The sequence below is a fragment of the Azospirillaceae bacterium genome (assembly GCA_028283825.1).
In the GTDB taxonomy this organism is placed as follows: domain Bacteria; phylum Pseudomonadota; class Alphaproteobacteria; order Azospirillales; family Azospirillaceae; genus Nitrospirillum.
On the sequence record JAPWJW010000004.1, the window covers coordinates 1 to 111,844 of the forward strand.

Genomic DNA, 111,844 nt, shown 5'->3' on the forward strand with positions numbered 1-111,844 from the left:
AGGCGGGCAGCCTGGTCTCCACCGCCGTTTTCCGGGCGGGCGTGCGCTTCGACGAGGACATGCGGCTGGGGTATGAGGATTGGGATTTCTTCCTCCAGGCGGCCGGGGCGGGTTTCCGCGGACGGCATTGTGCCGGACTGACCCTGAAGTACCGCAAGCGCGCGGAAAGCATGCTGAGCGACTCATCGCGTGACGACGCCGTCATCCGCTCCTACCTGCTGCGCAAGCATGTCCGGCTGTTCCAGCCGCGCAACCTGGTGGCGCTGGAACAGCGCGAGGCGCCCCGCTACGCCATTTTCCTGACGGACCAGTCGACCGTCATCCTCACTACCGATCCCGCGGAATGCACGGAGCAGGTCAGCCTGGCTGAATTCCAGCTGCGGTGCTGGCGGGCATGGCGCGATCCCTCGCAATTCGTGGCCCCGCCCTATATGGTCTTCACCCATTCCAGCGTGCTGGCGGTCCTGGGCCGGTCCGGCCTGCTGCACCATATGTTCGCCTCGCTTGAGGAACAGCTGGAAGAGCGCAGCGCCCTCGTCCTGGGGCATCTGAGCGCCGCCAAGGCGCCGGATATGGTGGCCCTGTCCAAGGGGCCGCTGTCCGGTTATGGCCACCGCAATTTCTCGCTGGCGATGATGCCCTTGCGCCTGTTCCAGGAATGCGTGGCGGACCCAAGTCCCGCCTGGCTGGAATCCATCAAGGCCACCAATCCCCAGGTGCCGGCCACGGTGCTGGAGATCAGCCTGGACCTGCGACGGGAAAAGGTGCCCCTGCAGAACAAGGGCATCCAGCACCTGCTGTCCTCGTTCGCGGATTTCCGGGCGTCGCCGTATCGGTCCGACAGTGGTGATTTCAAGCGTTGGCGGCAGCCCGGATGCGGTGACCGCACCAAGCTGTATCTGAAGGCGCGGGAACAGATCGCCCCCGGTGCCGTGGCCTTTCCCCGCGTGGTCGACAACGGCACGGGGGCCAGGAAGAACATCGGTTTCCTGCTGTCGGTCCTGAGTTTCGGTGGCGTGGAGAAGGTGACCTTGCGTCTGATGGAGGTGCTGAAGGCGCAAGGCTGGGGCGTCCATGTCATCCTGGTGGGCGCGTCGGAGGCCTTGCTGACCTCGGAATGGCGTGCCGCCATCGACAGTGTCGCCTTCCTGCCGGAGGGGCATGCCAATGTCGGGTCCGAGCATGCCTATACGGGAACCCATCTGTCCGCCTATCGGGAATATCCTGACCAGGCGCGTGCCCTGGGGCGGCTCCACTGGCTGGACGCCGTGGTCAACTGCCAGTCGGCGGCGGGCAACACCATCATGGCGCGGCTGCGGCGCCTGAAGGTGAAGACTTTCGCTTTCCCCCATGTCATCGACCAAACCACGATGGGCCGGTCTGTGGGGCATCCTTATCTGGTGCTCCCCTACGAGCATGCGTACGATGGCGTCCTCACCTGTTCCAACGCCCTGGCGGATTGGCTGGCGGGCATGGGCGTTCCCCGGTCCAAACTAGTGCCCATCCCCAATGCCCCGGGGTACGAACCGGCGGCCGAACAGATGCGCGTGGCCCTGGAGAAGCGTGCGGCCCGCGGGCCGGCCGAGCCCTTGCGGGCCCTGTTCATCGGGCGCCTGGACCGGCAAAAGGGGGTGGAGCGCCTGGTCGAGGTGGTGCGCCTTTGCGAGGCGGAACAGCTTCCCGTGGAATGGCGCATCGTCGGCAAGAGTGTGCTGGCCAGTGAAAGCGCCGAGGCGGCCCTGTCGTCGCTCAAGGACAAGCTGGAGCCACCGGTTTCCAGCGCAAAGGATTTGACCGAACTGTATGCCTGGGCCGATGTCCTGGTGGTCCTGTCGCATTGGGAAGGCCTGCCGCTCACCATCCTGGAGGCGGGCAACCTGGAATGCGTGCCGATCGCGACGGATGTCGGTGCCGTGCGCGAGGCCGTCGATCACGGACGCACGGGCGTTCTGCTGGCCAAGGCGCCGGTGCTGGAATGTGTCGCCGCCCTACGGCAGCTCCAACCAGGACCGCGCCCTGCTGCAACAGATGGGGCGTAACGCGAAACAGGACGTCGACCGGCGGTCCTGGCGGACGGCGACGCGGGGCTTCGTCGATTACCTGGAAGCCGCCCTTCGGCCGCTGGCCCCTCCGGTGGAACCCGCGGCCTAGCCGGGGGAGCGTGGGACCGCTGGCGGCACCCGGGCGATCAGGCCGCGTTTCAGCGCGTCCGGACGCCCGCGCCAGGGCAGCAGGCCGTCGGCGGATTCGGCCAGCAGTTGCGCGCCGGCGATCAGGGCCGGCCCGCCGGTGGCCGGATCCAGACCACCGAAGACATAGGTCCAACGATCCTGTCCCTGCATCGCCGCGCTGGGTCCCCGGTTGCAATTGGCCAGGCAGTCCACGGGCACGACGCTGATGGTGCAGGCGGTGGGGGTATCGCATGCCGCCGTCTCGGCCGCTTGATACAACATCGCACCGGGACGAGGGGTGGCGTCATCGGGCGGCGGGCCGTCGGTTGGCTGGGGCCCCCGACAGCCGCGGCAGACATAGATCGTGATGTCATTCATGGGGAAACGGTGTCTCGGCAGGGCTATCGTTGCAACTGGGGGCGACCTTAGAGCAGATCGGGGAAAGGCGGAATCGCCTTGGAGCGTGGAAGTGCTCTTAAGCTGTTCATGATAGAGCGGAACGCGATCAGGTGATTCCACCTGATCGCGTTCCGCTCTAAGCGGGGGGCACGCCGGTGGAAATAAAATCGGAGGCCGCATTCCCCAGAGATGGGCGCCGCGCCATCTGTCCCTGGGGCGGCGGCGTGAGTTGAAGAGGTGCGTTGCGGTGCGCGACCATGTCCCTTAAGAGGTTGAAGGCACGCGGTGTGCGATTTGAGGCATATGTATGGAGGCCTTGGCCGGCAGGGCGGGGTCGATAGGGGTGGCAAATGACGACAACGCCGACCGTCCTGGTCGTCGGGGGTGCTGGCTTCGTGGGAAGCCATGCGTGCAAGGCCTTGGGTGCTGCCGGTTTCACGCCGGTGGTTTATGACGACCTTTCCAACGGTGTGCGCGACGCCGTCCGCTGGGGCCCGTTCGAACAGGGCGGCCTGGCGGACGAGGACAGGCTGACGGCGGTCCTGCGTCAATACCGTCCCGCCGCTGTCCTGCATTTCGCCGCTTTCATCGAGGCCGGGCAGTCGGTGCGGGAGCCGGGCCGGTTCTACGCCAACAATGTCGCCGGCACGCTGGCCCTGCTGCGCGCCATGGCGACGGTCGATCTGGCGCGCATCGTCTTTTCATCGACGGCTGCCGTGTACGGCAACCCCCAGATCGTGCCCATTCCGGAGCGCCATCCCTTGGCGCCGGTCAACCCCTATGGCCGCAGCAAGCTGATGGTGGAGGAGATCCTGGCGGATCTGTCGGCGGCCCAGTCGCTGCGCTTCGCCGTCCTGCGCTATTTCAACGCCGCAGGTGCCGATCCGGAAGGCGAACTGCGGGAAAACCACAAGCCGGAAACCCACCTCATCCCCCTGGCCCTGCAGGCGGCGTTCGGCCAGCGTCCGGAGCTTACCCTGTTCGGCACGGATTACGACACGCCGGACGGCACCTGCATCCGCGACTACGTCCACGTCGCCGACCTGGCCTCGGCTCACGTGCTGGCGCTGAAGCGGCTGCTGGCGGGGGGCGACAACCTGATCGCCAACCTGGGCACCGGCCGTGGCCATTCGGTGCGCGAGGTCATCGACACCGTCGCCACCGTCACCGGTCGGCCGGTTCCCGTTCGCCAGGCTGGCCGGCGGCCGGGCGACCCGGCCATCCTGGTGGCGGACGCCTCCTATGCCCGGCGCGAGCTGGCCTGGGCGCCACGCTTTCCGGAACTGGCCGACATGGTTCGGCACGCCGCCGCGACCCTGCCAGGGCTGTAACCTTCATCCCGTCATCGGGCCGCCGGCATCGGCGGTCCGATATTTGTCTTGAATGGGAATGATCATTCCCTAATATGGCGGCCATGACACCGCCGCTGCCGCCATCCTTGTCCTCCTCTTCCAGCCGCCGGACGCCGGCCCGCGGCCGCTCTCCCGGGCGGCCGCGTGAGTTCGACATGGACCAGGCGTTGGACCGGGCCATCGCCGTCTTTCGGGAACGCGGCTATCACGCGGCCTCCATCGCCGACCTGAAGGCGGCCCTGGGCCTAACCCCGGGCAGTCTGTACAAGGCGTTCAAGGACAAGCGCGCCATCTATCTGGCCGCCTTCGGCCGTTACACCATCTTGCGTGCGGCCGCGTTGACGGAGCGTCTGGCGGGCCAGACCACCGGCCGCGCCCGGCTGGAGGCGATTGTTAGGGGACACCTGAGATTGGAGTGAGGCGGGATCTGACGGGACATACCGGGATCCTGTGGGACAACCCAGGCAATCCGCCATCCACAGCCCCACCACGGCGCGCGCCTCGGGATTGGCGTTGAAATTGGACGGCGCCGGCATCCGGGGCGGTTTCGACACATGAAGTTGGATTACCGCCGCGCCAGCGTCCAGGGCTTTTAGGCCGCTCTTAAGCGCGCGCTGGCGCCCTCTTAAGAACGCCCAGTTCCAGGGGCGCGGCGTGCCGCCAAGAATGACGGTCGGCAGTCGAAGGGCAATTACCGGAACGGGAATATGGCCGGTGATCGACACCAAATGACGCGAATATTTGCGCCTTGCGAATATAAGGCCCACGTCGTCGTCATCGTAATCAGGCAAAACTAACGCCATCTTAACAAATACCTCCGCATCCTCCCAAGCGGGGCGTACGCCCTGGGGGTTAGCTGCATGCGGCTATGGAGGTACTTGCACTACCTCTGCGGTGGCCGGGCCGGCCGGTCCACCACCCCCGCTTACGCCCCGGGGGTAAGGCACAGTCAAAAGGTTTAGTCCTTTTGTGTCAACCCACAAGGGTGTAAACGCGCCATTAATGCTACCGGCAATACTACCATTGTAGCGCAGCGGGTGATGGAATGTGACGCTCAGCCGGCCTGCCGGTCGGTTTTTGCCTTTTCTTCCATGACCATACGGCGCTTCTCCGCGTCTGACGTGTTCACCAGGAACTGGTAGGTTTCCACCACCATTTCCGCGAACGCCCCCGGCCCTCCCAACAGCACCTCAGGTTCTTCCTGGGCCAAGCGTTGCACCGATAGGATGGCACTCCGTAGCCGCTTGGTGTCCAGCACCGCCGCCGCTTCAGCCAACGGTGCAGCCGTCTCAGCCTTCGGGCGAGCCTCGCCCTCACCGCGCAGCAGCCATTGTAAAGAAACCTGGTACAGGTCAGCAATAGCCAGGATTTTCGAAATAGCCGGCTCGGCCTCACCGCGCTCGTAGCTACCGAGCGTGTTGTTCGGGATCCCCAAACTCTCCGCTGCATCAGAGCGGCTCATGTCCCCGCGCGCCTGGATCAGGCGCTCTGCGAAAGGGGTCTGCGGCTTCTTCGGAGGGGCCATTCTCTGGAACTTTCCTGGAACTGCGGTTCTCAGGCGTGCTCGCGGTTCCAGAACCGCCGCAACCATTTGAACCAAAAAGAGAAATTCGAAAATCTCGAAAAAGCCGAGCAATTAGCCGCTTGGAACTAATTTTTTTGGTGATCGAGGCTTCCAATAGTCGAAAAACACGTCTATCATCCCTCCCATAACGAACCCTTCTTCAAAGAACCCTTCTGCGACCCTACGGAGCCATGCCGGGCAATCCGTGGAAAGGAGCACTATAGCATGGGTTGGCATCCTGCCGACATCCGCGCGGCCGTTGAAAAACGCGGCTCGACGCTGAAGGCCGTGGCCGTCGCTGCCGAAGTGCATGAGGACGCCTGCCGCTTCGCCCTGCGCCACCGCCACGTCGGTGGCGAGCGCGCCCTGTCCGAATTCCTGAACATCGCGTTGTGGGAACTGTGGCCCGACCGTTGGTCCCGTCATGGCGCCCGCCTTGATCATCGCACGAAAGAGCTTCGTGAACGCCGCAACCCTATGGGGAACGCGGCTGAGCTGTCCTGTCAGAAAAATAAGGCTGCCTAGACATCATGGTTAACGTCGCTGCACCCGCGCCAGACGCGGGATTTGAAGTCGAGATCGCCGATATTGAGGTGGCTGAACGCCTTCGGGCCATCGACCCCGCCCACGTCGCGTTGATCGCCGGGAGCATGCAGGAACGGGGACAGCTGACCCCCATCCTGGTGCGCCGCCGGCAGGGCCGGAAGGGGAAGCCGTACATCCTGGTGGCCGGTGGTCACCGTGTTGAGGCGGCCAACCTGCTGGCCTGGTCCAAGATCCGGATTGTCCTGTTCGACGGCAGTGAGGGCGACGCCCGCATGGCCGAGATCGACGAAAACCTGATCCGCCATGAACTGAACCCCTTCGACCGCGCCGTCTTCATGGCCGAGCGCAAAAACCTCTATGAGGAACTGCACCCCGAGGCCCGCCAGGGTGGCGACCGGCGCAGCGAGGAATTTCAAAACGACACCGTGTCGGTTTGGTCGTTCTCGAAGGACACCGCTGAGAAGTGCGGCATCAACGCCCGCACCATCGAGCGTGCGGTGCGCATCGCCACCCAGCTTTGCCCCGAGGCCAAGAAGCGCATCCCCGGAACCTGGCTGGCCAAGAAGCAGGCTGAGTTGCTGGCGCTCACGCACTTGGAGCCCGCCCACCAGCTGCTGGCCCTGGACATGCTGCTGGCGTCGGCGCCGACCGTCACCACGGTGGAGGCCGCCCGGAAGATCGTTCAGGGCGTCAGGGAAGAGACCAAGTCCGACACGGATAGGCAGCTGGAAAAGCTGGTCGAAGCGTGGCAGCGGGCCGGCGCGCCTGCCCGCCGGGCTTTCCTGGCGTTGCGCCAGGCCGCTGGTGATCTGGAGACCAACCCCAAGCTTGAGCAGGTGGCGTAATGGGCGGCTTCGATCCCATGGAAGCCGCCCGGCGGCACCTGGAAATGCGCCGCCGTTATATCCAGCGGATGCGTGACCTCATGAGCGCGGAGGCTTCAGTTCCTCCAACTCAGATCGAGCAGCCGCATGCGCTACGCGGAAAACTTCTTCCCGTATCCGGCGCAAGTTCCGAAGGAGATGTTCATTCGGAGGGACTTGGGGGAGCCGTTCCATGAGAGCGTCCAACCCATCCCCCAGAAGCGCATGGTTGTGCCTCAGAAAGCCGTTGAGGATGATGGCTTGTTCCATCATGACGGCTTCCAGCGCCCGTACGCTGCCGTCAATTTCGGAAAGCCTCTCCCACAATTCCTTCGTTTCTGATTTTGACATTGGTTCCCTCATCGGTTGTGTCGCGACGCCGAAGATAGGGGAAGCGCGGGTGGCCGTCACTATTGCGGTGGCGGCCCCCGTTGCCCGGAGGATTGCCTGATGGCTCATCCGAAGGACAAGACGACGCTCGACCTGTTCGAGTGGCAGCCGCCGCAGATCGTGCACCGGTTTGAGGAAATCCGGGTACGGGCGGCCACGCTGCGCCAGCGGGTTTCCCTGGCCGTCGCTGAGACCCTGAAACAGGCGGAAGGCGAGCGCGATGCCATCGCCACGCAGGTGTCCGACTGGCTGGGGGAGACGGTCACCCTGAACATGTTGGACGCCTACGCCAGCCAGGCCCGCGAGGATCACTCCATCCCCGTGGTGCGCCTGCTCGGCCTGATCCATGCCACCGGGGATCTGCGCGTGCTGCAGATGATGGCCGAGATGTTCGGGCACTCCGTCATCGACAACAAGTGGCTCCCCTGGGTCGAGGTCGGCCAGCTGGCCGACAAGAAGGATGAGTTCGACCGCGCCTTTGACGCGGCGCGGCGGCAAGCCAGAAAGGCGATGCGTCCATGAAGGAATGGTATTCCGCCTCCGAATTGGCACCCCTGTTCGGGGTCTCCATCCGCGCCGTCAACAAGAAGGCGGATGACTGGCGTAAACGGCCGATGTGGCACCCGGCCCGCAACGCCCAAGGCGTGTGGCGCCGGGCTGAGGAAGGGAACGGCTATCTCTACCACTACGCCGTCCTGCCGGCCGTGGTGAAGGCGAAGTTGGTGGTGGAGAGCGCCCCCGCCCGCGACGACGACGAACAGGAACGGGCGGCGACAAAACGCACTCTATCGGCCGAGGCGGCCTGGGACCTGTACGGCCGCGCCACCGACAAGAAGAAGACGGTGGCCAAGGGACGCCTGACCATCTTGCAGGAGGTCGAAGCCCTGGTGGTGGGCGGTGTGGCCAAGAACGTGGCCGTCGACATGGTGTGTCAGATGCGCGGCGTAGGCGTCAGCACCTTCTACCTCTGGGAACAGCGGGTATACGGGGTGGCGCGGCCCGACTGGCTGCCCATGCTGATGGATCACCGGGCCGGCCGCCAAGTCGAGGCCGAATGCCACCCCGCCGCGTGGGACTACCTCAAGTCCGATTGGCTGCGCGGTGAGGCCCCCACCTTCACCAGCTGCTTCCGGCGCCTGGAGAAAGTGGCAAAGGCCCAGGGCTGGCTACCGCTGCCGTCCGGCAAGACGCTGGAACGCAGGCTGGAAGCCCTGCCGGTGCCGGTGAAGGTGCTGGCCCGTCAGGGGCTGGAGGCGCTGAAGGACTTGTATCCGGCCCAAGAGCGCGACCGCGGCCACTTCCACGCCTTGGAGGCGGTGAACGCCGACGGCCACAAGTGGGACGTCTTTGTGCAGTGGCCTGACGGCGAAATCCTGCGCCCGCAGATGGTGGTGATCCAGGATCTGTACAGCGGCATGATGCTGGCGTGGCGGGTGGACAAGAGCGCCAACAACGAGGCGGTGCGCCTGGCCATCGGCGACATGGTCGAGCAGTGGGGCATACCCGACAAGATTTGGCTCGATAACGGGCGGGATTTCGCCAGCAAGTGGATCACGGGTGGCACCCCCAACCGGTACCGGTTCAAGGTCCGCGAGGAAGAGCCGGCCGGTATCCTGACCACCCTGGGCGTCGAGGTGCACTGGACGACGCCCTACAGCGGCCAGTCCAAGCCCATCGAACGCGGGTTCCGAGACTTCGCCACCGACCTGGCCAAGGATCCAGCCTTCGCCGGGGCCTACACCGGCAACAAGCCTGATGCCAAACCCGAGAACTACGGTTCCAAGGCCGTGCCGCTGGAGACCTTCCTGGCCGTCGTGGCGGACGGCATCCGCGAGCACAACATGCGGCGCAAACGGCGCAGCGCCGTGTGCGGCGGCGTCCATAGCTTCGCCGACGTGTTCAACGCCAGCTATGCCCAGGCACCGATCCGTAAGGCCTCAGGGGAGCAGCGGCGCCTATGGCTGATGGCTGCCGAACAGGTGAAGGCAAACTCCGAGACAGGCGCCGTCTCGCTCAACGACAACCGGTACCACGCCGAATTCCTGTTTGAGCATCGCAGCCGGCCGCTGGTGGTCCGCTTCGACGGCCAGAACCTGCATGCCGGCGTGCACGTCTACCGCCAGGACGGTGGGTACCTCGGATTTGCGGAGTGCGTGCACGCCGCAGGCTTCGACGACGTTACGGCCGCCAAAGAACACGCCCGGCTGCGGCGCCAGTTCATGCGAGCCACCCGCGACGCCATGGCAGCGGAAAAGCGCCTGACCATCGAAGAAGTGGCGGCCCTGCTGCCGAGGACGGAAGAGGCGCCTGCGCCGGAAACGAAGGTGGTTCGGCCCCTATTCCGCAGCAACGGGGGCGCGGCCCTGGCCGTCCAGCACGATCCCGACGCGGCGTCCGACACCATGACCGATGCCGATTTCAGCCGCGCCTTCACCGCCGGCGTCCGCCACCTCCGGCCTGTGCCGGTGGAATGAAAAACGGGCCGGGTCACGGCAATGACCCAGCCCGCGAACACGAGAACCAAGGGGACTTTAGCATGAGCGTTGTCACCAGTGAAATGATGAACCATCAGGATCCAGACGCGGTCCGCAGCCACGTTCGCGAGGCCCTGGCCGAGGACAAGATCAGCCAGGCCGAGGGCGCCCGCCGCGCCGGCATGGCGGAAAGCACCTTCGCCGCCTGGTTGGCGGGAACCTACAAGGGCAACAACGACAAGGCGACGGCCGACGCTCAACGGTGGCTGGACGCCCGCCGGTCGCAGAAGGTCGCCGCCGCCACGGTCATGGCCAGCCCAGCCTTCGTGGAAACCGAGACGGCCTTGGAATTCATCGGGGCGATGCAATACGCCCAGATCGCCGCCGACCTGACCACCATCGTGGGGGTGCCAGGCGTGGGCAAGACGCGCGCCGGGGAGGCCTACCAGGCGCGGACGCCGCATGTCTGGCTGGTCACGATGACGCCGACCACGTCGAAGCCCAGCGCCATGCTGGCGGAGATCTGCGCGGAAATGGACATCCCGGAGAAGTCCAGCACCAAGCAGGCCCGCGCCATCGGCCGCTTCGTGAAGGGCAAGGGCGCCTTGCTGATTGTGGACGAGGCGCAGCACCTGCGGCCGGAGGCGTTGGACGAGCTGCGCGCCCTGAACGACCGCTACGGCCTGGGCATCGTGGTCATGGGCAACCTGACGGTGGTGTCCCGCCTGGAAGGCAAGAAAGCCGACTACGCCCAGCTGTACAGCCGCGTAGGGGTGGGCCTGACCTGCCTGAAGCCGCGTGACGGCGACGTGGCCGCGCTGATCGGCGCCTGGGGGGTTCAGGATCCGGAGGAAGTCGCCTTCCTGACCACCGTGGCCCGCAAGCCGGGGGCGTTGCGCGCCCTGGACAAGACGATGCGCCTGGCCGGCACGCTGGCGGCCGGGACCAGCGAGGCGCGCGGCATGCGCCACCTCAAGGGCGCGCGGTCGAAGCTCGGCCGTGGCGCGGAGGGCTAATTCATGGATATCCGTGCGATCCCCGAGCAGATCGGCGCCCAGGCTGTCTGGGATGGTGGCGACGGCCTGGTCGAGGCCGGCTATGTGCTGGACTGCAGCGGCCTGGTGATGGTGGTGCGGCGCCGCGATGGCGGCATCACCGTGCCCGTCTCCCTGCCGCGCCTGGAACACCACCAGCACGACGCGGTGGCCCTGGCCGTCAACGTCATGCGGGGGGTGTCCAACCACATGCCCGTCGCGGCCGAGACGCTGTCCCTGGCGGCGGCGGTGGTGGTGCTAGCCGACCGCCTGCAGGGCGTGCCCCTTACGCCGGCGCTGGACGGCAGCGGCCTGGTGCAGGCGGTGCCGTCATGACCGGCCGCCACACGCCGCCGGCCTGGCGCAGCGCCACAGCGCGCCGGCGCCGGTTCACCCCAGCGGCCCGCGCCCGGGCCTTCGCCTGCCTGCTGACCATGACGGGCGTCGTCATTTCCCCCACTCCCCGGCCGCGCCGTCGCGGCTTCATCACGCGGCTGATCGCCGCCCTGTTCTGAGAGAGGCACTATGCTTGACATCATTCTTGCGGATTTGGAGCCGATCCCGGTCATCCCGACCACCGCGCCCACCCTGGCCAAATGCCTGGTGTCGCTGATGACGGCCTTCGACCGGACGGATGCGGAATTCGCCGGCGCCTGGCGGGCTGCCTGCGCGGCGTTGGAAGCCGTCCCCAGCGTGTCAGCCGCTGTCTTGACCCTGCAGGACGGCGATTACTGGCGGGCCGAGGACGGCAGCCTGGTGCCCGTGCGTGCGGTGAAGGAGGCGGACAAGGTCGAGGACGGCTTCGTGCGTAGCATCGCCGCGGCCGCCCTGCAGCTGTCCGGCAGCCTCGCCCGGTTCAAGGGCATGGCCATGAGCGAGGGGCAGGCCCTGGTAGACCTGCTGGGCGCCGACTATGGCGTCAAGGTCGGGGGCACCAAAGGCAACGTGTCCTTCTACACCTATGACCGGGAATGGCAGGTGGAGTTGGCGAAGGCCGACAAGTTGTCGTTCGGCGCCGAAATCCAGGTGGCGCGCGCCGCCCTGGAACAGTGGGTGCAGGAAGCCCAGGGCGCCCCTGAACTGAAGCTGATCATCAACCGCGCCTTTGGCCTCGATGCCGAGGGGCAGATCCGGGCGAACGAGCTGTTCCGCCTGATGGCCTACGAGATGCCGGGCGAGACCTGGGCCGCCGCCATGAAGGCGTTGCGCGACAGCATCCGGATCGACGGCAAGGCGGAGTACTTGCGCGTCCGCCGGCGCAACTCCGAAGGGCGTTACGACCTGGTGCCCCTCAGCCTGGCCAGCGTGTGAGGGGGCGGCGATGGAAACGAAGTTCTATGACCTGACCGGGGAAGCCAGCCCCCAGCAACAGCAGGCGATCCTGATGCTGTCCAAGGGCATCTACAGGGCCGCCACCGATCTGGGCGGCGTGTTCGGGCCCGGCATCACGCTGAACGCCCTGATCACCGCCTACGTCAACATGGCGATGAAGGCAGTGGGCGCCCCTGCGGTGGCTGACAGCCTGCGCCAGGCGGCCGACATCCTGGATGCGGAGGGGGCGCTCAAGCAATGAACGTCCGCGACCACGATTGGTACGACACTGAGGCGCAGAAGTCCCTGTACGGCCTGCAGGTGCACATCCCCTCCGTGGGCTGGTGCTTCGTCGCTCGGGCCGGGGCGCCGCTTCTATTCGCCACGGAGGCCGAGCGCACAGCGGAGCGGCAGCGCATGGCCGCCCTTCCGGAGCCGGCCACCCTGGCCGGCGTGGTGCGCAAGGCGGTGGTGACGGATGCGGGAGGGCAGCCGGCATGACCGCGACCACCAGCCGCGACCACCCGCTGATCGACGCCCTGCGTGGGCTGTGCGAGGAGCACGATCTGCCCAGCGCCGTGCTGCTGGTCCCCAACCCCCAGGCGGGAACCATGCGCATGGTGGCCGTAGGGCCGGCGCCGCACGGGGCGGCGATTGAGGGCCTGGGCACCGACCTGCTGCAGGCCATCGCTGACGGCCAGTTCGACAGCGCCGCGCTGGCCGTCCTGCAGGGGGGCGCTGTCCAATGAGCGACCAGCGTACATGCCCCATCGAGGGCTGTCCGGTGCACATCGACGGGACCCACCTGATGTGCCGGGCCCATTGGCTGCAGGTGCCCGGCTGGCTGCGCCGGAAGATCACCAAGGCCTGGCGCGACTACCGCGCCATCCGCCTGTCCACCGACCACGTGGAGGTGCTGGCGGCGATCCGCACCCACCGGGTGGTGGCGGATGAGGCGGTGGCGTTCATCAACGCCAGGCCTGCCGCGGCGCCGGCTGAGGCCGAGGACGCCCCCCCGGAACATCTTCGCTGGCCGGGACCAGGCCCGGCGCCGGCCAGCTGGTGGGCCGCTGACGGCACCAAGGTCTACCGGGACTACGACGCGTACTGCGACTGACCAACAGCCGCTTAACCGCCCCCTAAGAGGGGCTTTGAAGGAGAGCACCCATGAAGAAAAGCGAGTGCATCGGCGTCCCTGTTTCCCTCGACACGCTGGCCGCCTCCGTCGTCGTCAACACCCAAACCCTGGGTGTTTTCATCAACACCCTGGCCGAAGAAATCCAGGACCAGATGGGCCACCCCCTCACCGTCGCGAAGGACATCGTCCGGTACCTCGACGACGACGGCCGGGACCTGCTGACCAAGCTGTCAGCAGCGATCTGACCCCCATCACCACCGGCCCCTGAGAGGGCCTTCATAAGGAGCAAAGAGCATGAACAAAGCTGAACTGATCGACGCCCTCTGCGGCCAGGTGAACCCGGCGCACATGCGCAAGAGCGACGTGATCGAGTTGATCGACCAACTGGCGCCGGTCATCCAGGCCGGCCTGGCCAAGGATGGCCGCGTGACCCTCCCCGGCGTCGCCATCATCTCCGTCAAGGACGTGCCCGCGCGCACCGGCCGCAATCCGAAGACGGGCGAGCCAATTGAGATCCCCGGCAAGCGCAAGGCCGTGTTCAAGGCCGTCAAGGGTTTCCTGGCCTGACGGCTCACAGGCGCCCCGGTCCCGGCCGGGGCGCTCAGTGAACCGTCAGCCCCTAAAGGAGGGAATTCGAAGTGAACCAGACACATGCCGCCCGCAAGGCCATCAACCAGCCCATCGACATTCATGTGGGTGGCCGCCTGAAGCTGCGCCGTACCCTGCTGGGCCTCAGCCAGGAAAAGCTGGGGGAGGCATTGGGCCTGACCTTCCAGCAGGTGCAGAAGTATGAGCGCGGCGCCAATCGCATCAGTGCGTCGATGCTGCATCGCCTCAGCGAATTGTTGGACGTTCCCGTCAGCTTCTTCTTCTTCGGGGTGGAAGACGCCACGTCCCAACCCGCGCTGACGGCGCCGGTGGACGAGACGCGGGATCGCGCCACGCTTGAGCTATGCCGTGCCTTCGGCCGCCTGACGCCGCGCCGTCAGGATTGGGTGCTGAAGATGGTCAAGGAACTGGCCAGCGACGCGCCGGCCCTGGCGGCGGAGTGATCGGCCATGACCACCGCCCAATCCATGGATGGCCTGGTCACGCTGCGCGCCGACCTGTTGCGGCGCGCGTTGACCGAGACAAGCTGCCTGTCCGATGCGCTGGGCCTGGCCCGCCAGGCCTACGCCTTCGTTGCCGGGGAGGCTGAACCCCCAGCGATGCCCCCCCCGGTTGCTGCCCCATCTTTCAGCGCAACCATCCGCCTGGACGAGATGGCCATACGCCCAGATGCGCCGGTGGTGGTCGTGCCCTTGGCTGCCGCGCCAGCGCCGGCCGCCGGCACCGGCCTGTGGACGGAGGCCGACAAGCACCTGGTGGTGCAAATGCTCCGTGACGGCGCCAAGGTGATCGACATCGCTGGCGCCGTGAGCCGGTCAGTCTCGGCCATCAACTCCTTCGTCCACAAGATGGGCGGCCGGGACGCGCTGCTGACCGTCGCCCCGGCTGAAGCGGAGCCGGCGGAACCGGCGCCCCTGGTGCCCCCGGTGCTACCGCCCAAGGGGCCCTTCACGGCGGATGAGGTACAGCGCCTGGGTCAGGCGCTGGAAGATGGGGCCACGCAGGAACAGGCGGCCGAGTACCTGGCGCGGCCCATCGAGGACATCCGCCAACAGCTGGTCAAGGCGGGCGGGCGGGACGCCTGGTTGGGGGAATGGCGCCGCGCCCAGATGCCGGCGCCCCCGGCGCCCGCGCCGCAGCCCTCCACCTTCAACACCTATCCCAGCCGCCGGGATGGCGCCCGGCCGGAGGTGACACCGGAGGAACGGGCCGCCATCGATGCGCGGGTGGCGGCGGGCGGCGTCACCCAGGTGGCCACGAATTTCCATCGGGGCCATGAACCCCAAATCCTCAAGGATCTGTCATGACCAGCCAGATCGACATGGGGCGGCTGCGGGCGGAGTGCCTGGTGCTCGCCACCCGGGCGGTGCCGGACATCGCCGCGGCCGAGCGGCTGGCCGACCGCATGTGCGGCCTGGTCATCGCCGCCGCCACGCCGGCCCCGCTGCCGCCCCTGGTGAGCGCGCCGGCCAACACCGACGCTCTCACCAGTTTCCCGCCGTCCTGGTTCCGGGAACCCACCCGCATCGACCGCAAGCCCTGAGGAAAAGACGATGAAGGTCAATGTGAACCAAGCGGTGCTGTTCCAGCTGACGGATCATGGCCACGCCTTGCTCCGTCAGTACTGCGACCAGGTGGCCGCCCGCATCGCCACGATGACAACTGGCAGAACAGATCAGGCTGCCGTTTCAGCCGAGCAGCTGGCCATGTACCTCGGGAACACCGATGAATTCGGCCGCATGCGGATGACGCTGTGGCATTTCATGTCCGTCTTCGGGCCGGCCTTCATCCTGGGCAATCCACCGCCCGTGGTGGCCTGCGCCCTTGAGGTTGTCCCCGACGATGGCCTTGAGGCTGCAGCTGCCGATGAGGCGGCCGAGTTGAAGGCGACGTTCGACCTGCGCTGGAAGGCCGACATGCGCGCCATCGCGCGTTGGCAGGCCGCCACGGGCAAAACTCTGACCTGGCCGGACCATGCCGACCTCTGCGTTTGGCTGATGGAACAGCTGGACGCCACCGCCCACGTCGAGAAGGCCTGATCATGGGACGAGACACCAGCATCGAATGGGCTCGCCACACCTTCAATCCGTGGTGGGGGTGCGTGAAGCTGAGCCCGGCCTGCGACAACTGCTATGCCGAGGCCTGGGACAAGCGCACCGGCGGCGATCACTGGGGGCCACACGCCGAATACCGGCTGTTCGGCGACAAGCACTGGAATGAGCCGCTGCGCTGGAACAAGGCTGCCCTGGCCGCCGGGGAACGGCACCGCGTGTTCTCCGCCAGCATGGCGGACATATTCGACAACCGGGCCCCCGAGGCCGAGCGGTACCGTCTGTGGGAGTTGATCCGCGCCACGCCCGCGCTGGATTGGCTGCTGCTGACGAAGCGCCCCCAGAACATCGCCCAGATGCTGCCCGCGAACTGGGGTGAGGGCTACCCCAACGTCTGGCTGGGCACGACGGTTGAGAACGAGGCCGAGGCGGCACGGCGCATCGATCACCTGTTGAAGGTGCCGGCCGCCCTGCATTTCCTGTCGTGCGAACCATTGCTGGGGTTCGTGAACTTGGAAACGCTCCCCAGGACGGTTGCCGGTATTCCCGGGGTGATGAATGTCCTCACGGGCACATGGCGCCGTTCAAGTTCCTTTCTCACGCCGCCGTCATCGCATCGGGTGGTTGGCCTTCCCGAGATCGATTGGGTCATTTGCGGCGGGGAAAGTGGGCCCGGCGCCCGGCCGATGGATCCGGATTGGGCGCGCTCCCTGCGAGCGCAGTGCCAGCGGGCTGGAGTGCCCTTCCTATTCAAGCAGTGGGGCGACTGGCATGCGGACGCCCTCCGTTTCACCGAGGTCGGAACCGGGGCGTGCCCACCAGCAAATATGAGGGTGGGAAAGAAGGCGGCCGGCCGCCTGCTGGACGGCGTGACATGGGACCAGGTCCCCCAGCTGGGGGAGCGCTGATCCATGGATCAGAATGAGATTAATCGCGAACGGACCACCCGCATGTTGAGTGCGGCCATTGTCGTGCGGGCGGCCGCGAAGGCGACAGGCCTGGCACGTGGATCGGTGGACTGCCCGCTCTGCACTGGGAAGGTGCGGTTCGCCGTCAACCCCCCAAATGGCCACGTCCGCGCCGCCTGCGAAACCCCGGATTGCTTCTCGTTCATCGAATAAGAGGGGGACCGACTATGCCTGCCACTCTTGCCCTGGGCTGCCTGCTGACCAAGCTGCGCAGCAATCGCGCGCTGACCAGCGCTGATCGCGTCGCTGCCCGCCGCGACCTGGTCGCTGCCATGGCCGGCCAGTCCCAGCCCATCGACCGCGCCGCAGCCGAGGCCGCTGTGCACAGCCTGCTGGCCGAGTTGCGTCAGATGGGGTTCAGCGCGGCCGACCTGGTCGAAATCTTCAATGCCGGGGCGTTGGACCGCACCGGCCCCGTGGGGGTGCGCCATGGCTGATTTGCGCGCCATCCGGGACAAGATCAGGGCGCTTCGGGCCAAGACCGTGAAGAACGGCTGCACCGAGGCCGAGGCCGCTGCGGCGGCCGAACTGGCCATGCGTCTCATGTCCACCCACGGCATCGATGCCGAAGAGGTTGAACAGCCTGAGTTTGAAGAGGCAGAAGAGGCTTTGGCCGCGCGCCGGTCCGCCGTCGATAACCTGTGGCCCTACGTCGCCATGGTCTGCGGTTGCACCCTCTATCTCACAGGCACCGGTGATCGGCGGCGTGTGGTCTATTTCGGCCTGGCGCCCAATCCCGAAATCGCGGCCTACGTGCACGACGTGTGTCACGGCGCCGTCCGCCGGGCCGTCGCTGATTTCCGCCAGACGCCGGAGTACAAGCGCAAGCGCCTGGCGCGCACGCGGAACGAGCTGGTGCGCGCCTTCACCGAGGCCCTGGTTCAGCGCGTTGGCTCCCGCCTGGTCGATATGCGGTTCGGCATCGGCTGGGGTGACCTGAAGAAACTGAGCCGTCAAGCCAAGCAGGAACTGGATCTCCGGCACACCGACTTGCGGACGCTGCCGCCGATCAAGACGGCGTCGCAAGGCGCTCGCCTGGGGAATGCGCGCCTGGCGGGCGCCATGGCCGGCAACGCCGTGGACATCAACATGGGCGTCGCGGGGCAGAAGGACGTGAAGCGGCTGGGAGGGGCGAACCATGGATGATGTGTGCCCGGTCTGCGGCGCCGTTTGGGGCATTGAAGAGATGGATTTCGGGGTCTGCGACTGCTGCGGCTACCCCGATGACGACTTCTTTGAAGGGCAGATGGATCCGGAAACCGACGTGGTTCCGGCGGGGACGGCACGCCCATGACCACCGCCGCTGCCATCCGGGCCGTGCAGGCCTGCCGCCGCAAGGTCGCTGGCCTGGACGATGACGCGACCTGGCGCGACCTCCTGCACCAGGTCACCGGCCTGCGCAGCCTACGCGACATGACCGGCCCTCAGCTGGGCCGCGTCATCGACGCGCTGCACGCCCGTGGGGCGCCGAAGGGCCCCGGCCGGCGCGTGCTAGCCGACGATCCGCAGTCGATGAAGATCCGGGCGATGTGGCTGGCGCTGGGGAAGATCAGCCAGGTCAAGAGCACCACCGAGGCGGCGATCTCCGCCTGGGCCGGCCGCCAGCTGGGCAAGCCGGTGGCCGATCTGCGCCTTCCTGACAGGCGCAGATCGGCGCCGGCTGATCGAGGCGCTGAAGCAGTGGCATCAGCGTGTGGGGCTGGACACCGATGCGTGACCAGCTACCCCTTGATGGCCTTCAGGGCGTCGTCGTTGAGGTCGGCGAACATAGCCAGCATGGTGCTGACTATGTGCTCCTCCTTAATCATGGCGTGATCATAGATGTAGGCCATGCGGATGATTTGCTCTTCCGCATTCTGCAGATTGTTCTTTTTCTCGATCAGCTTCAGGTCGGGCGTGAGGTAGGGGGCGCGATCCACATCCGCGTTCTTCTTTGCGGCGTCATTCCTCAGTTCACCCTTCAGCTCTTCATACTTGGCCTTGGATTTTTCTTCCGCCGTGACCATGGCGGCCTCCCAGTTATCCATCGCCGACGCAGGGACTTCGAGGGCCTGAGCAATCTTGATGATGTTGGGCAGGCAGAGGCGGCTTACCCCTTCGCGAGCACAGTCGAAGTGCATCGCCCAGCCCCTCTGAAAGGTCTTTCCCACGTTCATAACGGCCTGCAGCGTTTTCTGCTGCTGGGTATTGAGAGCCCCATCCGCCTGAGCCTCACGTGTCTTGTAGTCGATGCGTTTGAGGGTCTCGCCCAGTTCGGCCGGCGTGACGCCCTGTTCCAGGGACACCTGCAGGCGCAGCAGCTCATCCCGCACAGCACGGCGGTCGTCATCCTTCTGGCAACCGGTCAGCATCAGTGCGGCAACCAGCGCCGCCACGGGAATTGCACGCATCACGTCCCCCAAGTTGCAAAGCTGCTGCGACACTACCGCAAGGTGGCGGGGCCGGCCAAGGTGGGCGCATGATCCGCACCGCCCAATTTGACGAACTCGTTGAAGAGGTCGGCATCACCGCCGCCACGGCGCTGTCGCGTCAATGGGGCGGCCGGGGGCTGTACATTGCCCACAAACCGGGCCCCTCCAGCCCGCTGGCGGCGGTCGTTGGCATGCAGGCGGCGCAGTTGCTGGCCCGGCGTTATGGGGGCACCGAACTGGCCGTGCCCATCTCCCAAGGCCGGCGGTCCCAGGTGTGGCAGCTGCGGTGCGAGGGCGCCTCCGTGCGGCAGATCGCGAAGACCACCGGCTATACCGAACGGGCCGTGTACTACATCCTGGCCGAACAGGATCCAGAAGCTGGCGAGCCGCCGCTTCTTGCGCTGATGGGTAAGGTCTGACACCCTGCCGCACGGCGCTGACCAGGTCGCGCCGCTTCCCCCCTGAAATGTTTCATCCTTATCCAAGCCATCCCCGATAGGCAGTTTGAGGGCTCTTAAGACCCTCTTCGTGACCTGCAGGTGGCCATGGCCGAACCCATTTTCGTGCAGTTGCGCGTGCGCCTGGTCGAGCCGATCCTGGCTCGGATCAGCACGCCGACCCGGCGCCTGGATAGCCGGGCGGCCGTGAACCTGGTTTTGGGCACCTGTGCCCAGGAAACCGGCTTCAACTACCTGGCGCAGTATCCCACCGGACCGGCGGTCAGCCCCTGGCAGATCGAACCGGCCACGCGGGCGTCCGTCGTCAAGGCGCTGGAAAAGTCATACCCGGACCTGGCCGAAGCCGTGGCAGCGTTGCTGGTGCCCGGCATTGATCCCGACGTCCAGTTGGCCTGGAACCTCGCCTACGCCGTGGCCATCTGCCGCTGCCTTTACTGGCTTGAGCACCGGCCGCTGCCGGTCGCCAGCGATGGGCCCGGCCTGGCCGCCTACTGGAAGGACTTCTACAACACGCACCTCGGCAAGGGGACGGTTGAGGAATTCCAGCACAACTACACCCTTCACATCGGAGCTTTCTCATGATCCGTCGCGCCTTGAAGGCGGCCGCCTCGGCCGCCGTCGCCATCTGCTTGCTGTCCGCCTGCCTCATCACCCCGGCCTTCGCGGCCGATGCCTCGACGGCCACCCCGGCCGTCGTCGCCACCACCACGGCCACCAACACCGCCGTTGACCTGGCCAGCATCGTCACTGCCATCGAGGGCGTCATTTTCTCGGCTGCGGCCGCCTTCCTGACGTGGCTGGGCCGCCGCGTGATCCTGGGCATCGAAAGCTGGCTGGGCATTCAGGCCACGGCGGCCAACACCACCGTGCTGAACGCCGCCATTACCACCGCCCTGGGTATGGCCCGAACGCGCCTGGATGCCGCCCTGCAGGGCAAGACGACGGTGGACGTGCACAACCAGCTGGCGGCCAGCGTCGCCCAGCAGCTGGTGACCGACATCCCGCACATCCTTGCCTTCTTCGGTCTCGACCAGGCCGCGCTTGAGGCGAAGGTGATTGGGATGCTGGGGAGCGCCCTACCGCCGATCCAGACCGTGGAGACGCCTGCGCCCGTGGCGTCCGGCCCGACCACCAGCCGGGACGATCTGCTGTCCCAGCTGAAGGCCCTGCTGGACGGCGTGACCACCACGGTCACCGCCACCGCCGCCGCGCCGGCCCCGGCGCCGGTGGCGGGAGCCCAGCCGGCGACGGCCTGACGTGCTGCAGCTGGCGATGCTCGGTGGCGGTGTCTTCGCCGGCGCCGGGCTGCTGGCCTGGTTGCTCTACCGGGCCCGCAGCGACGGGGCGGCGGCTGTCACGGCCGCCGCGACCGCCACCGACCTGGAGAAAACCGATGCGATGCTGCAGGCCGCGATGGCCGTTGACCGCCGTCCTGACGCTGTTGTTGACCAGCTGCTCGCCGGAGATTTCTAGCCGTGCCTGCCCCCGCCTGGTGCCGTACAGCCCGCAGCAGCAGCTGAAGGCGGCGCAGGAACTGAGGGTGCTACCAGTCGATGCCGAGCTACGCACGATGATCGCCGACTACAAGCTGACCCGCGACCAGATCCGGATCTGCCGCGGCGAACCGATCCCCGGGAGCCGTCCTTGACCGATGTGATTGATCAAGCCCAGGCGCTGGAACAGGCGCAGCTGGACCGCGCCCTGGCCGGCCGGCGCCGGCCGGGCGCGGCCGATCTGACGCCGCGTGACTGCCTGGGCTGTGGTGAACCTATCCCGGCGCCGCGCCTGGCGCTCGTGCCTGGCGCCATGCGCTGTACCCCGTGTCAGCGCCGATACGAGGCGACGCATGCTCAACCCTGATTTCGTCGATACCGCCATCAAATGGCTGACGTTGTTCAGCTTGGTGGGCACGCCCCTGATGGCGATTGGGGCCCTGCTGATCAAGCGGACCATGGCCACAAAGGAAGACGTGGCCAAGCTGGCGGCCGAGCGCGTGGCCAGCGATGAAGAATTTGAAAAGAAGCTCTCCGATATGAGGGCCGAGACGGCCCAGGCCGTGGCTGCCGTCCAGCTGAAGTTGGGAGAACGCGTGACCCAGGTCGAGGCGACCTGCACCGCAGTCCAGATCGACATTCGGCACTTGCCCGATCAGGTCGCCCTTGCCGATCTGCGGGATCGAATTGCCGGCGTCGAGAAGGAGGTCGGGGGAAACACGGCCAGCATCGACGGCCTGCGCCAGGTGATGGAACGGCTGGAGATGCCGCTCAACCTCCTACTGGAACACCAAATCAAGGGCAGCCGGGCATGAGCGCGGGATTTCACAAGGATTGGATCGAGGGGCGCCGGGCCTTCCTGCTGCGCTTCCTGGTGGAGGCGGGCGGTTCGTGCCTGCAAAGCATGCTGGTCAGCGCCGGCCTGCGCGCGTTCAAGCGCGATAGCGAAGAGGATCTGCTGGCGGACATCAAGCACCTGGTCAACATGCGGTGCGTGGAGACCGACGACATGGACACGCTGGATGGCACCCATTCCATCCGCAGCCTGGTCATCACGCCTCGCGGCGAAGCGGCGGCGGAGGGGCGCGGCGAGCCGGTTCCGGGGGTGCGGCAGAGCCGCTGGGATCGCTGATGGCCAAGCAATCCTCCCTCAAGAGTCTGCCGCCCAAGGTGCTTGACCAGGTCAACAAGATGATCGGGGCCGGCGGCTGGACCTTCGACGACCTGGTCGAGTACCTGGCCGAGGCCGGCCACCCGCGTTCCCGGTCGTCAATCGCTCGCTACGGCAAGAACTACGGCGCTGTGGCGGCCAAGCTACGGGAGGGGCGCGAAGTCACGGCCATGCTGGTGGAGGAAATGGGGCCGCAAGCCGCCGAAGGGCGCCAGGGACGCCTTCTTGTCGAAATCCTGCGCCGCGTCGCCAGCGACCGCCTCATGCAGCAGCTGGCGGATGGCGGCCAGGATGCCGACACCAAAGACCTGATGATGCTGGCCCGCATGCTGAAGGACATGTCGGCCGCCGCCCGCTACGACCAGGACTTCGAGACCAAAGCCCGCGAGTACGCCGCCCGCTGGTTGGACAAGGCGGTGGACGAGGCCAAGGGCGAAGTGGAGAAGCGCGCCCTATCGCCGCTGGAAGCGCTGGAGCGCGTCCGTGCCATCTACCGGGGTGAAACGTGACCGGCATCCTTCTCCCCTATCAGACCCGATGGCTGCAGGATGAGGCCCGGTTCAAGCTGGGGATGTTCAGCCGGCAGACGGGTAAAACCTTCACAACAACATTGAACATCGTAGACCACTGCATGGAGGCAGAGGCCAGGAAGCGGCGTGAACGCTGGGTGATCCTTTCGCGCGGGGAGCGCCAGGCACTCGAAGCGATGAACGAGGGCGTCAAGCTGCACCTTAAGGGTTACGGCACCGCCTACGACGCCCTGGAGTACGATTTTCCCGGCAACGACGCGACCTATCGCGCCACTGAGGTGGCCCTCCCCAACGGCAGCCGTATCACCGCGCTGCCGGCCAACCCGGATACCGCTCGCGGCTATTCGGCCAATGTTTTTCTGGACGAGTTCGCCTTTCACAAAGACAGCCGGTCCATCTGGAAGGCCCTATTCCCCGTCATTTCCCGAGGGGGGCTGAAGCTGCTCATCACCTCCACACCCAATGGCCGCAACAATAAGTTCTATGAGCTGTGGACCGGCCAGGACACGGCCTGGTCACGCCACCGGGTGGACATCCACCAGGCCGTGGCCGAAGGTTTGGATCGCAATATTCCTGAACTGCGCGCCGCCCTGAATGACGAAGACGCCTGGCGCCAGGAATTCGAGTTGGAGTTCCTGGAAGAAAGCACGGCGTGGCTGAGCTACGACGTCATTGTCGGCTGCGAGGACCCGGCCGCCGGCAAGCCGGATCTGTACCAGGGCGGTCCCTGCCTGATCGGCAATGACATCGCCAGGCGCAAAGACCTTTGGGTGGCTTGGGTTTGGGAGCGGGTCGGCGACGTTCTGTGGACCCGGGAGATCGTTGAGCTGAAGGGCGCCAGCTTCGCCGCCCAGGATGCTGAGATCGCCCGGCTGATGGCGCGCTACAATGTTGAGCGCCTGGTGATGGATCAGACGGGCATGGGCGAAAAGCCCGTGGAAGACGCCCAGCGTGCCTACGGCCACAAGGTTGAGGGCGTCATCTTGCAGGCGTCCACGCGCCTGAACGTGGCCATCGCCGCCAAGCAGAAGTTTGAAGATAGGAAGGTCCGCCTTCCCACCGGCAACGCCACCCTGCGAGCCGACCTGCACAAGCTGAAGCGCATTGCGGGCGACACGGGCGCCCCGCGGCTGGTCGCGGATCGTGATGGCGATGGCCATGCCGACCGGACCTGGGCGGCCTTCCTGGGCATTGCCGGCGGGAACGATACGCCATCCATCATCGACTACTACGCGCGCCTGGCGGCCATACAGAAGGCGGCCGAGGAAGCCAAACTGAAGGAGGAGGCGGCCCATGGCTGAAGGTCTGGCCGGGCGCATCGCCAATGCGGTCAAGTACGCGCTGACGGGTGACACCGCGTGGTTCGGCCCCGGCACGCCCCTGGCGCCGGCTGCGCCGCCCGAGACGGCTGGCCGCCGCTTCGACTACGGCACGGGCATCAACATGATGCCCCGGCCGCGCTCGGAAGAGCCGGTCACGTTTGATCAGCTGCGCAACCTGGCGCGCGGCTACCCGCTGTTGGCCCTGGTCATCTCAACCCGTGTGGACCAGCTGGCCGGCCACGATTGGGCCATCGCACCGGTGGATAAAGACCAGGGGGTGAAGAACGATCCCCGCGTCAAGACCGTCACCGACTTCCTGCAGCAGCCGGATCGGGAGCACGACTGGGGGACCTGGCTGGGTGCCCTGGTTGAAGAGATGTTGGTCACCGACGCGGCGACGATCTACCCGCGCAAGACGGTGGGTGGCGCCCTCTACTCGCTCGACCTGATCGACGGCACCACCATCAAGCGGGTGCTGGATGATCACGGCCGCACGCCGGTGTCCCCCGATATTGCCTATCAGCAGATCATCAAGGGGATGGTGGCGTCGGACTATACGGCCGATGAACTGATCTATGCGCCCCGGGTGTTTCGCACCGACAAGGCCTATGGCTTCTCCCCCGTCGAAATGGTGGTGAGATACGCCCAGGTGGGCCTGAACCGCCTGAAGCATGTTGAGGACTACTTCACCGAAGGCACCGTGCCGGATGCCCTGTGCGCCGTGCCGGAGGGCTGGACGCCTGACCAGATCGCCCAATTCCAGGCCTATTTCGACGCCCTGCTGAACGGGGACGACGGGCAGAAGCGCAAGCTGCGCTTTGTGCCGGCGGCCATGGCGAAAGGGTTCATCCAGACGAAAGAGGCCATCCTCACCGACGCCTTCGACGAATGGCTGGCGCGCATCATCTGCTACGCCTTGGGGGTGTCGGCGCAGTGGGCCGTGCGGCAGATGAACCGGGCCACCGCTGAGACCGAGCAGGAACAGGCGCTGCAGGAGGGGCTGGGCCCGCTGAAGCAATGGGTGGCCCAGCTGATGACCCGGATCATCCGGGACTATTTCGGCTATGAGGATCTGTGCTTCGTCTGGCGGGACCAAGAGGCGGCCGTCAGCCCCCTGGAGCAGGCCCAGATTGACGAACTGGACCGCAAGAATGGCATCCGCACCCTGAACGAAATCCGCGAGAAGCGCGGCCTGCCGCCCGTGCAGGGCGGCGACGTGCTGATCATCATGACCGGGTCGGGGGCCGTGAAGCTGGATGACGTCCTGAACCCGCCGCCGGTGCCGACCCCCTTGCAGACCGCCGCCGATCCCCAGCTGGCCGATCTGGGCGCGGCCGACCAGGCCGAAGGCTCGCCCCCGACCCACAAGCCGCCGGAGAGGGCGCAGCAGGACGGGACGCAAGCCCCGAATGAGACGCCCCCACTGCGTAAAGCCGCCCCCATCGTCATCAACCGCAACCGCCACATCGTGCAGCTGGGGGAGATGCAGGCGGCATCCCTGATGACGGAGTTCCTGTCCAGCCAGGCCGGCCCAACGGCGGATCGCGTGCTGGCGGCGCTGCCGGCATTGGCCAAGGCGGACACGCCGGCCGATCCTCCCGCCGATCCCGTCAATGACACGGTGCAGGCGAGCGCCCGGGCGGCGGGTGCCGAAGGCGCCGCGGAAGCGGCGGCCGAAGCTGTGGTGGACGTCGCCCTGGATATCGCCGCCTGGCGGGATGCGGTGGATAAGCTGCAGGTCATCCTGCAGGCGGTGGTGAAGGATGGCGCCGAAGAGGCGATCAGCAGCTGGACCCTGTCCAGCGCCGCCGGTCCCGGCACGCGCCGGGCGGCCACACGCTCGGCCGTGACGCTCACCAATCCCCGCGCCGTGGCCTATACCGAGGCGCACGCGGCAGAGTTGGTGAGCAACATCACCCAGACCACGCGCGATGCCCTGCGCCGCCTGGTGGTGACCGCCGAACAGGAAGGGTGGTCGGTTGATCGTCTGAAGACGGCCATCATCGAAAACCACGCCTTCTCCCCGGCGCGGGCGAAGATGATCGCCCGGACGGAGCTGGGCAACGCCGACCACCAGGGCAACCTGATCGGGTGGCACGCCGTCAACGAGGTGTTCGATGCCGGCCTGCGGAAAGGCTGGGCGCTGGGCAAGACGGAAGCCCACTGCGCGGCGTGCGAGGAAAACGCCGCGGCCGGTCCCATCCCTTTGGATCAGAGCTTCCCCAGCGGCGTGCCGTCGCCGCTGGCCCACCCCTACTGTGACTGCGACATGTACGCCGTGCCGCCTGATCAGCCGCCCGACCTGGCCAAGGCGTTCAACCCGGGTCAGCCCAGGGATGGCAACGGACGCTGGACGTCAGGGGCCGGGGGCGCCATCGCGCGGGGAGAGGCGGCCATGCGCCACGTCATGAGCACGCGCCAGGATGTGCACGGTGCCATGGAAGCGCCGGGCGTCGGACCGGTGTCCTTCATCTGGGGGCACCAGGGCGATCCGGCGCGGGACTTCCAGCGGGGCTATGGCATCTCCCACATCATGGCCAAGCATGGCCATGCGGCGGCCATGGCCGTACCGACCACCCTGATCAAGGGCACCTCGACGCAAGGGCCCACACGGTGGACCTTCCGTCATGAGGGGCACCAGGTCATGGTGACGCGCGGCGGCAACGGCCCCAACGAACCGTGGGTGCTGACCGGGTATCATCGGGTGTAGGGGGGAAGCGTCCCGGTGACGTGGTGACGAGTTATCCGCCAGCCACGCTACGCAGCCAGGCCCTTTCTAGTTATCGGGCAAGGATGGGAGCGGGACGGTTCTGAGAATAGGCCAACCCGGTCCCATCGGCAACCCCACCCCCTTTGGTGCCTATCAATGGGGGTAGGGTCGGCTTTAAGAGGCACGTAAGAGCCATAAGAGGCCGCTTCTAACGCGTCTGTGGCCGGTCGGCTGCCGTCGTCGCGGCCACGGGCCGGGGAAGGCCCCTGAGCGGCCAAAAAATCGGGGGTGCTTGCGCCCACCCCCAAGGGGTGCCACCATCCCCGCGCCGGCACCGCTAAGGCTGCTCCGGTCCCCCCTGAAATGCTTCATCCTTATCCGGCCCCGGGCGGGCCCCTAGGCTGTCCTTCGTCACGAACGACGGGGACGCCATGCTTTTCCAACTCACCAAGGTCGATGCTGATCAGCGCCTGGTCTATGCCAGCCTGAGCGAGACCCCGGACCGCGCCGGCGAAGTCATGGACTACGCCAGCAGCAAGCCCAATTTCCAGGCCTGGTCGGACAGCCTGGCCAAGGTCACCGGCGGCCAGAACCTGGGCAACATCCGCTCGATGCACACCACGGCCGTGGCGGCGGGCTGCCTGGTCTCCATCGACTTCGACGACGCCGCCAAGCGCATCAACCTGTGCGGCCGCATCGTCGATGATGGTGAGTGGGCCAAGGTGCAGGCCGGCGTCTACACGGGCTTCAGCCCGGGCGGCAAGTACGCCCGCCGGTGGCGCGATGGCAACGTGCGCCGCTATACCGCCAAGCCGGCCGAACTGAGCCTGGTGGACGTGCCCTGCATGCCGGACGCGACCTTCACCCTGGTGAAGGTGGCCGGTGGGGGTGAAGAGCAGCTGGGCTTCCTGTCCGTCGATGACGGTGACCTGGTCAAGTCCGCCGGCGAACACGCCCAACGCATCCATGACCATGCCGTCCACATGGGCGCCCACTGCGCCTGCGGCGACGACATTCGCACGGCCGCCGACAACGAGGCCGCCATGGCCAAGGTGGCGGGCGACAACGACACGCTGCGTAAGCAGCTGGACGACCTGGCCGCCGACCGTGATCGCCTGGCCAAGCGCGTGGCCGACCTGGAAGCGCAGCCCACCGGCGGCGGCCCGGTCCGTGCCCCCACCGATCCCGGCAAGATGGGCGCCCCCACCGATCATGGCGCGGGCACCGGCACCTTCGATGAACGCCTGGCCAAGGTGAACGCCATGCCACCCGGCCTTGAACGTGCCGAGGCGTTGAAGGCCCTGGCCGGCTCCTGACCCACACACCTTTCCGGAGATCCTTGATGCATCCCCAGCAGTATTCCGAGTTCCGTGATGAGACGAAGTTCAACGCCCTTCTGAAGGCGGCCTTCGACAACCCCCTGAAGGTCAACCCTGAACTCTTGGAGGAGATGGCCAAGGTTTGGCAGCAGTCCACCAACGCCACCCAGGGCCTGACCTATTACGACGTGCAGGCGCCGGCGGTTGAGCTGGTGCCGATGCTGACCCCCTTGCTGAACGCCATCCCCCGCGACGTGGGCGGCCTGGGCATCCAGGCCAACTGGAAGGCCATTACCGGGGTCAACGTCACCTCAATGTCCGCCGGCGTGGCCCAGGGGCGTCGCGGTGGGCAGGTCGTCACCCAGACCGCCGACTACAGCGCCTCCTTCCGTGGTCTCGGCCTGGAAGACGCCGTCACCTTCGAGGCGCAGATGGCGGGCAAGCGGTTCCAGGACGTCCGTGCCACGATGGGCCTGCTGCTGATCAAGGCGCTGAAGCTGGCTGAAGAGAAGATCGTTCTGGCCGGCAATACCTCGCTGAAGCTGGGCACCACCCCGACGCCCACCGTGGTTGCGTCGAACGCCGGGGGTGCCCTCACGGCCGGCACCTGGTCCGTCATCTGCGCCGCGCTGACCTTCGATGGCCTGCAGAGTGCCAGCGTGGGCGGCGGCGTCCTCGGCCAGGTCACGCGCCAGAACGCGGGCGGCACCACCGAGACTTACGGGGGCGGCACCGCCAAGCTGTCCGCCGCTGCCACGGGTGCCACCACCGGCGCCGCCGGCAGTGTGACGGCCACCGTGACGTCCGTGCCGGGCGCGTTCGGTTACGCCTGGTTCTGGGGGGCGGCCGGCTCCGAGGTTCTGGGTGCCATCACCACCATCAACAGCGTGGCGATCAACGCCGCCGCGACCGGGACCCAGACGGCGGCCAGCCTGGGCGCCCTCGACAACTCGACCAACAACCTGGTCTATGACGGCCTGCTCACCCAGGTGCTGAAAAGCGGTGCCGGCTATTTCTATGCCATGCCGACCGGTACGGCCGGCGTGGGTACGCCCCTGACCGCCGATGGCAAGGGCGGCATTGTCGAAATCGAAAATGCGTTGCGCTGGTTCTGGGACAATTTCCGGGTCAGCCCCACGTGCATCTGGGTGTCCAGCCAAGAGCAGACCAACATCACCAACAAGGTGCTGTCGGCCACCAGCAACGGCGCCAAGCGGCTGGTGATCAATACCGAGCAGGGCAACGTCGTGGGCGGCGACCTGGTGACCGGCTACCTGAACCGGTACGCCTCAGGCGGTTCGAAGGTAATCCCCATCCGCCAGCACCCTGACCTGACGCCGGGCACCATCCTGTTCGACACGGACATGATCCCGTACGCCGTGGGCTTCTCCAACCCGAAGAAAATCCTGCTGCGCCAGGACTACAACATCATCGACTGGACGATCACCCAGCGTCAGTGGGAGGCCGGCATCTACCTGGACGGGGTGCTGCAGAACTACGCCCCCTTCGCTTTCGGCGCGATCACCAACATCGCCAACGGCTGACCAGCCAAGGGTGCAAGGGTGCCCGGCAGGCTGTCGCGCCGGGCGCCCATCACTGGAGTGATCTGTCATGGCGGATTTCACCACCCTCGCGGCTGCGCGGCTCTGGGCCAACATCAAGGGCACCGCCGACGACGCGTTGCTGTCCAGTCTGATCACCAGCTGCAGCGACGCCATGCTGGCTTACTGCAATCGCGACTTCTTCCTGTCGCAGGACAAGACGGAGATCCGGGACGGCACGGGTAGCCCCCAGTTGACGGTGCGCAACTATCCCCTGACGGCCGTCAGCGAGGTCACCGTCAATGGGCGGCCGATCCCGGCCGGGTCGGTGACGACGCCGGGCTTCTACTTCGCCGACACGCGCATTGTGCTGAACGGCTACGCCTTCCTGCGCGGGGTGGCCAACGTCACCGTGGCATACACGGCCGGCTGGGCGACCCTACCGCCGGCCCTGGTGCAGGCCTGCAACGAATTGGTCGCCTTCGCCTACAAGAACCGCGACCACATCGGCGTGAGCAGCCAGGCGGGGGTCAACCAGACCACCTCTTACATCACCGCCGCCATGCCGCAGGGCGTCGCGGCCATCCTGCAGCAGTACCGCCGCGTGGTGCCCGTATGAGCGATTTCATCGAGATCAGCAGCACGGGGATGCCGGAGGTCACGGTCAACGTGGCGCAGTTCCCCGATGTGGTCCGGCTGGCCATGGCGCGGCAGATCGTGTCCGAGGCAGCCGGCCTGGAACGGACCCTTAAGACCAAGGCCCTGGCCGGTGAAATCCTGCAGCGCCGCAGCGGCCGGCTGGCCAACAGCATCCACACCGAAACGGAGATCGAGGGCAACCGCGTCGTCAGCATCGTCGGCACCGACGTTGAATACGCCGCCTACCATGAATTCGGCTTTCACGGGTCGATGACGGTGCACCGGTCCGAGGCCACGCGGGCCCAGTGGAGCGCGCACATCCTGGGACGGAAGGCGGTCAACAAGGAAAGCTGGACGCGCACCGTCAACTACGCGGGCCGCCCGTTCATGAAGCCGACATTTGAGGCTGCGCTTCCGGGCATCGAGGCGCGCATGACCGAGGCCCTGAAGAAGGCGACGGGCGAGGCCATGAAATGAGCCGCGATGCCTATTACGAGGCGCTGTTCACCTATCTCAGCGTCCTGAAAAGCCAGGGGACAGTTCAGACCGCCGAACGCGGCGTCGTGGCCTTGGCCGACGTCGCGGAGGCCGATTTGCCGGCCCTGTTCCTGGTGGTCGCCGACCAAGTCTACCGGCCTACGCAAGGTTTTCCGGCTAAGCGCACCTTGGAGGCCCTGGTTTTCCTTTATGCGGCTCGGGGCGACGACGGCGTGACCACCGCTGGTGCCAAGGTCAACGCCTTGCTGGACGCCGTGGAGGGGGTGCTGCAGCCGGCACCGGGCTTCACGCAGACGCTGGGCGGCCTGGCTGAGTGGGTCCGCATCGACGGGACCGTTCAGGTTTTCGAGGGCCCCGACCAGACCCGTGCGGGCGCCGCCGTTCCTATCCGCATGCTCATCCCCTGAACCTGAAAGGCACGCCATGGATGACAGTGAAGTCCTGCCCCCGGCCACCGAAACGCCGACGCCCGAAACGACCCCGGCGGGGGAGAGCGCCGCGGCTGCCCCGGCCCCGGCGGCGGGTACCCCGCTGGCGGCTCGCCTCGATGCCGCCGTGTCGGCCTGGATCGTTGACCAGGTCCACAACAGCCCGCTGGCCCGCGTCACCGAGGCTTACAACCACCTGATCGGCAGCCTGCCGGCCCTGAAGGCCCGCGTGCTGGCCATCCTCGAAACAGAGGTCTGACCCATGCCCCAATATTCCTTCGGTGCCGGTTCCCTGTTCGGCACCCCGGCCGGCGTGGCCAACGCCACTCCCGTCCAGTTCGGCACCCTGCAGTCCGTCTCGGTGGACATCGACTTCACCCTGAAGGAACTGTACGGCCAGAACCAGTTCCCGGTGTCCGTCGCCCGCGGCCAGGCCAAGATCCAGGGCAAGGCCAAGACGGGTCAGATCCAGGGGCTGCTGTTCAACAGCCTGTTCTTCAGCGGCACGCAGGCGACCGGGCAGCAGCTGGTGGCCCTGAACGAGGCGGCGGCCGTGCCGGCGTCCACGCCCTATATGGTGACGGTGGCCAACAGCACCACCTTCGTGGCTGATCAGGGCGTCGTCTTCGCCGCCACCGGCGTGCAGCTGACCCGCGTGGCCAGCGCGCCCACCACCGGGCAGTATTCGGTTGCCGCCGGCGCCTACACCTTCGCCGCCGCCGATACCGGTGCGGGCCTGCTGATCAGCTACAGCTACACCAGCGCCACTGGTGGCACGGTCACCACCATCTCCAACCAGCTGCAGGGGGTGGCGCCCACCTTCTCCTGCACCCTGACCACGCCCTTCGGCGGCCAGAACTTCGTGCTCAGCCTGAACGCCTGCACCTCCAGCAAGCTGCAGCTGGCGACCAAGCAGGGCGACTACATGCAGCCGGAGTTCGACTTCATGGCCTTCGCTGACGCCTCCGGCACGGTGGGCCAACTCAGCGTGCAGGGGTAAGGCCATGGCGAAGGAATCCGTCAAGGCCGGCTGGTTGATCACCCTGGGCGCGCAGTCCTTTCCAGTTGGGCTGTTCACCTTGGGGCAGGTTGGCCGCGCCTTCGAACATCTCGACCAGGCGCTGCTGCCGCTATCGCAAGGCGGCCTGCAGGGCTGCCGACAGCTGATCGCCATCGCCCTGGAGCGCCAGCTGTGCGCGCAGGAAATCAGCGATGGCCAGTCTGACGACCAGGTCGCGCTCTTGGCCTACGAACGTGTGGGGGCGTTCGAGGGGACGCCGGAGCAGATCGTGGCGGCGGTCACCACAATCGCCCACGCATCGGGGCTGATACGCCTGGGGGAGCCTCAAGCGGGGATGGCGACAGTGGCGGGGTCCGCCTGACCTGGGACGAGTTCCTGGCCCAGCTGTGCATCGACACGGGTTGGCCCTATTCCGAAGTCCTGGCGCTGACGGTTCCCCGCTACCTGGCGCTGCTAAAGCGCTGGGAGGTCTATCCCCCCGTCAGCCGCCTGATCGCCTGGTATCTCGGCCTCGGCAAAGAGAAGGCGACTGACGAAGCATCCCTTAACGACTTGCTCGCCCTGTTCGGCGCCGGTGGTGGCGTCATCCGGTAGTAGAGGTTTTGGACCCCATGACCGACCAGGTCGTTTCCATTCGGCTCGATGCGGATGCCAGCACCGTCCAGGCCGCCTCTGCCAAGGCGGAGACGGCATTAAAGAGCCTCTACAACACCCTGAACGCCGGAGCCCCCGCCGCGCGTTCCATGTCGGTCGAGACCCAGCGTTACGTCGAACAGATCGACGGCGCCCAGCGGACGTTGCGTACGACGCAGGACCAGTTCCAGGCCGTGTCCGACGCCCTGGAAAACCAAGAGATCAGCGCCAACGAGGCCACGCGGGCGTTCCAGGCCATTGAGGCGGCTGCCGGCGCGGCGGCCAAGGGTGAGGAAGGTCTTTCCCTCTCGACGGTGGGGGCACGCCGCGAACTGGTGGTGTTGGGACACGAGATCATCAGCGGGAATTTTTCGAGGATCCCGGGCTCGCTGATGGTGTTGGGCGAACGCATGGGCGGGCTATCGCTGTCGCTCATGGGTACCGCCGGTGCCTTCGCTGCTGTGGGTTACGGCGCCTACGAGCTGGTCGAACACATCCGGGAGGTGGATCAGGAGGTCAAAGGCCTCTCTGGTGACATGTCGGCCATCGGCAAGGGTGCCCAGAACACCCCTACCCAGGTCGAAGCGTGGTTGGACCGCATCAGGGACAAGTACGGCCTGACGCGCAAAGAGGCGCTGAGCCTGGGCGAGGCCATGCGCGGCCTCAACGCCAGCGAGGCGGATCAATCGGCGTTGGAAAAATATGCCGTCACGCTGGCCAAGATGGCGCCGGCGGAAGGTGGGGTGGAGAAGGTCAGCAAGTCCTTCGCGACGGCATGGGATGGGGGCGCCGACGCCGTCGAGAAGCTGGGCCTGCAGCTGCGGGCGCTGAACGAGGACGATCTGAAGGCGCTGGATACCGCCCGTCAGCAGCATGACGTGGCTGCAGCCCGCGTCGTCATGCTGCAGATGCTGGAACGCCGCCTTCTGGGCATCGCCGACGCCCAGCAGGCGGTCAATGAATGCCGCCCGGGATGAAGGGGCCCACAACCGCATCGGGTTCAGCAAGGACGATTGGGGCGTCGATCAGACCCGGTCCACAGCCGCCAAGGGGCAGCTGCAGACGGCCATGGCCAACCAAGGCCCTGATCAGAACCAGGTTGAAGAGTTCCAGAAGGATCAGTTCGGCCCACAGCAGCTGCAACGGCAGTTGCAAGCCCAGGCGGCGATCTGGACGGAGGGGCGGGCGGCCCTGTTGGCCAAGGAAGTCGAGGCCTGGCAGCAACTCATCCAGACCGGCAACCTGGGCGCCGAAGCCCTGACGGAAGCCCAGCGCCAGCTGAACACAGCCCAGGCTGCCCTGCGCCAGCAGAACAGCGCCGACGCCGTCGCCAATGCCCGCGACGGGCTGGCCAGCCAGGCGGCCGTGACCGACCAAGGCCGGGCGCAGCGGCTGCAGGCGCAGATCGCCGCCGACCGCGAGTTGCTGGCCAGCACCACCCTGACGGTCGAGGATCGGAAGGGCGTCCAACGCGACCTGAACGCCGCCCTGGCGCAGCTGCGCCAGCAGGACAGCGCCGACGCCATCGCCCAGTCCCGCGCCCAGCTGGCCGAGCAGGCTGCCGTCGGCAGCCAGACCCGGGCGCAGCAGCTGCAGGCGCAGATCAGCGCGGACGAGCAGCTGTTGGCCAGCGGCAAGCTGACGGCGGACGCCCGCCTGGGGGTGGAACGCGAACTGAACCTGGCCAAGGCCAGCTTGGCCCATGAACAGGCGGCCGAAGGCCTGCGCACCCTGCAGGAAGAGGTGACGGTCGCCCGTGCCGGCAGCCAGGAACGGATCGCCCTGCTGCAGCAGGAACTGGCGTATGCGAAGGCGCATTTCGGGGCCATGTCCACCGAGGCGAAGGACGCGCAGACCGCGCTGACGGCCGCTGTCCGCGAAGGGCAGAAAGAACGCGAGGGCATCGAGCGCGAGGCCAACAACACCTCCATCCAGCTGAGCAAGATCGCCACCGAAGCCGAACGGGACCGGCTGGAAGCCGAGGTGCAGGCCGGCCGCATCACCGAGGCGCAGAAGATCGCCAGCCTGAAGCGCCTGGCGGACGCGGAGTACGAACAGAACCTGGAAATGCTGATCGAGCAGCGGGCCGCCCTGACGGAGGGCACGCTGGCGTGGCAGCAGGCGCAGGACAAGATCGACGTCCTGACCGCCACCCACACGGCCCAGCTGGCCAAGTACGCGGATCAGACCGCGACGGCCAACGCCAAGGCAGCCCAGGCGTCCGCCCGTGCCTGGGAAAGCGCCCTGGCGCCGGTGGAGCGCGCCTGGGACAGCAGCCTGACCGGCTGGATCCAGGGTACCCAGACCCTCCAGCAGGCCATGGCGAAAATGGGCACGGCCATCCTGGCGGAAGAGATCACCACCGACACGAAATGGCTGTCGCACAAGCTGCTGGTCAATGCCATGGGCTTGGCCAGCGACAAAAGCACGGCTCAAGGCGGCCTGCTGGCCTATTTGCTGGCCGACCGGTCAAAGACGGTTTCGGCCACGGCGGCCGAGGCCACCCGCACGGCCTCCACTGCCACCGGCGTGGCGACCCGCACGGCCACTACCGCCACTGAGAGTTCCTCGTTTATTGGGCGCTTGGGCTCGATGATCGCCGGCTGGCTGGGCCTGGAAACCGGCAAGACGGCGGCGACGGCGGCCGGCGTGACCGACCGCGCCATCGCCGACAAGGCGGAGGCGATCGCCGAAACCACCAAGGCCGAAGGCGAAATCCAGATCGCCGCTGCCGTGGCCGGCGCCAATGCGTATGCGGCCTATGCCGCGGTGCCCCCGGTGGCGGCGGCGATGGCGGCCGAAGCGGTGGGCGCCGTCCAGGCGTTCAACAGCATGTTGGCGGTGGGGGGCGGCCTGGCCTCGGCCGCCGGCGGCTGGGGGCAGGTTCCATACGACGGTGCCATCACGGAGTTGCACAAGAACGAGATGGTCTTGCCGGCCAGCATCGCCAGCCCGCTGCGCGCCGCCGTGACCACCTGGCGCAACCCGCCGGCCAACCTGGTCGCCAACCAGAACGGCGCAGCTGCTGCGGCGCCGGCAGCAACGGGCGGCCAAGCGGGTGGTGATGTGCACCTGCACGTCAACGCCATGGACACCAAGTCTGTGGCGCAATTCTTCCAGGCCAACAAGGGGCCCTTGGCGGATGCCCTGAAGGCCGCTCACCGCAACGGGAAGCGCTGATCCATGGCGCTGATCTATCCCACGCTGCCCGGCATCGCCTTCGATTGCACGAAGAAGCCGACCTGGTCCACGGACATCCAGAAGGCCAAGAGCGGCCGGGAAACCCGCATCCGCTGGCAGTCCCGCCCCCGCTGGGAATTCACGCTCGTCTATGAGTTTCTGCGCGATACGGCCGCCGCCAATGAACTGCAAACGCTGCTGGGGTTCTATAACCAGGTGAGCGGCGCCTATCAGGCTTTCTTGTTCGTGGATCCCGACGACAACACCGCCGTCGGCCAGACCCTCGGTGTTGGCGACGGCACCAGCAAAGCCTGGACGATGATCCGGACCGCCGGGGGGGCCGTCGAAACCGTGGGCGCCGTCACCGCCCTGACCGCCGTCTACATCAACGGCGTGGTCACCACCGCCTACAGCCTGTCGGGCGTGACGATCACATTCAACAACCCACCCGCCGATGGCGCCGTGCTCTCCGCTGACTTCACCTATGCCTTCGTCTGCCGCTTCCAGGCCGATGATGACATGGAGGTATTGAAGTTCGCGAAGCAGCTGTGGGAGGCCAAAACGGTGAACCTGATCAGCCTGATTGGAGAGGTCATTACCTGATGAAATCCACCGATCCCGCCCTGATCGAGTATCTGGCCAGTACCCCGGAAATCTGCCAGGCAGAACTGTACACCATCTATCTGGCGACGGCCCGGGCCACCCCTGGTCTACCCGCCGGCAGCATGTTGTGCTGGACCACCTGGGACCAGGACATCACCATCGGTGACGTGACCTGGTCGGCCACGGGCCCGCAGGTTTCGCGGGGAGCCATCACCACCAGCATGACCATGGAGGTGCCGGAAGTGCAGTTGGACTGCTACTTCCGGGACAGTGACTTGGTCGATGGCCTGACCTTGGGTGCCTTCGCGGATAACGGGGGATTTATCGGCGCCCAGTTGGCTATCGACTGGGTTGTCATGCCCACCCCTGGCGTTCCGACCTTCGTCGTCCGCGAGTTCACCGGCCCGCTGGGTGTCGCGGCACCATCGGCCAGCAAGGTGCAGCTGACGGGCAATGGCGCCAATAAAAGCTTGAATGTCCAATATCCGCTGAGGCTTTACCAAAAGCCGTGTTTGAACACGCTGTACGCCGCCGATTGCGGGGTGCTGCGGACCAATTTCACCTGGTCGAACGCTTGCGCCGCCGGCAGCACGAACCTGGTGCTGGTGCCCGCCACCAACCTCTCCGCCATGGCCGGGCAGTCCATCGCACCGGACCCCACGGCCTTTGCCGATGGCGCCCTGACTTTCACCGGTGGTGTCAACGCGGGCGCGTCCCGGGGCATCCGGCTCGCGGCCGATGGCAGCATCACGCTGATGTATGGGCTCCAGCACACGCCGGGCCTGGGTGATCCCTTCGCCGTCAGCTACGGCTGCACCCACACCGCCGATATCTGCGGCAGCCGCTTCAACAACGCGGCCAGATATCAGGGCTACCCCTACATTCCACCGGCGGAGACCAGCGCATGATGACCGTCGCTGAACAGCGCGCGGCCGTGGCGGCCGAGGCCCTGACGTGGGTAGGCACGCGCTACCACCAGCTGGCCGATGTGAAGGGGGCCGGCGTCGATTGCTCCATGCTGCTGGTGCGCGTGTTTGTGGACACGGCCGTGATGCCGGCGTTCGACCCCCGGCCGTATCCGCCCGATTGGCACCTGCACCGTTCGGAAGAGCGGTACGTGGCATGGGTCGAACAGTTCTGCACCGAGTTCGACCCGGCGATCCGCGCGCCGGAGGCGGGCGACGTGCTGTTGATGCACTTCGGCCGGTGCTTCAGTCACGGTGCCGTCATGATCGGGGCGAGCAGCCTGGTGCATGCCTTCGCCAAGGATGGACGCTGCACCCACGGTGACATCACCCATGAGCCCTTCCGCAGCCGCCAGCTGCGCTTCTACATCCCGAACGTTTGGGGGGCCTGATGGGCGGTCTTTTCGGCGGCAGCGCCTCTTCCACCACCACCACCCGTTTCACCAGCCTACAGGTGCAGACCAGTTCGGCCGGTGTGGCCAAATCTGTGATGTGGGGACAGCGGCGTGCCGCTCCGAACCTGGTCTGGGCCAATAATCTGCAGTCCAAGGCGTCTAGCAGCGGCGGCGGCAAGGGCGGTGGTTCCAGCAGCGGTTATACCTACACCATCGCGGTGGTCATGGCGCTCTGCGAGGGGCCAACGACCACCATCGGCCGGGTATGGGCGAATAAGGACGACACCACGCTGGCCAAGCTGGGCTTGACCTTCATGCCAGGCACCGATGGCCAGCAGGCGGTGACGGCCATCTATGCGAGCGCGCCGGCCGAAGCTCTCGCCTATCCCTTTACGGCCTATGTCGGCACGGCGACGTACGACCTGGGCAGCAGCGCCAGCTTGCCGAACCACAATTTCGAAGTGCAGTCCTGGCTGCACAACGCCCCCAACACCATGGATGCCCAGTGGCCGGACATCCTGACCGATTTCTTGACCAACGAGCGCTACGGCGCGCGCCTGGCTGCCGATTACATCGGGGATCTGAGCAGCTGGCGCGGCTACTGCGCGGCCCTGGGGTTCTACGGCTCACCCCTTCTGGACAGCCAAGAGACGGGCATCGACATCATCAACCGCTGGGCGCAGTTGACCAACACCGCCATTTTCTGGTCGGGGTCCGTCATCAAGGCGCTGCCGCTGGGGGACCAGGCCGTGTCAGGCACGGACGGCAGCTGGGACCCCGGCACATCCATCGTGCCTCAGTACGACTTGACGTCTGACGATTTCATCGCCGACGCCAATGCCGACCCCATTACCGGCTCGGTGAAAGACCCGGCGGACACCTATAATTATGGTCAGCTGACGTACTGCGACCGGACCAACAGCTATCAGGATGATGTGGCCACCGCCTTCATCCAGGCCGCGATTGACGCCGACCAGCTGCGGCCCATGGACACGGTGACGGGCCGTGAGTTGTGCGACGTCAACACCGCCACCCTTTCGATGCAGCTGCAGCTGCAGCGCGCCTGCTACGTCACCAACACCTATGCCTGGAAAACCGGGATCCAGTACCGGTTGCTAGAACCGGGCGACGTCGTCACCTTGACCGATGACCGGATGGGCTTGGACAAGTTCCCCGTCAGGATCACGAAAACCACGAACAATGCCGACAGGTCGATCGACTTCGAGGCGGAGGAACTGCCGGCAGGCGTCGGCACGGCAACTGCTCATCCGCGCACTACCACCGACACGGCCGCGATCAACACCAGCGTCGATCCGGGTGACGTCACCCAGGTCGTGATCACGGAACCCTCCCCGGGCCTGTCCGGCGGCGTGCAGCAGGTATGGATTGGCGCTGCCGGCGGGACCTGGTGGGGTGGCGCGTCCGTCCGGATCAGCCTGGACGATGAGAAATACGAGCGCATTGGCGAATTGGAGGGGCCGTGCCGCGTGGGCGTGCTGGCCACCGACTTGCCGGCGGCGGCCGACCCCGATACCACCAACCAGCCGCAGGTGACCCTGGCCAGCGCCCGGCTGGACCTGGGCACTGGCGACCAGGCCGACGCCGATGCCGGCCGCACCCTCTGCCTGATCGGAAACGAGATGATCAGCTACGCCACCGCGACGCTGGTGGCCGCGAACACCTACCGCCTTTCCTATGTGCGCCGCGGGCTGTACGGCACCACGATCACCGATCATCCGGCCGGCACCGCGTTCGCTCGCCTCGACGACAAGCTGTTCGCGTATGACCTGCCCAGCGCCTACATCGGCCAGCGGCTCTACATCAAGCTGACCAGCTTCAACATCTTCGAGAGCGCGGAATACAGCGAGGCCGACGTTGACGCCTACACCTACACGCCGGTGGGGGCGGCCGGCATGCTGCCGGCACCCACCCGCCTGACGCTGGCCATCGAAACCGCGTTCCAGGCGGATGGCACGGTGCAGCCGGGCATCCGCGCCAACTGGACGGCGGCGGACGCCGGCATGGCCACGGACACCGTGGTGCGGTTCGGGGCCGTCAGCGCCGGTGGGGTGAGCAGCTGGCAGACGGTGACGGTGGCCGCCGGCACCACCACCACCCTGCTGACGCCGGTGACCCAGACGCTGACCTATGCCGTCCAGGCGGCCAGCAGCATCAGTGCCGATGTGCGTTCGGTCTGGGCTCCCACCACGGCCGCCACCATCACCGTGGGTGGCGTGCTGGCCGGGGCCACCATCACCAACCTGGAACTCTACGGCCAGGGTCTCGACACGACGTTTGTCACCCGGGATATCCACATCACCTGGCAGGGCAACTTCCCCAGCACCAGCTATGCGCTGGGCTCGGAACCCAACGGCACGGGCAGCGGCTTCGTGAACCCGTATTTCGCCGACTATGTGGTGGAGGTCTACGACCCCGACACGGACGCGCTGCTGCGCACCGAGCGGGTGACGGCGTCGGAATATATCTACACCTACGACAAGAACGCCGGGGATGCCGGCGGCCCGCACCGCACGGTGAAGTTCAGCGTGCGCATGGAAGACAAGCTGGGTGGTCTGACCGATCCGCCGGCCACGCTGACCGTCACCAATCCGCCGCCGGCACAGGTGCAGATCACCCCGCTGGGCATCAGCGGGGGCAGCGTCCTGCTGGGGTTCATCGCACCCGGCGACGTGGACTATGCCGGCGTGAACGCCTGGATCGGCACCACGGCCGACGTGGACACCAGCGGCACGCCGGCGGTCTCCGGCTATTCCGCCCCCCTGGTGGCGGCCGGCCTGACGGCGGGGCAGCAGTACTACGGCAAGGTGCAGACGTACGATGCATTCGGCTCGGCCGGCTGCCCGATTAGCGCCGCCTTCACTTGGACGGAGCCCTACGTCACTGCCGCCCAGCTGGCCGAAAAGATCATTGATGACACCAAGCTGACCGACGACCTGGCCGGCACCATCGACCTGATCACCGATCCCGCCACGGTGGTTGGATCGGTGGCCTACCAGGTCGCGCAGGAGGCGGCAGCGCGGGGGGCGGCGATCCAGACGGTGCAGACGGCCATCGGCAATGTCGCCACCAATGTGACCTCGCTGGCGGCGGTGGTGAACGACGCTTCCACCGGCCTGGCTGCGACACGGGCCCAGGTGACGGATTTCGAGCAGGCGCAGGCGACCACCAACACCGCCACGGCGAACAGCATCAGCACGCTGACAGCGCAGGTGAACGACCCGGCCACCGGCCTGCCGGCGACCCTGGCGGCCGTCCAGGCCAACCAGAGCGCGCAGGCCGGCGTCAACACCGCCACGGCCAGCAGCATCAGCACGCTTCAGACCACCGTGGGGGCCAATACCGCCAGCATCGAGACGCTGGCCACCTCGGTGGATGGGGTTGAGGGTGAGTACACCGTCAAGATCGAGACGGACAGCGGCGGCGTGCCGTACGTGGCCGGCTTCGGCCTGATCAACAACGGTCCCGGCACCTCGCAGTTCATCGTGCGGGCCGATACCTTCGCCATCATCCCGCCCGGCGCCACGGTGGCACAGGCGCCGTTCGTGGTCGGCACGGTTGATGGCGCCTACATCGTGTCCATCAACCACGCCTTCATCCAGAACCTGGATGCCTCCGTCATCACCACCGGCACCTTCGGCGCCGACGTCGTGTATGCCGGCACGCTCTCGGCCGACAACATCACGGGCGGCAGCATCGCCGGCAAGGACATCTACACGGCGACGGGTGGTCCCCGCCTGCTGATGCACGGCTCAGACGATGGCAACGGTTATGGCCCGTACTGGGGTGCCAGTGATGGAACCCGCTGGCGGGTGCTGATCGGGCGGCTTGCCAACGATTGGGGGATCAACGTCACCGACAGCGCCGGCCGCACCCTGTTCGACACCAACGACCTGGGCACCGGGGTGGCCAGCAACATGCAGTCGGTGTCCGCCAATATGGACGGATCGACGATACTGGCTTCCGACAAGGGCGCATGGACCACGTTGTGCACGCTGCCGGCCTTTCAGGTTCGCGGCAACGCCTGCGATGTGCGGGTCAGCTTCAGCGCCAGCATCGTCAGTACATCCGGCACGACGGCTACCAACGTGAATGTGCGGGTTCTTCGCACCAACGTACGGACGAGCGCGACGGAGGTCATCGGCCTGTCCCTCACGGCGGCGCCCTACCAGGGCTTCGCCACCGATCCCGCGTTCACCGACACCAGCCTGGACCAATACACCTACGCCCTGCAGGCCTATCGACCCGCCGACATCGCCGGCGGCGGTGATACCGGGGGCACGATCACCTACCAATATTGGCAGTACTACAACCTCTTCCTACAGGTGAGGTGGTTCCGATGACCGACACGCTGCCCCCTGCCATTGTCGCGGGCACCCATTACTACGCCGATTACGACCCGACCACCGGCCGCATCCTGGCCCTGCACCAGCGCGACCCGCTCAACCTGCTGGCGGAAGGCGTCGGCGCTGAAGGCATCGGCCGGCTGAAGCTGACCGACGACCAGGTGGATGGCGTCTGGTCCTGCCAGGTGGTCGGTGGCGTGCTGACGCCCAAGAGCGACACCGCCCTGGCCGCGCAGGTGGCCGCCGCCGCCCTGGCCGACCTGCGCATCCAGCGGGATGCCCTGTTGTCCGCCAGCGACATCCGGGTGCTGCCTGACCGCTGGGCGGTGATGACCGATGCCCAGCGTGCCGCGTGGTCGCTCTACCGCCAGGCCCTGCGCGACCTGCCCACCACCATCACCGACCCAACCGCGCCCGCGTGGCCGGTTCAGCCCGCCTGAGGATTGACCATGGCAGCCTATTCGACCGGCACCATCACCCTGACCAACGGCAGCGACGTCGTCACCGGCACCGGTACGGCCTGGCTGGCCAACGCCGCCCAAGGCCAGTTGCTGCAACCCCTGCCGTCGCCGACCATCAGCCTGGTGGCCTATGTGGCGGCCGTGGTGGACAATGGCAAGCTGCGCCTGGAAAGCCCCTGGGCTGGCGACAGCTACACCGGCATCGCCTACCAGCTGGTGCGCGACTTCGACCCGTTGTCGAACACGGCCCTGATCCCCAACGGCAACACGCGCCCGGACGTGCTGGTGAACCGGGCGATCACCCGCCTGTCGCAGTATGCGGCGACGGGCGACAAGACGGCCGCCGTCGTCGTCGCCCAGGGCGCGGAAACCTTCCGGACGCTGGCCGCCCACTGCGGCGACTTCCCCACGCCGATGGACTGGGGTGCTGTCGGTGATGGGATCGCTGATGACACAGCGGCCCTACAGGCAGCCTGGAACGCCGTCGCGGTGATTGGGGGTGGCTGTCTGCATTTGGGCGGCAGGAACTTTCGGGTGACGGCCCCCATCTCGCTCTATACGGGCGTGCGGACCAAAATTAGGGGGCCGGGCACGTTCACGGTCGATTTCAGCGGCGCCAACTTGGTGGCCTTCAGCGCGACCAATCCCACCAGCCCCTCTACGCGAGGCGGCCAGTTGGAGATTGAGAACGTGGCCTTCAACACATCCGTGGCGGTTCAAAGCGCGGGCACCGGGCCAGTGCTCTTCGAGCATATGTATTGCAGCAGCCTGCGCCTGGTGCGGTGCACCCTGTCCAGCTACGCCAACAACACGGCGCTCCGGCTGGGATCGGTCTGGAACGCCGTGGTGGACGACACCTATGTGTGGGGGGCGGGCTGCCAGCGGGCGCGAAAGCAGATCCCCACGACAACAACCTTCTCCATTGCGTATGGGGCCACCGCTCTTCAGGCGTCCGCCGCGATTTTCGATGCCTCCGATGTCGGTCAGATCATCTGCGTGGGTACGCAGATCTTTACGATCCAGTCCGTGACGGATGCCCAAAATGCCGTCACGACGATGACGGCCGTGCGCACCACGTCCGGGGGAGTGGGCCTCTTCGACGGTGTGCGTGGCGCCATGGCGGCGGGATCGACCACGTTGACCTTGGCCGCCGCCGTTATGACCGCTGCTGACGTAGGGCGCCTCGTTTATGTTCTGGACGCGAAGCTGAACACCTATCCCACCAACATGCTGGCCCCGCTGCGGGCAACCATCACGGCAGTGAGTGCCGATGGGGCGACGATAACGCTCGATACGCCGGCCTCAGCCACGGTCACCAATTCCTATGTTGCCATCTCCCCGGCCGTCGAGATCACGAACCAGGACGGTGCCAACAAGACCAACGATTTCATCCTGCACGCTCTGCAGGTCGAGCAGTTTCGCGGCATCGGCCTGGTGATCAATGGCGGCGACAATGTCTTCATGTCGGGCTTGAAGCTGCATGGTTACCCCTCGGCACACAACAATACGTCCAGCCTGGCGGCCGCCCTCTTCACCGGCATGAGCGGCTACATCGCGGGCGCCGATTTCGAAGCCACGGTGGTCAACAACATCGCGCGGGTGATGGTGTCATGCCTGAACAGTGCCTTGGGCATCGACCAGGTTTCGGCGACCGTTATGGACGATCAACCGATCATCGCTCAGACGAGCGGCTATTCCGGCAGCATCTGCAACATCGGCAACGTTACGGTCGCCAACGCGTGTGCGGCCAGATCGTTGACGACGCCTTACACCAATACAGGTGTTGGTGTCCTGAATGTCTGGGGGGCATTGGGGGCCTATGCCAATGCGGCGCCGGTCATCAGCGTGGCGCGCACCTTCCGGCAGCCCGTGGCGGTCCAATCGGGCTCATTGGCTGCCCCGGGTATGGCCGTTGCCGGCGACAGTGACACCGGCCTGGCGCAGGTGAGTGGGGCCAACACTGTGTCGCTGGTCGCGGGAGCGGTCGAAGCCCTCCGGGTGTCCGCCACATACACGGCGATCCCTAACTACCTGGCCATCAACAATACGTCGAACCTCTACGACCGGCTGATCATTCGCGAGGACGCGGCGCGCCACATCTACCTCTCCACCATTTCCGATACGGCTGCGGCCTGCCCCTACATTTACGCCAAGCGGGCGAGGGTGACGGGCACCGCCAGCGCGAGCGGCGATCACCTGTTTTGGCTGGACATTCGTGGCAACAACGGCGTTTCGGACGTCAACTGTGCCGCAATCACCGTGCTGCAGACGGGAGCCGTCAACGGCAGCAATGTCCCGGCTGCCATCGTGCTGTATGCGCAACCTGCCTCGGGGGTGACCTACGCACAGGAAATCCTGCGGGCAAACGGCGACTACTCGGTGGTGCACCGGGGAAACGCCCAAACCATCATCAATGCCAATTCGCTCCACACCCATCGGCCGTACACGGTCGCCGGCCTACCCGCCGCTGCCACCAACCAATGGGCGGAAGCCGCCGTATCCAATCCGACGACGGGCAAGCTGCCGAAGGTCATGAGCGACGGCACCAACTGGCTCTACATGGATGGATCCGTCGCCCGCGCGGGCTGAACCCTTCACTCAGGATAAGGAAGAAGATGCAGATTACGACGATCCCTTATGGCGCCCAGGTCCGCCTGATGCGCAACCCCGACGGCTCGATCAGCGTCGCGGACATGAGCTACCAGGCACTGGAAATCTTGATCGCGGACGATGGCACGGTCACCCCGACACGTGAGTTGCCGCCACGCACCATTACCACCGCTGATCCTGAATATGGGGCGTTGGTCAATGCCATCGACACCGCGATGGCGGCGGACAATGCCAATCTGACGGCCGCCAACACCGCGCTGACCGGTCAACTGCAGGCGGCTCAAGCCGCCTTGGCCTCGGTGACGGCTGAGCGGGATGCCCTGCTGCAGTCCCAAGTGCCTGCCACGGCTGATGCTGGAGGCGCTGTGACCTAACTCGTGACCTAACTCGGCGGTACGCTTAAGGGGCTTTGAATGGCCTCTTAAGCGTGGTTTTCTGCTCCAAGCTTAAGTGTCATTCAGTCCAAACTTAAGTGGCGCGCTTCAGCGATGCTGGCCTTCTATCTGGACTCGGCCGAGGGCGAGGAAGGGCGGCGGGGCTGCCTGGTCGCCGGGGCGGCGACGGACATGTCCACCTTCGATCCGGAGATGGCGGCCGTGGTCGCGGGCGCCCTGGCCGCCACGGAGGCGCAGATCGGCCGGCTGGTCACGCAAGGCCAGGCCGACGGTTCCATCCCGGCGTCGGTGGATGCGGCCGCCACGACAGTGGCCCTGCTGTGTTTGCTGCAAGGGCTGCGGGTGGTGGGCAAGACGGCGCGCCCGCGGGACACGTTGGCGGCGGCGGTCGCCACTGCATTGAAATTGCTGGACTAAAACGTTCCATCCGGCCGCAGGGGCACGGCGCTATTCGCTTGCCTTAAAAGAGAACGACCATTTCCTTATAGAAAGGCCATGCCATGTCCCATCAATCCCTGACCTTGCATCCACCCGGCGGCCCGGCCATCGCCGGTGTGGAGGCCGGGCCCGCTGACGGGCCGGCCGTGATCCTGCTGGCCGGCTGGCCACAGACCCTGCATGCCTGGCGCCATATGCTGCCCCGGTTGGCGGCGGCGGGCTGGCGCGTCATCGCCCTGGACCCGCCGGGACTGGGGGATAGCGATCCCCTGCCGGCAGGGCATGCCTACGACACCGCCACTGTGGCGGATGTTCTGGCGGCGGCTGTGGCCAGCCTGGGGGTGGAGACGTATGCCGTCGTCGGGCACGATGTTGGCGCCTGGATCGCCTACGCCTGGGCGGTGCGCCATCCCCGGGCCGTCAGCCGGCTGTGCGTGGCGGAGGGGGCCATCCCCGGCATCATGCCGGACGCCGCCTTCGGCATCGCCAACGCGGCCCGCGTCTTCCAGTTCTATTTCCACGCCGTGGAGGGCTTGCCCGAGGTTCTGACCGAGGGGCGGGAGCATCTGTATTTCGACTGGTTCTTCAATGCCAAGACGCGCGTTCCGAGCGCCATCAGTCCCGCCGACCGGGCGATCTATGCCGCCAGCTACCGCCGGCCGGGCCGCATGTCCGCCGGTTTCGCTTACTACCGGGCGGTCCCCGTCAGTAGTGCGCAGAATCGCGCCGCAACGCTGCCGCCCATGCCCATCCTGGCCTTGGGCGGGGAGGCATCGGTGGGCGGTAGTCTCCATCGTGGCTTGCTGGCCCAGGATGCCGTCCCCGGGGCGAAGGTGTCGGGCCATGTCATGCCCGGCGTCGGCCACTTTCTGCCGGAGGAGGATCCGGAGGGCTTCGCGGTGGTGGTGCTACCCTTCCTGGATGGTGCCGAGGGCTGATGCCTCAGACGGCGATGGCCGCCAGCGGGATGTCCATGGTCAGCACCAGGCCCGGCACCTGCCAATCATAGGCGTAGCGGCCCCGGAACTGCCCGGTAATGGAACTGTCCAGCAGCCGGGTGCCGAAACCGCTGCGGGTGGGCGGGCTCTCGACCGGGGCGCCGCCGCGCTCCCGCCAGCGGAGATGCAACTGGCCGTCCCCGGTTTGCCAGTCGATGGTGACCTGGCCGCCGTCGGATGCCAGCGCGCCATACTTCACGGCGTTGGTGGCCAGTTCGTTGACCACCAGGGCCAGGGGGCTGATGGCGGCCGGCTGGCACAGCAGGGCGGGGCCATCCAGGATGAAACGCGTCGCCATCGCCGGCGACTCATGCGCACGGATGATCTGGGTGATCACGTCGGCGATATCGCGGGCGGTGGCGGCGCCATCGCGGGAGCCGACGACCGGCATGATCAGTTCGTGCGCGCCGGCCAGAGTCAACAGGCGGCCGGACAGGGTCGCGGCCATGTCCTCCTTGTCGCGGGCGTGCCTCGCGCCGAAATGGATCATCGCTCCCGCCAGGGCGAACAGGTTCTTCACCCGGTGATTCATTTCATGCGTCAGGGTCTCCTGCCGCTCCAGCGCCTGGCGCAGGCGGTCCTCCGTACGTTGGACCTTGAGCGCGATGCCGACGAAGGTGGCGAGTTCGGTGGCGACGCGGGCGTGCCCGCTGTCGAAATGGCCTTCCTCCTCCGCCACGATCCACAGTGTGCCCAGCGGCTCATCCCCATCGAGGTAGAGCGGCACCAGCAAGACCTCCGGCACGGTGATGCCGGCGTCGGCGATCCAGTCGAACATGGTTTCGGCATGGCGGGTCAGCACCGGCCCACCCTGATCCAGGGTGACGCCGCAGGGGCTGTAGTTCCGCGGCGTGGTGGCGCCATCGAAGGCGGCCAGCCGGCCGCAGACATTATGCCAGCGGAAGACGCCCGGCACCGGCGCCGGTTCATACAGGCTGAGGCCGGCGGCGGATCCGCCGGTCAGTTCCATCGCCAGCGCCACGAACTTGGGCAGGACCGCCGCCGGATGCTTCGCCATCTGGACGGACAGGTCCTGAAGCGCCAGCTTTTACTTTCAGGTAATCGGTGTCCTTGGGCGGGCGCCCGGCCAATTCGTGCGTGATGAAGACTTCGTCCATTGTCGGCGTCTGCAACAGGGGTCGCAATCGCACATCCTTTCCAAACGAAGTTTCAGGCCACCTCAAGAAGGTCGATTATAAAGGGCGGCAACTGGCCTGACCATATGTCGGAAGACCGGGAACGCTGGTGGATCTGTGCGCAAGTGCAACCGGCGCCGGCCGTTCCCATCACGGCCGGGTCCGCAGCCGCGCGCCCGTTGCCGGATCGAACAGCAGCAGGTCTTCCGGCCGGAAGGTCAAGCCCACCCCCTCGCCAGCCGACAGCGGATGGCGGTCGGTGGTGAACAGTTTCAGCGGCTGGCCCGCGCCATCCGCGCCCAGATTCAAATGCACCACCTGGCCCAGGCCGGTGGGCTCCACCAGGTCGATGCGGGCGGGGATTCCCTCCGCAGGATTGGCCAGGTGCAGCCGTTCGGGGCGCAGGCCGACGGTCACGGCCGCCGCACCGTCCGGGGCCGGCACGCGGGCCAGGACGATGCCGCCCACCGCCACCGCGGCCGCGCGGCCATCGGGATCGGGCGTCAGCGTCCCGTCCAGGAAGTTCATAGGCGGCGATCCGATGAAACCCGCCACAAACAGGTTGGCGGGATCGTCGTATAATTCCGCCGGTGCCCCGATCTGCTGCGCCACGCCGCCGTTCATGGCGACGATGCGGTCGGCCATGGTCATGGCCTCGATCTGGTCGTGGGTCACATAGATGCTGGTGGCGCCCAAATCGCGATGCAGGCGGCGGATCTCATAGCGCATCTGTTCGCGCAGGCGGGCGTCCAGGTTGGACAGCGGCTCATCGAACAGGAAGGCCTTGGGCTCACGCACGATGGCCCGGCCCATGGCCACGCGCTGGCGCTGCCCGCCCGACAGGGCCTTGGGCTTGCGTTCCAGCAGGTCGGTCAGGCCCAGCTTGGCGGCGGCCCCCTCCACCGCCGCCTTGATGCGGTCGGCCGGCAGGCGCCGCTGTTTCAGCGCGAAGCTCATGTTCTCCCGCACCGTCATGTGGGGGTAGAGGGCGTAGGACTGAAACACCATGGCCAGATCCCGGTCCTTGGGCGCCACCTCGTTGACCCGGCGGCCGTCGATGCGGATTTCGCCGCCCGTGATGTCCTCCAGCCCCGCGATCAGGCGCAGCAGGGTGGACTTGCCACACCCCGACGGGCCGACCAGCACGATGAATTCCCCGTCATTGATGTCCAGGTCGATGCCGCGCAGCACCGGCACGGCACCGTAATCCTTGCGCACGTCGGTCAGGGTGATGGCGGCCATGGGATGGGTCAGCCTTTCACGGCGCCGGCCGTCAGGCCCTGCACCAGATAGCGTTGGATCAGGAAGAAGAACAGGCCGGCCGGCAGCAGGGCCAGCACCCCGGCCGCCATCATCTGTCCGAAATCGACCGAGAATTTGGACACGAAGCCCAGCAGCCCGGCGGGGAAGGTGCTGACCGCGGCCGATGAATTCAGCATCAGGGTGAACAGTAACTCACTCCACGCCGCGGTGAAGACGAAGCCGCCGGTGGCCGCCAGGCCCGGCAGGGTCAGGGGCAGGATGATGCGCACCACCGCGCCCAGGCGGGTGGCCCCGTCCATCATCGCCGCCTCCTCCAGGTCTTTCGGCACCGCCTCGAAGAAGGACTGCATGAGGAAGGCGGCGAAGGGCGTGTTGAAGGCGGTGTAGACCAGCACCAGCCCGGCCAGGCTGTTGGTCAGGCCCAGGGGCGCCAGCAGGCGGAAGATGGGCGCCACGATGATGACCAGGGGGAACATCTGGGTCACCAGCATCACACCCACCACCCAGGCTTTCCCCCGGAAGCGGAAACGGGAAAAGGCGTAACCGGTGGCCGAGGCCGCGGCGGTGGCGAGCAGGGCCGTGGCGGCCGACACGATCAGGCTGTTGCGGAAGAACAGCGGGAACTGGGTGCGCCGCAGGACGTCGGTGTAATGGACCAGGGTCACACGGCTGGGCCACAGCCGCACGCCCTCGCCATACATCAAATCGTCGGGTGTGACGGACACCTTCAACATCCAGAACAGCGGGAACAGGGCGAAGGCCAGGAAGGTGGCCAGTGCCAGATAACGGAACAGTCGGACCATCCTCACCCCGGTTCTGTCAGCGCGTGGCGCAGCACCATCACCGCTGCCGCATAGGCCAGCAGCAGCACCAGCAGCACGGCGGCGACCGCCGAGGCGTAGCCGAAATCCAGGCGCTGGAACGCCAGCGAGAAGATGTAGCTGGACAGGATTTGCGTCGCATCGGCCGGGCCACCCTTGGTCATCACCACGATCAGTTCGGCGAAATTGGCCACCCACACGGTGCGCAGCATGACGGTGATGGCGATGGTGGGCGCCAGCAGGGGCAGGGTGATGCGGCGAAAGCGCAGCCAGGGCCCGGCGCCATCGATGCTGGCGGCCTCATAAATGTCCTGCGGGATGGATTGCAACGCCGCCAGCAGGGTGATGGCGAAGAAGGGGATGCCCCACCACACATTGGCGACGATGGGGCCCCACAGCGCCAGGTGCGGGTCGGACAGGATGTTCTCCGGCCGGGCCAGTAATCCCAGACCATGCAGCCAATGGGGCAGGGTGCCGATCACCGGGTTGAACAGCCAAGCCCAGGCCAGGCCGGATAGAAAGCCCGGCACCGCCCAGGGCAGAAAGGTCAGGGCCTGCACCAGACCCCGCCCGGGGAAGGCTTGGTTCAGCAGCAGCGCCAGGGCGAGGCCCAGGCCGAATTGCAGGGCCACCGACGTGGCGGTCCAGGTGACCGTGTTGCGGAGTGCGGTCCAGAAGCCGTCGTCGTCCAGCAATTCCCGGAAATGGTCCAGGCCGATGAAATCGCCGCTCAGGGGATCCAGCAGGATGATGTCGTGAAAGGCGTAGGACAGGCCCGTCAGCAGCGGCACCAGCATGACCGCGATGATCAGCAGCAGGGATGGCGCGGTGTAGAGATAGGGCTCAATGGCGAGCGCCAACCTGCGGCGGCTCATTGCACGCCCTCCGCCTGTTTGCGGCGGGATTTGTTCAGGTAGGCCGCCCACTGCTTGTTCATGGTCAGGGGGGCGATCTGGCCCAGCAGCGCCTGCTGGCTGCTGCGCACCACCAGGCTGTCGGCGAAATAGGCGAAGCCGGGCAGGCCGGTGGGCATCAGGGTCGGCACCACGTCGGGATCGGCCAGTTCCGCGAACCAGCCCTGATAGATGGTGCCGCTGTACTGCGGATCGTGTGCGGCGGCGGTATAGACCGGCAGGGCGCCGGTGCGCTTGTTCCAGGCCAGGTTGCCGGCGGGGCCGTTCAGCGCCACCACCAGATCCCAGGCCAGTTCCTTGTGTTCGGACTTCTTGAAGATGGACCAGCCGGCATAGCCCAGCGTGGGATAGGCCTTGCTGTTGGGGCCCTTGGGCCAGGGCGCCACGCCAAAATCCTCGGGCTTCATGCGTTGCTTCAAGGCGATCAGGGCATCGGGATCCTGGTCCACCATGGCGCAGGCGCCGGTGTAGAAACCGGCCACCACCTCGTTGAAGCCCCAGTTGACGCTGTCGCGCGGCGCCAGGCCATCCTTGTACAGGTCGATCAGCCAGGTGGTGCCGGCGACCCAACCGGGGTCGGTCAGGGTACTGGTGCCGTCCTCATGGAAGAAATCGTTGCTGCCGGCGATGCTGGCCCCGAACATGACCCAGCCGTTCAGGCCGCCAGGGCCCCCGCGCAGGCAATAGCCGGACTTGCCTGGCAGCTGCGCGATGCGGGCGGCGTCGGCCCGCAATTCGTCCAGGGTCCTGGGCGGCTCATTGAGGCCGGCCTGGCGGAACACCGCCTTGTTGTAATACAGCGCCCGCAGGTAAAAACCGTAGGGCAGCATATAGGGCCGGTCGCCCACTGTGCGCGCCACCGCCAGCGCGCGCTCGTTCAGCCCCTGGGCGTCGGGCCAGCGGGCCAGGTAGGCCGACAAATCCTCCAACTGGCCGTTGCCGGCGTAGAGGGACAGCCAGCGGTCCGGCATCTCCACCACGTCGGGAATGTCGCCGGCCGCCACCATGGTGGCCAGCTTCTCGAACGCCGATCCCCAAGACAGCGATGTCACCTCCACATGCGTGCCCGGGTGTGCGGCCTCATACCCCGCCACCAGTTCCTTTAGCGTCTCCGTCCGCTCCGGACTGCTCAGCACCTCCACCAGCCGCAGCGTAGTGTCGGCGCGGGCCGGTGTGGATGCCAGCAATGCCAGAATGAGAAGGGCGGCGCGTTTCGGCATCAGGTCGCCTTGCCCGCGACGGCGAAGGCCCGCGCCAAGTCGGCCCACAGCGCCTCCGTCCCCTCCAGCCCGACATGCAGGCGTACCATGTTGGTCGGCACGCCGAAATCGATGGCGGAGTTGGGGCCGGCCGCCTGCACATGGGTCACCAGCGCCGGCACCACCAGGCTTTCATGCCCGCCCCAGCTGACGCCCAGCTGGAACAGGGTCAGCGCGTCGCAGAAGGCCGGGATGTCGACGCTGCCGTCCACGGTGAAGGAGAACAGGCCCGACGTGCCGGTCAGCCCCGGCGGCAGGGCGCCCATCAGGGCCGGGTGGTGGACAGCCGTCACCTGCGGCAGTTCCGCCAGCCGCCGCGCCAGGGTTAGGGCCGACGCCTCATGCGCCTGCATGCGGACAGGCAGGGTGCGCAGGCCGCGCAGCAGCAGCCAGGCCTCAAATGGCCCCAGCTTGGCGCCGATATAGGGGCAGATGGTACGCCGGATCTGGGCCACCAGGTCGCCCCGGCCCGCCACCACGCCCGCCACCGTGTCGCTGTGCCCGCCGATGTATTTGGAGGCGGAGTGCAGCACCAGGTCCACGCCCAAGGTGGCCGGCCGCTGGAACACCGGTGTCGCCCAGGAATTGTCGATCATGCTGATCGCGCCGTGCTTCCTGGCCAGGGCCGCCAGGGCGGCCACGTCGTGCGCCTCCATCATCCAGCTGTTGGGGCTTTCCAGGTACAACACGCGGGCGCCAGGCAATGCCGCTTCCACGGCGGCCAAATCGGCGCCGTCCACATACTCCGTGGTCACACCCCACTTCTTCAGCAGGGTTTCGAACAGGCGGTAGGCGTCGGGGTAGACATGGCGGACGCAGACGATGCGGTCACCCGGTTGCACGAAGGCCAGGACGGCGCCGGAAATGGCCGCCATGCCGCTGGGGAAACCGATGGCGTCGTCCGCCTCTTCCAACGCCGCCATCTTCTGTTCGAACAGGGCGACGGTGGGGTTGGTGGTGCGGGAATAGACGTTGCGCGACCGCTTGCCGGCATAGGTGTCCGCCATTTCCTGGAAGCTGGAAAAGGTGAACAGCGAGGTCTGGACGATGCCGGGCACCACCGCTTCATAGGCGTGCACGCCTTCGTCATGCGCGACGATGCGGCGGGCGCGCTCAACGGGGTTCTCAGCCGGATCGGGGGAAAGCGCGTCAGGGAATTCAGTCATCGGGACATGGCCTTAATGTCTTCTTCGACGATGGCGAGGATGGCCAGCGTCTTGTCACGGGCGGCCGCGGCGTCGCCGGCGCGGATGGCGTCGAACAGCTCGCGGTGCAGGGCGAAGGACCGGCCGGCGAAATCGGGCCGGTCAAACGGCTTCTCGAAGAAATGCTCGAAGGTCTCGCGGATCTGTTCCAGCAGCTGGCGGAACAGCGGGTTGTGGGTGGCGTCATAGATCGCCAGGTGGAATTCCAGATCCTCCGGCCCGGCCGTGCCCTGCGTCAGGTGCACCGCCTCCATCGCCACCAGTTTCTCTTCCATGTGACCGATGTCGGCCGGCGTCGCCTTGGCCGCCGCCACCTCACTGGCCGCGACCTCCAGCCCCCGCCGGATCTCCAGCGTCTGCAATAGCCGGTCGCGCAGTTGCCCCGCCGCGTCGATGGTCAGCGACACATGCACCGCGTCAGCCGACACCGCGCGCAGCAGATAGGTACCACTGCCTTGCCGCGTCTCCACCAGCCCCAGGGCCTGGAACTGCCGGATGACCTCCCGCACCGTGGACCGCCCCACCCCCAGCGCCACCATCAACGCCCGCTCCGTCGGCAACCGGTCGCCGGGATTCAGCGCACCTTGCGCGATGAACGCCGCCAGCGCCTTGGTCACGCCGGCAAGGCGGTCGGCACCGGACAATGGCCGCAACGCGGCGCTGGAGAGGGGAAGGGCGGAGGCCGGCTGGGGAACCACGGCACCTCGGGGTTAGGGCTCCAGGCTGGGCGCTGTCCCGACGCCGCCTGGAAATTGGTCTGATGACTTGATGTTGATTGGCGCCGCGGCCGGTGTCAAGGCGTCGGCTTGATCATTCGCCCATGGATTTCCGCACCGTTTCGGCGCTGATCAACATCCGGTTGGCTTGGCTTGGAAGATCGACGAAGCCCAATTTTCGGTAGAAGTCGGCGGTTTTCGCATCGATGGCATCCAACACAATGAACTTGCCGCCGATCTGGTCGATGACCTTCATGCACAGGCCGAGGAAATGGGACATCAGCTTGCGCCCAAGTCCTTTGTTCGCCGCGCTCTTATCCACCCCGACCACCGCGAGATAGATCGCGCCCACGGTGTCACTCCGGCCCAATTTCTTCTGTATTTCCGGCGGCAGGGCATCGACCGCGATCGCGTGGGGGCGGAGGGTGTAGAAGCCAATGACCTTGACGGTTCCGGCCATCACCGCGACATAGGTCTTGGACTGGTCGTCCTGATGGTGCCGGCCGGCCGTGCTGATCAGGAAATTGTTGACCTTGGTCACGCCTGAATCGAAGGCCGCCCGATCATGCTTGTGGCGATCCAGCGGCTCAATGTTCAGTGTCTTGAGGAAGGCCTTATCAAGAGCCGGCAACGGCGGTCTCTTCGTCCAAAGCCATCAGGTCGCGCAAGGCCTGGCTGGGTTCGGTATTCTCCAAGGCCCGGACGAAGGCTGCGCAATCCTCAGGGGTCAATAGTCGCGTGCTCTCGACCTTGCTGAGGGTCTCGCGCGCAGCCCATGCGGCGCTGCTCACCACGAATTCCGATGGGCTGATTCCCAGTTGGGCGGCCGCATCTTCGATCAGCGATTTGATCTCAGGCAACGTACGCTGCTCCATCCTCGCGGTAGCGCGTGCGGGGGACCGTGGATACGTCTTGAAAGGCAGCATGAAGAATCTCCCACCGCTGTCGCCGATAAACGAGCGAGCGTCAGATAGGAAATTATGTACGGTAGTCGCCGGACATGTTCAATGGTGTGAAATGAGTTTCGGTCATCCCGAAACCAAAAGGGGAGGTCGGCCCCGTCCGAGGCCGGCCCTCCCACTCGCATCCTCACATCTTATACCGCACCCCCAATTGGAACGTGCGATCCGAGCGGTCCGTATCGCGCGGATAGTACGCCGCGTTGGTGAAATAGTTCTGGCTGACGGTGCCGGTCAAATTGTCGATGTCCAGGGTGAAGGTCAGGCCGGGGATGGCCTCATAGCTGGCGGACAGGCCCAAATCGCCGTAGGGCTTGGACATGATGGTTTGGGGCTGCAGGCCGCCGGCGTTGAAGGCGATGACGTAGCTGCTGCGCCAGTTGTAGGCCAGGCGGAAGGAGTAGGGCCCGCGCTCGTACATGCCCACCACGTTGAAGGAGTAGCGTGAGACGTTGGCCAGGGCCTGCTGCACCGGGGTGCCGCCCACGCTGGCCGGTGACATGGTGTAGCTGTCGATGTAGGTGCCGTTGATCTGGGTGCCGATGCCGCGCAGCCAGTCGGGCAGGAAGTCGTAGAACTGCTGATAGCCCAGTTCCACGCCCTGTAGCATGCCGCTGCCGCTGCTTTCCGGCACGCTGACCAGATAGCTGACGTTGTTCACCGTCTCCGCCACGCCATAGGTCTGGATGTAACCCTTGATGTCGCGGTGGAACAGGGTGGCGGTGGCGCTGCCGCCGGGGGCGAAGAACCATTCCAGCGCCGTATCCACGTTGGTGGACGGTGATGGGCGCCAGGTGGGCGTTGCCGCTGGTGCCGGTGCCGATCAGCGTCGGGCCCGGCGAGTTCAGGCTGAGCGAGGGGTTGAGGGAGGAGAAGTCGGGGAAGGTCACCGTCTTGCCGGCCGACACGCGGAAGAACAGGGTGTCGGTCAGCCCGATCTTGCCGTTGAAGCTGGGCAGGCCGTTGAAATAGTCCGGCTTGCTGTTCACGCGCTGCGGCGTGGCCCCGGTGGCGATGGTGCCGGTGCTGTCGGGCACCAGTTCATAGCCGGTGATGCTCTCGTTGGTGGCGACGAAACGCATGCCGAAATCACCGGTGACGGGGAAGCCCGCCAGGTCGAAGGCGTAGTCGGCCTTCACGTAACCGGCGTAGCTGTCCTGCTGCGCCTTGAAATACTTGGTGGGGTCGAAGGCCTGTTTGCCCGCCGGCATGTTGAACAGGGCGCGGATCTCATCCGCGTGGCTGAACAGGTAGGATGAGCTGGCGTTGTACCACTGGGTCACGGCCAGGTCGCGGTCGCCACTGAGGAAGCCCGCCGGCGACAGGGTGCCGAAGCCGGGCAGGCTGGCGGCCGAGATGGCGGAACCGGCGGGGGCGGCGATGCCGTTGCCGTTGGTGGCCTGGCTTTCGGCGTCACGGCTGGCCAGGCGGAAACCGGCGGTGACATTGGTCAGGAAGGGCAGGTGGGTGGCGTAACTGGCGTCGGCACGATAGGCCAGCTCGTTACCCGTCTGGACGACGTAATTGTCGAACAGCTGGTTCAGGTAGTAGTTGGCTGGGTTCTTCAGGTCCACGCCGCTGATGACGGAATTGGGCGTGCCGTTGCTGAGGAAGTCCACAGAGTATGTCGGCGCGTTGAAGCGCGTGTCGACGATCAGGTCTTCCTGGGTGTACTTGCTGTGGGTGTAGGCCAGATCGGACGTGATCTTCAGGTTGGCCGTGGGCGTCCACTTGGTGCCGGTGGCGATCTGGACGGTGTTGGTGTGGTCGCGGTAGGCCTGATCGCTGGTCAGGGTGAAGTTGTTCAGCGAACTCAGGCTGGCGACCTCGTTGGTGCCGGGGATCAGGGTGTAGGATTGCAGGGCGCCGGCACCGGGGATGCCGATGAAGTATTCCGCCGATTGGTCCAACTGGAAGTCGCTGTCGGAGGCATCGACATAGAATTCCAGGTCGTTGTTGGGCTTCCACTGGCCGGAGAAGTTGGCGCCGATGCGCTGCCGGTCGCCCAGGTTGGCGATGTCGCCGGTGGTCTGCGGAATCTGGATGGCCTGGCCCGTCGCCGGGTTGATGGCGGCGTTGGCGATGGAGACGTAGTTGAACGCCGTCTCATCCAGATAGCGCCGCTTTTGATAAGAGACGGAGACCAGGGCGCCGACCTCGCCGATGCCGGTGTTCCAGCGGTCGCTGACCAGGACGCTGGCGTTGGGGTCGATGTCGCCGCGCTGGTCGCCGTAGACGCCCCGGGCGCTGCCCGCCACCTCCAGCCCGTCGAAATCGAACGGCCGGCGCAGGCGGATGTTGATGGTGCCGGCGATGCCGCCCTCCAGCTGTTCCGGCGACAGGGTCTTGAACACGTCCAGGCCGGAGACCAGCTCGGCCGGGATGTCGGACAGGGCGACCGAGCGGCCGACGCCGGTGAAGATGTCGCGGCCGTCGATCTCCGTCGTCACGTTGGGCAGGCCGCGCACCAGGACGGAACTGGCCTCACCCGCCGCCCGGGTGATCTGCACGCCGGTGATGCGTTGCAGGGCGTCGCCCACGGTGTTGTCGGGGAACTTGCCGATATCCTCCGCCACGATGCTGTCCACGATCTGGGTGGAGTTCATGCGGATTTCCTGGGCGGATTGCAGGCTGGCCCGCATGCCCACCACCACGATCTCGTTCAGGCCGTCGTCGGTCGTTGGCGCGCCCGCCTGCGCCACGGCGTCGGCCGCGTTGGGGGTGGCGGCCGGTGCCGGCGCGGCTGTCTGCTGCGCCCAGGCGGCAGGTGACAGGCCGGCGCCCAGCAGGGCGACCATAGCCACGGAATACGGCAGGCGTCGACGGATGCTCATTATTACCCTCCCATGATTTTTCGGTTTTAAGGGCGCGCAAAGGGGCGCCCGGCGCCCATACGGGGGCGCCGTGGTTTTGTCAGGCTCGGATTTTCAAGGCATGACTTCAGGTACTGAACGCGAAAACAGGCGCAGGCGGTACCAGGCGTACTTTTTTACTTAAGGCCCGGGCGGGCGTCCCCCGCCCGCCCGGACGGGATGCGTACTTACTTCAGATCAAGCACAACGATGGACTTGGCCGGCAAGGTCAGGCCCAGGGTTCCCTTGTCCAGGCTGGCGCCGGTGAAGGCGGCCGGCCGGACGGTGTCGGGGTGGTCGAAGGTGTTGACGCTGTTGATGGCCGGGGCCGTCAGGATGCGGCCCGCCACCGTGCTGGCGGAAATGCCGGGCAGGCTGGCGCGCACGTCAATGACCCGGTGCGGGTCCAGATTGACCAGGGCCACGTGGACCACGCCCTGGGCGTCGCGCGCCGCCGTGCCGTGGAGCATAGGCACGGTGACGTCGCCCAGCTTGTACTCCGGCGCGTTGAGGTTCAGGGGCAGGTCGGTGGCGCCCTGGAAACCCTTGTACAGGTCGAAGACATGGTAGGTGGGCGTCAGCACCATGCGCGGGCCGTCGGTCAGGATCATGGCCTGCAGCACGTTCACCATCTGGGCGACGTTGGCCATGCGCACGCGGTCGGCATGGGCGTGGAAAATGTCCAGGGTGACGGCGGCGACCAGGGCGTCGCGCAGGCTGTTCTGCTGATAGAGGAAGCCGGGGTTGGTGCCGGGTTCCACATCCGTCCACACGCCCCACTCGTCCACGACAAGGGCGACCTTCTTCTCAGGGTCGTACTTGTCCATGATGGCGGAATGCTTGGTGACCAGCTCATCCATGTAAAGGGCGCGCGACAGGGTGGAAATCCACTGGTCCTCGCCGAAGGCGGTGGCACTGCCCTTCTGTTTCCAGACGCCGGTGGGGATGGTGTAGTAATGCAGGCTCAGGCCGTCCATCATCTTGGACACCTCGCGCATCATCACCTCGGTGAAGTTGTAGTCGCCTTCGTTGGGGCCGCTGGCGATCCTGCCCACCTTCTGGTCGCCGGGCACCTTCACGAAGGACTGGTAGCGGCGGTAGAGGTCGGCGGCGTATTCGGGCCGCATGTTGCCGCCGCAGCCCCAGACCTCGTTGCCGACGCCGACGTAGCTCAGCTTCCACGGCTGGTCGCGGCCGTTGGCCCGGCGCTCATCCGCCAGCGTGGAGTGGGAGGGGGAGGTGATGTACTCCACCCACTGCGCCATGTCGCGGGGCGAGCCGCTGCCCATGTTGCCGGCGATATAGGCGTCGGCCCCCACCAGTTCGGTGAATTCCATGAATTCGTTGGTGCCGACGGCGTTGTCCTCCTCCACCCCGCCCCAGGTGGTGTTCACCCGCTTGGGCCGTTTGGCGCGCGGACCGATGCCGTCGCGCCAGTCGTATTCGTCGGCGAAGCAGCCGCCCGGCCAGCGGATCACCGGCACGCGCACCGCCTTCAGCGCCGCGATCACGTCGTTGCGGAAGCCGTGGGTGTTGGGTATGGATGATTTCTCGCCAACCCAGATGCCGTTATAGATGCCGTGGCCCAGATGCTCGGCGAACTGGCCGTAGATGTGCCGGTCGATCACGGCGCCCGGCTGGTCGCCATGGACGGCGACGGTGGCCGTTACGTCGGCCGCGGCGGCGGGCAGGGCCCCCAAGGCCGTGGCCAGACCCGTCAGCAGCACCGGCAGCGAACGCGCGAAGGTATGCAAATGCTTCACCCTTGCCTCCCTAGGGTGCCAGTCCTCGATCATGGGTGAGGGCGCGGTGCGTTGGCCCTGTACGATGATCGTTTAACCGGTCACCTAATCCTGGCCCTGGGCCAGTGGCTTTGTTATTTTGTCAGAGTAATAGGAAACTCCGATCCGGAGGCAAGCGTTTTTAGCATTCAAAAATGCAAGCGCTTGCGCGATGGTGTCGCAGGGGAATGCGAGAAATTCCAGAAGTGCTTCATTTATATGGTTAATTACGGAATCCCGAAGGAGGAGCCGTGAGCACAAAAAAAACGAACGGGGGGGTTGCGAAGACGTCGCCAACCACCCCCAAGGGAGGTGGGGCGGTGGCTGCCAAGGCGTCCGGCAAGGAACGAATCCATGGCACCATCGCCCATAAACTCGGGGTACTGATCATTTCCGGGCACTATCAGCCCGGTCAATTGCTGGACAATGAGGTGACGTTCAGCGAGCAACTGGCGGTATCGCGCAGCGCCTATCGTGAGGCCATGCGCACCCTGACGGCCAAGGGGCTGGTGGAAAGCCGGCCCAAGACCGGCACGCGGGTGAGCGACCGCGGCCGCTGGCACCTGCTGGATCCGGAGGTGCTGGCCTGGTTCTTCGAGGCCCGGCCCAGCCTGGATTTCATCCGTGGCCTGTTCGAACTGCGCATGCTGGTGGAGCCGGAGGCGGCCGCCCTGGCGGCGGCGCGGCGCCAGTCGGAAGACCTGTCCCGCATGCGCAAGGCCCTGCAACGCATGGAGAAATTTACCCTGGCGGTGGAGGAGGGGCGCCTGGCCGACCGGGACTTCCACGACGCCCTGCTGGAGGCGACGCGCAACCCCCTGCTGATCGCGCTGTCCAGCAGCATCGGTGCCGCCGTGCAGTGGACTACCATCTATAAACAGCGCCATCGCTCCCTGCCCCGCGACCCGGTGCCGGACCACTGGCGGGTGTTCGACGCCATCGCCGTGGGCAGCGCCGATGAGGCCCGCGCCAGCATGCAGGCCCTGGTGGAACTGGCCCACCGGGACACCGATTTGTCCCTGGAAGATCCCACCCCTGGCAGCCCTGCGACGTAAGGGGTGCAGAAAAGCGTTTGATCTGGTTTTGGCTGATTCCCTATATTGTCTGAGTAAATGCCGGCCGCACCGGAATCGTGTCCGGCGGCCGCATCCGCATGAGAGATAACAACGACCGTTGGTCGGGAGGAGAAGCGATGTCCGCAAGTCTGGTGCAATTGCGTGCCGAGGATGGCACCCGTCTGGTCGCCCTGGTGAACGCCGACGGCGCGCACCGCGTCCTGGGCGTGGACAGCACCTATGCCCTGGCCCGCCAGGCGATCGCGCAAGGCAAGACCCTGTTGCAGACCGTCGAGGCGCTGGGCCTGGGTGAGGCGGTGGACGTGGCGGCCGCCCTGGCGGCGGGCCGTGTGCTGGCCCCCATCGACCATCCCGATTCCGCGCATCTGGTGCTGGCCGGCACCGGCCTGACCCATCTGGGCTCCGCCGAGGGTCGCGACGCCATGCACAAGGCCGCCGCTTCCGGCACCACCGATTCCATGCGCATGTTCAAGATGGGCCTGGACGGCGGCAAGCCGCCCAAGGGTGAGGTCGGCGTGCAGCCGGAATGGTTCTACAAGGGTGACGGCGGCTCCGTCATCCCGTCGGGTGCCGCCATCCCGTCGCCCGCCTTCGCCCTGGACGGGGGGGAGGAGCCGGAACTGGCCGGCATCTACATCATCGGCGATGACGGCGTGCCCTATCGCCTGGGCCACAGCCTGGCCAATGAGTTCTCCGACCATGTGACGGAGCGCGGCAACTATCTGTGGCTGGCCCATTCCAAGCTGCGCAACGCCGCCCTGGGTGCGGAACTGCTGCTGGGCGATCTGCCGCAGAAGGTGGAAGGCACCAGCCGCATCCTGCGCGACGGCAAGACGCTGTGGGAGAAGCCCTTCCTGTCGGGTGAGGGCAACATGTCCCACAGCCTGGACAATCTGGAACACCACCACTTCAAGTACGCGCAGTTCCGCCGGCCGGGCGATGTGCACGTCCACTTCTTCGGCACCGCCACCCTGTCGGTGTCCGACGGCATCAAGACCCAGGAAGGCGATGTGTTTGAAATTTCGGCCGCGCCCTTCCGTTTCCCCTTGAGCAACCGCCTGACGGTGGCCGCGGCCGAAACGGTCGTGGTGCGCGCGCTGTGACGGGCGCGTCACCGGTGATCCTGGGGCTGGTCGGCGTCGGCAAGATCGCGCGCGACCAGCACCTGCCGGCCATCGCCGCCGACGGCCGCTTCCGGCTTCAGGCGGTGGCCAGCCGGCACGCCACCGTGGACGGCGTGCCCAGCTATCACGACATCGGCCAGATGCTGGATGCGGAGGGGGATATCACCGCTGTCTCCCTCTGCACCCCGCCGCAGGGGCGCCACGACCTGGCGCGCCAGGCGCTGGAACGCGGCTGCCACGTCATGCTGGAAAAGCCGCCGGGCGCTACCCTGGCGGAGATCGACGATCTGCGCCATGCGGCGGAGCGGGCCGGCCGCACCCTGTTCGCCACCTGGCACTCCCGCTTCGCGCCCGCCGTGGAACCGGCGCGGGCCTGGCTGGCCGACAAGACGCTGCGGTCCGTGAAGGTGGATTGGCGCGAGGACGTGCGCCATTGGCACCCCGGCCAGGAATGGATTTGGGAGCCCGGTGGCCTGGGCGTGTTCGACCCCGGCATTAACGCCCTGTCCATCCTGACCCGCCTGCTGCCGCGCCCGGTGTTCGTGGACCAGGCGGTGCTGCGTTTCCCCAGCAACCGTCAGACCCCGGTCGCCGCCGACCTGAAGCTGCGGGATGAGGGCGGCCTGCCCATCACCGTCGGGTTCGACTGGCTGCAAACCGGCCCGCAGACCTGGAACATCGAGGTCGAGACCGACCCCGGCACCCTGCTGCTGACCCACGGCGGCGCCCGCCTGTACCGGGATGGGCAAGAGGTGCTGAACGAGAAGGAGGCGGAATATCCCCGCCTGTACGACCGTTTCGCCCGCCTGATCGCCGAAGGCCGGTCGGACGTGGACATCAGCCCCCTGCGCCTGGTGTCCGACGCCTTCCTCAGCGGCCGGCGCGAGTTGGTGGAAGAGTTTTATTTTTGAGGGATGTAGGGAAAATGGAACGGGGGCCGGCAGCGATGCCGGCCCCCGTTTCGTTTGCGCTTTTGTATTTTCTAGGCCGCGACCGCGGCCGCCGCAGCATTCCGGGGAACGCAGTGGACTGGAATGCGAGGAAGGCAAGCCGGCGGATGCCGGCGCCCGCCGACTGAGGGCATTAATCCAAAGTGCTCAATGTCTCGTCACCGGCGTCGTGGGTGGGGCGGCTGCCCCACAGGGCGTAGAACAGGACGTAGAGATAGCAGGCGGCCGGCAGGGCGAAGGACAGTTGCAGGCCGATGCGGTCGGCCAGGAAGCCCTGGCCCGCCGCCAGCGCGCCGCCGGCGATGGCCATGATCAGCAGGCCGGAGCCTTCCTCCGTCAGCGGGCCCAGGCCCTTGATGCCCAGGGTGAAGATGGTGGGGAACATGATGGAATGGCAGAGGCCCACCAGGATGATGGTCCACATGGCCAGGGACCCGCCGGTGGCGATGGAGGTGGCGGTCAGGATGAAGGCGGCGACGCTGACGGCGGCCAGCATCATCTGCGGCCGGATCCAGCGCATGGCGAAGCTGCCGACGAAACGCCCCACCATGGCCCCGCCCCAGAACAGCGAGACATAACCGGCGGCGTCGGCATGGCTGAGGTTGCCGATGTTGGGCAGCGACAGATAGTTCACCAGCATGCTGCCGATGCCGATCTCCGCGATCAGGTAGATGAAGATGGCCGGCACGCCGAACACCAGGTTGCGGTGCCGCCACAGGCTTTCCTTCGCCCGCTCCTTGGCGGCGACGCGCCGGGCGTTGCCGCCCAGATCCGGCAGCTTGAAGCGCCAGATGATAACGGCCAGGCCCAGCAGGATCAGGGTGATCAGGACGTAGGGCAGTTGCACCGCGTGGGCGTCGGCCAGGCGCTGGGCGTCGGTCAGGGCGCTTTCGGTGCCGCCGGTGGCGTTGCCCGAGGTGCTGCGGTTGAAGATCAGGATGCCGCCGAACAGCGGCGCCACCGTGGTGCCCAGGGAGTTGAAGGCCTGCACCAGGTTCAGCCGGCTGGAGGCGCTTTCGGCCGGGCCGATGACGGCGACATAGGGGTTGGCCGCCACCTGCAGCAGGGTGATGCCGGACGCCAGCACGAACAGCGCCACCAGGAAGATGGGGAAGGACGGCAATGCCGCCGCCGGCACGAACATCAGCGAGCCCAGCGCCATCACGCCGAGCCCGGCGACGACGGACCGCTTGTAGCCCACCCGTTCCAGTACCTTGGCGCTGGGCAGCGACATGACGAAGTAGGCCAGGAAAAAGATGAACTGGATCAGCAGGGACTGGCCATAGCTGAGGTCGAACACCGAGCGCAGGTGCGGCACCAGGATGTCGTTCAGGACGGTCGCGAAACCCCACATGAAGAAGATGCTGGCCAGCACCGCCAGGGCGCGTCCGTAGCTGCGCACCGGGCCTGATGCCACCGGGGCGCCAACGCCCGTGATACCGGCTGCCATCGTCTTTTATCCTCCCAGAATTTTTATTTGCCGCCTTGCATACCCGGATGATCCAGGGTTATTTGTCTGAGTATTACGAGGCTGGGGCGGGTGTCAACCGCCTAATCAGCCGACGATAAATGGGAGGATAACGAATGAAGGTGTGGACGGGTGTGACCATTGTGGTCGCAGCACTGGCCCAGGCGGCCGTCGCCAACGCCGCCGATGCCCGGCGCGAGGCGTTCGGAACCATGAACGACGGTGGCAAACCGGCCCCGGTCGAGTCCGTGGTGCTGAGCAACGGCCACGGTGTCAGCGCCCGCGTGCTGGCCTATGGCGCCACCTTGCAGTCGCTGGTGGTGCCCGGCCGTGATGGCCAGGGTGCCGACGTGGTGCTGGCCTACCCCGATGTCGCCGGCTATCAGGCGCACCCCAAATATTTCGGTGCCACCGTCGGCCGTTACGCCAACCGCATCAAGGAAGGTCGTTTCACCCTGGACGGCAAGGCCTATCAGCTGGCCACCAATGACGGACCCAACGCGCTGCACGGCGGCCGCCAGGGGTACGACAAGGTGCTATGGACCATCACCGAGGTGAAGAGCGGCCCCGCCGCCAGCGTCACCCTGACCCACACCAGCCCTGATGGGGATGAGGGTTATCCCGGCGCCCTGACGGTGCAGGTGACCTACAGCCTGGATGAGAAGAACGACCTGACCATCCGCTACAAGGCCACGACCGACAAGCCGACGGTGCTGAACCTGACCAACCACAGCCTGTTCAACATGGCGGGTGCGGCGTCGGGCCACACCGTGCTGGAACAGAAGCTGACCGTCGCGGCCGCGAACTACAGCCCCGTCAGCCCCACCCTGATCCCTGACGGTGGGGCCAAGCCGGTGGAGGGCACGCCCTTCGACTTCCGCACACCCCACCTGATTGGTGAGCGCATCCACGACGGCCGCGACCCGCAGTTGCTGATCACCCAGGGCTATGACCACAACTATGTTCTGGATGGCGGCGTGACGGCGGAGCCGCGGTTGGCCGCCCGGTTCGAGGATCCGGCATCCGGCCGCGTCATGGAAATCCTGACCACCGAGCCGGGCTTGCAGGTCTATTCCGGCAACTTCCTGAACGGCGACGTCGCCGGCGTGGGCGGCTACATCTACCGCCAGTCCGATGGCCTGGCGCTGGAGCCGCAGCACTTCCCCGACAGCCCCAACCGCCCCGACTTCCCCACCACCCGCCTCAACCCCGGCCAGACCTACACCCAGGTCTCCATCTACCGCTTCTCCACCACTGCAAAGTAAGGGGTAGCCGTTCCATGACTTCACATCCCCCTGCGGGCGGCGTTGCCGCCCGCACGCTGCGGTCGCGTGCCTGGTTCGATAACCCGGCCAACGTCGATATGACGGCGCTGTACCTGGAGCGCTACCTCAATTTCGGCCTGAGCCTGGAGGAATTGCAGTCCGGCAAGCCGGTCATCGGCATCGCCCAGACGGGGTCGGACCTCAGCCCCTGCAACCGCCATCACCTAGTGCTGGCAGAGCGCATCCGCGAGGGCATCCGCACCGCTGGCGGCATCGTGCTGGAATTCCCCGTCCATCCCATCCAGGAGACGGGCAAGCGCCCCACCGCCGGGCTGGACCGCAACCTGGCTTACCTGGCGCTGGTGGAGGTGCTGTACGGCTATCCGCTGGACGGCGTGGTGCTGACGACGGGGTGCGACAAGACCACGCCGGCCTGCCTGATGGCGGCGGCCACGGTCAACATCCCCGCCATCTCCCTGTCCGTGGGCCCCATGCTGAACGGCTGGTTCAAGGGCGAACGCACCGGTTCCGGCACCATCGTGTGGAAGGCGCGGGAGATGCTGGCGGCGGGGGAGATCGACTACCAGGGTTTCATCAAGCTGGTGGGGTCGTCCGCACCCTCCACCGGTTATTGCAACACCATGGGTACCGCCACCACCATGAACAGCCTGGCGGAAGCGCTGGGCATGTCCCTGACCGGTTCCGCCGCCATTCCCGCGCCCTATCGCGACCGGGCGGAATCGGCCTATCGCACCGGCCTGCGCATCGTGGAGATGGTGCGCGAGGATCTGAAGCCGTCGGACATCCTGACGCGTGAGGCCTTCCTGAACGCCGTCGCCGTCAACTCCGCCATCGGCGGGTCCACCAACGCGCCCATCCATTTGAACGCGCTGGCCCGCCATATTGGCGTGGATTTGGACCTGGATGACTGGCAGCGCCACGGCCTGGACATCCCGCTGCTGGTGAACCTTCAGCCGGCCGGCGAGTATCTGGGGGAGGATTATTACCGCGCCGGCGGCGTGCCGGCGGTTGTGTCCCAGCTGATGGCCCATGGCCTGATCCATGAGGGCGCCATGACCGTGTCGGGTCGCACCATCGGTGAGGAATGCCGGGGTGTCGCCATCGAGGATGAGAAGGTCATCCGACCGTTCGACCAGCCCCTGAAGGCCACGGCCGGCTTCAAGGTGCTGCGCGGTAATCTCTTCGACAGCGCCATCATGAAGACCAGCGTCATCTCTGACGAATTCCGCGCCCGCTATCTCTCCAACTCCGACGACCCGGATGCGTTCGAGGGCAAGGCCGTGGTGTTCGATGGGCCGGAGGATTACCACCACCGCATTGACGACCCGGCCCTGGGCATTGATGAGACCACCGTGCTGTTCATGCGCGGCGCCGGCCCCATCGGCTACCCGGGCGCGGCGGAGGTGGTGAACATGCGCCCGCCCGTCTACCTGATCCAGAAGGGCGTGCACGCGCTGGCCTGCATTGGCGATGGGCGGCAGTCCGGCACCTCCGGTTCCCCCTCCATCCTCAACGCCTCGCCCGAGGCGGCGGCAGGTGGCAACCTCGCCATCCTGCGCACCGGCGACCGCGTGCGCATCGATTTGCGCCAGGGCCGCGCCGACATCCTGATCAGCGACCAGGAACTGGCCGCGCGCCGCCAGGCGCTGAAGGATGCCGGCGGCTACCCGTATCCGGAAAGCCAGACACCGTGGCAGGAGATCCAGCGCGGCTGCGTCGGCCAGCTGGAAACCGGGGCGGTGCTGGAACTGGCGGTCAACTACCAGCGCATCGCCCAGACCAAGGGCCTGCCGCGCGACAACCACTAAACACTAGGCCCAGGAACCCCGGCCGGTCGGATCGGGGGTGGGCGACAGGAGAGGGAGAGACGAATGCTCACACGGCGTATCCTTCTGGGCGGCTGCCTGACCGGTGCCGCCCTGGCCATGACTTCGGCGCGCGGTTTCGCCCAGGTGGCGGGGCAACTGGCGGCGCCGGAGGCCGAACCCCACCCCAATGAGACCTTCGGCGACCGCATGACCGGGGACCTCAGCCCGGCGCACGACCCCTGCATCATCAAGCAGGGCGACACCTATTACGTCTTCGGTAGCGACGCGCTGGGCGGGGAGGGCGAACACCACATCCCGTGGAAGACGTCCAAGGATCTGATCAACTGGACGGCGCGGGGCGATCTGTTCACCAGCCTGCCGCCTTGGGCGCAGCAGGCGGTGCCGGGGACCAAGGCGATGTGGGCACCCGACATCTCGTTCATCAACGGCCGCTATCACCTGTACTATGCGATGTCGACCTTCGGCGGCAACCGCTCGGCCATCGGCCTTTACACCAATGCCACGCTGGATCCGGCCGACCCTACCTATGCCTGGAAGGAAGAGGGGCTGGTCTTCGCCTCGGTGGAAAGCGACGATTACAACTGCATCGACCCGGCGCACTTCGTGGACCGTGAGGGCAACCGCTGGCTGGTGTTCGGCAGCTTCTGGGGCGGCATCAAGATGATCGCCCTGGACCGGGCCACCGGCAGGCCCAAGGCCGACCGCAAGGTCTATTCCCTGATCCACCGCCCGGCCCCGGAACACGCCCCCGATGCGGTGGAGGCGCCGTTCATGATTGAGCGTGACGGCTGGTACTACCTGTTCGCGTCCTTCGATTATTGCTGCAAGGGGGAGAACAGCAGCTATTACGTGGTGGTCGGCCGGTCCAGGAAGGTCACCGGTCCCTATGTCGGCCGCGACGGCAAGTCGATGATGGACGGCTACGGCACCCAGCTGATCCATGGCGATAGCCGCTGGCGCGGGCCGGGGCATGAGGCGGTGCTGCGCGACGGGGACCGGGACTACCTCGTCTATCACACCTATGACGCCACCAAGCACGGCGCCAGTACCCTGCGCATCTCCCCCATCACCTGGACGCCCGATGGCTGGCCGACGGTGACGCTGTAAGCGAAAGACCCGGGTGCCGGGACGGACGCGCGCGTCCCGGCATGTCTGCAAAGAAAAGTTTATCAGAATGTATGATATACTCGCTTGATGATGCCCCTACAAAGGTAGTTTTTGGATAGAGTTAGAAAATGGTTGGCGATGGGAACGAAAATTTCCTGTGCCATCCAGTCGGCGTTGGTTCCACATCCGTCATATCCGGGGGGAAGACTGATGACTTTGACCAGCGAACAGCGGAGTTTCCTGGCGCCCTATCTGCACGCGCTGGGACTCACGGCCGACAGCCTTTCGGAACATTCACTCGGCCCGGATACCCATGAGGGGCCGATGGTCGTTTCCGACGATCCGGCGCGCGACAATCTGGGTTCCGTCCCGCACCCCCTCACGGGGATTTACGCGACCGCCGAGAACATCGTCATCACAGCGCAGAATCCGCTGATCATCGACAGCTCGGTGCCTGTGAGCCTGATCTTCAACGCGATGCTTATCCAGTCGGGCGGTTACATTCAGGCCAATACCACGGTCAAGATCACCGCGACGGTGATCTCGGCGACCACGGGCACCTCCAATGATGCCAATATCAGGATCACAAGCCTGAACGGCACGTCGCCCCCTTCCGGCGCACCAGGGCGTCCTGGCGGGGCCGGCACCAGCTTTTTCCCCGGCACGTGTGGCGGGGGCAACAACCAGTCCTGCGTCGCCAATCCGATCGCGCCGACCGATGGCGGGACGGGCGGCAATGCGCCGCCCGTCAATGGCGGTGGCCCGGGTGTTGCCGCCGGCGATTTTGTCGTCCAGGTCAATTTCATCTCCGGGACCTTCCAGGTGCAGGTCACCGGCGGCGGTGGCGGCCAGGGTGGTCAGGGGGGCACCGGCGGACCTGGCGGCGCGGGTGGCACTGGCGGAACGGCCGTGGGGTGCTGTGGCGGTGCGGTTTTCCCGGGGGGCAAGGGCGGGCAAGGCGGCAATGGCGCCGATGGTGGTGCCGGGGGTGACGGGGCGCCCAGCGGGCCGACCGTCCAGGTCTTTTATTCGGCCACCAACGACAGCCAATGGTCTTATGACGCCAGCCAGTTCGGCGCCGGCGGCACGGGCGGCGCGCCGGGCGCCGCCGGGGCGCCCGGTATCGGCAATGGTGACTATGGCTGGGGCTCGGGCGGCACCGCCGGGGCGCCCGGCATCCCCACACCGCCCGATCAGCGCGGCCAGGTGATCATTCAGCAGAGTTGACGCCGCCGGCCTTCAGGCGGGCCCGCAGCTTGGCGCCGGCCACGCGGACCTCCCGCTCCGGCTCGCCGAAGAATTCCAGCCGCATCGATGTCAGGCGATAGCCGAACTCCTCCGCGATGCGGCGTTTCAACTGCTCGATCTCGGGTGAGGCGAACTCGATCACGCGGCCCGACCCCGTGTCGATCAGATGGTGATGCTCACCCCCCGCCTCCTCATAGCGGGCGCGGCGGTCGCCGAACCAGCGCTGCGACAGCACGCCGGCCTCGCGCAGGATGTTCATGGTGCGGTAGACGGTGCCGCGGCTGAGCTTCGGATCCAGGGCGATGGCGCGGGCGTAGATCTGCTCCACGCTGGGGTGATCACCGCTTTCCAGGAAAGCCTGGCAGACCGTCTTGCGCTTTTGCGTCAGCCGCAGGCCCCGCTCCTTGCACAGCGTCTCAAGTTCGATCATCCGCTTGGGGCCCCCCGTCAGTTTCGGTCTTCGGCACGTCCTCACCTAGTAAGACGTTTTTCGGCGGAATTTTTTCCCGTACTAAAGCAGTATTTCTTTGGAGTAGCTAAATGTCCCCTGCATTGGGTGTGGCGAAGAAAACGGCAGTACCGCCGCCTGCTATTACGGCACGCGGCGGACCATCCTGGGCAGTGTCATCTACAAATGGTGGGCGTTCGCCGGAGTCAGAAGCGATAGGCGACGCTGAAGTTGAAGGTCATCTGCGTGCTGGCGCGGGTGATGGGGCTGTCGGCGGCGTCACCCAGCAGTTTCTGGAACGCCCCGTCGGCCGTCATGAACCAGTTGTCGGTCCAGAACCAGACGGCGCTGAGCCCGGCGCCGGCGCTTTCAAAGCCGGCGCTGGGGGTGAATTGGCGATAGCCGCTGCCGGCCGACTGGCCGGCCGACACGCCGAAATACTTCCGCAGATAGTTTGAATCGGCGTAGGTGGCGGTGGGGCCGGCGAAGACGAAGAAGCGCTCACTGCCCATGATGGGCATATAGGCGCTGATGTCGGCCACCGTACCGGTGTTGCCGATGAAGCCGCGCCGCACCGCCGCCCGCAGCATAACCGGGAAGATGGTGTATTCCGCGAACACCTTGGGCTCAACCGCCGGTCCGATGTCGCCCATGCCGCGCAGATGGCTGCTGTCGTCCTGGTCGCGGCCGACATCATAGCCCACGGTCACGCCGGCGCGGAAGTTCTCACCCCGCAGGATGTTGAAACCCAGGCCTTCACCCATGGAAAAGAAGGCCAGGTCCTCATAACGCACATCCAGGTTGATGCCCGGCTGGACATGGTATTGCGAGGAACCGGGGTAGCGCGGCTGGAACGACGCCGCGCCGCCGAAGGTGACATCCCAGGTCGGCAGTGGATTCTCGAACTTCGACCGCAGCAGCACGCCGGCCGAATATTGCCATTCATTCAAGGGGGAGGGGGTCTGGGCGGCGGCCTGTCCGGGGTTCAGCAGGCAGGCGAGGCAAAGCACAAGACCGAGGAGAGAACTCAGCAGGAAGGCGTGCCGGCTGTTTCGAGCGTTCTTAGGTGCGACATTCCCGAATGAGCCGCCGAGGAAATGCATGTCGTTGTCTCCTGAAGGACCCTGTGGCACCCGCTTGCCAGGCACAGGGGGGCGCAATCGTCCTGCATCCCGCCTTTAAACGGCGACGTGGTTCGGCAGGTTCCCGTCGCGCGAAAAATAACCTTGGCATAGCGCGCGGTGCGGTTGAAGTGGACAGTCGTGTCCGCAATAGAAAAAAGGATTACACGCAAGTACTGTGATCGGCAGCGGGCGGCGTGCCGGTTTTGACTTTGGTACAACACATGAAAAAGCCCGCTTCGGGCCAAGAAGCGGGCTTTCTCGATCAGGCAGGATCGGTGGTGCGTCAGCCGGCCGGGGTCAACTCAAGCAGGACGATGTCGTTCGTCCGCATGGGCAGGTCGATAGGGAAGGCGCCGTCGCCGCCCACGCGCACGATCTTGTCGGTCTCCGGCACATCCTTGGTCAGCCCTTCAAGCTGGGCCAGCTGGTCGGCCGTCAGCGCCTGGGGCAGCCCCATGTCGATATAGGCGCTATAGGCGTCGTTGGCGCGGTAGCCGGTGCGGCGGACCTTCAGATGATAGGCGCCGGGCTTCAGTCCCGCCAGGCGCAGGGCCACAGGCTCGGTCGCGATGGCGGGATGCGGCGCGCGGTAATAGGGCCGGTTGCTGACCTTCTGCTCCGGCTGGGTCCAGTCGAACACCAGGGCCGTGATCTTGCCCCCGTCGGTGGTGGCGAAGATGTGGGCGTCGTCGCTGGCCAGGGCCGTCCCGCCCAGCGCGTGCAGGTATTTGTAGGCGAACCAGGCGGGCTTGCGGATGCCCTGCGGGTTCATCAGGCCGAAGCCACCCTCGAACGGGGCGGTGGGCGGGCCCGGCTCCTCGAACAGGTCGGTGTAGGTCCAATAGCTCATGCCCTGGGCCAGGCCCTGGACGCGCTTCAGCTTTTCCAGGATGTAGGCGGCGCTGACGTAGCTGTCGTGCACGGCGTCGCGCGGGGTGTAGCTGGTGCTCCACTCCGTGAAATAGAGCGGCAACTGGGGGAAGGCGGACGCGCTGATCTGGTCGCGCACCCTGCGCACGTCGCCGACGATGGCGTCGGGGGAGGGGGACAGCTTGGTGTCCTTCTCGCCCTTTTCATCCAGGAAGCCGCCCTCGACGCCATAGGTGTGGGTGGACACGAAGTCCACGCCGGATCCGCTTTTCGCCACATGGGCCAGGAACTCCGGCACCCAGGCCGCCCCTGCCGTGGCCGGGCCGCCGACCCGCAAGGTGGGGTCGATCGCCTTGATGGCGCGGGCCGTGACGTCGTAAAGCTCGAAATAGGCGGCCTGGTCGCCCTTCTCGAAAAAGCCGTCCAGGTTGGGCTCGTTCCACACCTCGAAGAACCACTTCCGCACTTCTTCCACGCCATAGCGTTCGCGGATATGGCCGATGAAGGCGGTGATCAGGTCGCCCCAGGCGTCCAGCCGGGGATGGGAGGTATTGCCCTTCCAGTAGAAGATGGTGAGGTCGGATGTCTTCATCGCCTCCGGCGTGAAGCCCAGTTCCACGAAGGGGCGGATACCCTTGGCCATCAGGGCGTCGTACAACTGGTCGATGCCGCTCCAGTCATAACGGATCCGGCCGTTCTCCACCTTCACGGTGCCCAGCACGTCGTGGAAGATGGCATGGAAGCGGAGATAGCGGAAACCCAGTTCATCCACCGCGGTCTTCAGCTGTGCCTGGGCGTCCGGGCGGATCAGCGTGCCGGGATAGTCGGACCCGACCGACAGGTCGAAGAAGCGGTCCACCGGGCCGGCGGTGTGGGCCGTGTCCAGCGTGATGCTGCGCGTGCGGCGGGTGGCCTTGGCGAAGGCACGGCCCGCGGCGGACAGGCCGGGCAACAGGGACGCGGCGGCGACGAACGCGCGGCGGGACAGCTTCATGGGACTTCCTCCGGATTTTTTTTTTGAGACTCATGCAACGGGCCAGGGGGAACTGGCCGTGGCCCCGGCGCCGTCAGGGTTTATTCTTCTCCACCTGCACCTCGCCCTCCTGGACCCACTCGCCACTATCGGGCGGCTAAATGGTAGCGGTACCATCCGTGGGCGCATGGCAACACGCGCCGGCCACCCGCCAGGGGTGCAGCATCGCCGATTGTTCCTGATAGCGCTATCACTTTATGGCCGGAATACCGGGGAGGTGACCCGCCCCCGGAGGTGCCGGCGGGCCACCGATTCGGCGGCCCGTTACTCCACCTGCGACGCCACAAGGGAAATCCGGTGGCGTGCCTTGAAGCCGGCTCAGCGACGGCGGGGCGGGGGACGGCGGGCGGGACCGGCGCCGGGGCCGGCGGCGCGTTCGTCCTTATGACGATAGGTGATGCGGCCCTTGGTCAGGTCGTACGGCGTCATCTCCACCGTCACGCGGTCACCCGCCAGCGAGCGGATACGGCTCTTGCGCATGCGGCCGGCGGTGTAGGCGATGATCTCATGCCCGTTTTCCAGCTTCACCCGGAAACGGCCGTCGGGCAGGGCCTCTTCAATCTTGCCCTCGAACTCGAGGAATTCTTCCTTGGCCATGGGGCGCTCCTAGAACAGGTCGCGTGAAGGCGGAATCGCCTTGAAGCCGTGACCCTGCTCGCCAAACAAAAACTTAGTGCCCGCCGCGTTTCGGATTGAACGCGGCAGGTTCCAAAAGGCGAAAAAAAACGGCGGCATGGAAGCCCATGCCACCGCTTTCTTCTGAATTCCGAACGACGCGGATCAAACGGCGCGCAGGTTCTCAGCAGCCGTCTTGCCCTTGCGCGGATCGCGGACCAGCTCAAAGCTCAGCTTCTGACCTTCGGTCAGGCTGCCGAGGCCGGCGCGCTCAACGGCGGAAATGTGGACGAAAACGTCGGCGGAGCCATCCTCGGGCTGAATGAAACCGAAGCCCTTGGTGCTGTTGAACCACTTAACGGTACCGATGGTCATAGTAATCTCCTGGGAATTTTCCCGGTCATAGCTGCCCGTCGCGGGAGTGCGGTGCGGGCATCAAAGTTCACGACAGGGAAGTTACGGCCAAGACCGCACAGTAACCCAGTAGCAAAGTCGATGCGCCCAACATGGCGCGCGTGGCGCGAGATTGCAAGCTTTCAGCACGCAGGACCTGCCATGCTTCCCCAAAAGGGCCGGCGGCCGCCCGTTTTTCCCCCTCATTTGGGCTGTGCGGTTTCCGTCGCCCCGCCGGGAATATAGCGCAAACCGGTCACCTCATAGGGCCGGTCCATGCGGGCGCCGTCACCGACCGTCACCTTCATGAAATGCATATAGTCGGGCACGCCGGCGTCGAATCCGCCCCAGATCCAGCCGTGGCGGGTGAAGATCTGGAAGGCGGCACCTTGCGGGGACACCTTGCCCGGTGCCCCATCGCGGGGCGTGTATTGCGCCGCCACCTTGGGCCACCAATTGTGCTGCAGGTCCAGGAAGGGGTTGATCAGGGGGTTGATGTCGATGGCCATGCCATAGGCGTGGCTGCTCCATTCATTGGGGGCGTCGTCCGCCTTCTCGCAATAGAATCCCACGGTGATGTTCTGCTCGGCATAGATGGTGGAGCCGTACTTTTCCCAGGAATCGACCCGGTTGACGGGGAAATGCGCGGCATAGAGGTCGGCGAAAAGGCTGGCCACGTCGTTGGCGATGCGCTTGTTGACCACCAGGGCGCCGTCGTGGGCCTTGCCGTCGAAGCCTTGGTAAGTGACGGCCACCGACACCAGATCGTCCAGGGCCACGGGGCAGCCCGGCTTCCAGGCGATGCCGGTCATTGCCGTGCGCTGCGCCTCCGTCAGCGGGGCGATGGTGCCCGCTGCTGCCGTTTGCGCGGCCATGCCCAGGGCCGCCGCGACCGTAATTCCCATAGCCCCCAGGCGCACCTTGACGCCGACCTTCGCCATTGCCGTTCCCCATCCTGCCATCATCGCCCCCGCGCAGGCTCTCATTTAGCGCGGATCGCGTTAAGGTGGAAACGGCTTGGGGGCGGTGCCACCCGGGCGGTGGGAAGTGGCCCCTAATCGGATGTCAGCGTGCGCTGCACCTGGCCGATGTTCACGACCAGCCGCCGCGCCAGCCAGACGGCGCGCTCGAACAGGATGGTCAGGCGGAACAGGGCGTCCTGCACGGGTGCTGCCGCATCGGAACCGGAAACCAGGCGGCGGCGCAGTTCGTCCATCAACTGGTCGCGGTGGCCCAACAGGCCCAGGGTCAGGTCGGCATCGTCGGCGCCCAGGCTTTCCGCGTAACCGGCCACCACGCTCAACAGGGTGTGCAAGGCCTCCACCAGGTTGCCGGTGGTGGACAGGGCCGCCGCCGCCGGCACCGTGGCCGCCAACTCCGCCAGGGTTTCGTGCAGTTCGCCGGCGTTGCCGACCGCGTCTTCCAGCAGCAGGGCGGCCGCCACCTCGACCTGGCGCGGCTGGTTGTCCAGCAGCAGGCGGATGTAGGTCCGGATGGCCTGGGCCAGGGTGGTGCCGGCGGCACGCAGGGTCTGTGCCGTGGGGGTCGCCTTGTCCGGTTCCGCCCGCACATGGTCCAGCAGCAGGGGCAGCCGTTCGCTGAGGCGGGCCAGTTCCCGCATGGCGAGATCCAGCGCCACCGGCGGATCGGACAGGGCCTCGCGCAACAGGAAGGCGGGCTGGGCCAGGGTGTCGCCGGCGCTGGGCGGGGCCAGGCGCGCCGCCAGGGTGGCGATGGGATTCCGTCCCAGGCTGACGACCAGGGATCCCGCCACCTGGGCCAGGGTGAACAGGACGGCGATCTCGGCGGCCACCCCCATGCCCGCGTGATCGGCCAGGCCCTGCAAGGTGTCGGGGGCCTCGGTGGCGATGACGGCGGCCACCGCCAGGAACAGGGCGCCGCCGGCCTTCTGCACCGCCTGGAACACGAAGATCAGGCGGCCGTCGCCGGATTCGCCCGGCACCACCATCAGGTTGTTGAGGATGGCGGCGGCATTGGCGCCGGCGATCAGCGGCAGGGCGGCCGGCAGGGTCAGCAGGCCGGATCCCACCGCCGCCACCGCAACGGCGGCGGCCACGGAGGATGACTGTGCCGCGAAGGAGAATCCGGCCCCCACCGCGGCCAGCAGCCACGGGGAATGCAGCACCATGGCCAGGCCGCCGCCGTGCACCAGATCGTCCCGCACCGGCCCGACGGTGGAAGAGATGATGTGCATGCCGAACAGCAGGAAGGCGGCGCCCAGCGCCGCCTCCAGCATGTTGCGCAGGCGGTCGGTGCGGGCCAGCTTGAAGTAGGTGGCGATGCCGACCAGGCCGATGACCACGCTGGCCGCCGTCGTCGTGTCGATGGCCACCAGCAGGGGCAGCATGGCGGTGCCGACATTGGACCAGGTGGGCGCGACCAGGGCGGGGCCGGGCGGCAGGATCCCCGCCCGCAGGAAACCCATGATGATCCACGAGACGGCGTTGCTGCTCTGCGTCGCCACGCCGGCCAGGGTGCCGCTGATGGCGCTGCTGAGCGGGCTGCGCAGCGCCCAGGCGAAAACGGCGCGGGTGCGCCGCCCCACCAGCGGCACCAGGTTGGCCGACAGCGACCGCGCGCCGATGAAGAACAGCCCCAGCCCGCACAGAAGGGTGGCGATGATGCTCATGCGCGTGGGCCGCGCCGCCGGATGGCGGTGCGCCCGTCCTCAAAAGCCATGCCGCAGCCCGGCGGCATGTGGCCGAATTCCCCCACCCTCATGAACATCCCCGAACGCGACGTCGTCTGCGGCCATGCGAACCCCGTCCCCACGGGGGCGCATGCCGGATCATGGCGTTGTAACACAGGCGGTGGGCCGCTTTTTGTGACGGATATGTGAAATGGTCGGCCGACCGACGCCCCCATGCCGCTTGCGCGATCATATTTTCAGATGTATCGTAAGATATGTTTTTCGATAGACGAGATAGCCGGCATCCTTTCCAGGCCGCGGGGCGGCACGGGGGATGGAATCCTTGGCACCACGGCGGCGGTGGTGGTTCGCGGCGGGGCGGCGGCGGCATGCCGGGCGCCCGCAAGCTTTCCTCAAACGATCTGCAACTGGTGATCCTGGCCCTGCTGGAAAAGCAGCCGGCCCATGGGTACGAACTGATCCGCACGCTGGAGGAACGCTCCGGCGGCTTCTACGCGCCCAGCCCCGGCGTCATCTATCCGGCGCTGACCTATCTGGAGGAGGTGGGGCACGCCAATGCGGAGCCTGACGGCAACCGCAAGCGTTACCGCCTGACCGAAACGGGCCTGCATCATCTGCAGGCCAACCGCGCCCTGGTCGACTCCATCCTTGAGGCGCTGGGCCGCGTCGGTGGCCGCATGGCGGAGGTGCGTGAGGCCTTCGCCGGCCTGAACGAGGTCGATCCCGCCGCCTGGGACGATCTGCACCGCGCCCGCCACGATCTGAAGCACGCGCTGCTGCGCGCGAAGGGCTCCGGCCCCGCCGAGGCACGGCGCATCACCGCCATCCTGGAGCGCGCGACCGCCGAGATCCTCGGCACGGCCGCCAGCGCCCCGACATTGAATTCCCAAGCAAGAGAGAGAAACCCTGACCATGCAGTCTCAGGACAACGGCGGCGCGACCGCGCGCCACCCGATTCAACGCGTGCGCCACGACACCCGCCGCCGCACCCTGACGGTCACCGCCGTCACCCGCCTGACGCCCAAGATGCTGCGCATCGACTTCACCTCACCCGATCTGGCGGATTTCACCAGTGCTGGGCCGGACGACCATGTGAAGGTCTTCCTGTCGAACGGCGGCGAGAGTGTCATGCGCGACTACACCCCCCGGGCCTTCGACCGGGAAAAACGCACGCTGACCATCGACTTCGCCATCCATGAGGCGGGGCCCGCCACCGCCTGGGCCCTGCAGGCCAAGGTGGGGGATACGCTGGAGATCGGTGGCCCGCGCGGCTCCGTCGTGGTGCCGGACGATTTTGACTGGTACCTGCTGATCGCCGATGAAACCGGGCTGCCGGCCATGGGCCGCCGGCTGGAGGAATTGCGGCCCGGCGTGCCGGTGCTGACCGTCGCCGTCATCGACAACGCGGATGAGGTGCAGGCGATTGAGACCGGCACCGCCTGGACACCCCACTGGATTTACCGCGACCAGCAGCCGGGCGGCGACGCCGACCTGCTGCGCCAGGCGCTTGATGGCCTGACCCTTCCCGAGGGCGATGGCTACGTCTGGATCGCGGCGGAGGCCCAGGTGGTCAAGGCCCTGCGCGGCCATTTCATCGAGGAGCGCAAGCACCCGGCCGCCTGGATGCGGGCGTCGGGCTATTGGCTGCGCGGCGAGGCCGGCGCGCACGAGAACTTCTGAATGTAATCAGCGGCGTGAGGCGTCCTCACGCCGCTTTCGGCCGCGACTTTAGCCGCCAGCTTCCAGCAGTGCCAGTTCCCGACGGACGGCCTGGTGACGGTCGGCGGTCAGGCGATGGCCGCGCACCAGGGGAATGGCCAGCAGGCACAACACCGCCGGCACCCAGATGGCGGCGACGGACAGGGCCGTCGTGGCTTGGCCGGTTTGTTCAGCACCCTGCGGGTTGAAGCCCGCCCGGTCCAGGGCCATCAGGGCCAGGGCGGGGGCGACGGCGGCGGCCAGCTTGTCGATGATCGAGAACAGGGCCGACAGGGCGCCCAACTGGTCGGTGCCGGATGACAGCCGCCATTGGTCCCCCAGGTCGGCCATCATTGAGCGCATCAGCACCGGGGCCGCCGACAGGGTGATGCCGAAGCCGGCCAGGATGACCATGCCCACCTTGGGGCTGGACCAGGGCAGCAGGTGCACCACCGGGTACAGCAGGGCCTGCGCCGCGAAGCCCAGCGCCAGGGCGCGGTGCTTTTCCATCAGCGTGCCCAGCATGCTCCACAGATAGCCGCCGGCGATGGCACCCAGCTTCAGGACGAACAGCAGGCTGGCCGTTTGCAGCGGGCTCAGGCCATGGAACAGGGGATAATAGAAAAAGAAGACGGCGCCCGAGCCGTACAACGCCAGGCTGGTCAGGAAGCTGGACCCCAGCAGGCGGGCGACATCGCCCTGGGCCAGCAGCCGGGCATAGTCGCGCCAGGCCGGGCGGCGGGTCCAGGCGGCCGGCGGCTCGCGCACTAGCAGGACGGCCAGGGCCACGCCCACCGGCGTCGCCGCCATGATGAACCAGCCCATGGCCGGCACCGTGGCGGCCGGGGTCGCCTTCAGCGCCGGCAGCAGGGGCAGGGCGGTGATGGCCAGGCCGCCCACCATGAAGAAGGCCTGCGCCCAGGCGAAGATGGCGTTGCGCTCGTCATAATCGTCGCTCAGCGACCCGCCCCAGGCCACGTGGGCCACGCTGCACAGGGACCAGGCGGCATAGGTGCCGGCCAGGCACAGCGACAGATAGGTGGCGCTGGCCCCCTTGGGCGGCATGAACAGGCCGAAGACCGATACGATCAGGAAGGGCGTGCCGATCACCAGCCACAGGCGGAACCGGCCGAAGGCTGATCGGGTGTTGTCCAGCACCACCGCCGCCAGCGGGTCGGCGATGATGTCGGCCAACCGCGCCACCAGGAAGGCCAGGCCCACCAGGCCCAGCGGCAGGCCCACGACCGTGCCGTAGTAATTGGGCAAATAGATCAGCAGCGGCAGCCCCAGGCCGGCCAGCCCCACCGTCGGGGCGGCATACGCCATCTTGGTCACCATCCGCATCCAGGCCTCCTCTTCACACGAGGCGACACCGTAAAGGGAAAGTGGGGGTCAGGGAAAGTGCCCGTGGCCCCTTCCAGCCGGGGGATTTCAATCAGGCGCTCAACGCCTCACGCTCACACGTGGTGGGCAATTGCGCGGCGGGGGGCACCAGCGTCAGGCTGTTGACGCGCAGGGCGCCGGCCAGGGCGCGCGCGGTCATGGCCAGGGTGGGCCGGTCATTTTCCAGCGCCAGCCAGCGCAGTTGGGCGTCGAACTGCGCCTCCTTCCCGTTCTGGGCGGCGGCCACCAGCATCAGCACCTGCCGCTCATCCGCGGTCAGGCTGGGGCAGCCGGGATGGCCGATGGCCAGTTCCCGCCGGCAGGTGTGGATCAGCGCCAGCAGGAAGGTGTGCAGGGTGGCCAGCACCTCCCGCCCATCCTCACCACAGGTGTCCGCGAACTCCCGTCCCACCAGGGGGCCGTAGTCCTTGCCCTGCACCATGCGGCGCAACGCCCAGACAAGCAGATGTTCACCCGGGCCGAATTCCGGCACGTGGTCCGATTTCGCGGTTACGGCATCCATCAATGACATCGTCATATCCCCCGACGGATCATGGGCGTTCCAAAGGGAAGCCACCAGCCGCCGTAGATGCAAATCATTCTCAAACCATAACGCATGTCGGGCGCGTTGGCAAAGGCCACCGTCACACCCGGCGTGCATACCCAAACAAGTATTCTATACCCCGGCGGCCACATTGACCCAAGGCCTGAACCGTTTCCCCCCGAAATGGTCACCGAGATGACACCGGTTGGGGCAAGGACCGTTGGGACGAAGGGTCGCAGGCGGCTTCAACCGACGCGACGGGCAGACAGGCGGCATCCGCCGTCCTATCCTGCCGGCCCCGATACCCGGGGCCAGTCCCCAGGAATTGGGGGCGCGCATCCGGGATGGCAAGGCCGGGAACGGCAAAGCCGCAACGACAAGAGGATCCGGCAGATGGCGACCCAGACCGATATCGACCTGCTGATGCCCGCCCCCATGATGCCCTTCGTCATGGAACAATTGGATCAGGCCTTCCGCGTCCACAAGCTGTGGCTGGCACCTGATGCGGATGCCATGCTGGCGGAGGTCGGCCCCCGCGTGCGCGCCATCGCGGCCGCTGGTGGCGCCTCCGTCACGGCGCAACTGATGGGCCGGCTGCCGACTCTGGAATGCGTGTCCAGCTTCGGCGTGGGCTACGACCACGTGGATGCCAGGTGGGCCGGCGCCCACGGCATCACCGTCACCAACACCCCCGACGTCCTGACGGAGGAGGTGGCGGACACCGCCCTGGCCCTGGTGCTGATGGCGGTGCGCCGCCTGCCGCAGGCGGAACGCTATCTGCGCGCCGGCCATTGGCTGGAAAAGTCCTATCCGCTGACATCGTCGTTGCGCGACCGCACGGCCGGCATCCTGGGCCTGGGCCGCATCGGCAAGGCCATCGGCCACCGATTGGAGGCCTGCGGCGTGCCCGTCCACTATCACGGCCGCCATGCCCAGGCGGACGTGGACTATCCCTATCACGCGACACCGGTGGACCTGGCGCGGGCGGTGGACGTGCTGGTGGTGGTCACCCCCGGCGGGCCGGGCACCCGTGACCTGGTCAACGCCGACGTGCTGAAGGCCCTGGGCCCCAACGGCATCCTGGTCAATATCGCCCGCGGCAGCGTGGTGGATGAGGCGGCGCTGATCGCGGCGTTGCGGGACGGCACCATCCTGGGCGCCGGCCTGGACGTGTTCGCGCAGGAGCCCCGGGTGCCCCAGGCCCTGCTGGACCTGGACAATACCGTGCTGCTGCCGCATGTCGGCTCCGCCACCACCCACACCCGCCGCGCCATGGGCCAGCTGGTGGTGGACAACCTGCTGGCCTGGGCCGCCGGCCGGCCGGTGCTGACGCCCGTGCCGGAGACACAAGTTAAGGGGTAGTTTTTCCTGGCGGCATGGGCTTCTGCTTATGCCGCTATACCGCGACCGCGGTCGCCGGAAGTTTCCGGGGAGCGTAGCGGACTGGAAACTGAGGAAGCCCAAGCCAGCGCATGCTGGCGCCCGGCGCCTGAGGGTCGACGTATCAGAGCCAGCCCCGGCGCCGGAAATACCAATAGGGCAGGATGGCGGACACCACCATCAGGCACAGGGCGCCGGGGTAGCCGAACACCCAGTCCAGTTCCGGCATGTGCTTGAAGTTCATGCCGTAGATGGAGGCGATCAGGGTGGGCGGCAGGAAGATGACGGCGGCGACCGAGAAGATCTTGATGATGGCGTTCTGCTGGATGTTGATCAGCCCCAGGGTCGAATCCAGCAGGAACTGCGCCGTCTGCGCCAGATAGCCGTTGTAGTCCAGCAGCGACTGGATATCGCCGTTCAGCGTGTTCAGGGTGACCTTGGTTTCCGGGGCGATGGGGGCGGCCTTCTCCGCCGCCTTCAGGAACATGACGGCCCGGGCCAGGCTGTGCAGGCTTTCCCGCACGCGCGACGCCAGGTCGCCGCTGCGGCCGATGCGTTTCAGGGCCGATTGCAGGTCGGCGTCGATGATGCTGGGGCTGAGTTCCTCCCCCTGGCTGAAGACGGCGCGGGACAGGGTGTCCATGCCCTCCTTCACCTCTTCCAGCACGTCGGCCACGCGGCCGACGATGGCGCCCAGCAGGGCCAGCAGGATGCCCTCCGGATCGGACGGCAGGTCACCGGACCCCTGGTCCACCCGGCCGGTGAAGGTGCGGAAGGGGGTGGTGTCCAGGTAACGCACCGTCACCAGATGCTTGGGCGTCAGGATGAAGGTGGCGTCGGCCAGCGACGGGCCCAGTGGCGCCTGGCGGGTCAGCACGCGCACCGTCATGACCAGGGCGTAGCGCCCACCTTGTACAGCTGGCGGCTGCTCTCGATCTCCCGCATCTCCTCCCGCGTCGGGACCTCGACGCCCAGCGCTTTCTCGACCTGGGTCTCCTCCTCCCGGGTCGGGTCGATCATGTCGATCCACAGATCGTCGGCGACGCAGGGGGCGCCGGCCTGGCGTTTGGTCAGGGCGCCGTTTTCCAGGCGGTAGAGGGTCAGCATGCACGCATCTTTCCAATTATGACCGCAAGCAAGAGGCAGGAATGCTTGCGTCAGCGACAAGAACCATCCCGGCACTGCAACGATTTGTCACCCCTGTCAGCCACCGCAAGGCGTTTAGGCTTTCGCACGACGCGCGATAGGGCGTGAAGGTGATGCAGACGGGTGGGGTCTATGCAGTTCATGGGGCGGCAGAAGCAGGATCAATGGGTGGCCGAAGAGGCGTTGCCGGGGCGCCGCGATGGTTTTTTCCTGGACCTCGCCGCGACGGACGGGATCGCCTACAACAATACCTGGGTGCTGGAGCGTGAGTTTGGTTGGACCGGCATCGCCGTTGAACCCAACCTCGCCTATTTCAATGCCCTGAAACAAAATCGGCTCTGCGTTTGCGTCCCCGATTGCATTGATGAGGGGGAGGGCACCGTGGACTTTCTGATCAATGGGGAACTCGGCGGTATCGTCGGTGAAGATACGGACAACAAAAACGACGTTCGGCCGGAATTCGTCGAGCGGGTACGGGAGAAGGGACTGCTGCAAACCCTCAAGACCCGTTCCCTGCTTGATGTTCTGGAACATCATAACGCACCCAGTGTGATCGATTATTTCAGTTTCGATGTGGAGGGGGCTGAGACGCGGATTCTCCGCAGTTTCCCATTCGAAAAATACACATTCCTCAGCCTGACGATCGAGCGGCCGTCACCGGAGATCAACGAAGCCCTGTTCCGCCATGGGTACCTGTTCGTCAGGAATGTCGCGTCCGACAGCTTCTACGTCCACGAATCCGCGCCGACCGCCACCACCATCGCGCGGGAACCGTTCGCGCAACAGCCGCCGAAGCGGCCGTGAGGTCAAGGGGCGCCGTCTAATCCCCCATCAGCGCCTGCACCTTGCGGCCCAGATCGTCCAGGTCGAAGGGCTTGGTGATGAAGTCCATGCCCTCGCCCAGGAAGGAGGAGCGCTGGGCGACGCCCTCGGCATATCCCGTGGCGAACAGGATCTTCATGCCGGGGCGCAGGCGGCGGGCCTCCGCCGCCAGGTCGCGGCCGTTCATGCCGGGCAGGCCGACGTCGGTCAGCAGCAGGTCGATGGCGCCACCGCCCGACAGCAGGGGCAGGGCCTCGGCCGCCGTTTCCGCCTCCAGCACCGCGTAGCCGTGTTCCTGCAGGATGTCGATGACCACCATGCGCACCACCAGTTCATCCTCCACCACCAGCACGGTGCCCTGGCCCTTGGGCAGGCCCTCGGCCGCCGGGGCCGCGGTTTCCGCCATCGGGGTGGTGTCGCGCAGGTCGCGGGGCATGTACAGGCAGATGGTGGTGCCCTCGTCCGGGGTGGAGTGCAGGGTGACGTGGCCCCCCACCTGGCGGGCGAAGCCGTAGATCATGGACAGGCCCAGGCCGGTACCCTGGCCCAGCGGCTTGGTGGTGAAAAAGGGGTCGAAGGCCTTGGCCAGCACTTCCGGCGGCATGCCGCTGCCGGTGTCGGTGACGCAGGTCAGGACATAGTCGCCGGGCGCCAGGTCGGCCGACGCGCGCTCGTCCTCGGCCGTGATGGTGACGTTGCTGGTCTCGATGGTCAGGCGGCCGCCGCTGCCCATGGCGTCCCGCGCGTTGATGGCCAGGTTCAGGACGGCGCTTTCGAACTGGTTGGCGTCGGTCAGCGCCGGCCACAAGTCGGACGCCAATGCCACCCGCAGTTCGATCGACTGCCCCAGGGTGCGGCGCAGCAAATCGTCCAGCGACGCCACCAGCGCGTTGATGTCGGCCGTCTTCAGGTCCAGCGTCTGGCGGCGGGCGAAGGCCAGCAGGCGGTGGGTCAGCCCCGCCGCCCGGTTGGCGGAGGACAGGATGCTGTCGACATAACGGCCGACATTGTCGAACCGCGCCTCGCGCACCCGCTTCTGGATCAGGTCGGCCGCCCCCATGATGCCGGCCAGCATGTTGTTGAAGTCGTGGGCGATGCCGCCGGTCAGCTGGCCGATCGCCTCCATCTTGTGCGACTGGCGCAGCGCCTCTTCCTTGACGCGCAGTTCCTCGGTGCGGGCCGCCACCTCGGCCTCCAGCGCGTCGCGCGCCTGCTTGGTCTCGGTGATGTCGATGGCGCAGCCGACATAGCCCAGGAAGGTGCCGGCGTCATCGAAGCGGGGGCCGCTTTCACAGCGCAGCCAGCGGATCTCGCCCGACGCCTTGCGGACGCGCATGTCGTCCAGGAACGGTTCGTGGCTGACGAACAGGGCCGCGCGCGTCTCTTTCAGGGCGGGCCAGTCGTCCTCATGGATCAGGGCGGACCAGCCCTCGCTCACCATGCGCGCCGGCGGCACGCCGAATTCCGCCTCGAACCGCCGGTTGGCGAAGATGATGCGGCCCGTCGCGTTCGCTGACCAGATCAGCGCCGGTGCGCTGTCCGCCATCATGCGGAAACGCTGTTCGCTCTCCTGTAACGCCTGGGCCGCCCGGCGGGCCCGCACGCGATCCTCCGCCTCGCGCAGGGCGCGGTTCACCACCATGGGGATGCGGGCCAGGTTGCGCTTGGTCACATAATCGGTGGCGCCGGCGCGCAGGGCCTCGGTCGCGAACTCCTCGCCGATGACGCCGGAGATGAAGATGAAGGGGACGGCAGGGCGCCGGGCGCGGGCCATTTCCAGGGCGGCCAGGCCGTTGAAGCCGGGCAGGGAATAGTCGGACAGGATGATGTCGAAGCCGCCGGCGTCCAGTGCTGCCTCGTAATCAGGCCGGACCATGGCGCGTGTCACCGTGACCGGCCGGCTGATCTTGCGGAACTGGCGCGTGATCAGTTCCGCATCGATGTCGCTGTCCTCGACCAACAGCACGGCAACAGGCTGATCCGCGGGTTCGGTCACGCAAGTTCCCCCGGAACCGGCTCGTTCAGTACCGCCCAGAACATTCCCAGGTCGCGGATGGCCTCATAAAAGGCCTTGAAGTCCACAGGCTTCACCACGAAGGAGTTCACCCCGTACTGGTAGCTGCGCACCACGTCGCTCTCCTCCCGTGAGGAGGTCAGCATGACGATGGGTGTGGTGCGATACTTGGGATGGGACTTCACCCGCTCCAGCACCTCCAGCCCATCGACCTTGGGCAGCTTCAGGTCCAGCAGGACCACGGCGGGCAAACCGGGCTCGCGGTTCGCGAACCGGCCTTCGCTGAACAGATAGTCCAGCGCCTCCGCGCCATCCCGGGCGATGACGACCTCGTTGGCCAATTGGGCCTTCTTCAGGGCGGCCAGGGTCAGTTCGATATCGGCGGGATTGTCCTCCACCAGAAGGATGGGTCTAAGTGCGGTCACGGTTTCCTCCTGCCAGCGGTTGGGTTGCCTGAACGGGGTGCGATTGACGTTTGGGAAGGGTGAAGCTGAAGGTGGCGCCCTGACCGACGGCGCCCTTGGCCTCCAGCGTGCCGCCATGCCGGTCGATGATGCGCTTGGTCAGGGCCAGGCCGATGCCGGTACCCTCATAGTCTTCCTGGCGGTGCAACCGCTGGAAGACCTGGAACAGCTTATTGGCGTAGTTCATGTCGAAACCGACGCCGTTGTCCTCGACCGAATAGATCACGTCGGCGCTCCGCTCCTGCCCCCAGACGCGGATGCGAGGCGGGGTGCTGTCGCGGCTGTACTTGACGGCGTTTTCCACCAGGTTGAACAGGGCCTGGCGCACCAGGGTGGGGTCGCCCCAGGCGGGGGGCAGGGATCCGATGTCCCATTCCACACCCTTCTGCCGCTCATCCGTTTCCAGGCTGCGCCGGATTTCGACCATGATCTTGGTCATGTCGACGCGTGACATCTTCAGGCTGGTGCGGCCCAGTTGTGAGAAGTGCAGCAAATCGTCCACCAGCTGCCCAGCCGACAGCGCCGCGGCGGTGATGCCGTCCAGATAGTGGCGCGACAGGGCCTTCAGGTCCGGCTCCTCCTCGCCCAGCAGCTCGGCATATCCCGCGATGTGGCGGAAGGGGGCCCGCAAATCGTGGGAGATGGAGTAGGAGAACGCCTCCAGTTCCTTGTTCGACCGCTGCAACTCTTCGCTCAGCTGCGCCCGCTCCTCCGCCCGTTGCAGGACGAAGTTGATGATGGCGCTGCGGAAGTCGGTGGCGCTCATCAGTTCCGCCGTGTGCCAGGGCTGGGCGCACAAGCGCACCTCCTGTTTCCAGGACTCGAAAGACAGGCGGGGATGCAGGCGGCCGGCGGCGTCGGTCGCCTTGTCGGCGCGGGGGTCGCCGCCCCAGGTCACGGTCTCCACCACCTCCGGCCGGAACCAGAAGATGAAGCTGGCGTGGATGCGGGAAATGGGCACGGCGATGACGCCGCTGGCCACTTTGGCGATGTCGCGGCCGGGCTCCCACTCGGCGCTCAGCATGCCGGTGGCGTAAATCTGGTCCACGCCGCGCGCCCGCACCCAATCCGCCAGCGCCAGGATGCTGTCGATGGGGGGCGCCTTGCCGGCGGTCAGCACGATGCCGTCGGTGACGACGGCGGCACCGGCGCTGTTGGTCAGGGCCAGCCATTGCGTGGCACTGTCCACCAGGCCGGCCTGGAAGCCGGGCGCGCGGGCCAGGCGCGCCACCAGTTCCGTCTCCAGCCCTTTAAGGCGCAGGCGCTCATCCGCCTCGGCCGCGCGTTCGCGGGCGGATATTTGCTGCGCCACGATGCGGCCAAGAAAGTCGCAAGCCGCACGGATCTGCGGGCCGACATAACGCGGCTGGGCATGGTGGCAGGAAATCAGGCCCCACAGTTTCCCGTCGATGACGATGGAAATGGACATGGACGCGGCCGTGCCCATGTTGCGCATGTATTCCAGATGCACTGGCGACACGCTGCGCAGGGCGGCGTGGCTTAAATCCAGCGGCGCGCCGTCCACCGGGCATAGGGCCGGCGCCAGCGGCACCGGCGTATATGCGGCGGTCGGGATCAGGCGCAGGCGGTTCAGGCGGTACAGATCCCGCGCCTGTGCCGGAATGTCGGAGGCCGGGAAACGCAGGTCGAGGTAGGAGGGCAGGGTGCCGTCGCCCTTCTCCGCGATGACCGTGCCGTTCCAGTCCTCATCGAAGCGATAGATCATGACGCGGTTGAAACGGGTCAGCGCCTGCATCTGGGCCGCCACCCCCGTGCACAGCGCCGCCACGGTCTTCAGCCCGTCCGATCCGTCCAGGAATTCGCGCAGCAACTGGTAGAAGGTGGCGCTGCGGCCCCGCTCCGTCTCGTCGAACTCCTCGAATTCCAGCAGGATGCCTTGGGCGGCCCGATGCCCGGCGACGTGGAAGGTGCGGCGGTCGATGACATATTGTTCCAGGAAACCCGGCTCCCGGCTGGCCGCCCAGCGCCGCACGTCACCGGCCAGCGGGGCATAGGCGCCGACGATGGTCTCCAGTGTCTGCGTGCCGTCGAAGGCGATGGCGCGGTCCAGCACGTTGCCCAGGTTGGCACTGCCCTGGACCAGCGTCAGCTCATCACCCCGGAACAGGCCCAGGGCGCCGTGGGGCTGGATGCCACCGGGAATGCGGATGGGTTCCTGTGCGCACTGGTCCAGCGCCGTGGGCGCCACCGGAACGGCACTGGCGGTCGGGGCGGATGAACTGTCACCAGGGCTGGGCGGCGTGATCACGGGCGGGGGAATCCCATCTGTCCGAAGGGCGGTAATCCACGGGTTTTCTTCAGCTTCTTGACACCTGCCTACTGTGATGGCTAGCCCCATAATGGGCTATGACCTGCTCTGCCGCCTTTTGGAATAGGCCAAAGGCGGCGACGGCCGATCCTATCAGCCGGGTCCGGAAAACCTCGTCCGCCTGCGGGGCTTCCAGCACGGTCAGGAAGCCTTGCCACAACCGCCGGCCCCGGCCGTGGGCCAGGAAGCGGGTGGCGACGGCCAACCGCGGGTCGTTCGCCGCCAGCACGCGGCGCAGCAGCACCTCGCCCCCCAGGCGCGACCCTTCGATGACGTAAAGATGTCCCAGCATCTCCGCCCGGCCGGTGATGGTGGGCGCTTCCACCATCACGGTGGAGATGCGGGCGGCGGCATCCAGGTCGGCCAGGTCGCGCTCCAGCGCGTGGCGGCGGCGGCGCTGCGGCCAATCCGGCAGCAGCGCCTCGACGCCTGCGGCCTCAAGGCTCAGCTCCACCGCCCGCAGGGCCGGGTGCTGGGCCTTCAGGAAAGCCGCGTAGTCCGGCGCCCGCCCCATGTCCAGGTTGGAAAACAGGCCGTCCAACTCGGCATGGCATGCCGCCGTGGCCGTCCGCAGCGCCACTCGCAATTCCGTCACGCTCGTCCCTTCCGCAAATCGAAACGCCGTAAAAAGACATACCGCGCGCGCGCCGGAATTCAATGTCGCCTTGGGCAGACACCCGGGTGTGGCCTGGGGAGCTATGACAATTGGCTATCTGCCTTGACCGGCGGATGCGGGCTGGCAGGCGGAAGCCGCGCAACTTTCGCTGAACGCGGGTTATGTCCTGGACGTTACCATCGCAAGTACCGTGCTCAAGCGGGCGAAATGACCAGAGGAGGGGATAGGGGGCAGGGGCCTTGCGGGGAAGGTGGCCGATGCCGGCGCGCTTTGCGCCGGATCACAGATACCCAGTCTGGCAGCAGCCCGGACATTCGTCTTTCGGCTTGGAGCGGCCGGAAGCGGAATGGCCGTTTGCGGTTTCAATCCGCCAACACTTGCCGAAGCATATCAAGGAATACCCGGACCTTGGGCAGGACCTGGCGGTTGGTCGGAAACAGTGCGGTGATCGTCAGTTCCTTGGGTGCACCGTCCTGGAGCACGATCGGAGTAAGCCGGCCTGCCTCGATGTCGGGCTTGGCGTGCCAGGTCGAAAGCACCGCAAGACCCACGCCGGCGAGACAGGCTTCATGCACCCCCTCGATGCTGCTGGCGGTGAGACGAGCGGGGATACGAACCGCCCGCTCGCCTCCGTCCGTCATGAACGGAAAGTGCATCGTTCCCGTCGTCGTCACGCAATCATGGTCGGCGAGATCGGCCAGACAGCGAGGCGTGCCGCGACGGCCAAGATAGTTCGGTGAAGCGCAGAGTAGGCGCGGATTGCGCGCGAGCGTGCTCCCGACGAGCGTTGAGTCCTTTAATTCGGCGATCCGAATGGCCACGTCGATCCCTGTGGAGGCGATATCGACCACCGTGTCCGTCAACAGGAAATCGACCTTCAGGCCAGGATTCTCATCAAGCAGTTTCGGCATCAGCGGAATGATGACGGTGCGGCCGATTGATCCGCAGGCCGTGACCCGCAACAGTCCTGTCGCGCCCTTGATCGACGGCGCGACAATCGCTCGCCCCGCCTCGCTCGCCTCCATCACGGTGAATGCGAACGGCAGGAACGCCTCGCCTTCGGGTGTGAGCGACACCGATCGTGTCGTTCGATGCATCAAACGCACGCCCAGCTCGTCCTCCAGTGCCGCCAGGCGTCGCGTCGCGACCATTGGCGAAATCCCAAGACGGCGAGCGGCGGCAGACAAGCTGCCGGCCGAGGCGGCATTCACGAAGACCGCGACCGCGACCGAGTCCATTATATCGATTTCCGTTACACAGGTTATTCAGAGCGGCAGCCTAATCGAATCTCGATGTACTCACTAACTTTGCTTCATCGCAAGTGGAGACATACCGTGAGTCCAGACCCCCTTTTCACCGCCACCAACTTTGGCGCGCTCGCCCTCAAGCACCGCGTGGTGATGGCGCCGCTGACCCGTATGCGTGCGCAGCAACCGGGTGACGTGCCGCATGCACTCAACGCCGAATATTACGGCCAGCGTGCCAGTGATGGCGGTCTTCAGATCACCGAGGCGACAGACATCACGCCGCAGGCGCGTGGTTATCGCTGGGTGCCGGGCATTTACTCGCCGGAACAGATTGCGGGTTGGCGCCTTGTGACCGACGCGGTGCACGCGAAAGGTGGCCTGATTGTCAGTCAGATCTGGCATGTCGGCCGCATATCGCATTCGTCGATACAGCCGGGCGGAGCCCTGCCGGTCGCGCCCTCCGCCATCGCCCCGTCAGGCAGTCACACGGACGCGGATGGCACCCCCGTTCCGTTTGAAACACCCCGGGCGCTGGAGATCGCGGAGATCGCCGGGATCACCCAGGATTTCGTGCAGGCGGCCCGCAACGCGCGAGAAGCGGGCTTCGATGGCGTCGAAGTGCATGGCGCCAACGGCTATCTGCTCGATCAATTCCTTCAGACCGCGGCGAACAAGCGATCCGATATCTATGGAGGATCGATCGAAAACCGAGCGCGTTTCCTGTTGGAGGTTGTCGATGCGGTGGCCGACGCGATCGGCGCGGATCGCACCGGCGTGCGTCTCTCACCCTGGTCAACCGTCGGTGACATGGGAGACGAAGATGGACGCGTGCTTTGGGATTATGTCGTTGGCGAACTCGGCAAGCGTGGTCTCGCCTATCTCCATCTGATCGAACCGCGCGTCACTTGGACCAGTGATGATACGCCGAACGATATCAATGCCCCCAATGCCGCGGGCCTGTTCAAGGCAAGGTTCGGCGGGCCGATCCTGTCAGCCGGTGGCTATACCGCCGATACAGCGCGCGGCACCATTGCCGCCGGGCAGGCCGACGGGGTCGCCTTTGGCCGCTTGTTCATCGGCAACCCCGACTTGCCCCAGCGGTTGCGCCAGGGCGTGCCGCTCAATCCCTACAACCGGGCGACCTTCTATGGCGGCGGCCGCGAGGGCTATACCGACTATCCGTTTCTGGGCGGAACGTCGGGTGGTGTTCGTTGATCCGAACCGCCGATCTTTTGATCCTGACGGTGTTGTGCGGGCTGGTCACGACGCCCACACTCGCGCATTCGACCGCCCGATCCCCGGAAAACACGCAAACCAATAAGGCCGCATCTATGACCGACACGAGCCCCCTTATCGATCTTTTCAATCGTTGGGAAAGCGTCTGGCACGAAGGGCGATATGATCTGATCCCCGGCTGCGTCGGCGAGACCTATGTTCGGCATGACCAGCAGGGGAATCGCTCCGTGACACGGGATGCCTACGCCGCTGAAATTCAACAGGTGCACAAGGCGCGTCCGGGTATTCGCGTCGTCGTGTACGACCACGCATTCAGCGGCAATCGCGCATGGTTTCGCTTCGCCTTCAAATGGACCGATCCGGAAACCGGCGAGCCGCGCAGTCAAGCGGGCTTTCAGTCCTACCGCACCGAGGATGGCAAGCTGGTGGAGACGTGGGTTACATTGCAGCCAATCGGCTCCGCCTGGCCGGATGCCGTTGCCCAGGAGAACTGGACGAGCCCGCCGCCGATCAAGTGAGAGACCGGCAGAGTCTCGACAATGGACGAGTTCAATGCCGCGATACAGGTCGCGTTCAGTGGGCTCTCCTGATTCGATTGGGATTCTGCAGGCTGCGGGATAAGTGCCTTGCCTCTCGGCCGGAACACACATAACGCGAAGACCAAGGGCCGCTTTCGGGGCGGGCGGCTCTTGCCTTTGGCCCGAAGCCATCGTCTGTGAGACATGATGTCAGGGCGCGCCTTAACCGCTGACAGGCGCCTCCTACACCACGCAGTGGGACGTGACCCGACCAGGAACATGATCGGAACCAAGGCCGACAGCTGAAGGTTGCTGTCCTATGTGTGCGGTCGCATAGGATTTGTGAGCCATGGACCATGAGCAGAGCCACGTGGTGCTGACCGTGCGTGAGGCGTGGGGTGCCGTATCAGGGTGGCTGGTCCTGGCTCGGCGGCCGGGCAAGTGACGCCGATGGCGCCGCCCATGGACAGACGTACCGGCATGTCCGGCTGTACCTACGCCCCGGGACGGAGCGCGGGTTTCCATTTCGATACCACCGACAAGCTGCGGGCCCCCGATGATGCCCAAGCCTCGGCGAAACGGCTTGCATCCTGAAGGGAGGCCACCCATGGCCCCGAGCATCGATGACGACGTGCTTGACCACCCCGACGGCGACCATAAGAAGCCCGCGACGGGCAAGACCATGCCCGCCCGCGCCAAGGGCCCGCCGCCGGCGTTTGTCGAGCCCACCCTAGCCACCCTGGTCGATGCGCCGCCCGACGGGCCCGGCTGGCTGTTCGAGCCCAAGTTCGATGGCTACCGCGCCCTGGTGGCGGTATCGGGCGACCGGGTGGTGATCCATACCCGGTCGGGGCTGGACTGGACGGACCGCTTCCCTGGGCTGGTGCGGGCGCTGGTGGCCCTGGACCTGCCGCCCGTGCTGCTGGACGGTGAGATCGTCTCGCTGGACGCGCAGGGGCACAGCAACTTCAGCGCCCTGCAAAAGGCGCTGAAGAACGATCAGGCGGCGCTCAGTTTTTACGTGTTCGACCTGCCGGCGGAAACGGGGCGCGACTGGGCATCCCGGCCCCTGGTGGACCGCAAGGCCCGCCTGGCCATGCTGCTGGGGGAAACCGGCAAGACCGGCCCCGTCTTTTTCACCGAACACGTCATGGCGGACGGCGCCGGCCTGTGGACCACCCTGTGCGACCAGGGGTTCGAGGGCATCATCGCCAAGCGCGCCATCTCCCCCTATCGGCCGGGGCGGGGCCATGATTGGCTGAAAATCAAGTGCGGCAACCGGCAGGAATTCGTCATCGTCGGCTGGTCCCCCTCCAGTCATGGCCGCGCCTTCGCCTCGCTGCTGCTGGGCCTGCGGGAGGGAGGGGAATTGCGCTACGCCGGCCGCGTCGGCACGGGTTTCGATGCCGATACCCTCACCGGCCTGCACGCCCGCCTGCGCGACCTGACCCGCAAGACGCCCGGCGTGGCCATCGAGACGGTGCCCCTGGCCGTCGCCCGCGATGCCCGCTGGGTGCGCCCCGACCTGGTGGCGGAGGTCGCGTTCGCCGGCTTCACCGGGGACCGCCTGGTGCGCCAGGGGCGCTACCTGGGCCTGCGCGGTGACAAGCCGGCGCAAGCGGTCGTGCTGGAAAAGGCGGAGCCGATGGCCAAGGCCGTACGGGCCAAGGACCCCGCGGCCGGCGACGGCGACAGGATGGACGGCGTGGTCCTGACGCATCCCGACCGGGTGCTGGATCCGGCGTCGGGGCTGACCAAGCGCCAACTGGCGACGTACCTGCACATCATGGCGCCGCGCATGGTGCCCTATGCCGCCGGCCGGCTGTTGAGCCTGCTGCGTTGTCCGGAAGGCTACGCGCAGGCCTGTTTCTTCCAGCGCCATGCCGGCGCCGGCACACCGCCCCAGTTGCGCCGCCGGCCGGTGAAGGAAAAGGACGGTCGGCTGATGGACTATTTCTACCTGGCCGACGCCGGCGGGCTGATCGCCGCGGCGCAGGTGGGCGTGCTGGAACTGCACCTGTGGGGGAGCCCGGTGCGCCGCCTGGAATCGCCGGACCGGCTGGTCTTCGACCTGGATCCGGAGGAGGGGCTGCCCTTCGCCCAGGTGAAGGCGGCGGCAATCGCGGTGCGCGATGTGCTGGCGGCGCTGGATCTGGCCAGTTTCCCGTTGCTGACCGGCGGCAAGGGGGTGCACGTGGTGGCGCCGCTAGGGCCGGGCGGGGCGGGCGGTCGCCGCCAATGGCCGGTGGTCAGCGCCTTCGCCAAGGGGGTGGCGTCGCAGTTGGTGGAGGCCAACCCGGATGCCTATGTGGCGACGATGAGCAAGGTGCGGCGCCAGGGCCGGCTGTTCATCGACCATTTCCGTAATGCCCGGGGGGCCACCGCCATCGCCCCCTATTCCACCCGGGCCCGGCCCGGCACCCCCATCGCCTGTCCCGTCAGTTGGGACGATCTGGCGAAGGCGGACCGCGCCGATGGCCGCACCATCGCCACTGCGTCCGCCCTGGCCCGCGGCCCCGACCCCTGGGCCGGGTATTTCGACCAGGACCAGGACCTGACCACGCGCGCCTGCCATGTCCTGGGTGTGAAGGTCGGGGCGGGGGCGAAACAGGATTGAGCACGGCCATGAACGCGGGCGCGTCGGGGGTGGACATCATCGGCTGGGCGGCGGCGCTGCTGCTGTTCCTGACCCTGGCCTGCCAGGTGTGGACGCAGTGGCGCGAACGGTCGACCAAGGGGGTGTCGAAATGGCTGTTCGCCGGGCAGATCGCCACCTCCCTCGGTTTCGTCGCGTATTCCTGGATGCTGGGCAACTGGGTGTTCGTCACCACCAACGCCCTGGTCCTGGCGACGGCCGTGGTGGGGCAATGCCTGTACACGGTCTGTGCCCGGCGGAAGGCGGCGGCTGAATGACCGACGCGGCGGGCCTGGTCTATGTCAGCGATGGTGAGCCCGGCATCCGGCGCCGCAAGGTCGGTTCGGGTTTCGGCTATCGCCTGCCGGACGGGACGACGGTCAGGGACAAGGGGGTGCTGGCCCGCCTGCGCGCCCTGGTCATCCCACCGGCCTGGACCGACGTCTGGATCTGTCCCGACCCCGACGGGCATCTGCAGGTCACCGGCCGCGACGCCAAGGGGCGCAAGCAGTACATCTACCATCCCGCGTTTCGCCAGGCGCGCGATGGCGCCAAATTCCAGCACCTGCTGGAATTCGCCCGGCGGCTGCCCGATATCCGCAACGCCGTCGCCCGCGATTTGGGCGTGCCCGGCCTGCCGCGGGAGAAGGTGCTGGCCACCGTGGTGCACCTGCTGGGCACCACCCTGATCCGCGTGGGCAACGCCGACTATGCCCGCACCAACCGCAGTTACGGCCTGACCACCCTGCGCGCCGCCCACGTCAGTGTGGAGAAATCACAGCTGCGTTTCAGCTTCCGGGGCAAGAGTGGCAAGGAATGGCGGCTGAAGGTGACGGACCGGCGCGTCGCCCGCATCGTCAAGGCCTGCCAGGAACTGCCGGGCCAGCCGCTGTTCCAGTACCTGGACGCCGACGGCCACCGGCGGGAGGTGACCTCCGCCGACGTCAACGCCTATCTGCGCGCGGCGACAGGCGATAAGGGGGAGATGGTGACGGCCAAGGATTTCCGCACCTGGGCCGGTACCGTCATGATGGCCCTGGCGCTCAGCGACGCGCCGGCGCCCACCAGCCCCACCCATGGCCGGCGCATGATCACCACGGCGCTGAAACGGGTGGCGGCCCGCCTGGGCAACACCGTCACCGTCTGCCGGCAATGCTACGTCCATCCGGCGATCATGGACGAATACCTGGCGGGCCGCTTTCACCTGCGCCGGCGTAGCGAAGGGCATGAAGGCCTGTCGGCGGAAGAGGCGGCGGTGGTGACCCTGCTGCGCCGTGCCACTCACAATATCACCTGATCTTATTGGTATGATGCTGAGTTGCGATTTGTCTTATGTCTGGGCGCCGCCCATCTTCCGCTCATCCGACAGATCGCAAAGGATGGACGACATGCATGAGATCATTTGGCCGGAGGGCTACATCCCCGGCTTCAGCGACAACTTCGCCTCCAACGAGGTGATCGTGGCCGGCCTGAGCGCCGCCGACATCTGGCCCTTCCTGGCCCGGGCGCCGCTGTGGCCCACCTATTACGCCAACTCCGCCAACATCCGTTTTCATGACGGCAAGGGGCCGGAACTGGCCGATGGCGACCGCTTCTATTTCGAGACCTTCGGTTTCCCGGTCGAGGCGCAGGTGGTGGAATATGTGCCGCCGGCGGATGGCCGGCCGGGCCGCGTCGCCTGGCATGGCTGGGCGGGCGAGGGCGACACCCGCCTGGACGTCCACCACGCCTGGCTGGTGGAGGATCTGCCGGGGGGCCGTGTCCGCGTCCTGACCCAGGAAACCCAGAACGGCAATCCGGCCAAGGACTTGGCGCGGACCAGACCCAATCCCATGATCAACGGCCACCAGGACTGGCTGGACGGCCTGGTGGCGGCGGCGCGTAAGGCCTGACGTGAGGCTTTCCGGCGGGCGTTCCGGGAAAGGAGCGCCCGTCTACTGCCTGCGTTTCTTCTGATCCGCCGCCAGACGGTCGACCAGGTCCAGCAAGTCCTGGGGCAGGGGCTCGTTGGCCACTTCGTTGAACATCTCGCGCAGGCCGCGCGTGATGGCGTCCGGGGCACCGTCGGTGGTCCCGTCGTCAGGCCGCTCATCACGCTGTGCGTGGGGTGCCGCCGCCGTGGCGGTCAGGAGGGGGGCGCGCTTCCCGGTCGCGGGCTTCCGCTGTTTCGTCATGGTGCCGCTCCCTCGGAAAAATGCCCCTCACCCCCGGCCTCGGAAGCCGGCCACCCCGACCTTAGTCGAGGCGCCAACGGGGGACAAAGGCAAAACGCCGCCGACGGGGTCGGGGAAGGAAGTGGTGGGCGGCCGGTTGGTTCCGGCGTTTTATCACCATCCCTATCGGCTACATCATCATCGCCGGCGTGCGGCCGCCCTCGCCCCGCGACATCGCCGCCTGCCGGGTGCGGGCGACGGCCAGGATTTCGTGGTCCAGCGCCGCGACCTGCTTCTTCAGGTGCCGCGCGACCATCATGTCATCCTCGATGATCAGGACGCCGGTGCGCAGGCGGTCGGCGATGGCCGCCCTGGCGAGATGGATGTTCCGGCGCACCGGCGCCAAGGGCAGGCCCATGATCAAGGCCGTCTCTTCCGCCGTGAACCCTTCCACCGCTGTCAGCAGCAGGGCCTCACGCTCTTCGGCCGGCAAGGCGTGCAACAGGGCGCGCGGGCCCGCGCTGGACAGGCCCTCATCCCCCAGTTCCAGATGGCCGCCGGCATAGATGCGGTGGAACAGGCGGAACAGGGCCACGCGGTCGGGCCGCAGTCCCAGGACGCCGACGCCGTCCTGGACCAGGGTTTCCAGCACCATGCGCACATAGGCGTCGCCGCTGGCGGCGCTGCCCGTCAGCGCACGGGCATAGCGGCGCAGGTTCGGCACCGCCGCCGCGATGGTGTCGGTGAGGGGCGAGGCGGGCTGCTGAACGGTGTGCGGGGCGGATTTTCCATGTACCGGCATGACCTGCATCGCTCCTCTGCTATCGGTTCTTCGGGTGGGGTTACACATGTCAAACCGGTGGAGCGCCCGGAAAGTTTCCGAGCCTGCGCATTTTTGACGGCATAAGCGCGGCGAAAATGCGCGGCCTTTCCCAGCACCCAAGAAAACGTGAAGATGCGTAGGACGCCCGCAATAGCAAATTAGGCCCATATTAGGCTGATCCGGATACGCCCCATAAACACAGATGGCAAAATAGAGGCGGACAATGACTCTCGGAAAAGCCAGGGACTCTTTGAGTGTTCGGATATAACATTGGAATGCGCATCACGGAATGCGCCACGATATCTGTCGTCGCTCCACGAGCTTGTCGTATTTCCCTGAGTATTTAACTCGCAGGGAATATCCTTTTCAAGGAGGCAGCCCATGCCATCCGATTCTTCCGCCGTTGAACTCAGCACACCGTCCCGGGTTGCCCCTGCCGGCGAACCCGATTTCCGGGATGAGGTGGTGCGCCTGCTGCCGGCGTTGCGCGCCTTCGCCCGCTCGCTCACCAACAACGCGGCCGACAGCGACGATCTGGTCCAGGACTGCGTCGTCCGCGCCTGGTCCCATGCCCACCAGTTCACCGCCGGCACCAACCTGCGCGCCTGGCTGTTCACCATCCTGCGCAACCGCCACTATTCCCTGGCCAAGCGCCGCCAGCGCGAGGTGGCCGATCCCGAAGGCTTCCACACCGCCCGCCTGATGATGGAACCGTCGCAGGAATGGGGCATCACCGGCCGTGAATTGAAGGCGGCCCTGGCGGCCTTGCCGGAGGATCAGCGTGAGGCGCTGGTGCTGGTGGGCGGTGCCGGCGTCAGTTACGAGGAGGCGGCCGAGATTTGCGGCTGCGCCCTGGGCACCATCAAGAGCCGCGTCAACCGTGCCCGGACCAAGCTGGCGGCCCTGATGGGCATGCCGGGGCGGGTCGTTCCTTTGAGCAGTCCCAGCTTGTCGGGCCTGCAGGCCACCACGCAGTGGACCCGGCACTGACGCGTTGCGGTGAGGTTCCGGTGGAACAAGCGGCCACGCTTCCGCGTTGTGGCACGGCGGGGCTATTTCCATAGGGCATCGCCATACGAAGCGGAGGAACGGCCATGGGTTTGTTCACCAAAGACATCCAGACGCTGCAGGACCTGTTCGTCCACCAGTTGAAGGACATTTATTACGCGGAACACCGCATCGCCAAGGCCCTGCCCAAGATGGCCGAAAAGGCCACCGACCATGAACTGCGCCATGGGTTCGAGACGCATCTGCGTGAAACCATCGAGCAGATCGCCCGGCTGGAACAGGTGTTCCACCTGCATGGCGCCGTGGCGGAAGGGGTGAAGTGCCCCTCCATCGACGGCATCCTGGATGAGGCGGAGCAGATGGCGTCGGAGATCGCCGACAAGGATGTGCTGGACGCCGCCCTGGTCGCCGCCGCCCAGGCGGTGGAGCATTACGAGATTTCCCGTTACGGCACCCTGTTGGCCTGGGCCGGTATCCTGGGCCGGGAGGACAGCGCCCACCTGCTGCGCCATAGCCTGGATGAGGAAAAGGCGACGGACGAACGCCTGACCATGCTGGCCAAGGCCAGGCTGAACCGGGCGGCGGCGTGAGCCCATCCGCTTTAGGTTGTGGCGAAAATAAGGTATTTCCCCGTTCCTCGACGCCAGCAGGAACAAAAGGAAACTTCCGGTGGTTCTTCAATCCGTTAAGACAGTTTTGTTGAAGCAACCGGGCAACCTTGGCGCCACCCCGCCGGACCTTAACCGGGGGATCTCAAAGGCGCCGCCCACAACCGGAGGAATTACCATGAAACGCGCCAACCTGTATCTGGCCGCCGCCCTCAGCGTCTCCGCCCTGGGCACCGCCGTCGTCCTGCCGTCCGCCCCGTCGCAGGCGCAGGGCACCACCCAGCGCATCGCCACCACCAAGGTGGACGTGGTCACCGTGGCCGCCGGCCACCGCTCGTCCAAGATCGTCGGCGCCAAGGTGGTGAACGATCAGAACGACACCGTCGGCACCGTCGATGACCTGATCATCTCGCCCAAGGACAGCGTGCCCTACGCCGTCCTCTCGGTGGGTGGTTTCCTGGGCGTGGGTGATCGTCTGGTCGCCATCCCGTTCAGCGCCCTGCAGGTGACGGACGACAAGATCACCCTGCCGGGCGGCAACAAGGACGTGCTGAGCAAGCAGCCCGAGTTCCATTACACCAAGAGCTAAGCGGCAACGCTTAAGCCTACCCATGAAGGCCCGCGTGGACAGTCCCACGCGGGCCTTCTCATATTGCGGGCCTTCTCATATTCAGGTCACGCCCGGCGGCGGGTCAGCAAGGCACCCAGCACGACACCCAGGGCGGTGTACAGCACCGGCCGGCTGGTCAGGATGTCGCCGACCTTCAGGGCCAGCGGCCGCCGCGCATGGCGGGGCGGGGGCGCCAATTCCGCCGTGCCGACATAAGCACCTTCCGCCAGCTGCTCCAGCTTGGTGCGCGCGGTGGATCGCGGCCGGACATCCGGCCCCGTGGTGTGGGGGGCAGGCTTCGACGATCCGTTGGCGGGGGGCCCATTACCGGCGGGGCCGTTGGTGGGGGGCGCGTGCGATGCCATGGGATTCCTCCTTCAGGCGCGCCAAAGGCAGGCGCGGCGGTGGACGGCCTTTCCGGCCTGTCGGACAAAACCACCAGTGATGAAGGCGGTTCCCGGCAGTGGGCGCGATGTCGCCCGTTACGGGGAAGGCGAAAACGTCAGGGCGTCACGCCATACTTGGCGTATTCCTTTTCGGCCTCAGGGTCGGACGCCTGGACTTTGGCGATATCGGCTTCACCCGCTTCGCGCTCACCTTTGCGCAGGTGAGCGATGCCGCGACCGTACCGTGACATGTAGCGGGTGGGCATGATTTTCAGCGCGTCGTCGAAATTGGCGATTGCTTCGTCGTATCGCTCCAACCGCAACAGCACAAAGCCCCGGCTGTCCAACGCTGCCGACCGGGCGCTTTGGGACTGCTCCATCGCCAGCGACGCGTCACAGTCGGCCAGGGCGCTTTGCAGATCACCGCCCATGGTGGCCTTGACCCAACACATATTGTTCAGGCCGACTGGGTTTTGGACATTGGCCCGAGCGGCCACGAAATCCGCGTTTTCCAAGTCCGGTTTCCCCATCTTCGCGTACAGAAGCCCCCGTTGCAGCAGGGCGTCCGCGTTGCCGGGCTTGGCGTCCAGCGCAGCCGTATAGGCCGCAATGGCACCTTCCATATCCCCTGCCTTCACCGCCAAGGACGCGCGCTCGCGATATGCCGGGACGAACTTGGGATCCATCGCCAGGGCGGCATCAAGGTCTGCGTTCTGACCGGCCAGATCTTCCACCGGCCGCACCCGCGCACGGTTAAGATAGGTCGCCGGCTGTGGCTTCAGTTCCAGGGAGCGGCTGAAGGCCTTGAACGCATCGGCGTTCCGTTCCAGCATCCTGTAGATGGTACCGCTCACGAAGTGGGCATCGGCCAGATCGGGGTTCGCCGTAATCACCTTCACCGCTTCATCCGCCGCCTTTTCCTTGTCGTGCATCTCCAGATAAAGGCTGGCGCATTCGGCATAACCCTGCGTTACATCGGGCTGAATCCGCAGCGCTGTTTCCATGTCGGCCAGGGCATGGGGGTAGTCGTCCAGGACCGAATAGGCGCGCGCGCGTTGGGTTAGCGCAAAGGTGTTGTTCGGGTCGATTTCCAGCGATGTGGTGAAAGCGGCGATGGCGCCTTTCATGTCCGCCTGATCCAATGCCATCATGCCGCGTCCACGGAAGGTCACGGCGTTGCGGGGGTCGGCGGCATCGGCAAGGTCGAAATCCCGGCGGGCCAACTCGAAATTACGTTTATAGTAAAAGGCCTGCCCCCGGTCGGCCAGTGCGGTCGCGGACTTGGGATTCAGCGCCACGGCGCGGTCGAAATCGGCGATGGCATGGTCAAGATCGCCAGCCGTCATCAGGTCGTTGCCCCGCGTGATATAGTCATCAGCGGTAGTCAATTGCCGGGCCTGTTCGACTTCGATGTCCTTGGGCGTCAACCTGTACGCGGACGGCATGTAGACGTAAACCGCCGCCGCCGCCAGATCGCGCAGGGTCTGCTGTGCCGCCGGGGCGTCGGCGGCCGGGAACTCGGGCACCGTGCTGCGCCGGGTGGTCTCAACCGTGAAGGTTCCGCCCTTCAGGCCGGCGGAACGGCGGTACCGCACGCCGGCGACGGTGCTATCCACGTCGGCGCGGTTGCTGATCGTGAAGCCCCGGCCGTCGTAAGGCAGCAAGATGGTCTCAGCGGTGCGGGTATAAAGGGGGAAGGCGGTGACGTAAGGGGCGTCGTCGTGAGGGCCGGGCGTGCGCTTGAAGTCCGCGCGATAGCCCACGCCGGTGCCGTCCGTCTCATAATTGCGGCGGGACCAGTCCATGTGGGCGGTGCCGTCCATGACCAGGGTCTCCGCCCCCGTCCCCGGGTCGTAATTGGCCGAAACCGACTGCACGTCCACGAAATCGTACTGCTTGCGCCAATAATCACGCAGGCCCCGCTCCAGCTCCGGCGGGGCGTAGTTGGCCAGGCTCAGCTTCAGGCCCACGGCGGCGTCGCCGGTGAAGACGCTTTGCACATGGATGGGGGCCGGGGCGTGGACGCCGGCGGTGGCGTCGATGCGGATGTCGACATTGCTGGCCGGCCGGTCCAGCGGCTTGGGGATGACGGGCACCAGCGTAGCACCCTTGGCCGCCAGGGGCAGGCCCCAGTGGAAATTCGGTATCTCCAGATCGTCCAACCCGCGATCACCGGTGCGCGTGCCGTCCAGCCAATAGGCCTTGCCGTCCAGGGTGGCCCGGACCAGCACATGGTTGAAGTTCTCCAGCGCCGGCAGGCGCGCGTCCATGCCGTCACCGGCCTGGTGTATTGACCAGCACCGCCTCCGCCGGGATGTCCAGTTCATGCAGCAGGGCCAACAGCAGCACGGTCTTGGCCTTGCAGTCACCGAAGCGCCGGGACCACGTCTCGTCCGCCGTGGCCGGCACCAGGCCGCCGTCGTTCAGCCCCAGGAAGACATAACGGATGTGGTCCTGCACCAGGGCCAGGGCCGCCGCGGCCTGGGCCTTGCGGTCGGGGGACGCCGCCTTCAGCCGGGCCGCCTCCGCCTTCAGGGGCGATCGGTCGGGCAGGACGGCCGCCTTCACGAACAGCGGATACATCAGGCCGGACACCGCACCCCAGGAGGGGAAGTTGCTGAATTCCGCCCGGCGCAGCTGGACGAAACGCAGGGGCGCGCCGGCGGGCTGGACCAGGGGCTGGACATCGTCCTGCGCCATCGCCACCTCCACCGCGTCGCCGTCGCGGGCCTGCTTCATGTCCTTCAGCGCCTCGCTGGCCTGCCAGTGCATGGCCACGTCGTGTGACCAGCGGGCCCGCAGGCTCATATGCGCCACGGGATAGTCGGCGGGGCCCTCCAGCGACCAGTCGGTCATGCCCTTCAGCACCGGATCCACCCGCCTGATGGAAAAAGCCAGGCTGAGGATGTCGCCGACGCGCAAGTCTTCCGGTTGCAGGGTCGCCGTCAGCACGCCGTCCAGGGCCGCGTATTCCAGGTTCATCTCGCGCCGCAGCACGGTGAAGGACTGGCCGGCCAGCACGTCGATCACCCGGCCATCGCGCAGGATCTGGACCTTGTGGATGGTCAGGGTGTCGGTCGACGGCTTCCAGGGAATTTGCAGCGTGCCCACGGCGGCCAGACCCTGGGACGTCTGGATGCGGGTTGCCGTCTCGGCGTAAACCTCCAGCCCTTCCGCCGTCACGTTCATCTGCTGGTCCTGCAGCAGAATCTGGACGGCGGCCCCGCTTGCGCCCGGCGCGGCGGGAAGGGCGACGGGCTTGACCCAGGCCGGCGGCGGCGCCTGCACCGGTTGGTCGGCCGCATACGCGGCATGGGCCAGACACAAACTGACGAAAGACCCGGCCCAGAAGCGACGCATACCCGGCTACCCCCAAAGTGTAAGTTGGGAGGATAGCGGGCCGCTGGCCTTTTGCAACTCGGCGGCGTGACAGGTTCGTAGCATTTTTCGTGCAGAAGGCGCTTATTCCGCCGGCGCGCGCGGGCGATAGGCCATGCCCTCCGCCCCATGGAAGAAGCCGTTGCTGAACCGCTGGCCGGGGCACAGGTCACGCAGGCGTTCCTGGCCCTGCGCCACGGTCATGGTGTTATCCAGCACATCGCGGAAGGTGTGCGCCACCGCCACCATGTCGCAGTCCTGGGGCGACAGGCGGAAGCGATCGACGCCGATGTTGCGCAGGCGCCCCATTTCTCCCAGCAGGTCGAGATAGCTGCCCGACAGGGTCTGTACCCCGTTCACCGCCAGGAAGGGCGCGCCGTCCAGGGTTTCCAGGTCCATGCCGTCGGGGTGCTTCTCACAGACGTAGCGGCAGCCGTCCTTGTGCAGGCCGTGGGCGCGGGCGTGGTAGCAGCGGGCGGAAATGGCCAGCGGCAGGCGGCCGAAGGCCTGGACCTCCAGCTGCGTGTTGGTGATCAGCGCCGCGCGCGCCAGCGCCAGGATGGCGTCAGCCGTCAGTTCGCCCGGCAGGCAGACGCGGGTGGCGCCCTGGCGGGCCATCACCTCCAGCGTGCCGGGGTTGTAGACCGCCACCAGCGGGCCGATGGCGTGCGGCCGGCCGGCGCAGGCGGCCATGGCCGTCAAGTCGTTCGCCTCCACCAGATGATCGGCGCCGGCCGCCAGGTCCATCACGCTTTGACGCTCACGCGCTTGCATCACCAGGGCCAGGCTGGCCAGCACCACCTCCTTGCCGCCCCGTTCCAGGCGTTCGATCATCTCGGGGATGTGGCTGTCGAAAAAGGGTGCCCGTTTGGAACAGACGACCTCGCCCAGGACGACGGTGTCGACCGGCGCCTCATCGGCGATGCGGGCGTAGAAGTCGCGGCGCACGGCCGTGGTCCAGTGGAAGTTCAGGGGGCCGAGGGTCAGCTTGGCGCTAGGCATGGTCGTGGGTTCCCTCAGCGCCAGCGCCGGTCATAGGCGCCGGCGGTGGCGCGGCCGCCTTCCATCTCGCTGGCGAGATCCGGCATGCGGAAGCCGCCCTGGGCGGCGGCGTCGATGGCGCGGCGGAATTCCCCCACCACGCGGCTGACATAGGCGCGGCCGCGCTGCCGTCCCTCGATCTTCAGCGCCTTGACGCCGGCGGCGATCAGGCCGGGGATGTGGTCGGCGGCGTTCAGGGACGTCGGCTCCTCGAATAGGTAGCCCGTGGCGGCGTTGGCGCGGAACCGGCCCTTGCACAGGGTGGGATAGCCCGCCGGCGCGCCGGCCGGGTGGCGGTCGATGGTGACGTCGCCCAGGCGGGAGGCGACGGCGCCATCGGCTTCGCGCCGGAACTGCACCTGGCTGGCTGGCGAACAGACGCCATGGGTGTTGGGTGACTGCCCGGTGACGTAGCTGGACAGCTGGCAGCGCCCCTCCGCCATGACGCACATGCCGCCGAAGGCGAACACCTCCGTCTCCACCGGGGCCACGGCGGCGGTCAGGGCCGTCACCTCCGCCAGGGTCAGCACGCGGGGCAGCACCACGCGCTGCACGCCGAAGGCCGACGCCAGGTAACGGATGGCCTCGGGCGTGGAGGCGGCGGCCTGGACCGACAGGTGCAGGCGCAGGTGTGGATGGGTGGTCGTGGCATGGGACAGCAGGCCCAGATCGGCCAGGATGACGGCATCGGCCCCGGCGTCGGCGGCGGCATCCACCGCCTGGTGCCAGATGGCCTCCTCCCCCGCCCTGGGGAAGGTGTTGATGGCGATGTACAGGTGCCGGCCGGCCTGATGGACGCGGCGCACGGCGGCCTTCATCTCATCCCGGCTGAAGTTCAGGCCGGGGAAGTTGCGGGCGTTGGTGGCGTCGGCGTAACCGCAATAGACGGCGTCGGCCCCGGCCTCCACCGCCGCGTCCAGCGCCGCCGGCGTGCCGGCCGGGCAGACCAAAGAGAGGGGGGCCATCAGTGAGCGTCCTTCACCATGACGCCCGGCAGCACCATGCCCGGCAGGGCGGGCGGGGGCGGTGCGCCCGGGGCCCCGCGCAGGGCGCCGGCACCCACGTGCAGCAGGCGGTCCAACGTGTCGTAGCGTCGCTGGCCGGCGGCGAACAGGCGATCCATCAGCCCACCGCCACCCAGGTCGGTCCGCAGGTCGATGCCCGCGCCGTCCACGGCGTTGCGCAGGATCAGCACGGCCTCCATATCGCCCTCAATCATCAGCTGCCGGCTGAAGAACAGGGAATCCCCGTCGATCTTGCCCTCCAGCAGGGCCAGCAACTGCGCCAGCGGGGCCCGGATGGTGGCGGCGGCGTGCGGGGCCGGGGCACCGTCGGCGACGGGGAACAGGCCGGGGTTGAGGCCGGCCGGGCGCAGCAGCAGGCGGACCGGCAGGTCGGCCGGATCGATCAGGAAGGCCTTTTCCCCCAGCACGCCCAGGCGCTGGAACACCGCAGCCTTGCGGCGACGCAGCCGGGCGAAGGCCAGGCGCGCCACCAGGCCGGCCACCGGTCCCGCCAAGGGATCGCCCTTCAGGCCCAAGGGGAGGGGCGGCAGCATGCCCAGCAGCAGGCCGGCCAGCAGCAGGGGCGACAGCGGCGGTGGATTGATGGGATCAAGGCTCATGGGACGGGATTCCCCAAAGGACCAGGGCGCCGGCCCAAGGGATGGTCCGGCGGCGGAATGGGCACTTTCCGGGAAGGGGCCGGCGATGTCTTTGACATGGCACAAAGATAGGCGCGCCCCGATCTTGAATTGGCGGGCCGCCTTCCGACTTAACGGAGGCTGGTGCAGCCTGGGAAATGTGCAGGGCCTGAATGACGACGAACCCCTACTACACTGGCCCCGCCAGCGATCACTTCGACGGCCTGCGTTTCTTCAACCCCGGGCAACCGACCACCGACCGTTCCTTTGGCGACATCCTGCGTTGGCGCTTTGGCGGGACGCGCCCCACCACCTGGCCCAAATTCGTGGACGTGCGGCAGGTGAAGCCGCGGCCCCGTGTGGATGGCCTTGTCATCACCATGGTCGGCCACGCCACCGTGCTGGTGCAGGTGGCGGGCCTGAACCTGCTGGTGGATCCGGTGTGGTCGGACCGGGTCAGTCCCGTCAGCTGGGCCGGCCCCCGCCGGGTGGAGGCACCGGGCGTGGCCTTCGACGATCTGCCGCCGATCGACGCCGTGCTGCTGACCCACAACCACTATGACCATCTGGACGTCCAGACCCTGCGCCGGCTGTGGACCGTCCACCGGCCGCGCATCCTCAGTCCCCTGGGCAACGACGCCGTGGTGGCGCGCGAGGTGGCGAACGATGAGACCGGCCCCATCGCGGTGGAGGTCGGCGACTGGCACCAATCCATTTGCCTGGGCGAGGGCGCCACCGCCTGGTTCCACCCGGCCCACCATTGGTCGGCGCGGCGGGTGGGGGACCGGCGCATGGCGCTGTGGTGCGGCTTCGTGCTGACCACGCCCTCAGGGCCGGTCTATATCGCGGGTGATACGGGATACGGCGACGGCGCCATCTTCCGTGACGTGCGCGACCGTTATGGCGAACCCACGGTCGCCATCCTGCCCATCGGCGCCTACGCCCCGCGCTGGTTCATGAAGGACCAGCACGTGGACCCCGACCAGGCCTTGCGCATCATGGCCGATTGCGGGGCCCATCAGGCGCTGGGCGTGCACTGGGGCAGCTTCAACCTGTCGGATGAGGAACGCCTGGCGCCCAAGCAGGAACTGGCGGCCGCCCTGGCCCAGCGCGGTGTGCCGGCGGATCGCTTCATCGCCGTGGCGCCGGGCGAGGTGTGGCAGGCGGCGGACCGCTCCACGCTGTCCCCGCCGGCCGCCGCTGCCCTTTAACGGCAGAAGGGCCGCCGTCGCCGGCAGCCCCTCTCCCCAATCTCCCGCCGAAGCGGGCCCATCAGCGCCGCGCTTAGTGCTCCACATGCTCCATGCGGCGCTCCAGCGTCCAATCCCAACGCCGGGTGGGCATGGCATCCTTCAGGTCCGCCTGGAACTCGTCGGTCCAATCCGCGTAGGCCTCGCCGATGCGGGCGGCGGCGTGCTGCAGTTCCGGCAGGAACTTGGCGCGGAAGGTCGCCTCGGGCAGGGCCTTGTCCATGAAGCGCATGCCGACACAGCCCAGCAGGGTGCTGCCGCTGAAGATCGGCACCGCGGCGGAGGATTCGCCCCGGTACTGCCGGATGTTCATGGCGTAGCCCAGCTTGTTGATGTGGGCCAAAATCTTCTCGATCAGGTCGCGCTGGCGGCCGGCCCCTTCCATCTGCCCGTCGGAACCCAATGCGATGTCCAGCAGGGCCTCGCGCTGGGCCGGCGGGCTGAAGGCCAGGTAGGTCTGGCCGGCGGCGGTGTTCAGCAGGTTCAGCCGGACGCCGGCGTTGTAGCGTTCCAGCGCCAGCGGGCTGTTGCGGTCCGTGGTGTAGCGGACCAGCATGGAATTGCCCTGATTGGTGCTGAGCGACACCGGCCAGATGACCTTCTGGCCCAGCTGGGTGACGATGGGCTGGGCCACGTCGGCCACCCAGGTCTCGTCATCGAAGCCGTCCGACAGGCCCCGGACCAGCACCGTCAGGCGGTAGCGGTCGTCGGAGGTGTCGCGAATGGCATAGCCGGCGGAGCATAAAGTCTCCAGCACCCGGTAGGCCGTGGTGCGGGGAAGGTCGATGGCGCTGGCCACATCGGTGACGGTGACACCGTTGCGGCTGTTCAAAACTTGCAGAACATCAAGCACGCGCAGCATGGCGCGCACAGGCCGGATCTTGTCCAATTCCCAATCTCCCCGATCGGTCAATTTTATGACAGGGACGGTATCATGGGGTTTGGCCTAAAGTTAGCCTATAAATATACCAATAGGGCTTCTCCTCGCACTGCGATAACTTTTCGGGCGCCGCATTGTCCACCTGGTGGTGTCCGTCCCGTGGACAGCCGGTGGGCGCGCCTTGGCCCGCAAGGGCTTATCACCGCCTAATCACCCCTGTGGCCGGCGACGGACCGGCCGAACGGATAGGGGCGGCAAGCCTATGGAAAAGGCGCGGATTACCATCGTTGGGGGCGGCATTGGCGGGCTGACGACAGCCATTGCGCTGCTGGGCAAGGGCTTCGACGTCACGGTGCTGGAGGCGGCCCCGGCGTTCGCGGAAATCGGCGCCGGCGTCACCCTGTCGCCCAACGCCATGAAGGGCTATCTGTACCTGGGCCTGTCGGAAACCATCGCGGCGGCCGGCGTGGAACCCTCGCGCCAGCGCATCCAGCATTGGTCCGACGGCCGGGTGCTGCGCGCGGTGGACCGCGGCAACATGCGCGACAAGCACGGCGCCCCTTACGTCTACATCCACCGCGCCGACCTGCACGCCATCCTGGTGGATGAGGCGCGGTGCAAGGGCGGCACCCTGCTGACCAACGCCCGCGTGGTCGGCACCGACGGCCCGGTCGCGGTGCTGGAGGACGGCCGTCGGGCCGAGGGCGACATCCTGATCGGCGCCGACGGCGTGAAGTCCGCCGTCCGTCAGGCGTTCGAGACGGCCCCGGCCCATTTCACCGGCCACATCGCCTGGCGCGCCCTGGTGCCGGTGACCGAGGCGCTGACCGACCTGGTGCAGTGGCCGGGCGTCCACATCGGCCCGCAGCGCATGATCGTGCGCTACCCCGTGCGCAATGCCACCATCCTGAACATGGTGTTCTTCGCCCGCCAGGACGGCTGGACGGAGGATGGCTGGACCATCCGCGCCCAGCGGTCGGATCTGGAGCAGGTGTTCGCCGGCTGGTGTCCGGAGGTGCAAACCATGATCGCGTCGGTGCGCGAGGACGCGCTGTACAAGTGGGCGATCAATGCCCGCAAGCCGCTGCCCACCTGGGTGGCCGGCGACAATGTGGCCCTGCTGGGCGACGCCGCCCACGGCATGACGCCCTTCATGGGCCAGGGTGCGGCCTGCGCCATCGAGGACGCCATCGTCCTGGCCCGCGCCCTGGCCGCCAGCGACACCGCCGGCGAAGGCCTGCGCCGATATGAGGCGGCGCGGCATGAGCGCGCCACCTTCATCCAGCAAGAATCCAACGCCAACGCCGACCGCATGCAGGTGGAGGACGCGGAACTGTTCGGGCTGAAGGCCGTCCGCAATGAGGATAGCCTGGGCTTGTTCGACTACGATTGTGCCACGGTTCCCGTCTGAGTTCCCGTCTGATACCCGCCAGCCTGTCCGGAGAGTTCCCATGCCCGCCCCCCAGCCCTTCGACGGCTTGCCCGTCCTGCCGGCCGTCCGCGATTTCCTGGCCGAACGCCACGGCCTGCTGATCAACGGCGCCTGGACGCCGGGGGCGGGTGACGGCATCATCACCGACGATCCTGCCACCGGCCTGACCTTGGCGGCGGTGGCGTCCGGCGGGGTGGCGGACATCGACGCCGCGGTGGCGGCCGCCACCCGCGCTTTCAACGGCGGCTGGGGCCGCAGCCTGGGCCCGGCGCGCGCGCGCCTGATGACCCGCCTGGCCCGGTTGATCGAGCGTGACGCTCGCCTGTTCACCGAGCTGGAGATCCTGGACAACGGGATGCCCACCTTCATCTCCGCGCTGACCATCAACAACGTCGTGGAGATGTTCGACTACTACGCCGGCTGGGCCCTGCGCATTGAGGGCGTCACCACCACCCCGCCGGCCCATGTGGCGGCGGAGGCCGAGGCCCTGACCTACACGGTCAAGGAACCGGTGGGCGTGGTGGGCCTGATCGTGCCGTGGAACGTGCCCCTGTCCACCCTGGTGCTGAAGCTGGCCCCGGCCCTGGCCGCCGGCTGCACCGCCGTGGTCAAGCCGGCGGAGGAAACACCGCTATCCGCATTGCTGCTGGGCCGGCTGATCAAGGAGGCCGGGTTCCCCGACGGCGTCGTCAACATCGTCAACGGCCCGGGTGAGGTGGTGGGGGCCGCCCTGGCCGCCCACCCCAAGGTGGACAAGATCAGCTTCACCGGGTCGACCGAGGTGGGGCGCAAGATCGTGGTGGCCGCCGCCGGCAACCTGAAGAAGGTGTCGCTGGAACTGGGCGGCAAGTCGCCGGTGGTGGTGATGCCGGACGCCGACCTGAACCTGGCCATTCCCGGCGTGGCCATGGCCACCTTCTTCCTGCAGGGCCAGAACTGCATGGCCGGCACCCGTATCTTCGTCCACAAGGACATCCACGACCGGCTGGTGGAGGGCATG

The 111,844-nt window shown here is 66.7% G+C and carries 119 protein-coding genes and 2 pseudogenes (1 of these 121 cut by a window edge); 80 read left to right on the forward strand and 41 right to left on the reverse strand.

Going from position 1 to position 111,844, the window contains the following annotated elements; translation table 11 throughout:
• Positions 1 to 2,039: glycosyltransferase family 4 protein (locus tag PW843_24230; GenBank protein ID MDE1149671.1), on the forward strand; the 2,039-nt coding region annotated here is incomplete at its 5' end.
• A 108-nt stretch (positions 2,040 to 2,147) separates the two neighbouring features.
• On the opposite strand, the gene PW843_24235 is transcribed toward PW843_24230, so the two are convergent.
• On the reverse strand, positions 2,148 to 2,549 hold the full coding sequence (locus tag PW843_24235) for a DUF1636 domain-containing protein (GenBank protein MDE1149672.1): 402 nt from the start codon (positions 2,547 to 2,549) through the stop codon (positions 2,148 to 2,150).
• A 371-nt stretch (positions 2,550 to 2,920) separates the two neighbouring features.
• Between PW843_24235 and galE the strand changes: the two genes are divergently transcribed.
• The gene (gene galE / locus PW843_24240) at positions 2,921 to 3,901 is read left to right on the forward strand and encodes a UDP-glucose 4-epimerase GalE (GenBank protein MDE1149673.1); all 981 of its coding nucleotides are present in this window, start codon (positions 2,921 to 2,923) and stop codon (positions 3,899 to 3,901) included.
• Positions 3,902 to 3,975: 74 nt separating this feature from the next.
• Positions 3,976 to 4,341 carry a helix-turn-helix domain containing protein gene (locus PW843_24245; protein MDE1149674.1) on the forward strand — a complete coding sequence of 122 codons (366 nt, stop codon included), beginning with the start codon at positions 3,976 to 3,978 and terminating at the stop codon, positions 4,339 to 4,341.
• A 635-nt stretch (positions 4,342 to 4,976) separates the two neighbouring features.
• On the opposite strand, the gene PW843_24250 is transcribed toward PW843_24245, so the two are convergent.
• The gene (locus PW843_24250) at positions 4,977 to 5,447 is read right to left on the reverse strand and encodes a helix-turn-helix transcriptional regulator (GenBank protein MDE1149675.1); all 471 of its coding nucleotides are present in this window, start codon (positions 5,445 to 5,447) and stop codon (positions 4,977 to 4,979) included.
• Positions 5,448 to 5,711: 264 nt separating this feature from the next.
• Here PW843_24250 and PW843_24255 point away from each other — a divergent pair, with 264 nt between their 5' ends.
• From PW843_24255 to PW843_24370, 24 genes are all read left to right on the forward strand, one after another.
• On the forward strand, positions 5,712 to 6,011 hold the full coding sequence (locus PW843_24255) for a helix-turn-helix domain-containing protein (GenBank protein ID MDE1149676.1): 300 nt from the start codon (positions 5,712 to 5,714) through the stop codon (positions 6,009 to 6,011).
• 5 nt (positions 6,012 to 6,016) lie between these two features.
• Entirely contained in the window at positions 6,017 to 6,877 is an 861-nt protein-coding gene (locus PW843_24260; GenBank protein ID MDE1149677.1) for a ParB N-terminal domain-containing protein, read from the forward strand.
• A gap of 468 nt (positions 6,878 to 7,345) precedes the next feature.
• A complete protein-coding gene (locus PW843_24265) occupies positions 7,346 to 7,807 on the forward strand; it encodes a DNA transposition protein (protein MDE1149678.1) in 462 nt (153 codons plus the stop codon).
• Positions 7,804 to 9,759, forward strand: a complete 1,956-nt coding sequence (locus PW843_24270) for a transposase domain-containing protein (protein ID MDE1149679.1) — start codon at positions 7,804 to 7,806, stop codon at positions 9,757 to 9,759. The genes PW843_24265 and PW843_24270 overlap by 4 nt, the downstream gene beginning before the upstream one ends.
• 62 nt (positions 9,760 to 9,821) lie before the next feature.
• Positions 9,822 to 10,775 (forward strand): AAA family ATPase, encoded by a 954-nt coding sequence (locus PW843_24275; GenBank protein MDE1149680.1) that lies wholly within the window; start codon positions 9,822 to 9,824, stop codon positions 10,773 to 10,775.
• Between the two features lie 3 nt (positions 10,776 to 10,778).
• Positions 10,779 to 11,129, forward strand: coding sequence for a hypothetical protein (locus tag PW843_24280; GenBank protein MDE1149681.1), 351 nt, complete (start codon positions 10,779 to 10,781; stop codon positions 11,127 to 11,129).
• Entirely contained in the window at positions 11,126 to 11,308 is a 183-nt protein-coding gene (locus PW843_24285; protein MDE1149682.1) for a hypothetical protein, read from the forward strand. The genes PW843_24280 and PW843_24285 overlap by 4 nt, the downstream gene beginning before the upstream one ends.
• Before the next feature lie 10 nt (positions 11,309 to 11,318).
• Positions 11,319 to 12,104 (forward strand): DUF3164 family protein, encoded by a 786-nt coding sequence (locus PW843_24290; protein MDE1149683.1) that lies wholly within the window; start codon positions 11,319 to 11,321, stop codon positions 12,102 to 12,104.
• A gap of 10 nt (positions 12,105 to 12,114) precedes the next feature.
• Positions 12,115 to 12,366 (forward strand): hypothetical protein, encoded by a 252-nt coding sequence (locus PW843_24295; protein MDE1149684.1) that lies wholly within the window; start codon positions 12,115 to 12,117, stop codon positions 12,364 to 12,366.
• A complete protein-coding gene (locus tag PW843_24300) occupies positions 12,363 to 12,605 on the forward strand; it encodes a hypothetical protein (GenBank protein MDE1149685.1) in 243 nt (80 codons plus the stop codon). Before PW843_24295 ends, PW843_24300 begins: the two co-directional genes overlap by 4 nt.
• Complete coding sequence (locus tag PW843_24305; protein ID MDE1149686.1) at positions 12,602 to 12,853, forward strand: hypothetical protein; 252 nt, start codon at positions 12,602 to 12,604, stop codon at positions 12,851 to 12,853. Before PW843_24300 ends, PW843_24305 begins: the two co-directional genes overlap by 4 nt.
• Positions 12,850 to 13,221, forward strand: a complete 372-nt coding sequence (locus PW843_24310; protein ID MDE1149687.1) for a hypothetical protein — start codon at positions 12,850 to 12,852, stop codon at positions 13,219 to 13,221. The genes PW843_24305 and PW843_24310 overlap by 4 nt, the downstream gene beginning before the upstream one ends.
• A gap of 50 nt (positions 13,222 to 13,271) precedes the next feature.
• Entirely contained in the window at positions 13,272 to 13,487 is a 216-nt protein-coding gene (locus PW843_24315) for a hypothetical protein (protein MDE1149688.1), read from the forward strand.
• Positions 13,488 to 13,536: 49 nt separating this feature from the next.
• Positions 13,537 to 13,809 carry an HU family DNA-binding protein gene (locus PW843_24320; GenBank protein ID MDE1149689.1) on the forward strand — a complete coding sequence of 91 codons (273 nt, stop codon included), beginning with the start codon at positions 13,537 to 13,539 and terminating at the stop codon, positions 13,807 to 13,809.
• A 71-nt stretch (positions 13,810 to 13,880) separates the two neighbouring features.
• The gene (locus PW843_24325) at positions 13,881 to 14,294 is read left to right on the forward strand and encodes a helix-turn-helix transcriptional regulator (GenBank protein ID MDE1149690.1); all 414 of its coding nucleotides are present in this window, start codon (positions 13,881 to 13,883) and stop codon (positions 14,292 to 14,294) included.
• A gap of 6 nt (positions 14,295 to 14,300) precedes the next feature.
• Positions 14,301 to 15,158 carry a hypothetical protein gene (locus tag PW843_24330; GenBank protein ID MDE1149691.1) on the forward strand — a complete coding sequence of 286 codons (858 nt, stop codon included), beginning with the start codon at positions 14,301 to 14,303 and terminating at the stop codon, positions 15,156 to 15,158.
• Positions 15,155 to 15,394: a hypothetical protein gene (locus PW843_24335; protein ID MDE1149692.1), complete on the forward strand. Its 240-nt coding sequence runs from the start codon at positions 15,155 to 15,157 to the stop codon at positions 15,392 to 15,394. The genes PW843_24330 and PW843_24335 overlap by 4 nt, the downstream gene beginning before the upstream one ends.
• A 10-nt stretch (positions 15,395 to 15,404) precedes the next feature.
• Positions 15,405 to 15,890 (forward strand): hypothetical protein, encoded by a 486-nt coding sequence (locus PW843_24340; protein ID MDE1149693.1) that lies wholly within the window; start codon positions 15,405 to 15,407, stop codon positions 15,888 to 15,890.
• A 2-nt stretch (positions 15,891 to 15,892) separates the two neighbouring features.
• Positions 15,893 to 16,810, forward strand: a complete 918-nt coding sequence (locus PW843_24345; GenBank protein MDE1149694.1) for a phage Gp37/Gp68 family protein — start codon at positions 15,893 to 15,895, stop codon at positions 16,808 to 16,810.
• Between the two features lie 3 nt (positions 16,811 to 16,813).
• Positions 16,814 to 17,023: a hypothetical protein gene (locus PW843_24350; protein MDE1149695.1), complete on the forward strand. Its 210-nt coding sequence runs from the start codon at positions 16,814 to 16,816 to the stop codon at positions 17,021 to 17,023.
• Positions 17,024 to 17,037: 14 nt separating this feature from the next.
• On the forward strand, positions 17,038 to 17,307 hold the full coding sequence (locus PW843_24355; protein ID MDE1149696.1) for a hypothetical protein: 270 nt from the start codon (positions 17,038 to 17,040) through the stop codon (positions 17,305 to 17,307).
• Positions 17,300 to 18,016: a DUF2786 domain-containing protein gene (locus PW843_24360; GenBank protein MDE1149697.1), complete on the forward strand. Its 717-nt coding sequence runs from the start codon at positions 17,300 to 17,302 to the stop codon at positions 18,014 to 18,016. The genes PW843_24355 and PW843_24360 overlap by 8 nt, the downstream gene beginning before the upstream one ends.
• Entirely contained in the window at positions 18,009 to 18,164 is a 156-nt protein-coding gene (locus PW843_24365) for a hypothetical protein (protein MDE1149698.1), read from the forward strand. The genes PW843_24360 and PW843_24365 overlap by 8 nt, the downstream gene beginning before the upstream one ends.
• A complete protein-coding gene (locus PW843_24370; GenBank protein ID MDE1149699.1) occupies positions 18,161 to 18,685 on the forward strand; it encodes a regulatory protein GemA in 525 nt (174 codons plus the stop codon). The genes PW843_24365 and PW843_24370 overlap by 4 nt, the downstream gene beginning before the upstream one ends.
• Here the strand turns inward: PW843_24370 and PW843_24375 are convergent.
• A complete protein-coding gene (locus PW843_24375) occupies positions 18,592 to 19,260 on the reverse strand; it encodes a hypothetical protein (GenBank protein ID MDE1149700.1) in 669 nt (222 codons plus the stop codon). The two genes, PW843_24370 and PW843_24375, sit on opposite strands and share 94 nt — an antisense overlap.
• A gap of 68 nt (positions 19,261 to 19,328) precedes the next feature.
• On the opposite strand from PW843_24375, the gene PW843_24380 reads away from it, so the two are divergent.
• The 30 genes from PW843_24380 (at position 19,329) to PW843_24525 (ending at position 47,393) form a co-directional block, all read left to right on the forward strand.
• The gene (locus PW843_24380; GenBank protein ID MDE1149701.1) at positions 19,329 to 19,700 is read left to right on the forward strand and encodes a hypothetical protein; all 372 of its coding nucleotides are present in this window, start codon (positions 19,329 to 19,331) and stop codon (positions 19,698 to 19,700) included.
• 126 nt (positions 19,701 to 19,826) lie between these two features.
• A complete protein-coding gene (locus PW843_24385) occupies positions 19,827 to 20,321 on the forward strand; it encodes a hypothetical protein (protein MDE1149702.1) in 495 nt (164 codons plus the stop codon).
• The gene (locus tag PW843_24390) at positions 20,318 to 20,995 is read left to right on the forward strand and encodes a hypothetical protein (protein ID MDE1149703.1); all 678 of its coding nucleotides are present in this window, start codon (positions 20,318 to 20,320) and stop codon (positions 20,993 to 20,995) included. The genes PW843_24385 and PW843_24390 overlap by 4 nt, the downstream gene beginning before the upstream one ends.
• Position 20,996: 1 nt before the next feature.
• Positions 20,997 to 21,212 (forward strand): hypothetical protein, encoded by a 216-nt coding sequence (locus PW843_24395; protein ID MDE1149704.1) that lies wholly within the window; start codon positions 20,997 to 20,999, stop codon positions 21,210 to 21,212.
• Positions 21,160 to 21,387 carry a hypothetical protein gene (locus tag PW843_24400; protein ID MDE1149705.1) on the forward strand — a complete coding sequence of 76 codons (228 nt, stop codon included), beginning with the start codon at positions 21,160 to 21,162 and terminating at the stop codon, positions 21,385 to 21,387. The genes PW843_24395 and PW843_24400 overlap by 53 nt, the downstream gene beginning before the upstream one ends.
• 5 nt (positions 21,388 to 21,392) lie before the next feature.
• A complete protein-coding gene (locus tag PW843_24405) occupies positions 21,393 to 21,599 on the forward strand; it encodes a TraR/DksA C4-type zinc finger protein (protein MDE1149706.1) in 207 nt (68 codons plus the stop codon).
• On the forward strand, positions 21,586 to 22,047 hold the full coding sequence (locus tag PW843_24410) for a hypothetical protein (protein MDE1149707.1): 462 nt from the start codon (positions 21,586 to 21,588) through the stop codon (positions 22,045 to 22,047). Before PW843_24405 ends, PW843_24410 begins: the two co-directional genes overlap by 14 nt.
• The gene (locus PW843_24415) at positions 22,044 to 22,364 is read left to right on the forward strand and encodes a hypothetical protein (GenBank protein MDE1149708.1); all 321 of its coding nucleotides are present in this window, start codon (positions 22,044 to 22,046) and stop codon (positions 22,362 to 22,364) included. Before PW843_24410 ends, PW843_24415 begins: the two co-directional genes overlap by 4 nt.
• Positions 22,364 to 22,912: a DUF3486 family protein gene (locus PW843_24420; GenBank protein MDE1149709.1), complete on the forward strand. Its 549-nt coding sequence runs from the start codon at positions 22,364 to 22,366 to the stop codon at positions 22,910 to 22,912. The genes PW843_24415 and PW843_24420 overlap by 1 nt, the downstream gene beginning before the upstream one ends.
• Complete coding sequence (locus PW843_24425) at positions 22,909 to 24,234, forward strand: terminase family protein (GenBank protein MDE1149710.1); 1,326 nt, start codon at positions 22,909 to 22,911, stop codon at positions 24,232 to 24,234. The genes PW843_24420 and PW843_24425 overlap by 4 nt, the downstream gene beginning before the upstream one ends.
• On the forward strand, positions 24,227 to 26,965 hold the full coding sequence (locus PW843_24430; GenBank protein ID MDE1149711.1) for a phage portal protein: 2,739 nt from the start codon (positions 24,227 to 24,229) through the stop codon (positions 26,963 to 26,965). Before PW843_24425 ends, PW843_24430 begins: the two co-directional genes overlap by 8 nt.
• Positions 26,966 to 27,396: 431 nt before the next feature.
• Complete coding sequence (locus PW843_24435; GenBank protein MDE1149712.1) at positions 27,397 to 28,281, forward strand: hypothetical protein; 885 nt, start codon at positions 27,397 to 27,399, stop codon at positions 28,279 to 28,281.
• Between the two features lie 26 nt (positions 28,282 to 28,307).
• Positions 28,308 to 29,828: a hypothetical protein gene (locus PW843_24440; GenBank protein ID MDE1149713.1), complete on the forward strand. Its 1,521-nt coding sequence runs from the start codon at positions 28,308 to 28,310 to the stop codon at positions 29,826 to 29,828.
• Positions 29,829 to 29,895: 67 nt separating this feature from the next.
• The gene (locus tag PW843_24445) at positions 29,896 to 30,444 is read left to right on the forward strand and encodes a phage head-tail connector protein (GenBank protein ID MDE1149714.1); all 549 of its coding nucleotides are present in this window, start codon (positions 29,896 to 29,898) and stop codon (positions 30,442 to 30,444) included.
• Complete coding sequence (locus tag PW843_24450) at positions 30,441 to 30,941, forward strand: phage virion morphogenesis protein (protein MDE1149715.1); 501 nt, start codon at positions 30,441 to 30,443, stop codon at positions 30,939 to 30,941. Before PW843_24445 ends, PW843_24450 begins: the two co-directional genes overlap by 4 nt.
• A complete protein-coding gene (locus PW843_24455) occupies positions 30,938 to 31,369 on the forward strand; it encodes a hypothetical protein (GenBank protein ID MDE1149716.1) in 432 nt (143 codons plus the stop codon). Before PW843_24450 ends, PW843_24455 begins: the two co-directional genes overlap by 4 nt.
• A 16-nt stretch (positions 31,370 to 31,385) precedes the next feature.
• Positions 31,386 to 31,649, forward strand: a complete 264-nt coding sequence (locus PW843_24460; protein ID MDE1149717.1) for a hypothetical protein — start codon at positions 31,386 to 31,388, stop codon at positions 31,647 to 31,649.
• 3 nt (positions 31,650 to 31,652) lie between these two features.
• Positions 31,653 to 32,390, forward strand: a complete 738-nt coding sequence (locus PW843_24465; protein ID MDE1149718.1) for a hypothetical protein — start codon at positions 31,653 to 31,655, stop codon at positions 32,388 to 32,390.
• 4 nt (positions 32,391 to 32,394) lie between these two features.
• Positions 32,395 to 32,772, forward strand: a complete 378-nt coding sequence (locus PW843_24470) for a hypothetical protein (protein MDE1149719.1) — start codon at positions 32,395 to 32,397, stop codon at positions 32,770 to 32,772.
• A 250-nt stretch (positions 32,773 to 33,022) separates the two neighbouring features.
• Entirely contained in the window at positions 33,023 to 34,021 is a 999-nt protein-coding gene (locus PW843_24475) for a hypothetical protein (GenBank protein ID MDE1149720.1), read from the forward strand.
• Positions 34,002 to 36,224: a hypothetical protein gene (locus PW843_24480; GenBank protein MDE1149721.1), complete on the forward strand. Its 2,223-nt coding sequence runs from the start codon at positions 34,002 to 34,004 to the stop codon at positions 36,222 to 36,224. The genes PW843_24475 and PW843_24480 overlap by 20 nt, the downstream gene beginning before the upstream one ends.
• A gap of 3 nt (positions 36,225 to 36,227) precedes the next feature.
• Positions 36,228 to 36,827 carry a DUF2460 domain-containing protein gene (locus PW843_24485; protein MDE1149722.1) on the forward strand — a complete coding sequence of 200 codons (600 nt, stop codon included), beginning with the start codon at positions 36,228 to 36,230 and terminating at the stop codon, positions 36,825 to 36,827.
• Entirely contained in the window at positions 36,827 to 37,735 is a 909-nt protein-coding gene (locus tag PW843_24490) for a DUF2163 domain-containing protein (GenBank protein MDE1149723.1), read from the forward strand. The genes PW843_24485 and PW843_24490 overlap by 1 nt, the downstream gene beginning before the upstream one ends.
• Complete coding sequence (locus PW843_24495; GenBank protein MDE1149724.1) at positions 37,732 to 38,184, forward strand: hypothetical protein; 453 nt, start codon at positions 37,732 to 37,734, stop codon at positions 38,182 to 38,184. Before PW843_24490 ends, PW843_24495 begins: the two co-directional genes overlap by 4 nt.
• Positions 38,184 to 42,548 (forward strand): phage tail protein, encoded by a 4,365-nt coding sequence (locus PW843_24500; GenBank protein ID MDE1149725.1) that lies wholly within the window; start codon positions 38,184 to 38,186, stop codon positions 42,546 to 42,548. The genes PW843_24495 and PW843_24500 overlap by 1 nt, the downstream gene beginning before the upstream one ends.
• The gene (locus PW843_24505) at positions 42,545 to 42,991 is read left to right on the forward strand and encodes a phage tail assembly chaperone (GenBank protein ID MDE1149726.1); all 447 of its coding nucleotides are present in this window, start codon (positions 42,545 to 42,547) and stop codon (positions 42,989 to 42,991) included. Before PW843_24500 ends, PW843_24505 begins: the two co-directional genes overlap by 4 nt.
• Positions 42,992 to 43,000: 9 nt before the next feature.
• Positions 43,001 to 45,601, forward strand: a complete 2,601-nt coding sequence (locus PW843_24510; protein MDE1149727.1) for a hypothetical protein — start codon at positions 43,001 to 43,003, stop codon at positions 45,599 to 45,601.
• A gap of 26 nt (positions 45,602 to 45,627) precedes the next feature.
• A complete protein-coding gene (locus PW843_24515) occupies positions 45,628 to 45,996 on the forward strand; it encodes a hypothetical protein (protein MDE1149728.1) in 369 nt (122 codons plus the stop codon).
• Positions 45,997 to 46,110: 114 nt separating this feature from the next.
• Complete coding sequence (locus tag PW843_24520; protein ID MDE1149729.1) at positions 46,111 to 46,434, forward strand: hypothetical protein; 324 nt, start codon at positions 46,111 to 46,113, stop codon at positions 46,432 to 46,434.
• Between the two features lie 83 nt (positions 46,435 to 46,517).
• Complete coding sequence (locus PW843_24525; protein MDE1149730.1) at positions 46,518 to 47,393, forward strand: alpha/beta hydrolase; 876 nt, start codon at positions 46,518 to 46,520, stop codon at positions 47,391 to 47,393.
• Between the two features lie 4 nt (positions 47,394 to 47,397).
• Here PW843_24525 and PW843_24530 read toward each other — a convergent pair whose 3' ends face one another.
• From PW843_24530 to PW843_24585, 12 genes and pseudogenes are all read right to left on the reverse strand, one after another.
• Complete coding sequence (locus PW843_24530) at positions 47,398 to 48,471, reverse strand: HWE histidine kinase domain-containing protein (protein ID MDE1149731.1); 1,074 nt, start codon at positions 48,469 to 48,471, stop codon at positions 47,398 to 47,400.
• Positions 48,472 to 48,739: 268 nt separating this feature from the next.
• Complete coding sequence (ugpC, locus tag PW843_24535) at positions 48,740 to 49,831, reverse strand: sn-glycerol-3-phosphate ABC transporter ATP-binding protein UgpC (protein ID MDE1149732.1); 1,092 nt, start codon at positions 49,829 to 49,831, stop codon at positions 48,740 to 48,742.
• A gap of 8 nt (positions 49,832 to 49,839) precedes the next feature.
• On the reverse strand, positions 49,840 to 50,655 hold the full coding sequence (locus tag PW843_24540; GenBank protein ID MDE1149733.1) for a carbohydrate ABC transporter permease: 816 nt from the start codon (positions 50,653 to 50,655) through the stop codon (positions 49,840 to 49,842).
• Between the two features lie 2 nt (positions 50,656 to 50,657).
• Entirely contained in the window at positions 50,658 to 51,548 is an 891-nt protein-coding gene (locus tag PW843_24545) for a sugar ABC transporter permease (GenBank protein ID MDE1149734.1), read from the reverse strand.
• Positions 51,545 to 52,807 carry a sugar ABC transporter substrate-binding protein gene (locus tag PW843_24550; GenBank protein ID MDE1149735.1) on the reverse strand — a complete coding sequence of 421 codons (1,263 nt, stop codon included), beginning with the start codon at positions 52,805 to 52,807 and terminating at the stop codon, positions 51,545 to 51,547. The genes PW843_24545 and PW843_24550 overlap by 4 nt, the downstream gene beginning before the upstream one ends.
• Positions 52,807 to 54,012: a PLP-dependent transferase gene (locus tag PW843_24555; protein ID MDE1149736.1), complete on the reverse strand. Its 1,206-nt coding sequence runs from the start codon at positions 54,010 to 54,012 to the stop codon at positions 52,807 to 52,809. Before PW843_24555 ends, PW843_24550 begins: the two co-directional genes overlap by 1 nt.
• Entirely contained in the window at positions 54,009 to 54,749 is a 741-nt protein-coding gene (locus PW843_24560) for an FCD domain-containing protein (GenBank protein MDE1149737.1), read from the reverse strand. The genes PW843_24555 and PW843_24560 overlap by 4 nt, the downstream gene beginning before the upstream one ends.
• Positions 54,750 to 54,861: 112 nt before the next feature.
• On the reverse strand, positions 54,862 to 55,398 hold the full coding sequence (locus PW843_24565) for a GNAT family N-acetyltransferase (protein MDE1149738.1): 537 nt from the start codon (positions 55,396 to 55,398) through the stop codon (positions 54,862 to 54,864).
• A complete protein-coding gene (locus PW843_24570; GenBank protein ID MDE1149739.1) occupies positions 55,385 to 55,642 on the reverse strand; it encodes a DUF1778 domain-containing protein in 258 nt (85 codons plus the stop codon). The genes PW843_24565 and PW843_24570 overlap by 14 nt, the downstream gene beginning before the upstream one ends.
• A 214-nt stretch (positions 55,643 to 55,856) precedes the next feature.
• Positions 55,857 to 56,495 (reverse strand): TonB-dependent receptor, encoded by a 639-nt coding sequence (locus PW843_24575; GenBank protein MDE1149740.1) that lies wholly within the window; start codon positions 56,493 to 56,495, stop codon positions 55,857 to 55,859.
• Between the two features lie 22 nt (positions 56,496 to 56,517).
• A pseudogene (locus tag PW843_24580) lies at positions 56,518 to 58,524 on the reverse strand (TonB-dependent receptor).
• Between the two features lie 242 nt (positions 58,525 to 58,766).
• Complete coding sequence (locus tag PW843_24585) at positions 58,767 to 60,341, reverse strand: alpha-L-arabinofuranosidase C-terminal domain-containing protein (protein MDE1149741.1); 1,575 nt, start codon at positions 60,339 to 60,341, stop codon at positions 58,767 to 58,769.
• Positions 60,342 to 60,679: 338 nt separating this feature from the next.
• Here PW843_24585 and PW843_24590 point away from each other — a divergent pair, with 338 nt between their 5' ends.
• From PW843_24590 to PW843_24600, 3 genes are all read left to right on the forward strand, one after another.
• A complete protein-coding gene (locus PW843_24590; GenBank protein ID MDE1149742.1) occupies positions 60,680 to 61,414 on the forward strand; it encodes a FadR/GntR family transcriptional regulator in 735 nt (244 codons plus the stop codon).
• 137 nt (positions 61,415 to 61,551) lie between these two features.
• A complete protein-coding gene (gene gguC, locus PW843_24595; protein MDE1149743.1) occupies positions 61,552 to 62,538 on the forward strand; it encodes a GguC family protein in 987 nt (328 codons plus the stop codon).
• Positions 62,535 to 63,470 carry a Gfo/Idh/MocA family oxidoreductase gene (locus tag PW843_24600; protein ID MDE1149744.1) on the forward strand — a complete coding sequence of 312 codons (936 nt, stop codon included), beginning with the start codon at positions 62,535 to 62,537 and terminating at the stop codon, positions 63,468 to 63,470. The genes gguC and PW843_24600 overlap by 4 nt, the downstream gene beginning before the upstream one ends.
• 172 nt (positions 63,471 to 63,642) lie before the next feature.
• Here PW843_24600 and PW843_24605 read toward each other — a convergent pair whose 3' ends face one another.
• On the reverse strand, positions 63,643 to 64,959 hold the full coding sequence (locus PW843_24605) for a sugar MFS transporter (protein MDE1149745.1): 1,317 nt from the start codon (positions 64,957 to 64,959) through the stop codon (positions 63,643 to 63,645).
• A 134-nt stretch (positions 64,960 to 65,093) separates the two neighbouring features.
• Between PW843_24605 and PW843_24610 the strand changes: the two genes are divergently transcribed.
• The 4 genes from PW843_24610 to PW843_24625 all read left to right on the forward strand — a co-directional run bounded on the left by PW843_24610 (position 65,094) and on the right by PW843_24625 (position 70,426).
• Positions 65,094 to 66,242 carry a galactose mutarotase gene (locus PW843_24610; protein MDE1149746.1) on the forward strand — a complete coding sequence of 383 codons (1,149 nt, stop codon included), beginning with the start codon at positions 65,094 to 65,096 and terminating at the stop codon, positions 66,240 to 66,242.
• Positions 66,243 to 66,256: 14 nt separating this feature from the next.
• On the forward strand, positions 66,257 to 68,071 hold the full coding sequence (locus tag PW843_24615) for a dihydroxy-acid dehydratase family protein (protein ID MDE1149747.1): 1,815 nt from the start codon (positions 66,257 to 66,259) through the stop codon (positions 68,069 to 68,071).
• Between the two features lie 63 nt (positions 68,072 to 68,134).
• Positions 68,135 to 69,199 carry an arabinan endo-1,5-alpha-L-arabinosidase gene (locus PW843_24620; GenBank protein MDE1149748.1) on the forward strand — a complete coding sequence of 355 codons (1,065 nt, stop codon included), beginning with the start codon at positions 68,135 to 68,137 and terminating at the stop codon, positions 69,197 to 69,199.
• 210 nt (positions 69,200 to 69,409) lie between these two features.
• A complete protein-coding gene (locus PW843_24625) occupies positions 69,410 to 70,426 on the forward strand; it encodes a hypothetical protein (protein MDE1149749.1) in 1,017 nt (338 codons plus the stop codon).
• On the opposite strand, the gene PW843_24630 is transcribed toward PW843_24625, so the two are convergent.
• The 7 genes from PW843_24630 to PW843_24660 all read right to left on the reverse strand — a co-directional run bounded on the left by PW843_24630 (position 70,410) and on the right by PW843_24660 (position 77,580).
• Complete coding sequence (locus PW843_24630; protein MDE1149750.1) at positions 70,410 to 70,877, reverse strand: Fur family transcriptional regulator; 468 nt, start codon at positions 70,875 to 70,877, stop codon at positions 70,410 to 70,412. The two genes, PW843_24625 and PW843_24630, sit on opposite strands and share 17 nt — an antisense overlap.
• A gap of 224 nt (positions 70,878 to 71,101) precedes the next feature.
• Positions 71,102 to 71,845, reverse strand: coding sequence for a MipA/OmpV family protein (locus PW843_24635; protein ID MDE1149751.1), 744 nt, complete (start codon positions 71,843 to 71,845; stop codon positions 71,102 to 71,104).
• A gap of 457 nt (positions 71,846 to 72,302) precedes the next feature.
• Positions 72,303 to 73,883 carry a beta-xylosidase gene (locus tag PW843_24640; GenBank protein ID MDE1149752.1) on the reverse strand — a complete coding sequence of 527 codons (1,581 nt, stop codon included), beginning with the start codon at positions 73,881 to 73,883 and terminating at the stop codon, positions 72,303 to 72,305.
• A gap of 357 nt (positions 73,884 to 74,240) precedes the next feature.
• Entirely contained in the window at positions 74,241 to 74,519 is a 279-nt protein-coding gene (gene infA / locus PW843_24645; GenBank protein ID MDE1149753.1) for a translation initiation factor IF-1, read from the reverse strand.
• Positions 74,520 to 74,702: 183 nt separating this feature from the next.
• A complete protein-coding gene (locus PW843_24650) occupies positions 74,703 to 74,912 on the reverse strand; it encodes a cold-shock protein (protein MDE1149754.1) in 210 nt (69 codons plus the stop codon).
• 221 nt (positions 74,913 to 75,133) lie between these two features.
• Positions 75,134 to 75,871: a M15 family metallopeptidase gene (locus PW843_24655; protein MDE1149755.1), complete on the reverse strand. Its 738-nt coding sequence runs from the start codon at positions 75,869 to 75,871 to the stop codon at positions 75,134 to 75,136.
• 113 nt (positions 75,872 to 75,984) lie between these two features.
• Positions 75,985 to 77,580, reverse strand: coding sequence for a hypothetical protein (locus PW843_24660; GenBank protein MDE1149756.1), 1,596 nt, complete (start codon positions 77,578 to 77,580; stop codon positions 75,985 to 75,987).
• A 389-nt stretch (positions 77,581 to 77,969) separates the two neighbouring features.
• Between PW843_24660 and PW843_24665 the strand changes: the two are divergent.
• Together PW843_24665 and PW843_24670 are read left to right on the forward strand one after the other, a co-directional pair.
• A pseudogene (locus PW843_24665) lies at positions 77,970 to 78,161 on the forward strand (PadR family transcriptional regulator).
• Positions 78,162 to 78,513: 352 nt separating this feature from the next.
• The gene (locus PW843_24670) at positions 78,514 to 79,281 is read left to right on the forward strand and encodes a siderophore-interacting protein (protein ID MDE1149757.1); all 768 of its coding nucleotides are present in this window, start codon (positions 78,514 to 78,516) and stop codon (positions 79,279 to 79,281) included.
• Between the two features lie 48 nt (positions 79,282 to 79,329).
• Here PW843_24670 and PW843_24675 read toward each other — a convergent pair whose 3' ends face one another.
• Together PW843_24675 and PW843_24680 are read right to left on the reverse strand one after the other, a co-directional pair.
• Positions 79,330 to 80,643 carry an MFS transporter gene (locus PW843_24675; GenBank protein MDE1149758.1) on the reverse strand — a complete coding sequence of 438 codons (1,314 nt, stop codon included), beginning with the start codon at positions 80,641 to 80,643 and terminating at the stop codon, positions 79,330 to 79,332.
• Positions 80,644 to 80,734: 91 nt separating this feature from the next.
• Entirely contained in the window at positions 80,735 to 81,205 is a 471-nt protein-coding gene (locus tag PW843_24680) for a hypothetical protein (protein MDE1149759.1), read from the reverse strand.
• Between the two features lie 414 nt (positions 81,206 to 81,619).
• Here PW843_24680 and PW843_24685 point away from each other — a divergent pair, with 414 nt between their 5' ends.
• Positions 81,620 to 82,588, forward strand: a complete 969-nt coding sequence (locus PW843_24685; GenBank protein MDE1149760.1) for a 2-hydroxyacid dehydrogenase — start codon at positions 81,620 to 81,622, stop codon at positions 82,586 to 82,588.
• Between the two features lie 142 nt (positions 82,589 to 82,730).
• Here the strand turns inward: PW843_24685 and PW843_24690 are convergent, their stop codons facing one another.
• Together PW843_24690 and PW843_24695 are read right to left on the reverse strand one after the other, a co-directional pair.
• The gene (locus PW843_24690) at positions 82,731 to 83,495 is read right to left on the reverse strand and encodes a magnesium transporter CorA family protein (GenBank protein MDE1149761.1); all 765 of its coding nucleotides are present in this window, start codon (positions 83,493 to 83,495) and stop codon (positions 82,731 to 82,733) included.
• On the reverse strand, positions 83,492 to 83,713 hold the full coding sequence (locus PW843_24695; protein ID MDE1149762.1) for a hypothetical protein: 222 nt from the start codon (positions 83,711 to 83,713) through the stop codon (positions 83,492 to 83,494). The genes PW843_24690 and PW843_24695 overlap by 4 nt, the downstream gene beginning before the upstream one ends.
• Before the next feature lie 180 nt (positions 83,714 to 83,893).
• Here PW843_24695 and PW843_24700 point away from each other — a divergent pair, with 180 nt between their 5' ends.
• Positions 83,894 to 84,556 (forward strand): FkbM family methyltransferase, encoded by a 663-nt coding sequence (locus tag PW843_24700; GenBank protein ID MDE1149763.1) that lies wholly within the window; start codon positions 83,894 to 83,896, stop codon positions 84,554 to 84,556.
• Positions 84,557 to 84,572: 16 nt separating this feature from the next.
• On the opposite strand, the gene PW843_24705 is transcribed toward PW843_24700, so the two are convergent.
• From PW843_24705 to PW843_24725, 5 genes are all read right to left on the reverse strand, one after another.
• Positions 84,573 to 86,570 carry a response regulator gene (locus tag PW843_24705; GenBank protein MDE1149764.1) on the reverse strand — a complete coding sequence of 666 codons (1,998 nt, stop codon included), beginning with the start codon at positions 86,568 to 86,570 and terminating at the stop codon, positions 84,573 to 84,575.
• Positions 86,567 to 87,013: a response regulator gene (locus tag PW843_24710; GenBank protein ID MDE1149765.1), complete on the reverse strand. Its 447-nt coding sequence runs from the start codon at positions 87,011 to 87,013 to the stop codon at positions 86,567 to 86,569. Before PW843_24710 ends, PW843_24705 begins: the two co-directional genes overlap by 4 nt.
• Positions 87,000 to 89,321: an ATP-binding protein gene (locus tag PW843_24715; GenBank protein ID MDE1149766.1), complete on the reverse strand. Its 2,322-nt coding sequence runs from the start codon at positions 89,319 to 89,321 to the stop codon at positions 87,000 to 87,002. The genes PW843_24710 and PW843_24715 overlap by 14 nt, the downstream gene beginning before the upstream one ends.
• Positions 89,322 to 89,370: 49 nt before the next feature.
• Entirely contained in the window at positions 89,371 to 89,976 is a 606-nt protein-coding gene (locus PW843_24720; protein ID MDE1149767.1) for a biliverdin-producing heme oxygenase, read from the reverse strand.
• A gap of 383 nt (positions 89,977 to 90,359) precedes the next feature.
• Positions 90,360 to 91,235, reverse strand: a complete 876-nt coding sequence (locus PW843_24725; GenBank protein ID MDE1149768.1) for a LysR family transcriptional regulator — start codon at positions 91,233 to 91,235, stop codon at positions 90,360 to 90,362.
• Positions 91,236 to 91,331: 96 nt separating this feature from the next.
• Here PW843_24725 and PW843_24730 point away from each other — a divergent pair, with 96 nt between their 5' ends.
• The 6 genes from PW843_24730 to PW843_24755 all read left to right on the forward strand — a co-directional run bounded on the left by PW843_24730 (position 91,332) and on the right by PW843_24755 (position 97,525).
• On the forward strand, positions 91,332 to 92,459 hold the full coding sequence (locus PW843_24730) for an alkene reductase (protein ID MDE1149769.1): 1,128 nt from the start codon (positions 91,332 to 91,334) through the stop codon (positions 92,457 to 92,459).
• Positions 92,456 to 92,998: a nuclear transport factor 2 family protein gene (locus tag PW843_24735; protein ID MDE1149770.1), complete on the forward strand. Its 543-nt coding sequence runs from the start codon at positions 92,456 to 92,458 to the stop codon at positions 92,996 to 92,998. The genes PW843_24730 and PW843_24735 overlap by 4 nt, the downstream gene beginning before the upstream one ends.
• A 607-nt stretch (positions 92,999 to 93,605) precedes the next feature.
• Positions 93,606 to 95,615 (forward strand): DNA ligase D, encoded by a 2,010-nt coding sequence (gene ligD, locus PW843_24740; protein MDE1149771.1) that lies wholly within the window; start codon positions 93,606 to 93,608, stop codon positions 95,613 to 95,615.
• 8 nt (positions 95,616 to 95,623) lie between these two features.
• Positions 95,624 to 95,911 carry a PQ-loop domain-containing transporter gene (locus PW843_24745; protein ID MDE1149772.1) on the forward strand — a complete coding sequence of 96 codons (288 nt, stop codon included), beginning with the start codon at positions 95,624 to 95,626 and terminating at the stop codon, positions 95,909 to 95,911.
• Positions 95,908 to 96,930: a DNA topoisomerase IB gene (locus PW843_24750; protein ID MDE1149773.1), complete on the forward strand. Its 1,023-nt coding sequence runs from the start codon at positions 95,908 to 95,910 to the stop codon at positions 96,928 to 96,930. The genes PW843_24745 and PW843_24750 overlap by 4 nt, the downstream gene beginning before the upstream one ends.
• A 91-nt stretch (positions 96,931 to 97,021) precedes the next feature.
• A complete protein-coding gene (locus tag PW843_24755; protein ID MDE1149774.1) occupies positions 97,022 to 97,525 on the forward strand; it encodes an SRPBCC domain-containing protein in 504 nt (167 codons plus the stop codon).
• A gap of 42 nt (positions 97,526 to 97,567) precedes the next feature.
• Here PW843_24755 and PW843_24760 read toward each other — a convergent pair whose 3' ends face one another.
• Complete coding sequence (locus PW843_24760) at positions 97,568 to 97,807, reverse strand: NepR family anti-sigma factor (protein ID MDE1149775.1); 240 nt, start codon at positions 97,805 to 97,807, stop codon at positions 97,568 to 97,570.
• Between the two features lie 169 nt (positions 97,808 to 97,976).
• Positions 97,977 to 98,588 carry a sigma factor-like helix-turn-helix DNA-binding protein gene (locus tag PW843_24765; protein MDE1149776.1) on the reverse strand — a complete coding sequence of 204 codons (612 nt, stop codon included), beginning with the start codon at positions 98,586 to 98,588 and terminating at the stop codon, positions 97,977 to 97,979.
• Positions 98,589 to 98,990: 402 nt separating this feature from the next.
• Between PW843_24765 and PW843_24770 the strand changes: the two genes are divergently transcribed.
• From PW843_24770 to PW843_24780, 3 genes are all read left to right on the forward strand, one after another.
• Positions 98,991 to 99,599: a sigma-70 family RNA polymerase sigma factor gene (locus tag PW843_24770; GenBank protein ID MDE1149777.1), complete on the forward strand. Its 609-nt coding sequence runs from the start codon at positions 98,991 to 98,993 to the stop codon at positions 99,597 to 99,599.
• Between the two features lie 104 nt (positions 99,600 to 99,703).
• Positions 99,704 to 100,207, forward strand: coding sequence for a ferritin-like domain-containing protein (locus tag PW843_24775; protein ID MDE1149778.1), 504 nt, complete (start codon positions 99,704 to 99,706; stop codon positions 100,205 to 100,207).
• Positions 100,208 to 100,403: 196 nt separating this feature from the next.
• A complete protein-coding gene (locus PW843_24780; GenBank protein MDE1149779.1) occupies positions 100,404 to 100,814 on the forward strand; it encodes a PRC-barrel domain-containing protein in 411 nt (136 codons plus the stop codon).
• An 86-nt stretch (positions 100,815 to 100,900) separates the two neighbouring features.
• Here PW843_24780 and PW843_24785 read toward each other — a convergent pair whose 3' ends face one another.
• The 6 genes from PW843_24785 to PW843_24810 all read right to left on the reverse strand — a co-directional run bounded on the left by PW843_24785 (position 100,901) and on the right by PW843_24810 (position 107,264).
• Positions 100,901 to 101,200: a hypothetical protein gene (locus PW843_24785; GenBank protein ID MDE1149780.1), complete on the reverse strand. Its 300-nt coding sequence runs from the start codon at positions 101,198 to 101,200 to the stop codon at positions 100,901 to 100,903.
• Positions 101,201 to 101,337: 137 nt separating this feature from the next.
• A complete protein-coding gene (locus tag PW843_24790) occupies positions 101,338 to 103,491 on the reverse strand; it encodes a tetratricopeptide repeat protein (protein ID MDE1149781.1) in 2,154 nt (717 codons plus the stop codon).
• 4 nt (positions 103,492 to 103,495) lie between these two features.
• The gene (locus tag PW843_24795) at positions 103,496 to 104,581 is read right to left on the reverse strand and encodes a DUF3857 domain-containing protein (GenBank protein MDE1149782.1); all 1,086 of its coding nucleotides are present in this window, start codon (positions 104,579 to 104,581) and stop codon (positions 103,496 to 103,498) included.
• 102 nt (positions 104,582 to 104,683) lie between these two features.
• Entirely contained in the window at positions 104,684 to 105,601 is a 918-nt protein-coding gene (locus tag PW843_24800) for a U32 family peptidase (GenBank protein ID MDE1149783.1), read from the reverse strand.
• Between the two features lie 14 nt (positions 105,602 to 105,615).
• Positions 105,616 to 106,605, reverse strand: a complete 990-nt coding sequence (locus PW843_24805) for a U32 family peptidase (GenBank protein MDE1149784.1) — start codon at positions 106,603 to 106,605, stop codon at positions 105,616 to 105,618.
• A complete protein-coding gene (locus PW843_24810; GenBank protein MDE1149785.1) occupies positions 106,605 to 107,264 on the reverse strand; it encodes an SCP2 sterol-binding domain-containing protein in 660 nt (219 codons plus the stop codon). The genes PW843_24805 and PW843_24810 overlap by 1 nt, the downstream gene beginning before the upstream one ends.
• Before the next feature lie 191 nt (positions 107,265 to 107,455).
• Between PW843_24810 and PW843_24815 the strand changes: the two genes are divergently transcribed.
• On the forward strand, positions 107,456 to 108,493 hold the full coding sequence (locus tag PW843_24815; GenBank protein ID MDE1149786.1) for an MBL fold metallo-hydrolase: 1,038 nt from the start codon (positions 107,456 to 107,458) through the stop codon (positions 108,491 to 108,493).
• Between the two features lie 73 nt (positions 108,494 to 108,566).
• Here PW843_24815 and PW843_24820 read toward each other — a convergent pair whose 3' ends face one another.
• Positions 108,567 to 109,421, reverse strand: coding sequence for a helix-turn-helix domain-containing protein (locus tag PW843_24820; GenBank protein ID MDE1149787.1), 855 nt, complete (start codon positions 109,419 to 109,421; stop codon positions 108,567 to 108,569).
• A 253-nt stretch (positions 109,422 to 109,674) separates the two neighbouring features.
• Here PW843_24820 and PW843_24825 point away from each other — a divergent pair, with 253 nt between their 5' ends.
• Both PW843_24825 and PW843_24830 read left to right on the forward strand, forming a co-directional pair.
• Complete coding sequence (locus PW843_24825) at positions 109,675 to 110,823, forward strand: FAD-dependent monooxygenase (GenBank protein MDE1149788.1); 1,149 nt, start codon at positions 109,675 to 109,677, stop codon at positions 110,821 to 110,823.
• A 40-nt stretch (positions 110,824 to 110,863) separates the two neighbouring features.
• A protein-coding gene (locus tag PW843_24830; protein MDE1149789.1) for an aldehyde dehydrogenase family protein crosses the window boundary here: on the forward strand, positions 110,864 to 111,844 show its 5' portion. It continues 528 nt past the right edge of the window; the window shows 981 of its 1,509 coding nt (coding positions 1-981); it begins with the start codon at positions 110,864 to 110,866; its stop codon lies beyond the right edge, outside the window.

Coding starts and splice junctions, on each gene's coding strand:
- PW843_24235 (MDE1149672.1), bottom strand. CDS start 2,549: ATGAATGACATCACGATCTATGTCTGCCGCGGCTGTCGGGGGCCCCAG.
- galE (MDE1149673.1), top strand. CDS start 2,921: ATGACGACAACGCCGACCGTCCTGGTCGTCGGGGGTGCTGGCTTCGTG.
- PW843_24245 (MDE1149674.1), top strand. CDS start 3,976: ATGGCGGCCATGACACCGCCGCTGCCGCCATCCTTGTCCTCCTCTTCC.
- PW843_24250 (MDE1149675.1), bottom strand. CDS start 5,447: ATGGCCCCTCCGAAGAAGCCGCAGACCCCTTTCGCAGAGCGCCTGATC.
- PW843_24255 (MDE1149676.1), top strand. CDS start 5,712: ATGGGTTGGCATCCTGCCGACATCCGCGCGGCCGTTGAAAAACGCGGC.
- PW843_24260 (MDE1149677.1), top strand. CDS start 6,017: ATGGTTAACGTCGCTGCACCCGCGCCAGACGCGGGATTTGAAGTCGAG.
- PW843_24265 (MDE1149678.1), top strand. CDS start 7,346: ATGGCTCATCCGAAGGACAAGACGACGCTCGACCTGTTCGAGTGGCAG.
- PW843_24270 (MDE1149679.1), top strand. CDS start 7,804: ATGAAGGAATGGTATTCCGCCTCCGAATTGGCACCCCTGTTCGGGGTC.
- PW843_24275 (MDE1149680.1), top strand. CDS start 9,822: ATGAGCGTTGTCACCAGTGAAATGATGAACCATCAGGATCCAGACGCG.
- PW843_24280 (MDE1149681.1), top strand. CDS start 10,779: ATGGATATCCGTGCGATCCCCGAGCAGATCGGCGCCCAGGCTGTCTGG.
- PW843_24285 (MDE1149682.1), top strand. CDS start 11,126: ATGACCGGCCGCCACACGCCGCCGGCCTGGCGCAGCGCCACAGCGCGC.
- PW843_24290 (MDE1149683.1), top strand. CDS start 11,319: ATGCTTGACATCATTCTTGCGGATTTGGAGCCGATCCCGGTCATCCCG.
- PW843_24295 (MDE1149684.1), top strand. CDS start 12,115: ATGGAAACGAAGTTCTATGACCTGACCGGGGAAGCCAGCCCCCAGCAA.
- PW843_24300 (MDE1149685.1), top strand. CDS start 12,363: ATGAACGTCCGCGACCACGATTGGTACGACACTGAGGCGCAGAAGTCC.
- PW843_24305 (MDE1149686.1), top strand. CDS start 12,602: ATGACCGCGACCACCAGCCGCGACCACCCGCTGATCGACGCCCTGCGT.
- PW843_24310 (MDE1149687.1), top strand. CDS start 12,850: ATGAGCGACCAGCGTACATGCCCCATCGAGGGCTGTCCGGTGCACATC.
- PW843_24315 (MDE1149688.1), top strand. CDS start 13,272: ATGAAGAAAAGCGAGTGCATCGGCGTCCCTGTTTCCCTCGACACGCTG.
- PW843_24320 (MDE1149689.1), top strand. CDS start 13,537: ATGAACAAAGCTGAACTGATCGACGCCCTCTGCGGCCAGGTGAACCCG.
- PW843_24330 (MDE1149691.1), top strand. CDS start 14,301: ATGACCACCGCCCAATCCATGGATGGCCTGGTCACGCTGCGCGCCGAC.
- PW843_24335 (MDE1149692.1), top strand. CDS start 15,155: ATGACCAGCCAGATCGACATGGGGCGGCTGCGGGCGGAGTGCCTGGTG.
- PW843_24340 (MDE1149693.1), top strand. CDS start 15,405: ATGAAGGTCAATGTGAACCAAGCGGTGCTGTTCCAGCTGACGGATCAT.
- PW843_24345 (MDE1149694.1), top strand. CDS start 15,893: ATGGGACGAGACACCAGCATCGAATGGGCTCGCCACACCTTCAATCCG.
- PW843_24350 (MDE1149695.1), top strand. CDS start 16,814: ATGGATCAGAATGAGATTAATCGCGAACGGACCACCCGCATGTTGAGT.
- PW843_24355 (MDE1149696.1), top strand. CDS start 17,038: ATGCCTGCCACTCTTGCCCTGGGCTGCCTGCTGACCAAGCTGCGCAGC.
- PW843_24360 (MDE1149697.1), top strand. CDS start 17,300: ATGGCTGATTTGCGCGCCATCCGGGACAAGATCAGGGCGCTTCGGGCC.
- PW843_24365 (MDE1149698.1), top strand. CDS start 18,009: ATGGATGATGTGTGCCCGGTCTGCGGCGCCGTTTGGGGCATTGAAGAG.
- PW843_24370 (MDE1149699.1), top strand. CDS start 18,161: ATGACCACCGCCGCTGCCATCCGGGCCGTGCAGGCCTGCCGCCGCAAG.
- PW843_24375 (MDE1149700.1), bottom strand. CDS start 19,260: ATGCGTGCAATTCCCGTGGCGGCGCTGGTTGCCGCACTGATGCTGACC.
- PW843_24380 (MDE1149701.1), top strand. CDS start 19,329: ATGATCCGCACCGCCCAATTTGACGAACTCGTTGAAGAGGTCGGCATC.
- PW843_24385 (MDE1149702.1), top strand. CDS start 19,827: ATGGCCGAACCCATTTTCGTGCAGTTGCGCGTGCGCCTGGTCGAGCCG.
- PW843_24390 (MDE1149703.1), top strand. CDS start 20,318: ATGATCCGTCGCGCCTTGAAGGCGGCCGCCTCGGCCGCCGTCGCCATC.
- PW843_24410 (MDE1149707.1), top strand. CDS start 21,586: ATGCTCAACCCTGATTTCGTCGATACCGCCATCAAATGGCTGACGTTG.
- PW843_24415 (MDE1149708.1), top strand. CDS start 22,044: ATGAGCGCGGGATTTCACAAGGATTGGATCGAGGGGCGCCGGGCCTTC.
- PW843_24420 (MDE1149709.1), top strand. CDS start 22,364: ATGGCCAAGCAATCCTCCCTCAAGAGTCTGCCGCCCAAGGTGCTTGAC.
- PW843_24430 (MDE1149711.1), top strand. CDS start 24,227: ATGGCTGAAGGTCTGGCCGGGCGCATCGCCAATGCGGTCAAGTACGCG.
- PW843_24435 (MDE1149712.1), top strand. CDS start 27,397: ATGCTTTTCCAACTCACCAAGGTCGATGCTGATCAGCGCCTGGTCTAT.
- PW843_24440 (MDE1149713.1), top strand. CDS start 28,308: ATGCATCCCCAGCAGTATTCCGAGTTCCGTGATGAGACGAAGTTCAAC.
- PW843_24445 (MDE1149714.1), top strand. CDS start 29,896: ATGGCGGATTTCACCACCCTCGCGGCTGCGCGGCTCTGGGCCAACATC.
- PW843_24450 (MDE1149715.1), top strand. CDS start 30,441: ATGAGCGATTTCATCGAGATCAGCAGCACGGGGATGCCGGAGGTCACG.
- PW843_24455 (MDE1149716.1), top strand. CDS start 30,938: ATGAGCCGCGATGCCTATTACGAGGCGCTGTTCACCTATCTCAGCGTC.
- PW843_24460 (MDE1149717.1), top strand. CDS start 31,386: ATGGATGACAGTGAAGTCCTGCCCCCGGCCACCGAAACGCCGACGCCC.
- PW843_24465 (MDE1149718.1), top strand. CDS start 31,653: ATGCCCCAATATTCCTTCGGTGCCGGTTCCCTGTTCGGCACCCCGGCC.
- PW843_24470 (MDE1149719.1), top strand. CDS start 32,395: ATGGCGAAGGAATCCGTCAAGGCCGGCTGGTTGATCACCCTGGGCGCG.
- PW843_24475 (MDE1149720.1), top strand. CDS start 33,023: ATGACCGACCAGGTCGTTTCCATTCGGCTCGATGCGGATGCCAGCACC.
- PW843_24480 (MDE1149721.1), top strand. CDS start 34,002: ATGAATGCCGCCCGGGATGAAGGGGCCCACAACCGCATCGGGTTCAGC.
- PW843_24485 (MDE1149722.1), top strand. CDS start 36,228: ATGGCGCTGATCTATCCCACGCTGCCCGGCATCGCCTTCGATTGCACG.
- PW843_24490 (MDE1149723.1), top strand. CDS start 36,827: ATGAAATCCACCGATCCCGCCCTGATCGAGTATCTGGCCAGTACCCCG.
- PW843_24495 (MDE1149724.1), top strand. CDS start 37,732: ATGATGACCGTCGCTGAACAGCGCGCGGCCGTGGCGGCCGAGGCCCTG.
- PW843_24500 (MDE1149725.1), top strand. CDS start 38,184: ATGGGCGGTCTTTTCGGCGGCAGCGCCTCTTCCACCACCACCACCCGT.
- PW843_24505 (MDE1149726.1), top strand. CDS start 42,545: ATGACCGACACGCTGCCCCCTGCCATTGTCGCGGGCACCCATTACTAC.
- PW843_24510 (MDE1149727.1), top strand. CDS start 43,001: ATGGCAGCCTATTCGACCGGCACCATCACCCTGACCAACGGCAGCGAC.
- PW843_24515 (MDE1149728.1), top strand. CDS start 45,628: ATGCAGATTACGACGATCCCTTATGGCGCCCAGGTCCGCCTGATGCGC.
- PW843_24520 (MDE1149729.1), top strand. CDS start 46,111: ATGCTGGCCTTCTATCTGGACTCGGCCGAGGGCGAGGAAGGGCGGCGG.
- PW843_24525 (MDE1149730.1), top strand. CDS start 46,518: ATGTCCCATCAATCCCTGACCTTGCATCCACCCGGCGGCCCGGCCATC.
- PW843_24530 (MDE1149731.1), bottom strand. CDS start 48,471: ATGGCGAAGCATCCGGCGGCGGTCCTGCCCAAGTTCGTGGCGCTGGCG.
- ugpC (MDE1149732.1), bottom strand. CDS start 49,831: ATGGCCGCCATCACCCTGACCGACGTGCGCAAGGATTACGGTGCCGTG.
- PW843_24540 (MDE1149733.1), bottom strand. CDS start 50,655: ATGGTCCGACTGTTCCGTTATCTGGCACTGGCCACCTTCCTGGCCTTC.
- PW843_24545 (MDE1149734.1), bottom strand. CDS start 51,548: ATGAGCCGCCGCAGGTTGGCGCTCGCCATTGAGCCCTATCTCTACACC.
- PW843_24550 (MDE1149735.1), bottom strand. CDS start 52,807: ATGCCGAAACGCGCCGCCCTTCTCATTCTGGCATTGCTGGCATCCACA.
- PW843_24555 (MDE1149736.1), bottom strand. CDS start 54,012: ATGACTGAATTCCCTGACGCGCTTTCCCCCGATCCGGCTGAGAACCCC.
- PW843_24570 (MDE1149739.1), bottom strand. CDS start 55,642: ATGGAGCAGCGTACGTTGCCTGAGATCAAATCGCTGATCGAAGATGCG.
- gguC (MDE1149743.1), top strand. CDS start 61,552: ATGTCCGCAAGTCTGGTGCAATTGCGTGCCGAGGATGGCACCCGTCTG.
- PW843_24605 (MDE1149745.1), bottom strand. CDS start 64,959: ATGGCAGCCGGTATCACGGGCGTTGGCGCCCCGGTGGCATCAGGCCCG.
- PW843_24610 (MDE1149746.1), top strand. CDS start 65,094: ATGAAGGTGTGGACGGGTGTGACCATTGTGGTCGCAGCACTGGCCCAG.
- PW843_24615 (MDE1149747.1), top strand. CDS start 66,257: ATGACTTCACATCCCCCTGCGGGCGGCGTTGCCGCCCGCACGCTGCGG.
- PW843_24620 (MDE1149748.1), top strand. CDS start 68,135: ATGCTCACACGGCGTATCCTTCTGGGCGGCTGCCTGACCGGTGCCGCC.
- PW843_24625 (MDE1149749.1), top strand. CDS start 69,410: ATGACTTTGACCAGCGAACAGCGGAGTTTCCTGGCGCCCTATCTGCAC.
- PW843_24630 (MDE1149750.1), bottom strand. CDS start 70,877: ATGATCGAACTTGAGACGCTGTGCAAGGAGCGGGGCCTGCGGCTGACG.
- PW843_24640 (MDE1149752.1), bottom strand. CDS start 73,883: ATGAAGCTGTCCCGCCGCGCGTTCGTCGCCGCCGCGTCCCTGTTGCCC.
- infA (MDE1149753.1), bottom strand. CDS start 74,519: ATGGCCAAGGAAGAATTCCTCGAGTTCGAGGGCAAGATTGAAGAGGCC.
- PW843_24650 (MDE1149754.1), bottom strand. CDS start 74,912: ATGACCATCGGTACCGTTAAGTGGTTCAACAGCACCAAGGGCTTCGGT.
- PW843_24655 (MDE1149755.1), bottom strand. CDS start 75,871: ATGGCGAAGGTCGGCGTCAAGGTGCGCCTGGGGGCTATGGGAATTACG.
- PW843_24660 (MDE1149756.1), bottom strand. CDS start 77,580: ATGAGCATCATCGCCACCCTTCTGTGCGGGCTGGGGCTGTTCTTCATC.
- PW843_24670 (MDE1149757.1), top strand. CDS start 78,514: ATGCAGTCTCAGGACAACGGCGGCGCGACCGCGCGCCACCCGATTCAA.
- PW843_24675 (MDE1149758.1), bottom strand. CDS start 80,643: ATGCGGATGGTGACCAAGATGGCGTATGCCGCCCCGACGGTGGGGCTG.
- PW843_24680 (MDE1149759.1), bottom strand. CDS start 81,205: ATGGATGCCGTAACCGCGAAATCGGACCACGTGCCGGAATTCGGCCCG.
- PW843_24685 (MDE1149760.1), top strand. CDS start 81,620: ATGGCGACCCAGACCGATATCGACCTGCTGATGCCCGCCCCCATGATG.
- PW843_24690 (MDE1149761.1), bottom strand. CDS start 83,495: ATGACGGTGCGCGTGCTGACCCGCCAGGCGCCACTGGGCCCGTCGCTG.
- PW843_24695 (MDE1149762.1), bottom strand. CDS start 83,713: ATGCTGACCCTCTACCGCCTGGAAAACGGCGCCCTGACCAAACGCCAG.
- PW843_24700 (MDE1149763.1), top strand. CDS start 83,894: ATGGGGCGGCAGAAGCAGGATCAATGGGTGGCCGAAGAGGCGTTGCCG.
- PW843_24725 (MDE1149768.1), bottom strand. CDS start 91,235: ATGGACTCGGTCGCGGTCGCGGTCTTCGTGAATGCCGCCTCGGCCGGC.
- ligD (MDE1149771.1), top strand. CDS start 93,606: ATGGCCCCGAGCATCGATGACGACGTGCTTGACCACCCCGACGGCGAC.
- PW843_24745 (MDE1149772.1), top strand. CDS start 95,624: ATGAACGCGGGCGCGTCGGGGGTGGACATCATCGGCTGGGCGGCGGCG.
- PW843_24750 (MDE1149773.1), top strand. CDS start 95,908: ATGACCGACGCGGCGGGCCTGGTCTATGTCAGCGATGGTGAGCCCGGC.
- PW843_24755 (MDE1149774.1), top strand. CDS start 97,022: ATGCATGAGATCATTTGGCCGGAGGGCTACATCCCCGGCTTCAGCGAC.
- PW843_24760 (MDE1149775.1), bottom strand. CDS start 97,807: ATGACGAAACAGCGGAAGCCCGCGACCGGGAAGCGCGCCCCCCTCCTG.
- PW843_24765 (MDE1149776.1), bottom strand. CDS start 98,588: ATGCCGGTACATGGAAAATCCGCCCCGCACACCGTTCAGCAGCCCGCC.
- PW843_24770 (MDE1149777.1), top strand. CDS start 98,991: ATGCCATCCGATTCTTCCGCCGTTGAACTCAGCACACCGTCCCGGGTT.
- PW843_24775 (MDE1149778.1), top strand. CDS start 99,704: ATGGGTTTGTTCACCAAAGACATCCAGACGCTGCAGGACCTGTTCGTC.
- PW843_24780 (MDE1149779.1), top strand. CDS start 100,404: ATGAAACGCGCCAACCTGTATCTGGCCGCCGCCCTCAGCGTCTCCGCC.
- PW843_24785 (MDE1149780.1), bottom strand. CDS start 101,200: ATGGCATCGCACGCGCCCCCCACCAACGGCCCCGCCGGTAATGGGCCC.
- PW843_24790 (MDE1149781.1), bottom strand. CDS start 103,491: ATGGACGCGCGCCTGCCGGCGCTGGAGAACTTCAACCATGTGCTGGTC.
- PW843_24795 (MDE1149782.1), bottom strand. CDS start 104,581: ATGCGTCGCTTCTGGGCCGGGTCTTTCGTCAGTTTGTGTCTGGCCCAT.
- PW843_24800 (MDE1149783.1), bottom strand. CDS start 105,601: ATGCCTAGCGCCAAGCTGACCCTCGGCCCCCTGAACTTCCACTGGACC.
- PW843_24805 (MDE1149784.1), bottom strand. CDS start 106,605: ATGGCCCCCCTCTCTTTGGTCTGCCCGGCCGGCACGCCGGCGGCGCTG.
- PW843_24810 (MDE1149785.1), bottom strand. CDS start 107,264: ATGAGCCTTGATCCCATCAATCCACCGCCGCTGTCGCCCCTGCTGCTG.
- PW843_24815 (MDE1149786.1), top strand. CDS start 107,456: ATGACGACGAACCCCTACTACACTGGCCCCGCCAGCGATCACTTCGAC.
- PW843_24825 (MDE1149788.1), top strand. CDS start 109,675: ATGGAAAAGGCGCGGATTACCATCGTTGGGGGCGGCATTGGCGGGCTG.